The sequence below is a fragment of the Photobacterium lipolyticum genome, assembly GCF_003026475.1.
Taxonomy (GTDB): domain Bacteria; phylum Pseudomonadota; class Gammaproteobacteria; order Enterobacterales; family Vibrionaceae; genus Photobacterium; species Photobacterium lipolyticum.
In genome coordinates this window covers 57,672-173,014 of record NZ_PYMC01000009.1, presented here as the reverse complement: position 1 = coordinate 173,014, position 115,343 = coordinate 57,672, and the positions used below count along the sequence as shown (strand labels likewise).

Genomic DNA, 115,343 nt, shown 5'->3' with positions numbered 1-115,343 from the left:
TTGCGCGCATTGCACGCGTTCGGGCCAACCTTGACTAAACCGCGATACGCATTGGAGCCCTGACCGGCGGAGATCCCCTTGGAGAGAATGGTACTTGAGGTATTTTTGCCTAAATGGATCATTTTGGTGCCGGTATCGGCCTGCTGGTAATGATTGGTTAAGGCAACCGATGAAAATTCACCCTGCGAGCCGTCCCCCAGCAATATCACACTGGGGTATTTCCAGGTTATTGCCGATCCTGTTTCCACCTGGGTCCAGGATATTTTCGAATGCTGACCCCGACATAATCCCCGCTTGGTGACAAAATTATAAATCCCTCCCTTGCCATCTTTATCACCCGGATACCAGTTTTGTACGGTGGAATATTTGATTTCGGCACGGTCGAGCGCGATGAGTTCGACGACGGCGGCATGTAACTGATGTTCATCCCGCATCGGCGCGGTACACCCCTCCAGATAGCTCACATAACTGTCATCTTCAGCGATGATCAAGGTCCGCTCAAACTGCCCGGCCTTGGCGGCATTGATCCGGAAATAGGTCGACAACTCGATCGGACAACGCACGCCTTTGGGGATATAACAGAAAGAGCCGTCACTAAACACCGCCGCATTTAGTGCCGCATAAAAATTATCGGTATAAGGAACCACCGTTCCCAGGTATTTCTTAATCAGATCAGGATGGTTTTGGATAGCGTCGGAAATGGAACCGAAGATCACCCCGACGTCGGCAAGTTGCTCCTTATAGGTCGTCGCCACAGAGACGCTATCGAAAACCGCATCAACCGCCCCTTTTACCCCGGCGAGCATCGCTCTTTCATGCAGCGGAATACCCAGTTTCTCATAGGTTTCCAGTAATTTCGGATCGACATCCGCCAGACTTTGCGGCCCCTCAGAAAATGATTTAGGCGCAGAAAAATAGCTGATAGCATTGGGATCTATCGGGGGATAATCCAACTTAGACCATGTCGGCACCGTCATCTTCAGCCAGTGCCGGTAGGCCTTTAACCGCCACTCCAGCATAAAGTCCGGCTCATTTTTTTTGGCCGAAATATAACGGATAACATCTTCATTTAACCCCGGCGGTAAGCTTTCCTCGTCAATGTCAGTCACAAAACCATGAGGATATTCTTCATTAACAAACTCATCTATCGGTTTAGTACGCCTTGCCATCCCTCCTCCTTACCTGCCCCCTGTCCGATGATATCTCGGTGATCACAAACGTTCGGACTCAAGCCCGGGTGTATATCCAAACCAGTTCAAGATGCAGAGTTCAGCGAGAATTCATTGGCGTTTAATCAAAGCAGCCATTGGATGAATTATGGTTCTATTAAGAGCATGGCTAACAAAGAATAAAAACTAATGATGCTGGCTGAATGGCCAGCTTATAACCTATATGGGACTATTATAGTCCTGATTCAGTGAACTCGAGCGGAGAGTAATACCAATCGGTATAGCGGGCAAAAAAAGCGAGCCGTCAACGGCTCGTTGTCTTCGTCAATGAGTGAGTTAGTCAAATCCACTGCCCCCCAGAGACAGATAGAACGAGCTTTTCCCGCCTTCTGCCTGGCCGTATCCCAAATACAGCGGCCCCAATAGCGAATCGATCCCGATATAGACAGTGGCGGCACTGATAGAACTCTCCCAGCTCACTTCCGAATCACTATTCCAGACTCCCCCCCGCTCTAACGAGCCACCGATGAATACCGGGGAAGAGAAGGCACCAAAGTCATTATCAAGTAACCGATAACGGTAAACCAACCCGCCGAATGCACTGTAGCGGCCATTAAGCTCGTAGCGGTGATAGCCCGAAAGGTTAAACAAGCCCCCCAGATCCTGGATATAAATCGGAATTAATTCATTAGAGTCGGATCCTGCCGCTTTGGCCATTGCAACAACGGTATGGCGCTCGTAAGAAAATGGCTTCATGGCGCGGGCGCTGTAATAATAGGTTTCATCATCGCCGCTGTCGTCGATGAATGTACTGCTCGTGAGGCTGTAGCCCAGCTCCGTCTTAAGCAGCCAGCCTGAGCTCGGGAAATAATAGCTGTCTAAGTTATCATGGGTATACGCCAGATACGGTCCATAAGCGTCATAGTCTTCTTGGGCATCGTCAAGTAGCAGGGAGACATCCCCTGACTGCCCCCGGAACCCAAATTTCAGCGCACTCCAGGGTTTGGCATTCCAGCCGGTTTCAGCAAACGCACTGACCTGCTTATATTCCACATCGACGTTCAAAGAACTGGCACCAATTTCAGATGCTAAACGCGGATCATCAATCGTATTAAATGTACGAATTTCACTATTCCATCCAACCCCAAAAGCGGTGAAATAGTTTTGCCGGTGATCTAATGGAAAATAGAACTCCGTTTTCACTTCTTTCCAGCTACCAATCAGCCATTCAAACTTCCACTCCCCGCCTCGATCCGTCAAATCGGTATAGAGATACTGAGCCCCGAAGGAAAATTCTGAGCGGTTGGCAAAATCGTCTTCAAGAGCAAACTTAAAATTCAGGTAACCCGGTCCCCAGGATTTTTCACTAACATCCAGATGTAAAATATTGGCATCCTCCTGCTGCTCAATCACGTACGTGATGCGGGAAAAAATATCCTGAGCATGCAGACGATTAACGGCTTGTTCCAATTCTTCATTTGAAACCACCCGGCCAACGTCTAGATCGAGCAACGCAATTAAAGCCAGGTCCGATGATAAGGTCCGGTTTTCGATGTCAATAGCATCGATGTAATAAGCCTGACTGGTTGAGAGCTGACTGCGGCGGTTCAGTTTTTCTTTGACGTATGCATCATAGGCAGGCTCCGACAACTGATACCGCAGCAGTTCAGGCAATGCCTTTAACGCTGCATTGCGTCCGGCATGGTAAGCTTGACCCATTTGGTCGAAATCCGGCGCCATCATAAAAGAGACATCGGGCTGTAAGTACACATCCCCGGGCCGCATCAATGCCTTTTGGCTGTCTGCGCTGGAGTTGGTCATGTAGGTGGTCAGCTGAGCCACAATATTCAGGGCGTTGTTTAACTCCTCTTCACTGAGCAAACCATCTCGCAAATCGACAGCAATAATGACTTCCGCCCCGAGGCTATGCGCCACATCGACCGGCATGTTGTTCACCACCCCGCCATCAACCAGCAGTTTGTCATGCCAGCGAACGGGCTTCAGCGCGCCGGGCACCGTCATAGAAGCTTGCATGGCGGTTGCCAGATGACCAGAATCGACCACTACCGGTTTAACCTGTTCGATATCCGTTGCGACACTTCGGTAGGGGATGGCCAGCTGATCAAAGGAAGCTAAAGCGGGCAGGTTCTCAGTCAGCGAACGGAGTAACACCGCCATTCCCTGCCCCTGAAAGGCTCCCGGCCTGACACGAAACTCACCTTTAAGTGACACCCCTATATCGGTATGCACCGGGTAATCATCACCCTGCTGCTTGCGGCGCAGCGTCAGATCATTACGCCCCACCCTGTCTTCATAACCGCTTTGCCAGTCAGCAGAGATCGTTCGCCCCTTCACTTCTTCTGCCGATAAGCCCATGGCGTACATACCGCCGACATAAGCGCCCATACTGGTACCTGTGACGATATCGACGGGGATCCTATTGGACTCAAGTACTTCAAGTACCCCGATATGGGCGGCACCTTTGGCCCCTCCCCCACTGAGCACCAGACCAATTTTTTTTCGCTCCGGTTGCGCTTTCATTTCAGGTTCCGGTTGCGCCCACGCACTCTGGCACAGAACAGCAATAAGCAATAGGCAGGTTCCCATACGATACCGATCAAACAATGACATAAAGCTTCCTTATGCGCCCACAGATACTCCCCGCCCAACCATTGATGATGACGATGGACCGAATGTAAACGTGAAAAATAACTTATATGGAATTGTACTAAAGAAGGGACAGCTCAGCGGAAATTAAAGTTATTTAAGAGAGATAGAGAATATTTAACGAGGAGAGATATAAAAAAGGAGAAAACGGTCTGTTTCTCCTTTTTTACTTTTTAACCGCTATGGTCAAAAGATTTACACTGTAAACAGCACCAATAGTGCTATTTATATACCACGAGCAACATCATCAAGGGCAGATAGGACCTGTTCATTGATGTGACCTTCATGGACCAACTTGCATACCTTACGGCGTACGGCAAGCCCGGAGATCAGGCGCTCAATCGACAGATGACGATCATCTTGTCTGCTGTTGTATAACTCGACGGTTTTACTCAGCGTTTCATACGAGACAACTTCACCGGCGACATGGAGCCAATCAAGCTTCTCTAAGAAGCTGTGGCACTCTTCAGTGATTGTTGTTACTGAGTGCCCGGTCATAGCCGATAAAGCCGTTATACTGCGTTGTAGCGCTTCTGACGAAGTATATTTAGATAAGACTATCGTCAATTCGTCTGCGTTTATCTCAACCAGATGCTTTCTCAGCTTAACCCGACGCCCTAAACGTCCCTTCGGACGGCTTGCTTTACGCTGGATCGGTTCGAACTCGCCATCAATGATCGCGGAAAGCTGATCAAGCTGCTGTTTAGGCATGATCTCGTTACGCAACGGGTTAGGCATCGTCGGCGCCATGTTCCGCTTACCTTCATTGGTGGTTTTTGCCCGGGAGTATCGGATCACTTCATCGGCATCGCATTTGATATCGATTTGATAATCGCAGTAACGCTTGTTGATGTCTTCCGGTGTGATCGTCAGATGGTAGCCCCACAGATTAACGGCAAAGATCTCATCGGTGATCTTATCTTCCGCCAACTTACGCAGCTCGCGGATCAAATCGGATGAAAAACGGCGCCATTCAATATTTCGTCCAAGTTTCTGATTCAACTCGCTCAATAACATCGAATCGTTCACCCGACGCGACATACGGGTACGGAAGAATGTGTACAGCTGGAACACTAACGAATGCTGACGCAGGATCTCAGGCGGAAACAAGAAGAAATAATCACGGGTTAACAGTTCATCGAAGAATGACGGCTCCCAAACCAGAATATACAAGTTTGGCTTGATCCGGATCTCTCCGTCATCCCCTTCCTGTGGGGCTTCTTCGGATGCGGTAATGGTGCGCGCCAGGAATCGGAAGCGATCACTTTTAAAACCTTCAGGCATATTTTCACTTAACCAGCGCCCGGTTAATTCATGCAGCTGAAAATCGGTGAATTCGATTCGATCAATACTCTCACGGATCGAATCACGAGCCGGGCCGCTATCTTTTTTACCACGCAAAGCCAGGATATCCGTGATATACACCGGGGTTTTATTACCCATGGTACGCGACTGGATCTCATAATCCGACAGATGATGGTCGTGATACTGAACGGTGAGGGTAAACAGGGCAAAAAGGGTCATCAGATCATCAACGGTCATGATTGCTTTCGACGATCGTGTTTCGATGATCGCTTTAGAGCCGCTGATTGCAACCATGGCTTTCTGATAACTTTTTTTCGTTCGTGGCGGCGCTAATGCCTGATCAATGATCCCGGCCCAGCTGGTTGGCGAAACAACAATTTGATCCGCTTCGTCCGGCATGCTTGGGGGGGTACCCAAGCCGTATTCATTCAGCAGGCGGCGATTTACATGATTTTGTGCCAAGGCCTTCGAACGTTTCTGCTTCTCTTTTTCCTTGCTCTGCTCTGAAAGCAGGCTGCCCGTACCAAGCTGTGAAACCAGTAATGCTGGATTGATAAAATGATGCAGCATGGTTTTACCCGCCAGGCCTTCTTCAAACCGGACTGGCTGCTGGCTAAATAATCCGACCGTCACAGCAGCTCTCAGGCGCTGTTGGATAGCAGCACGGGTGAGTTGACCTTCTGTCGCTTCGACAAGCTCTGTCGTCGATACGATCCCATCCTTAGTCGATAAACCACGTAGCGAAATCAGATTCAGCAATTCAATAACGCTTCTGGTTACGCCTTTGAAGTGCTGATACTGAGGTAACCAGTCCACGAGTGCTGGTGGGATCGCAAACAAGTGCCCGTCTTTATGGGATCTTGGTGCTGGAATTAGGATTTTCTCGATATTGTTTTTATTGCTAGTTCGAGCCGGTTTCATTTGCCATTAGCCGTAGAAGCATCATTTTTCCGAAAGATTAATCGAAAAAGATCAATAAATAAAGATCTTTTTATTTAAAGATATAAATACTGATCTTTATGATTATTAGTGATCTATATGATGTAGTGATCTAATGATCCGGGCGGAAATATCTTTGTAAGAATATGATTTAAAAAGAGATTAAATGTACCCAAAAGGGAACGATGATCATGGGATGTTCGGAACGCTGATCAACATCAAAGTGAAAGCATGATCATAAGGTGTTTGGAAAGATGATCATTAGCAAGACGAAACAATGATCAATAGCATCCTGTAACGATGATCAAGAAACTTTTACAGCTTACCCACTGAGTTATCCACAGCTGGTAATGCGGTTTTGTGATTTCAGGAATGTACTTGTTGTTTTCGGCCCGGAAAAATGATCATAGAAGGGTAATTTCATTATCTTCAGAGGCTATTTTCTCTGCCTGGTGTATTTTTGAGCATAGTTGAAATGACATCGGCCGTAGCTGAGTGGTTATTTTTCATTTGTCCGTTGTCGGAGCGATGATCATGGCCTGTATTGTGTATTTCAATATGATGAAAAGCTCTACCTTTGTGGGTTCTCGTTGTGATGTGTGGTGTTAATCGGTCAGATAAAGCCAGGTAGAATCTACATTCTCCGTAAATTGGCGGCTAGTTAGCATGCTTCCGAACAGGATCATAAGATCGACAAAGAGACGGCTCCTTCTTGATCATATTTCCGATCTTTCCTGGCGGATGGCAACGGTTATCTTGTATGTATACCTAGCGATTGTTCTCTTGATCATTGTTTCAGACAGCGGAGTAAATGGCGGAACAATGATCAAGTCGTTTTGGATGAATTTTGTTCAGATGATTCTTATCAGGATCTTACTTCACTGGTTTTCGTATGGAAAGCCGATTTCAACCTGATTTCGCCCTAAGTGATCGACTTGAACGATGATGCTGCGGATATAATCGTCATTGTTCAGTGTTTTTTAATTGAAATGACAAGCGCCGTAATTTTTGCTGATTTTTTCACGCTTCCGGAGTAATAGAGTATATTCCAGCAAATCAGACCAATTTACATTGTAAAATGGTGACGCTGTAACAGTTGAAATGTGTTGTAGTTTTGCGTGGCAAATTAAACGCCAAGGTAAAGGGAACTTCACGATAATGCGTATGTTTTACTTCATTGTCCTGTTTTTTACTTGCGATTAACATCACATCGAGATGTTCAGCTTTTTATTGTTACTGCTTGATTTTGCTGTACAATAGAGCCATCAATAATCATGGCGAACAATAATAATGAATAGGGAACAGACGATTCAAAATTTGCTCAATATTGCAGAGCAGACTAAACAGGTACAAGCTGACCGTATCGAAATCGTATTAGAAGAGCGTCGTGATGAACATTTTCCCCCAATGTCAAAAGCATTGATGGAAACTCGTTCAGGCTTAACGCGTCGTAAATTGGATGATGCGATTTCTCGTATGGAAGCGACGGGCCATCAATTTACAAAAAATAATGCCAACCATTATTCTATTACGCTAGATGAAGCACATGAATTGATGAAGGCGGCGAAAAAGCCAGCCTTTTACGAGCGTGAGGGGGCTGGCCGTAAGCCATGGATTGTTAATGTCCAGAACCAAAAAGGCGGCACAGGTAAATCAATGACGGCGGTACATCTGGCGGCATGTTTAGCGCTTGATCTCGATAAGCGTTATCGTATTTGCTTAATTGACCTCGATCCACAAGGCTCTCTGCGTTTATTCCTTAACCCGCTGATCAGTGTAGGCGAGCAAGATACCATTTATTCTGCTGTCGATGTGATGCTGGGTAATGTGCCGGAAGGTGAGGAAATGAATAAAGATTTCCTGATGAATAACGTTGTGATGCCAACCCAGTATCCTAATTTGAAAACCATTGCCGCCTTCCCTGAAGATGCGATGTTTAATGCTGACGCATGGCAAGATTTAGCCGTTAACCAAGATCTGGATATTGTTCGTCTGCTTAAAGAGCGGATGATTGACCCCATCGCCGATGAGTTTGATGTCATCATGATTGATACGGGGCCGCACATTGATCCACTGGTCTGGAACGCGATGTATGCCTCAAATGCGCTGCTCATTCCATGTGCTGCTAAGCGTCTTGATTGGGCATCAACGGTAAACTTCTTCCAGCATTTACCGACCGTATATGAAATGTTTCCGGAAGAATGGCACGGGCTCGAATTTATTCGTCTGATGCCAACCATGTTCGAAGATGATAACAAGAAGCAAGTTTCTGTATTAACAGAAATGAATTACTTGCTGCGTGAGCAGGTTATGATGGCAACCGTTCCACGTAGCCGGGCTTTTGAAACCTGTGCCGATACCTACAGTACTGTCTTTGATCTGACTGCTGCTGAGTTTGAAGGTGGCAAGAAGACCTTGTCTACAGCGCAGGATGCAATTCAACGAGTTGGTCTCGAATTAGAGCGAGTGATGCATAGTCACTGGGCCAACTTAAACGAGGAGTAAAAGGACGGATGACAATTAAAACCAAAGATCTCAATGCTCGTCTGTTTGGTAAAGCGGATAAGCGTCGTGCAACCAACGCGACTGAAGCACAAACGGCAGCACGTGATAAAGCCGCTGTGATTGAGCTTGCGGTTGCCGGCGAAGGCACCGTTGCGTTTGAATTAGTCAAAATTAATGCGGCTGAGGTTAAAGACAAAACCCAGGTTTTTTCTGAAAATGCCCGTGAGCAAGCTTTTTTAAACGAGCATGCGCTCGCTGATATTCTGACGACGTTGAAAGATCGTGGCCAGCAATATCCTGCGGTGGGGCGCTGGCTTGACGATGGCCGAATTGAAGTCCTAGACGGTAGCCGTCGTCGCATGTCTTGTATTCTGGCAAGTAAAGACTTCTTAGTTTATGTCGCGAAGGGCATTAATAGTGAACATGCCAAGTTCCTGTCTGATGTCGCGAATGCCCATAAACCACTGTCTTTATATGAACGTGGTAAAGAGATGCAAGAATTGCTTGCCAGTGGCAAGGTCGCAGATCAAAAGGAATTAGCTAAATATTGCCAGTGCAGTGAAGCACTGGTGAGCGGGGCATTGAAAGCGGCTACTTTGCCAATGGAGTTGCTGATGGCCTACCCGAGTGTTGGTGAATTAGGCCGTCCGACGATTGTGAAACTGCATCGTATTTATTTTGCGTTGCAAAAGCCGGATCAACAACAATTGATTGAGCAGCTGACATCCGTTGACAGTCCTTTATGGCAACAGATCAATGTGCAGGGTATTACGCGTATTACCCGTGAAGTAACGATGAAACTTGAGCAAATGGGCGAAGCTCTTCAGCCTAAAGTGCTGGTTGAAAAGCTTAAAGCACAGGAGCTGGTTAAAGGGAAAGCGATATATACCCGTGACGGTGACAAGTTGCAATTGAAGCTCAAGAAGATGACTGAAAAGCAAGTTGATGAGATCCTTGCTTATCTGAGTGATTACCTGAAATAGTTCAATGAATCGAACTTAGTCATAAAACCACGCTTTTTAGCGTGGTTTTTTTTTATTGGCTGCATCTTGAAGGGATTTGGGTATATGATCGCGGTGTTGTAGTTAAATACCAAATCCATTAAATAATGAGTATCATCATGTCGGAACTTTATCAGTTTGCTTCTCGGTTAGCAGCTCAGGCAAAAGAGGCCAATTGCCGTTATTTAGTGGTGTTAGATGGCGACCTTAATTGGGCGACTAAGGCCAGTCAGATTTTTTTATCTCACTATCACCGGACGTTCTGGGCTGGCGATAATGCCCCTGATCACATTGCCTCACTGCCATTGAAAAAAGCAAAAAAGCTGCTGGGACAGGAAACGGATTGTCTGGTGTATAATGCGCATCTTGGTTTTGATGCGGATGCGTTTGGGGCGTTATCCGGCACGGTGACCGGCGGTGGCCTGTTGTTGTTAATGGTTCCGCACGCTTGGTTTGATCAAGCACAGGCACAGCTCCCATTCATTCAACGGTTAGCCCATTTATTCGCACAGCCTGATGTCTTGCATCTCCGACAGTGCCTTTTTTTTGCTGATGATCAGTTAAATTGTTCGCTGCCACTGCTGCCAATGCCAGGTATTGCAGATGCGGACTATTTTGATGAGACGTTTGGTTGTCTGACCCTGGAGCAAAAAAATGCAGTCGAGGCGATTCGGCGGGTTGTGACCGGACATCGAAAACGACCATTGGTGCTTACGGCTGATCGAGGCCGTGGAAAATCATCGGCTCTAGGTATTGCGGCAGCCAGTTTGATGCGCGAGCGAAACATCAAAATTGCCGTCACGTCCCCGGCTTTTGCCAATGCCAATACCTTGTTTGCTCAAGCTGCCCGATCCCTGAATATTCCTTTTCATCAGCAGAAAAATCTCAAATACCAAAACAGTGAGCTGATGTTTATTGCTCCTGATGCCTTATTATCTATGGACGAGGGTGTTGATAAGCCTGAGATAGATTTTTTGGTTGTCGATGAAGCCGCGGCGATACCGGCTCCCCTGCTGAAACAGATGCTGACTCGATATAATCGGATTACCTTTGCTACGACTATTCACGGCTATGAAGGGACAGGACGCGGATTTGCGATTAAGTTTCGTCAGCAGTTAGAGCGCCATGCACCGCAATGGCGTCAGTACAGTTTGTCCCTGCCGATCCGCTGGTCCCGACACGATCCACTGGAAAAATGGGTGTTTAAGGCGTTGCTGTTAGAAGCCGATCCCGCCGATGTTACTGCTGCGATTGGATCTTGTCAGGTCCGATATCGCGTGTTATCCACGGAGTCGTTGATTGGTGACGAGCGGCGTTTGAATCAGTTATTTGGTTTGTTGGTCAATGCCCATTATCAGACGACGCCGTCTGATATTAGCCAGTTGCTTGACGATCCAGCCATGCACCTTGTGGTTGCTGAGATTGTGGAGCCAATCAGTAGCACGTATCCAGATTTATGCTCTGGGCAACACTCCCAGACAGAAGACGATTTGGCTGCAAGCAACATCGTCGGTTGCTGTTTGCTCTCTCTTGAAGGTGGGTTTGATGAGCAGTTTGCTGAACAAATCATGCTGGGAAAACGTCGTCCTAAGGGGCATTTATTGGCGCAATCTATTGCAGCACATATTGGATTAGTTCAAGGTGCCAGCCAACGATGCGCACGTATACTCAGAATTGCCGTGCATCCTGATTGCCTGCAACGTGGCATCGGCACGGCTCTGTTAGCCCATGTCAGACAGTGGGCTGACGATCAGTCTTTGGACTATTTGGGTACCAGTTTTGGTGTTGTCGGTGACCTGCTTTCTTTCTGGCAGCAAGCGGGGTATTCGCCGGTTCGATTAGGGATCCTCAAGGATGCCGCGAGTGGTGCCCATTCGCTGTTAGCCGTACTGCCCTTATCTGTGGATTCATTGTCTTGGTTCGATACTGCCGTCGCTTTGTTTGCTGCCAATTTTTTAGTTCAGCGTGTTGAACAATTCCGGATGTTAGAAGCAGACATTTTTGTTCCTCTTTATCAATACTCTCTTTCTCATAGTGCCTCATACCGACGCGCAGTTGCTTCCTGCGATAATGATCCGTTCGGGGATGTTGTCTTGTCCCCCATGGTAAGGTTACAGTTAATGAGTTATATCCGTGGAGGTTTGGGGTACGATCTGGCTGTTGCGAGTCTGGAAGTCTGGCTGGCTGAGTTTCTTCGTCAGCCTTCATTCGAATTAAATTCAGTCACAGAAATGGCCGTGGCAAAAGTGCTGCAAAAGCAAAGTTGGGAATTGATTGTTCAACGTTTTGGCTATGCTAGCCGCAGAAGTGCAGAGCAAGCATTACGGGATCTCGTTGCTCAATCATATCAGTGTTAATGGTAGGAAAAAGATATTATGCAGTTTTTGGTAGATACACATACTCATACTATTTCAAGTGGTCATGCTTATAGTACGGTTTTAGAGAATGCACAGGCTGCTTCACAAAAAGGCCTGGCGTTGTTTTGCGTAACCGACCACGCGCCAACAATGCCTGGCGCACCGCATTTCTGGCATTTTGCTAATCAGCGAGTGTTGCCTCGTTTTCTTCATGGTGTGGGTATCTTGCGTGGTGTAGAGGCAAATCTTATCAATATTGATGGTGACATCGATCTTGACCCGCGTATTACCGATCAGCTTGATTGGGTTATTGCCAGCCTTCATGAGCCTGTGTTTCGTCCCGTTGACAAAGAAACTCACACTCAGGCTTTGCTCAATCTAATTGCGTCTGGGCGTATCCATGCGATTGGTCATCTTGGCAATCCCAATTTTGATTTTGATTTTGAAGCTGTCATCACCGCAGCGATGAAACATAATGTATTGATTGAGATAAATAACTCGTCACTTTGTGGTTCCCGTCAAGGAAGCGAGCTTCGTTGTGAAGATATAGCCGCTTTTGTCAAAGAAGTGGGAGGGCGAATTACCACTGGCTCGGATGCGCATTTTGCCGATGATGTTGGTAATTTCACCCATGTTCGTCATTTGCTTAAGCAAGTAAATTTTCCGACAGAACGTGTAGTGACACATCATCCCAAATGTTTTCTAGACTTCCTTCAAGAGCGTGGTCAACACGGCATTGCTGAATTTTCTGTTTTCTAATGTCTTCCTGCTTTCCTTACTTATTTACAGTGTAAATTAGTAACCCCATTGCTTGGTTTACACTGTAAATCCTTCTCATGTTGTAAAACACTTGTTTTAAACGAAATGTTTAACAAGACAAAATAATTTACAGCGAGCGAAATTATCAATACTGGATTTCACCTATTCTAGAATTTTAGTCTAGAGTTAAAAGTCTTAGGTCGTTATCTTTTTTATAGTGTTCATTTTATTCGGATTTTAAGTTGAATTGTCATGTTAGAGACAGTTTGGACTGAACATTATAATTCTCGATTGATCGTATTTATTATTGAGCCTAGATAAGGAAATGATTGTCGCGAGGGGGTGTTATGAGCTTAGTAAAAGTCCAAAGCAAAGCGCTAAAGCGGTTATTTGAACCTGTCCATTCTTTTCGTACCAACCTGAGTTACACTCTGAATAATGGTGGTCTGGCGGCTCGTATTCGTAAGCATGCAATCTACACCGACTCTAACCTCTATGATGTCGGGGCCAGGGTCTCTGTTGTTCGTTTAAGTAAAAAAAGCATGATTCTAGACTCTGCAATTCCGATGGATGTGAGTGCTTCCTATGAATTGAGCCTGCAAGGGATCCCGCTTCTTGATGGTTATCTCACCGAGCAGTGTTCGAGTGCTATTAGCAGAGGTTTGTTTTGCTACGAGTTCCATCAAAATAATTGGTTAACAGACAAAGAACTGACGTTTTTGGTTTCTGACATCATTTAAAAAAAGCCCCGAGCTTCGGGGCATTAAAAAGGACTGAACCTGCTGTCATAATCGGGGGAAGAACAGCAAGTTTATGCAGAGGTCCTAGATTGTTATCTCCCTACCTCATAGCGATTATTGTGCCAATATTTATTGGCAGCCTTTTGAGTTGTTTATCTGTTTAGTTTCAATTAGTTACGCTCCGGATAATCTACAGAGCACTTTTACTTAAAAATTAATGAGTAGTTAGTGACCCAACGTTTAAATTGTTACGGGGCATTACTACCCATTTATTTTTGTGTTGATGTCGGTTATGTTTCCTGTAAGTCTCGCGAGGATGATTTTGTTCAATATTGGGTTGTTTATGCAGTCAATTTTAGAATAGCTATTCATGTTATCAACTCTACACCCATGCCTTAACAACGATATTGAGCATATAGTTAATTAAATCATTCCGTCTCTATCTGAATTGTGAACTCACTTCTACATCTAGTGTCCAACAATAGGTTAAAATGGTTGCATCATTTCACTGAGTATCATTACCTTACATAACCGTCCTTATGGTTCAAATATCGCACTAGAGTGAAAGGAGTTTCTCTATGTCGCAACAGCTTCTACAGCTGTCTCAAGATGGTCACAGCCTTTCTATCCTTGTGCAACCACAGCAAGGTTCTGTGATGGAAATCAAACGTGCCGACATTTATGCAGCTATCGCTGATCATCAGGCAAGTAATTTCTATTTGTTTGAGAATGCGATTGAATCTGCGTTGGAGATCTTAAATTCACCGGTAGCAGACGACACCAAAATTGAGCCGACAAGTCTACTTATTGCTGAAAAAAGAGATGCGACGCTTTTGGTAAAAACGGAAGCTGACTCAATGACGGCCTCAATCACGGTTGTCGGTGCTTATGGCGGCGAGCCTGTGGCAGGCAATACCCTTGTTAACGCACTGAAAGAAAATCACATCATTAAAGGTATTCGGAAAAATCAACTACAGGAACTGTTAGCCGTAGCTCACGAGTTGGATCCTGGTGAGAAGTTTACTTTACCTGTTGCTTTTGGCCGACTTCCGGAGAATGGGCTCGATAGCCAGTTCGAGCCATTAGTTGACGATGCCAGTCATCGTGTGTTGCGGCCACAGGCGACAAATGATGGCCGCGTAGATATGCGAAATTTGGGGGAGATGGTAACAGTAAAAGCGAGCCAGGCCATTATGCGCCGTATTCCCGCAACAAAAGGGGTGGCCGGCTTTAATGTTATTGGTAACGAACTTGCGGCCATACCGGGTAAAGAGTTCACTTTTGATGTGGGTGAAGGTACTGAAATCAGTGATATTAATGAAAACCTGCTGGTAGCGTCAAAAGCCGGCATGCCGATCATCAAAGGTAATGGCATGCAAGTTGATGATGCACTGATACTTAAGGGAGTCAATGTCAGTACCGGGCATGTTAATTTTGATGGTAGTGTGGTGATTAATGGCGATGTCATGACTGGCATGAAGGTGATAGCGACAGGCAGTATTACGATCAGCGGCGTGGTTGAATTAGCTGAGCTCAAGGCAGGTGGTGATATTGTTGTTGCAGACGGCCTTATCGGCAGGCAACAGCAGAAAGATAAGGACCTCGCCTGTTATATTAAGGCGGGAGGAAAAGTTACCGCCAAGTTTGCTCAGTATGTTGAGATTGATGCGGGGCAAGATGTGGCCTTTTCACTCCATGCGCTTCATTGCCAGATTCGGACACAAGGGGAAGTGACGGTTTTCGATCCGTCAAAACGCCATGGCACATTAAGTGGCGGCAGTGTCAATGCCGGTTACAGTGTTAAAGCCGTTAATATCGGCGCTACGGCGGGAGTACAAACCGAAATTACCGCCTTCAATAATTATCATGTGTTGCGTCGTCAGTTGGCTGATACGTATAAGTCTCTTGAGCATGAACGGGAACAAATGGGGAAAATCCGTGATGCGCAGTATAAACTATTGAAGATCCCATCATCACAGCGTCCGGCAGAATTAGTGCAGAAAGTTATTGATACACGAACCCGACATATAGAGAAAATTAAATCGCTAAAAGCGCATTACACTTGTTTGAAGAGTGAATATGACGTGTTACGCAAGACTGTATCCATTACGGCGTTTAACCATCTGTATACTGGTGTGAGTTGTCGACTTGAAAAATTAGTAATGAACGTGAGCCAGGAACATGGGCCGTGTAAAATTGTCTACAAAGAACAGATCCTTGAATTAGCCCCTTTATGATCCCTTCCATAGCATGATTTACACTGTAAATAAGGTGAGGCATGCTCCATTTTCCCTGTTGAATTTACACTGTAAATAGTCTTCTTGCTGGCATTCGTTGGTTTGATTGACGAAAATCGCGGCAGAATTGATTTCTACTCCTCGCTTCATTGAGTATGAACGTCGTGAGGGGTAACTCCAATTCAGCACTTGATGGTTAGGAAACTCAATATGATCTAACCATCAAGATTAGGCTGCATGAGGTAGACGATGAGTAATGAAATGAGAACGAGTGGTCGCGAAGCGCATACGAACTGTCACTTTCGGCTTACTTTTTGTGCCAAAAATAACCACTTCCCATTTTTGAATAGATCTACCCTACATTACGTTCTAATTGGCCTCATCAGGGCCAGCGAACGCTGATGATGAATGAGTTCTGAGGTCGATAAACCCCGGTGGTAAGTGTTAAATACCAGGCGACCACCGCATAAGATGCACGCGTAGGGATCGATATTCGTGAATTCTTTCATCAAGGCCGCAAAACTCAATGTCAGTGCAGGCTCCACGTCCATTTCTAACGCTTTGTAAACCAACGGTAACTGCTCTCCTCGTCGACGATTCGACAAGAATCCATAGTAACGGAGCATTCGAAAATGCTTCTCGGGGATATGATCGTTGATACGCAGGATCATCGATTCCTGCGTCAGCGTGTCTGTCTCATACTGTTTGGTTCGATGGTTCAAAAATACAAACGTAATATCTTTTCCATCGTAATGTTTAAGCCGCGATGCGGCTATCGGTGGTCGTTTTAGATAGCGCCCCAGGTAGTTCACGGTTTGCTTTCCGTGTTTGGTTTTCTTCGCAAAAAACACTCGCCAGTAGCGGTTATAAAGCGGGTCTAAATACCGACTCCATTCCTGATAATCACGAATTTGATTGACCATCGCCTCTGGTAATAGCAACTGACTGTATTGCTGGCGTAATAAGGTCAGGATCTTGGTTCTCCAGCTTTTCGTTAAAATAGATGGGCTTCCACTTGTCACTTTTTATGCATAATCCGCCACGGGTGACCGATAAATCGATGTGGGTATTCCATGTCAGCTGGCGACCAAAGGTATGAAGAGCGCTGAACATTCCAACATCGATGTTTTTTTGTTTTGCCCAATGGAGTAATACGTCGCTGGCACAACGAAAGAGATGCTCAAGTAAATGACGGTTGGATTTGAAGATTGGCCACAGAATGTCGGGCATGGTGAACGTGATATGTTGCCATTCGCAGTCGGGTAATATGGATTGTTGTTTTGCTATCCATTGATTGGTGCTTTTCACTCCGCAAGAATTGCAGGCGCGACTTTTACAGGTGTTGCCCAGTGTTTTCGTGTGCAAATAGCGGCCATTGCTGCAGGTGTAAGTACGACTCCCCATGACCAGCGTGCCACACGCTAACATCTTCGTGACGTTTTCCATGACGACATCCCGGATGTCGATATAGCGTTGAGTGATGTGGTACCAGGCTTTGTTTCTTAGGTAGAGTAGTTTTAGGGGCGAGGAGTGTACATAGTGAAGGATTATAGCGCTCACTATTCTTTATGGGAATGATGAGCTTACAGCGTGACTGCTGACACCGTAGGTGTCCTATCTTGGTTCCCAGTACGTCGTTCAAGACGCTTAAACTGTGTTATTACCAAACGCACCCCAATGCCCATAATTTAAAAACCTAATACATTGACACTAGAAATACATCTAAAAAGTAGTTTTATATCATCCAAAATTTAGGTTTTTTTATCTAAAAAAATAGCTCTAATATATCCAGAATCATTGAGTAGGTTAATGACGAAGAGTTGTGTAGAAGATAAGAATGATTATTTTTGTATCACCTTCGTTCGCAATTGCGCAGTCAACAATGAAGAGGTAATTAACCGTGCAGCCAGCAAACTGCCCTCATAGCCTACAATGATGTATCAAGCCACTATACTTAGCGAATATCTAAAACATACGGTTATTCAGGTGAACAATACTGTCACTGAAAGGGGGATTGGATGAACATAATCAAACGACAGAAGATAAACAGCGCACATCACTGGATTTTATCGGTAGGAATATGTGCAACAACACTAAGTAGCACAGTGTTTGCTGAAGATTTTACAGCAGTACATTGTAATTCAATGAAAAAAGTAACACTGCCAAATGTTACGATATCACATACAGAACGGGTTACAGCCGGAAAATCAGGCGAAGACCCAATGCGTGAATTAACAGGGGCAAGTGGTGCCAATCATGACTTGCCTACACATTGCCTTGTCAAAGGCACCATCGGTGCGAGAACCGGGAGTGATGGCAAACCTTACGGTATTCAGTTTGAACTGCGTATGCCTGATAACTGGCAAAATCGTTTTATGTTTCAAGGTGGGGGCGGAACAGATGGTTTTCTCGCACAGGCTATTGGCAGTATCCCGAGCAGTGGATCATCAGCACCACCGTCACTAGCCCGGGGTTATGCCGTTGTCTCAATGGATGGTGGCCATCAAGGACTGGATCTCAGTTTTGCTGCTGACCAACAGGCACGTCTAGACTTTGCCTATTCCGCTGTAGGCAAGGTGACAGATCAGGCCAAGTACTTGATATCTAAATATTACGATGAACCAAGTCGCCATTCTTATTTTATGGGATGTTCAAACGGTGGAAGAGAAGCTATGATTGCTGCACAGCGCTATCCCACTGAATTTGATGGCGTGGTTGCTGGGAATGCCGGTTTTCATCTAACCCGAGCAGCTGTGGCAGAAGCATGGGATACTCAGGTGTTGCTCAGCATTGCCCCAAAAGATAAACAAGGTAATCCCATTCTTTCTCAGGCGCTGACCAATCATGACCTACATTTGGTTAGTCAGGCTGTTCTGAAACAATGTGATGCTAAAGATGGTATAAAAGACGGCATAATCAACAACTATCCAGAATGTGATTTCAAATTGGATGTATTGCAGTGTAAAAAAGAAGGTGAAACAGACAATTGCTTATCATCCGAAAAAGTTGCTGCCATCGATAAAATATTTAAAGGTGCGCACAATAGTCAGGGCAAAGCGCTTTACAGCAGTTGGCCATATGACGCAGGCATATCTTCCATTGGCTGGCGAGTTTGGAAACTGGGTACATCAACAGATGCAAATAAACCAAACGCGATCAATGCAACGATGGGAGCTAGCGCGCTTGTTAATTATTTTATGACGCCTCCCGCTCCGGATATGAAGGTCACCCAGTTCGATTTCGATGCAGATATTGTGAAAACAAAAGAAACAGGCGCACTGCATGATGCATTATCAACATACATGAATACTTATAGATCTCGTGGCGGTAAAATGTTGATATTCCATGGATTTTCCGATCCGGTATTCTCCGCCAATGACATTATCAACTGGTATCAGCGCCTCCTGCAAAACACAGATCATGGTGATTTTTCACGCCAACAGGAATGGACCCGTCTATTTATGGTTCCAGGTATGACTCACTGTGGAGGTGGCCCTGCATTGGATGATTTTGATCCTTTGCAAGCGATTGAAGACTGGGTTGAACAAAATAAAGCACCAGATTATTTGACTGCATCAGCTAAAGCGTTCCCAGACAAAAAACAGCCGTTGTGTCCATACCCGAAAACTGCCCGATACAACGGTAAAGGAGATCCAAATCAACTCGATTCGTACTCCTGTAAATAAAAAACATCCCTAAAAGGAAATGGGCTGTGCACAACAGTAATGCTTGTGGTATTACCTTATTGAGGGTTTTGACCTCAAAAGCTGCTCTGTTAGTCTGTTTTGGTTTGCTGTCCCTGCTCGATCCTACTCGGCAATAAATCGTAATTGTCGTAATATCAAGCCGGCGATCTCAGGTATTACAGCCTGAGATCGCTTATTTATTGAAATAAGTAGTACTAATATCTGGTTATACCTGTCAAAGATTGATTGATGTTAACCAGAGAGTACGGAATGAGGAAACGCCCATTTCTCACCACATCTTCCCAAGAAAGTGCGTTATAGCGTTGCAATAGCAGATCCAGTGGAGAATGGTCAATTTCCACTTTCTCAAACACTCAGTTTGGCGGATGTATGAGCATCAAAGACCCGCTATGAACTGTGTGCAATCAGCGATCATTGCCGTAGGTGTAAGTACGACGCCCTATGGCAAGCGAGCCACATGCTAACATCTTCATGACGTTTTCCATGATGACATCGAAAACATCGTTATAGCGTTCAGCGATGTGGCACTAAGCTTTGTTTTTTTAGGGAGAGTCGTTTTAGAAGACGAAGTATGTACATGGTGAGGAATTATAGCGCTCACTATTATCTATCAGAATAATGAGCTTGCAACGTAACTGCTGCCGCAGGCAGCCAATCTTGATGGTTAGGAAACTCAATATGATCTAACCATCAAGATAGGCTGCATGAGGTAGACGATGAGTAATGAAATGAGAACGAGTGGTCGCGAAGCGCATACAAACTGTTACTTTCGGCTTACTTTTTGTGCCAAAAATAACCACTTCCCATTTTTGAATAGATCTACCCTACATTACGTTCTAATTGGCCTCATCAGGGCCAGCGAACGCTGATGATGAATGAGTTCTGAGGTCGATAAACCCCGGTGGTAAGTGTTAAATACCAGGCGACCACCGCATAAGATGCACGCGTAGGGATCGATATTCGTGAATTCTTTCATCAAGGCCGCAAAACTCAATGTCAGTGCAGGCTCCACGTCCATTTCTAACGCTTTGTAAACCAACGGTAACTGCTCTCCTCGTCGACGATTCGACAAGAATCCATAGTAACGGAGCATTCGAAAATGCTTCTCGGGGATATGATCGTTGATACGCAGGATCATCGATTCCTGCGTCAGCGTGTCTGTCTCATACTGTTGGTTCGATGGTTCAAAAATACAAACGTAATATCTTTCCATCGTAATGTTTAAGCCGCGATGCGGCTATCGGTGGTCGTTTTAGATAGCGCCCCAGGTAGTTCACGGTTTGCTTTGCGTGTTTGGTTTTCTTCGCAAAAAACACTCGCCAGTAGCGGTTATAAAGCGGGTCTAAATACCAGCTCCATTCCTGATAATCACGAATTTGATTGACCATCGCCTCTGGTAATAGCAACTGACTGTATTGCTGGCGTAATAAGGTCAGGATCTTGGTTTTCCAGCTTTGTGCGACCACCTTTTCGTTAAAATAGATGGGCTTCCACTTGCCACTTTTTATGCATAATCTGCCACGGGTGACCGATAAATGGATGTGGGTATTCCATGTCAGCTGGCGACCAAAGGTATGAAGAGCGCTGAACATTCCAACATCGATGTTTTTTTTGTTTTGCCCAATGGAGTAATACGTCGCTGGCACAACGAAAGAGATGCTCAAGTAAATGACGGTTGGATTTGAAGATTGGCCACAGAATGTCGGGCATGGTGAACGTGATATGTTGCCATTCGCAGTCGGGTAATATGGATTGTTGTTTTGCTATCCATTGGTTGGTGCATTTCACCCCGCAAGAATTGCAGGCGCGACTTTTACAGGTGTTGCCCAGTGTTTTCGTGTGCAAATAGCGGCCATTGCTGCAGGTGTAAGTACGACTCCCCATGACCAGCGTGCCACACGCTAACATCTTCGTGACGTTTTCCATGACGACATCCCGGATGTCGATATAGCGTTGAGTGATGTGGTACCAGGCTTTGTTTCTTAGGTAGAGTAGTTTTAGGGGGCGAGGAGTGTACATAGTGAAGGATTATAGCGCTCACTATTCTTTATGGGAATGATGAGCTTACAGCGTGACTGCTGACACCGTAGGTGTCCTATCTTGAACCACAATTGATTACTTTCGTTGTGGAACTATCACGGGCAATTAAGCTGAACGCTGTGTGGCAGTATCCAAAGTGTTCAGGGTTTGCCTCAAACCGATAGGCTTCTATTGCGCCAGTCCCATTAACATTGTGGCCGTTAACAGGGACTAGCCATTAGTGAGTTATCTTGAAATCGTCTTTATCAATACCGTGCTTTTTCATTTTGTCGTACAGGGTCTTACGCGCGAGCCCGAGTTCTTCCTGAACTTCTTTTAAACGGCCATTATGACGTTTTAACGCATCACAAAGTAACGTAAACTCAAATTGATTGATCCGATCTGTCAAGGTGAGGTTAAGCGGATCATCACTGATTTGACCATTATCATTCAGGCCTGAGGTATCGCCCATTAAGACTAAACGTTCAGCCAGGTTGCGTAACTCCCTCACATTTCCCGGCCAGTCATGTTCCAGCAATTTTTGCTGTTGTTCCAGACTAATCGTTGGCGGCTCGATGCCATAGCGGGTAGAGGCAGAACGGCTAAAGTTCTGAAATAGCAACGGGATGTCATCTTTGCGATCCCGTAAGGGCGGAATGTCAACGCTGACAACATTCAGACGGTAGTAAAGATCTTGGCGAAATTCACCGCGATCGCCCATCAGCCTGAGATCCTGCTTTGTTGCCGCGATAATTCGGATATCAAGATCGATGGCCTGGTTGGTGCCTAACGGTTCAACTTTGCGCTCTTCCAAGACTCGCAATAGTTTTATTTGCAACAGCATTGGCATTGATTCTATTTCGTCCAAAAAAAGCGTACCGCCATCGGCATAAGCAATTTTACCGACTCGCTTTTTCTGAGCGCCGGTAAATGCCCCTGATTCATAACCAAATAACTCGCTTTCAATCATGGTTTCAGGAATAGCACCACAGTTAATGGCGACAAAATGTTTATCCTGGCGAATGCTGTGATCGTGCAAGAAACGTGCGACGAGCTCCTTACCGGTTCCTGTTTCACCATGGATCATCACGTCTGCTGGCGTGTCCTTAATGTGCGTCAGGATCCTTCTTAATTGTTTGATTTTCGGGTTATTACCGAGAATACGAGGGCCAGGTCCACTTTGTGCTTCCAGTTCTCGTCTTAATTCGCGATTTTCCAGCACCAATTCGCGTTTATCGCCAGCTCGTTTAACAACATCGAGTAAGTTTTCTGTTGAGAAAGGCTTTTCCAGAAAATCATAGGCGCCGTTTCGCATTGCATCGACAGCGGTCGAGATATCACCATGGCCGGTCAGGAGAATGATCGACAGTTCGGGATCGATAGCCAGCGCGCGTTTTAAAAAGGTGATCCCATCGATACCGGGCATATTGATATCGGAGATGATAACGCCGGGAAAGTGGTTCTCCAGCATCTCTAACGCCGGCTTGGCACTGGCAAATAGCGTTACGTCGTAGTCTTCAAGTTCTAATGTCTGCCCCAATGCAACGCGGATTGGCTTCTCATCGTCAATAAAAATTACTTGCTTGTTCATTATGCATCCTCGGTACAGCGGGGCAGGGTAATGACAAATTCTGCGCCACCTGTATTATGATCCTCAATGGTCAGGCTACCGGAGAAGGAATCTATGATCCTTCTTGAAATGGTCAGCCCGAGTCCTAGCCCCTCATTTTTAGTCGTGAAGAAAGGCGTGAAAATCCGTTTTTTCTGATCGTCATCCAGGCCCGTACCATTATCCCAGATCCGTATTTCAACCATATCCCCTAAGGGTTCTAACTGAACTCCAATTTGCGGGGAACGTGAATCGCCAAGGGCTTGAATGGCGTTGTGTAGCAGGTTAACCAGTACCTGTTCAAATTGAACCGCATCAGCGCGAACCAGCAGCTCGGAAGGCAGCTCACCAAGGCGTAAGACCACGCCGTGCTTGATTAATTTATTACGCAGCAGGCTGACGGCCGAGCGGATAGAGTCTGCCGCTACCGTGCGATTATTGTTCTCGGTCGTTTTACGGGCAAAGACTTTGAATCGCGAGATAATGTCTGACACCATCTGGTTCAGGTTGACAATTTCATCAATGTTACTGGCGACGGCCTCATAACGATTTTTTTGCAACAGTTTACGGGTATTTTCCGCGTACGTCCGCATTGCTGCAAGGGGCTGATTAATTTCATGATTGATGCTTGCTGACAGCTCTCCGAGCATCGCTAGCTTGGCCGCTTGTACCAGTTCGCTTTGGGTCTGTTTTAGTTCAGCCTGGCTGCGTTCGTATTGTTCAATGGTATCGCGTAACTGCTGGTTGGTTTCCATCAAATTGCGGGTACGTTCAATTACCAGTATTTCAAGCTTATCATTGAGCTGTGCCAGTTCTTTTTTGGTTGTGAAGGTCTGAAACCAGGACATAACAGCCAGACAAAGCAGCATGTAAAAGGCCGTGAAGACAAACAGTGCCTGGACCACATATTGATAAGCGGTGTTGATTGGGCTGAAGCCATAAATTGTCCATCCCGCCTGTTCCATATTGTGGTTGGCGATCAGAAAGGCTTCGCTCTGATTGATACTGGGGATAGTGATATTACTGATTTCCTGCTGATTAAACTCAGTCAGGCGAGGCAAATCACTCAATGGCTCCAGCTTAGTCTGGCCGTATTGGCGGGAAGAGAAGACCTGTTGCTTTTGTTCGTCGTTAAGCACGACCAGCGAGCGGTATAGCCAACTGTCTTCGGAGCTGTAAAAAATCACGCCGAGTTGATCGGCGATGGCATATTCGATTTGATCGTATTGCCAGATATCTTCAACCAAAGACAGATCAACTTTGATCACCAGCACCCCTATGATCTGCTGGAGTTGGTAAATCGGGGCTGAAAAGTAATAACCGCGCTTATCTGAGTGGGCACCTAAAGCAAAGTATTGACCGAGTTTGCCTGCCATCGGATCTTGAAAATAAGGACGATAAGCATAATTCTGACCGATAAAGCTGCCTTCATTTTGCCAGTTACTGGCCGCCAGCGTATCACCGCTGCGGTTGATCAAATAAATTGTATCGGCATTTAAGCTGTTCGCCCATTCTTGTAGCAGCAAACTGGTTTTCTGGTATTGGTCAACGGCAGGGGCATTAACCATGAGTGCCGATAACAGGCGTGGATCATTGGCTAAGACTTCTGGCAACTTGCTGTATCGAGCTAGCTGCGCATCGAGTTTTTCACCTAGTTGCCTGACATCATTCGTAATTCGCTCTGATAAGTGTTGTTTAACCTGCTGGTAGGTGATGTTGGTGATGAGCGCACCTAGGATCAGGCCGAGAAGAATAATAAGGGTGAGAAATTTGTTCTTTTGCACGGGATCCTTCCGATCATTTTTAGAAGTGAAATTAGCAAACTTCGCAATGCGAAAACACGAGCTGGCTTGCAGAGATTCGATATTTTCCATCTCCGGAAAAAAAATTGTTCAAAAAGACATAAGTGGCGGTGCTGAGTAATTGATACACTCAAACAACTGCAAGATACTTGTTTTTCCAATAAGCAAAGCGCACAATTTCGGTCAATGCCATATCGGTTAATGTTAAATAAGCGGAGATAACAATGGAATTGTCTGATATTCGTCGTGAGTACACGCAAGGTGGGTTACGTCGTCATGATTTACCAGATGAGCCGCTGCCTTTATTTGCCAAATGGTTGAAACAAGCGATTGCTGCAAAAATTGCAGATCCTACCGCGATGACCGTCGCGACTGTGGATGAAAATGGACAGCCTTTCCAGCGTATTGTTTTACTGAAACACTTTGATCACGATGGTTTTGTGTTTTATACCAATCTGGGAAGCCGTAAGGCCCTGCAGCTGAGCCATAATGCTAAGATCAGCTTACATTTCCCATGGCATGCCATTGAACGTCAGGTCCATGTGACGGGAGAAGCGGAAAAGTTGTCGACACTAGAAGTGATCAAATATTTTTCATCGCGTCCTAAAGAAAGTCAAATTGCGGCATGGGCAAGTAAACAGAGTAACCGTATTTCAGCACGCCAGGCGCTGGAAGGGAAGTTTATGGAGCTGAAACAAAAATTTGCTAAGGGCGATGTTCCTGTTCCGACGTTCTGGGGGGGATATCGCGTGAAAATCAATTCGATAGAGTTCTGGCAGGGTGGTGAACACCGCCTTCATGACCGTTTCTTATATTCTAAAGATGCATCAGAGTGGACAATTGAACGATTAGCACCTTAAGCGGCTTTGGTTTGAAAAAAAGGTCTGAAATAAAAAAGTGTAGCTATTTTAAATAGCTACACTTTTTTTATGTTCATAATGTATCGGCGTTCTATTTGAAGAGCTTATTTTATAAGGCGGCTTCATTGGAAGTAACAATGCTTACTCCCTCTGGGTGGCGAACGTTCAGCGCTTTTTCTGCATCTCGAATGGAGTTAATTTCATTACTTGCAGTAATTTCGTATTTAAACGGAATATTAAAGTGCGGATGTACAACGTAAGTAATAGTGAACTGTTTCATATCTTCTGCCAAAGTGATTCTGATACATAACCCGTTCGGTTACGACTAACAACCATGCTTTAATCATGGCCAATTACATTCGCAGCGATTGTATAAATAAACAACGATCGTAAATTTGATCTGAAAAATGATTTTTTGAAGAAACCCTTTCAAAAAGTAAAACTCATTATGCAGAAAAGAAACACAGGCGCTCATTGTTATACCCAAATCACGTCTAGATGCTAGCTGAACTCTTATGTATATGGTGTCCTATTCTTTGAGAATGACCGACAGTTGGCTTTTCAGCATGCTTTCAGGGATATGGGATCCAAAGCCGAGATCTAACGCCAGATCGATGAGCTCTCCCTTCGAATTAGCATTAAACTTTTCGCGCAGGCGAAGTACATAGTTCTCAACGGTTTTAACTGAAACATTCAGTACCTTGGCAATATATTGCGGCTTTTTGCCGTACAGCAATAGAAACAGGACTTCAGATTCACGGGTATTTATCGCGACATTTTGATTATGAAGATCTAAACTAAAAGACGCTTGGCCTCTTTTATTCAGCCCGGCAGCCCTGCAAATCCAATGCCCCACTTCTAAGATGGCCGTATCTTTTAGTTCAACGCCAGAAAAGATAGTGCCAACGACTTTACCTTCCTCACTTTTCCAGGGCGTTTTAGTGAATAAATGTGCACGCCAGCTTCCATCCGAATAAGGATGAATATCAAGTACCCGCATGCGTTGTCCAGATGAGATAACTTGGAAGTCTTGTTCCCGAAAAGATTCGGCACATTCTATGGTAGGGCTTGGCATGTCAAAATCAGTTCTGCCAATACAATCTAAATGATGGTCAACACCAATAATCTTTCCATATTCTTCATTTGCATAAACAAATACAGAGTCTTTATCTTTACATCCCCAACAACCAGGGAGTTGATTAAAAATATGTAGAAGGGATGGATCGACTTTGTCTTTCACTGGTCTCGCCTAACGCTATCGCTCAGATGAATCTGATTGTAGATAATTTAGTAGGCAGGGTAAATGTCACACTACGTGTGTGCCGGATTATTAGACATAATAGTGTATATTGGTAAAAAAAAGGCCGGTCTAAAAGACCGGCAAAGACAAGAGTTTGACTCCGAAGAGCACAATCCTGTACGACGTGTAGAAGAGGTATCCAATTAAGTTTGACGCTTTGATATGAGGGTTTACATCAAAGAAACTTCATTGGCATGTATCCAATGCTGGATACTGCAGACAGTTAACAGTGAAGTGCGTTCCCTGTCTACGAGAGAAACTATAACGAAGCATGCCCTAACAAAGAAGGGGGGAAATCACCTATTGACAATTATTCTTTATTGTGAGGCGTGGCCGCGAAGGTATTCTCCCACCATATACTCTACGTGCTGCTTATGTGTTGTTATTATGAGCCTTACCTTATGTTTTTTAATAAACAAAAATAGAATCAGATTGTGCTCTTTTTTATGCTGATTCTATGATTTGTTATTCGAATAAAAAACAATAGTCATGGGCAATAAACTGAGCGGGAACTGATGAATAGTCGTTGACGCTAATGCGGCTTGAGGAGCCAAGACAATTGGAGGAAACCGTGCCTCGTCATCATTATAAATGATGCTGTCTTGCTATGTGGGCAATGGAAATGCTCCCGAAAACATGATCAAGAGCAGAGCGATGATCAAGTGTCTGCTGCTGGAGTAATAAAATGGCTTGAGAGCCTGGCGATCACTGTACACCGTAGCATCTGTGGGTGCGTTATACCTGCCAAAAAGCGGTCTGACTTTAGTAAAACAGCAGGATCTCAATAGATAAAAAGAAAACGAGCTTGCAGCACGGGCACAGATAACTGACGGATAGAACAATATCTCATTGAAAATGGTACGGCTGGGCGTGTGGGGCTTGGCCACACTGCCGGAACAATGATCAAGTAAAGATAAATAACGGGCCATGTCATTTCAACTGGAACGATGATCAAGCGGGATCCTGCTTGATGATCACTGAAAGGATGGAAACATGATCAAGGTATGATCATGCTTGCCGGACCATGTGAACTTGTTCTGAAAGCAATAAGCCTTTTAATGCGGAAGAATGATCAAGTGAGTGATTTTTATAAGTTATTGATAATTATTGTTTAAGATGATTTTGGCCAGCTTTGCTGGTATTGAACGGTAAAGATCCGGTAAATCGGACTTATCTCGCTTAAGCCTTATAGAATAAGGGCTGTAGCATGATCGAAGAAATTGAAATGACAAATGCCGTAAAAAATGATGTCTTGATCACTTTTCCGGGCGCTTCTGCATACCCATTAGCTTTAGAGTAAGCCCGCGCTGGTGTCTTGCTGCTGTTATTGAGACAATAAGCTATCTCCATTTGGATTGTATTGCTTTACATGAACGATAAGTTTAAACCCTCAGAGATTGTCGTGTTACCTGAACTGATGGCCCATCATAACCACGGTTACAATCAGGTCGTAATTGGCCTGTCGGGACAGACCGAATTTGACATTGAAGGCTATGGTAATTTGGTTTATCCGGGTCAGGGCTGTCTGGTGACGGCGGACTCAGAGCACGCGTTTTCCGGAATAGGGAAAAATGAGATCCTGGTAATGAATCTGCCGGTTGAGAGCGTCTCTCTTGATCAAACAATACCCACTTATGCGAATGAACGAGTGGAACGTTTGTTTGAGCAATCAGGCTATTTTCACCTTGATACTCAGGCACAAAATCTGATCAAGGCACTGACCGCTGAAATGATGGCTCACCCGGATGATTTGCTATTGAGCAAAGCCTGTACGGATACTTTGATGTGTATCTTGCAGCGGCATTTTAAGCCGCTGGCATCAGATCGCCTTGTCTCTCGGCTTGATATGGATGTTATCGATCAGTACATAATTCAGCATCTAATTCGTAAAATATCGGTAACACAATTGGCCGGCTTGGTGTTTCTCGGCGAGAGCCAGTTTCACTTATTGTTTAAAGAACAAACAGGGATCACCCCGCATCAGTATGTTTTGAAAAAACGTTTGGAAATGGCGAAACAGCTTATGGACGAGTCTCAACTCAGTCTCGCGCAAGTGGCACAAAGCTGCGGATTCGCCAGCCAGAGCAGCTTTACTCAATCGTTCTCCCGTCTGTATGGTATGCCGCCGGCGCGTTTTAAAAAAGACAGTTTATAATCCCCCCCTCCCTCGCTGCTAAGTTTTTTACTTTTAATTCAATATATTACGCTTGTGTTGGCGGGCTTTTTTAATCGCTGTAAGCGGCTTAGGCCGCGCTTGATTGGTCTTCTTACAACGTCGATCAAACCTATCTTACGTCATTGCTTTTGTACATGAATATTCTAGCTCTCTCTTTTTTTACTTGATTCATTGTTTACGGAATTATGGCTGAATTAAACATCAGTCTGAATATTTTGCTGTGCATTGTGTCTTATTTTGTTAAAAAACGGACTTTTTCTAAAAAATATCGGAGAATATAGCAAGACTATCAGAGCTGCGGAAAATAGAATCCCCTCAATAGTAACATTGTTGTAACATTTGTACTGAATGAAAATTCAGGACCTATTATTGAGGAAATGATTATGTTCAATGCGGCAGATGTACTTCAGCCATCGTTTATTGAGCGACCATTGGATGAAATTTGGCAACTGATTTCACCGCTTTATTCTGCAGATGAGTCACAGTGGCTCGAACAGCTGCTTCCTTTGGCTGAACCTTCAGAGCAAGAACGTAAACAGACCAGAGAAAAAGCAGCAGAGCTGATCAAACGCGTACGTGCAGATCAAAATGCAATCCAAATGATTGATGCGCTGCTGCTGGAATACAGCTTAGATACCAAAGAAGGTATTTTACTGATGTGTCTGGCTGAAGCATTAATGCGTATTCCTGATGCCGCAACCGCTGACGCACTGATCCGCGATAAGCTCAGTGTTGCTGATTGGAAATCTCACCTCAAAAATTCTGACTCCCTGTTCGTCAATGCCTCAACCTGGGGGCTGATGCTGACCGGTAAAGTGGTCAGTATGGATGTCAAAGCCGATGGTACGCCTTCGCATGTGATCAACCGCCTGGTCAATAAAATGTCTGAGCCGGTGATCCGCCAGGCGATGCATCAGGCCATGAAGATCATGGGTCATCAGTTTGTGTTAGGCCGGACCATTGCAGAAGCGATGAAAAATGCAAAGAACAAACGAGATCAAGGTTTTACATATACTTTTGATATGTTGGGAGAGTCGGCGCTGACAGCCCATGATGCCCAGAAGTATTTTAAAGACTACATTATGGCGATCGAAGCGGTTGGGCGTGATGATTACCACAGTCAAAAGCAGAGCAATCGGAAATCTCCGGATCCGACCGTATCGATCAAGCTATCTGCTTTGCACCCGCGTTATGACGTGGCGAATGAAGCGCGTGTACTGGATGAAATGTATCTCTCGGTACTGGCATTGTTAGCGCGCGCCCGTGAACTGAATATCGGCATTACCATTGATGCCGAAGAAGCTGACCGTCTTGAACTGTCGCTGAAACTGTTTGAAAAACTGTACCGATCACCCGTGGTGCGAGGCTGGGGCCGGTTTGGTCTGGTGGTACAGTCTTACTCTAAATGCGCACTGCCGGTATTGGCCTGGATAGCGGCGCTAAGCAAAGAGCTGGGCGATGTGATCCCTGTGCGTCTGGTGAAAGGGGCTTACTGGGATAGCGAGCTGAAATTGTCACAGCAAAAAGGTTTTTCCGCTTATCCGGTCTTTACCCGTAAAGAAGCGACTGACTGCTCTTATCTGGCATGTTCCCGCTTCCTGTTGTCTGAACACCTGCGCGGGGTGATCTATCCTCAGTTTGCCAGCCATAACGCCCAAACCGTATCGGCGATTGTGGCGATGGCGGATCATCAAGACTTTGAATTCCAGCGTCTGCATGGCATGGGTGACGCGCTGTATAACCATGCGATGGAGATGTATCAGGCTAACGTTCGTATTTATGCGCCTGTGGGTAGCCACAAAGATTTATTACCTTATCTGGTACGCCGCCTGTTAGAAAACGGTGCCAACAGCTCGTTTGTTCACCGTCTGGTCGATGCAAACTGCCCGATAGAAACTTTGACCGAGCATCCGGTCGATACGTTACGCTCACGTCCCACATTGCATAACGGTTTGATCCCGTTGCCCCCGCAAATTTTTGCTGACAAACGTAAGAATTCGGCGGGCATTAACATCGATATTGAATCACAGTGGCGTCCGTTTAATGAAGCTATACAGCCCTTTCGTCAGCATCAATGGCAGGCGGGGCCGATTGTCAACGGCGTAACCCTGACCGGTGAGTTCAATACGGTGACGGCGCCGTACGATCGTGGTGAAACTGTCGGTCAGGTTGCGTTTGCCTGCCAGAGCCAAGTGGCGCAGGCGGTTGAGGTGGCGGCGGCCTGTTATCCAAGCTGGTCGCAAACGCCGTCGGCTGAACGTGCGCAGTGCTTGCTGCGTCTGGCCGATCTGCTTGAACAACACACCGGCGAGCTTGTTGCGCTGTGTCACCGCGAAGCGGGTAAAACCATCCAAGACAGTATTGATGAAATTCGTGAAGCGGTCGATTTCTGTCGTTTCTACGCGGTTCAGGCGGCTACAGAGTTTGCAGCACCACAAACGGTGCCTTGTTTTGATGGGTCAACCAAACAGCTGAGCTATCAGGGGCGCGGTGTCTTTGCCTGTATCAGCCCGTGGAATTTTCCGTTAGCGATTTTCTTGGGTCAGGTTTCTGCTGCTCTTGCTGCGGGTAATACCGTGGTGGCGAAACCGGCAGAACAAACATCCTTGATTGCTTTCCGTGCCATTGAATTGATCCTGGAAGCGGGTGTGCCTGCCGGCGCGATCCAATTACTGCCCGGTAGTGGCGCAGAAGTGGGTGCACCGCTGACATCTGACACACGTATTTCGGGGGTTGCGTTTACCGGTTCGACAGAAACCGCGCAACGGATCAACCGCTCGCTGGTCGCACGCGATTGCGAACCTGTTCCGTTTATCGCCGAAACCGGAGGTCAGAATGCAATGATCGTCGACAGTACTGCGCTACCTGAGCAGGTCGTGCGTGATGTTGTCCGATCGGCATTTGCATCGGCGGGCCAGCGTTGTTCCGCATTGCGGGTATTGTTTGTGCAGGCTGACATAGCAGACCGTATTGTTGCACTGATCAAAGGGGCGATGGCCGAACTGTCGGTTGGCCGTCCCGAACTGCATAGGACCGATGTCGGTCCGGTGATCGATATTGACGCGAAAAGAAAGCTGCTGACGCATATTGAGGCATTAAAAAATACGGCCAAGCTGATCGCACAGGCAACGCTGGGCGATGATTGCAAGGCGGGTGATTTTGTTGCTCCGACTGCATTTGAAATCAGCAGTATTGATATGCTGAAAAATGAAAACTTTGGCCCGATCCTTCACATTGTGCGTTTTAAAGCGAATGAAATTGATCAGGTGATTGACCAAATCAATAACACCGGCTTTGGCTTAACGTTAGGCGTACATAGCCGTAACGAACGTACCTATTGTCACATTGAGCAACGTGCACGTGTGGGGAACTGTTATATCAACCGTGATCAGGTTGGTGCTGTTGTCGGGGTTCAGCCGTTTGGCGGTCAGGGCTTGTCTGGTACCGGCCCGAAAGCGGGTGGTCCGCATTATTTGTACCGTTTTACCCAAGACATGTTCAACGCGTAATAGCAGTTAATCTAAGTTGAAAAAGGAATCAGTCATGACAATAGGTATTCAATCAATCGTGGGTAACAGCTTGGCTGCATGGGAAGGCTGGAACGGGCTTGGTTATGAAACGCGCATTCAGATCCTCAACCGGTGGGCAGAGCAACTGGATCAATCTGCTCGGGCGATGGTGTCTTTCCAGTGCCGTAATGCATTAGAGCATGTCGGTGAAACCTTGCTGCTGCCGGGCCCGACAGGTGAGACCAATGAGCTTTACAGTGCTGGTCGCGGAGTCTTTATTGTTACAGCTGATGCTGATGTGTCGATTACCGCTGTTATAGGCCAGATCACCGCCGCATTAGTGACCGGTAATACAGTTTTAGTGAGCTTGCCGTCAGAGTTTGCGCTGTCGGCGGGTGAATTAGTCGCACAACTGGAGAAAGCGGGTTGTGCACGCGGTGTGATCACGGCCATTGATAATATTCAGCTTGCTGATTGTGTCAGCATTACCGCGATTGCAGGTGTGGCTTATGCCGGCCAGTTATCGACATCACAGGCGCTGGCGCGGCAATTGGCTGCGCGTGACGGATTACTGGCCCAATTGATCTGTGAAACAGATTGTGAGTCGTTACCCGTGATTGGCAGCCCGACCTACTCATTGAGGTTTGTGACCGAAAGGACGCGAACGATCAATATTACTGCCGTTGGTGGTAATGCCACTCTGCTGGAGCTGGGGAGTGGCGAACACTAATTTCTAAGTCACTGTTTGGCTCATTGCTATTTCACTCGTTCGATTCGCGATTGAATGAACTCGCCGTGAGCTGAGCTGCGACGTAAATATGCTGGACTGTAAGCTCAGCAGATAAACAAAGCCCTTGCAATGAACAGGGGCTCAAAAAACTGAGGGAACTCAACAATGATAGAAAATAGCTTTGCTATTACAGGAACGTTTATTGTTTATTTGATTGCCATGATGGTAATTGGATATGTTGCCTATAAGCGTACGTCAAACTCGTCAGATTATTTCTTGGGTGGCCGCTCGCTGGGGCCATGGCCTGCTGCGCTTTCTGCGGGCGCATCTGATATGAGTGGCTGGTTGCTGCTTGGTCTGCCGGGTTATGCTTATGCGGCAGGTATAGAATCGTTCTGGCTGGCGGGTGGCCTGCTACTCGGAACTTGGCTGAACTGGCTTATTTGTGCCAAGCGCCTGCGCACTTACAGTATTACGGCGGATAACTCGCTGACCCTGCCAGAGTTTTTATCGCGCCGCTTTGACGATAAATCTAAACTGATCCAAACCATTTCAGCATTCTTTATTTTGCTGTTCTTCCTTTTCTATACCAGTTCAGGTTTAGTTGCCGGCGGTAAACTATTTGAAACCGTATTCGGCCTTGATTACAGCATCGCTGTGATTGTCGGTACTGTTTGCGTTGTATCATATACCTTATTTGGCGGATTCTTAGCGGTATCCTGGACTGACTTGGTTCAGGGCTTGCTGATGTCTGCCGCACTGGTTATCGTCCCCATCGCTGGAATGCAAGGTGGTGTTGGCGATCTGACTGCTGCATTAGAGATGAAAAACCCGGAGCTGATGACCCTGTTTAATGATGTCAAAGGACAGCCGTTATCTGCCATCGCTATCATTTCTCTGGCGGCATGGGGTCTTGGCTATTTTGGTCAGCCGCACATTCTGGCCCGTTTTAAAGCAACACGTTCTAATCGTGATATTGCGACAGCACGTCGCATTGCCGTAGCATGGACTGCCATTTCAATGGCGGGTGCAATTTTGGTTGGCTTAGTTGGTATTTTGTATGTCGATAACCAATTAGCCGGTGAGCTGGCTGATGGCGAGAAAATCTTCATGTTGCTGGTAAACTCAATTTTCCACCCTGTTGTCGCGGGTATTTTACTGGCGGCGATTCTGGCGGCAATCATGAGTACGGCTGACTCACAGCTGCTGGTATCATCTTCTGCACTAGCTGAGGATTTCTACAAGCAAGTCTTCCGCCCTCAGGCGTCTACTGAAGAGATCGTGATGGTGGGCCGTGCAGCGGTGATCATTCTTTCTATTGTTGCTTTGATACTTGCAATGAACCCTGACAGCACAGTGCTTGGTTTGGTTTCTTATGCCTGGGCGGGCTTTGGTGCTGCATTTGGTCCGGTATTATTGCTAAGCCTGTTCTGGAAGCGTATGAACCGCAATGGCGCGTTGGCGGGTATTATTGTGGGCGCACTGACGGTGGTTATCTGGAAACAGATCACCGGCGGTATTTTCGACCTGTATGAAATTGTACCGGGCTTTATTTTTGCGACTTTATCAGTCGTGATAGTTAGCCTTACAACCGGCGAGCCTTCTATCAAGGTACAAAAGCAATTCGATGAATTTGAAAAGAACCTTGTTGAGCTGGATTAAGCTTACTTAAACCAGATGGTTTGAGTTAAAAGGTTTTTGTTATAACAATGCCAGTCCACATGGACTGGCATTTTTTTTAACCAGATTAATGGCTAAGTTGAGCGGGTAACACCAGACTGAAAATTAGGAGGTGAATACCATGATTTACCGAATTCTGGCCGATTGTGTTGTGATCGTGCACCTGCTGTTTATCGTTTTTTCGCTACTGGGCGGACTTCTGGTGATTTGGCGAAGTTATTTGGTTTTTGTACACTTTCCCGCGGCCATCTGGGTTTTGCTGATCAGCTTTAAGGGCTGGATCTGCCCGCTGACCCCGTTGGAAAACCAGTTGAGACATGCAGTGGGTACCGAGGGTTATACGGGAGGATTTATTGAGCACTATATCATCCCTATTATTTATCCGGCCGCGCTAAACTTCAATCTGCAAATCATGTTTGGCTTGGTTGCCGCGGTGATTAATCTCGGTATCTATTCTTTCGTCTATTATAAGCTGAAGACAAGATAAGGCAGGATACGAGGATGAAAAGTGTGTTGGTGGCGTTGCTGCTCTATGTTGCCTTCTGCCTCGCTCTTTTCGCGCTGCAACGTAAGTTTTTGTATTTTCCGCAACCGGCTGGTGGAATGATCGGTGCGGCTGCAATTCACTTCGACACGGATGGCGAGCAGTTGAACGGCTGGGTGGTCAATGGGGGGCAGCCTAAAGCGTTACTGTATTATGGCGGTAATGCCGAACGCATCGAAGAGAACATTCCTTTTTTTGAGGCAGTACTGCCCGATTATACCGTGTATTTAATTTCCTACCGGGGCTATGGCAATAGCACCGGTGAGCCGACCGAAGAGCATCTTTACAGTGATGCGTTGCATATTTTTGAACAGATTAAAGCCAGACACCGGCGAATTTCATTGATGGGAAGGAGTCTCGGTTCCGGCGTTGCCACCTATGTGGCGGCTAACCGAAAGGTGGAAAAACTGATACTGGTAACGCCCTTCGATAGCATTGAAAATGTCGCGAAAACGGTCTATTGGATGTTGCCGGTTTCTTTGCTGATCAAAGATAAATTTCAGTCATTACATCGAGTAAAAAACATTACTGCGAAAACCTACATCTTTATTGCAGAAAATGACCGGGTGATCCCCCGGGCCAGCACTGAACGGTTAATTGCACAGTTCACCGATCAACTGATGGCTGTTACCGTTATCGCCAGAGCCGATCATAACGATATTTCGCTGTATCCTGAATACATTGCAGGGCTAAGGCGCGCGCTGGATCTGTCAACAATACGGAACAATGATCAAGGTAGATTTGGAGATCTTTAATCATGTCCGTCTTCTGTGCATGCAAAACCATACATGACACCCGTTATTGAACGTTGTATTATTTCGCCTGAACTTAAGTCAGGCGGCAAGGTCTGACTCAAGATAATCATACAGATATTCGCCTTTAAACGGAAAAAATCATGAAAAAACGCTGGATTGCGGCAGCCATTACAACTGCGGTTGTCGTCGGTGCTGGCTATTACTTCACAATGAGTGCTGAAGATGAGATGCCATTACCGTTAATTACTGTTGAAATCGGAACCATCGAAAAACAAGCTGTTGCTGTTGGACAAATTGTGCCCGCGCATTCCGTGCAGATTAAATCTCAAATTGAAGGGATCGTTGGCGAGATCTATCATCATGTTGGTGAGAACGTTGAAGCAGGCACACCACTGATCAAGATCCGTCCTAACCCAACGCCGCAACGTTTAACGCAGGCCTTCACCGAGCTGATGTCGAGTCAGGCGCAGTTAGAATCCTCCAAGCAAAAGCTTTCAAATCTTGAACGCCTGGTTCAAAACCAAGTCATTCCTAAAAACTACGGCGACTATATTCAAGCGCAAGCCGATGTACGCCAGAACAATGCCGATTTACTGCAAAAACAACAGAATTTAGACCTGATCCGCAGTGGTGAATCATCAGTAGGGGAGTCAAAACTCACGTCAACGATCGTGGCGCCTATTTCTGGCACGGTATTGAACCTAAGTGTTGATGTGGGTGAACCGATTATATCGACAGAGTCGAGCCAATCGGCTACTCAAATGATGTCATTAGCCGACATGAGTGACATGATATTCAAAGGCAGCGTGAGCGAACACGATGCCGCGCAATTGAGTGTGGGTATGCCCGTAACCATGACGCTCGCACCTTATCCCGAAACAGTAGTAACAGGCACTTTGAGTAAAGTTGCCGTGCAGTCCGAAAAACTGAATTCAGAACAAGACTCATCAGTACGCAGTTTTGATAATGGCTTTCAAGTCGAAGTAAACAATATTCACTTCCCCGAAGGCCTCATTATTCGTTCTGGCTTCTCAGCAACGGCACAAATCACTCTGAAAAAAGCAGAAAAAATTACAACGATCCCAGAACGTGCTTTGCGGTTTAGTGGCAACGATCCTGAAGTATTGATCCCTGATGCGTCTGAGCCAGGATTCCGTGCGGATCCGGTCAAGCTAGGCTTATCTGACGGGATAAATGTGGAGGTTATTTCTGGCTTAGAACAAGGCGAACAAATTGTTGATTTCAGTATGATGGGAGCGATACCTAATGCCTGAGCTGACTCAGCAGAATGTTACCGCTAAAAAGCCTCGTGTGTATAAAAAGCCTGAGTTACGGCATCAGTCGTTTTTAGCCAATAAAGCATTCAGTATTTTGGGTTCGGTGTTAGTCATAGGAATGGTTGCACCGAGTTATGCCATCACCATAGAACAGGCATGGGAGGCATCTAAAGCCTACGATCCAAGCTACCAAAAAGCGCAAATTGATACCCAAGTCAGCGAAACCAGCATTCGTTCAAGCCGTAGCGATTTGCTTCCGGGGCTAAGCGCAAATGCTAACTCAAACTGGAGCGACAGCGGTGATAACACCAATGGCTATTCAGTAAGCCTGAGCCAGACCATTTGGGACAGCTCGAAATGGTCAAGTTTAGCGGCCTCAGAAGCCTCTTTTGTCAGTTCGCAATTGAAAGAACGTCAAGCACACAATGATCTCGCCGAAAAACTGATCACGGCCTACCTTGATTTAGCTAAGGCTCAGGGGGATTTGCGCTTAGTCCAGCAGAAACTGGATGACGGGCAGAAAATGCTCAAAATCACCGAGCAGCGTTATGCCGCCGGCGGTGTCATGGCGACAGAAGTTGAAGATATGCGCGCGAACCACGTTGATGAGCAAGCGCTGATTCTACAAACACGTTCGGAAATTGATACGCTTCAAGCGGCTTTAATTGCCTTGATTAACCAAGTGCCTGATTCAGTTAATGAAATCAGTACAACGTCATTGAAACAACCCACGATGTTGGTTAATAGCGAAAAGCAATGGTTAGCACTGGCACGAAATAACAGCCCTGAATTATTGGCGGCTCAACAAACGTTAAAGGCCACTCAATACCAGTACGATCAAGCCAAAGCGGGATACTACCCAACCATTGAAGGCTCGCTAAGTTATAGTGATAACGATCGCCGTAACAGTGATGATCTGAGTGCCGGACTCAGCTTAACTATTCCTATTGATTTAAATGGTGCAACCCGTGCGAATGTTGATCGTTTCAGTCTGTCAATCAGTCAGGCCAAACAAGATCTTCGTATTGTTGAAATCAAGATAAAACAAACCATTCAGAGTCGTTTTAACCAAGTGCAACTTGACTGGAAACGGGTAGAAATGGCACAGCAACAAATTGCCTCACGAGTAAAAGTACTGGAAAGTAAACAAGCCGTTTATGACGCAGGTTTAGTCGATGCGACAGATATTATCACCGCTCATAACAATTTATTTAGCAGCAAAAACAACCTACAAGCACTACTTTATCAATACTGGCAACACCGTGTGTCATTATTGCAATCAGTGGGTAAATTGGATGACGCGACGATTAAGCAAATTTCGAGAGCACTCGAATCATGATGCCGATGCTACAACAAATTGCGCAAACGCTTTTTGCTCATCGACTGCGGAGCCTACTCGCCATTATTGCTATCGTATGGGGCATTGTGTCGGTGTTAGTGCTGATGGCTTTAGGTGAAGGTTTCTATCAAATAAACGCCAGGTCTTTTTCATTACTAATGAGCGACACCCAATTGGCTGTCCCCGAAATGACAAGCAAACCATGGAAAGGGCTACCTGCCCGTCGCGAACTGACATTTACCGAGCCAGAATTTCGTCAGCTACAAAACCAATCCGCGATAAAAACGGTATCAGTGTTATACCGTAAGTGGGATGCCAGTGTGACTGATATTACAGGGCATACGCTACCCGGTTATATTCGTGGTGTAGACAATTACTATGTTTGCATGCGTAAAGTCAAACTCACACCTGGTTCACGTGATATCAGCCAGAGTGATCTGAATAATCATAACCGCATAGCGATCATTGGTTGGCAATTGGCAAAACAAGGCAATTTAGCCATTGGCGATAAGCTAAAGGTGAATGGGATCCCTTTTCTGGTTGCGGGTATTACTAAGCAAAGTGAAGGTGGCATGTCGATGGGAAATGAAGAAAACCAGGTCATCATTCCCAGTACAACCTTTACCGATCTATGGCGTGATAAACCGTCACAGGTTATGGTTGCTCCTGCCGAAGGAACGTCAGGGGTGATCTTGCGGCAAAGCTTGCAGTCTTTTTTTGCCAATCAAAAACACTTTGACCCGACCGATCGTCGTGCGGTGTGGCTCCCTGATTTTAGTCAAGATGCTAAGTTCTTTACGGCGCTGCTGCGGGGTATTCAATTATTTCTTGGAGCCAGTGGCGCGATGACATTGGCGGTAGGCGCATTGGGTGTTGCCAATATTATGTTTTTATCGGTCACCGAACGCACCCGGGAAATTGGGGTACGTCTGGCGATAGGTGCTACACCTAACAATATCTTGGTGCATTTTTTATTTGAGGGGGGCGTGTTGGTGGCAATTGGCACATTGCTGGGCGTCAGCATCTCTTATTGTTTGGTTGTCATCATGAATCAAATGGGATTGCCAGACTGGCTCGGCAACCCCGCACTTACTTTAGACGCTATGTTGATGGCGCTCTCTGTCACGGTGATTCTTGCGTTGCTGGCTTCATTTTTTCCCGCACGTCGTGCATCAAATCTGACGCCCGTTATTGCGTTAAGCGCGAGGGCATAGCATGTTTCCACTCCGACAAATTCTACAAGAAATGGCCGCTGAAAAATTGCGCCTTGGTCTGACAATATTGGCGATTGTCTGGGCAACGGTATCTATTGCTTCTATGCTCGCCATTGGTGAAGGCTTGCGGCAAGGGCTTATTCGTACCACCAGTAACGGTAATGGTAATCTCATTATGTTAACGGGCGGATACGCCACCCAAGACTACGGAAATTTCTCGAAAGGCAAGCAGCTAAAGCTCAAATCCGAGGATGCCGATGTATTACGGGCTTTACCGGCAGTTGAGCAAGCCGAGCCCAGTGCAACATGGGATGCCTCTGTACGAAATGAAGATAATGGTACCTGGCAACAACCTCTGGCGGTCTATCCTCAATACAAAGATCTAACAGGATTAGCTGTTGCGGCTGGCGGGCGGTGGTTTAATCCTTTAGATATGAAAGAACAACGAAAAGTCATCGTGATTGGTCACAGTGCCGCAGTCAGTTTGTTCAACGATAGCGATGACTTTGATTGGGACAACATGCCTGAATTAGAATCATCCCCGATTGGCAAACAGGTAAATGTGGGTGACGAAAAATTCACCGTCATCGGTGTGTTGAACGCGAACACTTCCAACATTGAAGATGGAATCCCCATTGATTACGCCCTATTTGTCCCCTTTACAACCTGGCAACGTTTCAATGTTAATGCATCGATTGGGGCTATTCATATCAAGCCTGTCGACGGACTTGATCGTGAGACAATCGCCAATACTGCGGAGCAAGTGATCGCGAGAAAATATGGAGGCAGCATGCAAGATGAACAACTGCTCCAGATGCAAGACATGCTGTTAAGGCAAAAAACCATGCGTCAATTCCTCATTGGATTGCAGAGTTTTCTGGGCATTATTGGTTTTGTCACCCTGGCCGTTGCCGGTATTGGTATCGCCAATGTCATGTACGCCACGGTCAAACGTGCGACGCGCGATATCGGCGTCAGAATGGCCGTTGGAGCCAAACCCCGTGACATCAAATTACACTATCTGATCCAGGCGTTCATCACGGTCTTTATTGGTGGCCTTATAGGACTGGGCTTAACATATGGCCTCGTTCAACTGCTGCGACACATTCCTATTCAGGGGAGTGGGTTCTATGACTATTTAGGCAAGCCAACCCCAGAGCTGTCGCTCACCATTGTCAGCCTCGTCATACTGGCACTGAGTATCGTCGGTATTGCCGCGGCATGGTTTCCTGTTCGCCGTGCAGCAAGCATTACGCCATTAGAAGCACTGCAAAGTGAATAGCTGTTCAGAAATTTATCCGAGGAAGATCATGTCCCTTGTTCAACTTGAAGGCATCAGTAAGCACTACAAAAGTGGTGATGACGATGTTTACGCGCTAGATGGTATTAGCCTTACCATTAACAAAGGCGAGTTTTTATCGATTCTTGGACCTTCGGGTTCAGGAAAGTCGACACTTATGAACGTATTAGGTTGTTTAGATAAACCGTCGTCAGGTCATTATCAATTAGATGATAGTGACGTCTCAGCCCTGAGCCGTAATGAACTCGCGGCAATTCGTAACAACAAGATTGGCTTCGTGTTTCAGAGTTTCAACTTATTGGAATATGCTACGGCACTCGAAAATGTTGCTTTACCCTTGGTGTACTCTGGTGTGAGTGCCAAAATCCGCCGGGCCAAAGCGGCAGAATTGTTAAAACGCGTGGGGTTAGGCGAACGGATGAATCATAAACCTAACCAGCTTTCTGGTGGCCAAAAGCAGCGTGTTGCGATTGCTCGCGCTTTAGTGAATGACCCACAAATCATCCTGGCCGACGAGCCGACTGGCGCGTTGGATTCAAAATCGGGAGCCGAGATTGAAGCGTTATTCAATGAATTACATCAGGAAGGATGCACTTTGATTATTGTTACCCACGATAACGCCCTGGCCCGTCGTACAAAACGCATTATTAATATTAAAGATGGGAAAGTTGTCGGCGATGAAATGCTTACCAGCGAGTAAGCTTAAGATCGACGTTGTTGAGGTGTTCACTTAACAATCAGCGGTCTATTTTAAAATAAGTTCAGTACTCTTGATGACTGAATTCGTTATCTTTACCTCCATTTTAAGTGCAGGTAATAATTAGCGTGTTTTATATCACAGTATCTCTATTACTATATTTTAATAGGGGTTTTTATCAAAAGCGCTTTATCTGAAATTTAATGGCTATAGAAGTTCCGTGTTCGGCCGTTATAGAGATGGAGTAATTCTGTTTGCCTGGGGCGTTATGTCAGACATTGTGATGGGGTTAGGCCTGCTTGGGATCCCACTGATTTGGTTAGTGATACGATATTTTATTGTGTCAAAAAAACAGCAGGAAGCAGCAAGACTGCAGGCTTTGAAAGATAGAAAATATAGGCTCGTGCTGGAAAAAGCGAAAATATCTGAGCGCGAAGAGAAGATTTTTAAAGGACAAACCGGCCATATTCCAAGTCAGTTATCTTTAGCAAAGGAGTATGAGCTGACGAACATACGTGAGGCGGTTAACTGGTATCAGAAAGCCGCAGATTTAGGTAATGAAATCGGCCAGCATGCGTTAGCTCGCCTGTGTCGTCAGGATGTTGATGATCCACAGGGTGAAGCGAAATCTCAGTATTGGGATGCCGTGGTCAGATCTAAGCAAAAAGAGCCAGAAGCGCTGTTCAACCTTGGTCACTGTTTACTTCAAGGCCATGGTGTTGATGTTGACTTTGATGCCGGGATCGAAAATATGACCGCAGCGGCGGAAATGGAGTATATCCCGGCGCAGCTTTTTTTGGGGGATTGGTTTGTTGCAGATCCGAACCCTGAAAAAAATCCGCATCACGCGTTTTGCTGGCGTTTAAGGGCAGCAAGAAATAATGATGTCGCAGGTTTTATGAAAACAGCTTATTGCTACCAGACTGGGGTTGCCGTTAAGAAAGATAAGCAGTGTGCCATCTACTGGTTGGAGCGTGCTGCTGAGCAAGGTAATACAGAAGCGCAATATTTAGCCGCTAAAATGCATGTTGGCTCTGATGTAAATGATGCTGCGGTTGCTTATGTCTGGTTTTCTATTGCCTATGCTTCCGGTAATAAAGAAGCAAAAAAGGATCGTGACCGTGTGGCGCAAGCCATCGGTATTGAGTCGATTATGAGTGTCCAGAGCGTGGCAAAGTCTGTCTATAAAATATTGCAGGATAAACCAGTGGCTAAACATCTGGTCATCCATTTGTTGGATAATATGTATGGCCGCAGTGGTTATTATCCCTCCGATGAGCAATTGGACGCACTGCTTGACGAAGAGAGTACCGTGGGTGAGGAACCCGCCAATACCGTACCGACGGATGGTTATTCTGCAGAAATCCCTTTAACTGAGCAATCAGACCAAGAGGGTAGCACTTGTAAGTCAGAGGTTGAGATAAGTAGTGTGGCTGATAACAATGCAACAGCCACGCAGCAATACCAGCAGCAGAGCTGGGTTACATCATGGGATACATTGATCGCTGAAACTGAGGCTAAGTCAGATAAGTCATAAACAGATCCTAAATATACTCAAGTAACTGAGGCATTCGGGTGAGCGTAGTGACATTAGGATGATCAACCCGTACTGACTCCGGTGTGGTAAGAAAATGAAATGTGCAGATCTCGGCGTTGATACCAGCCTGCACACCTTTCACTGTGTCATCAACAAAGGCACATTGTTTGAGTGGTACTCCCATATTCATGGCAGCAAAGTGCAGAATATCGGGTTCCGGTTTCCAGCTGTTGGCTTCGAATGCACTGAATAGTTTGCCTTCAAAATAGGGTAACAGGCCGGTCAGGCGAAGGGTATGCTCAATTTTGCTGACTGGGGCATTAGAAGCGATGCACATTTCATAATCATTAGCGGCCAGCATTTCGAGCAGCTCAGGTACTCCCTGAACCGGATTCAAACCTTGCTTAAATAAACGTTCACACTCCTGGCGGTAAAGGGGTTCGAGAATATCAATTGAAATCAATAAGCCGACTCTTTCGCAGGTATCAGCCAGAATATCAGCCATTTTGCCACCCTGAAAATGACGTAAGCAGTCATCAAGACTGAGAGTGACACCAAAACGGGCAAAAACAGTGACCAATGCCTGATTACACAGCTTTTCACTGTCAACCAAAGTGCCATCGCAATCAAAAATGACACACCGGATATTACACTCTCTGTCCATCGCGGAGGATCCCAAGTTGTATTACGTTCTTATATACGGTTAATACAGCACGCGTGTTTCTACAATATGCGCATTGTGTATTTGTTAGCTTAATCGGCTTAATGGACGAGGCAGTGTGGAGAAATGAGAGACCGAGCCAGTCGCTTGCCTATCCCCAAGTAACCTCAAGATGCTCGGATTCATGCATCTTGAACTGGTTTGGGTATATACTTTTGGGAAAAAGCACAATAAACACGCAGTATTATAGGCTCGCTCTGTAGATCATTGACGTTCAGATCTGACTTGAAAGTGTTACATAATTAAAAAGGGATAATTATGTCATCATCAATTTTTCCGACCTGGCTTGGCGGATATGAAGTAAAAAACCATATTACCAACCCGAATATCCAGGTGGGTGATTACACCTACTATTCCGGTTTTTACCACGAGAAACATTTTGAAGATCAGTGTGTACATTATCTGCTGGGTGATGCCTCGAGCCAGAAGATATGGGAATCAGGAGTCTTTGGCGAAGTCGATAAATTGATCATAGGCAAGTATTGCTCAATCGCCTCCGGCGCTATATTTATGCTGGCGGGTAACCAGGGTCACCGGCACGATTGGATATCCTCCTTTCCTTTTGACTATGAAGTGTTTGGCGAAAAGGTTAAATCCGGCTTTGAACGCGCTGGTGATACTATTGTCGGTAATGATGTCTGGGTTGGCAGTGAATGCGTCATTATGCCGGGCGTCACCATTGGTGATGGTGCCGTAATTGGTGCCCGTGCGGTCGTCACCAAAGACGTCGAACCTTATACCGTTGTGGTTGGAAACCCGGGAAAGGCAGTTAAGAAACGTTTTACTGAGCAGCAAATCGCGATGTTGCTTGATATGAAATGGTGGTCTTGGCCGCTGGAGAAGCTGCAGGATAATATGGATTTAATGTGCAGTTCTGATATTGAAGGATTGTTTGAACGCTACCGGCAATTTTAACAATAAAAAAGACCTCTTGGTATATAACCAAATCAGCATCAAGATGCTGTCGCAGAATTGTCTGGCAACGTTCTCTTACTGATGAAAGAGGCCGTTTGATCCACATCAATGTAATCGATTGCATTGGGGGTATTTTAGCCTTGATTATCAAATTCTATGGAGAGAAAGATGGATCTTTTACGTTGTACTATTTTGTCTGATAATATTCCGGCGCATTTTTATTCAGCAGATGCCGCCATTGGGTTTCTTGATAAAATTCTTGAGGACGAGACTTTTTTTAGGGGCTCAATTGTAGTCCGGAATCGATCTAAGGAGATGGAGTTCAGGTTTAAGAGTCAAGAAAACATGCTGGAAAGCCTGATGAATTTATAGCAGTCTCTGAACAGGCGTTCGCTATACCCACACAGTGAACGTCCTCTATATGTAGATGATTGCCTTGGCGGCCATGATTATTCCTCTTCCTCAGCAAAAAAATAATATCACTTAAAAATGAATCGGTTCCAGTTAAGCTTGGTTTATCAAGTAGCTAGCGAGATAAATCATTGCTGTGGGATTTTGAAGGATTATTTGCCTCAGAGATAAGACCAGTCTTACTATTGATAATGATGATAATATGGCGACAGCGAGAGCATGGATGTGACAAAGTGATTTTGTCACTTTTCTCTGGCCTGACTGCAAATTACATTTAGAAATTATCAAGGACAATAACAGTGAAAAAAACAATGTTAGCCGCTATTTTATCTGCCGCTCCGTTTATGGCTTCTGCTGACGTGATGCTAGGTGCAGATGTTGAAGTTAATATGTGGCAACAAACGCATAATTTTGCAGGTTCTGAGGTTGATGGTGATGACTATAGTTATACTTTTGAAGCTTCTTTAGAGCACTTTATACCCCTTATCCCAAATTTTAAAATAGGTCAGTCTGAAGTTGATAACGATGACTATGCCTACACTAAGCGTGATTACACGCTGTATTATGAGTTTCTTGACAATGACTTAGTGTCATTGGATGCGGGTGTTGGCATTACTGAATTTTCTGATGGTAAAATCATCGGTGTTTCACTTGAGAAGTTTAGTGGATTTATACCGCATTTGTATGCAGGAGCAGAAGTCGGCATTCCTGGAACGCCGCTGTTTGTATTTGCAAAAGGTAATGGTATAGCTTACAGCGACAACCACATGATTGATGCGTCAGTCGGTATTCAGTATGCAATCGGCCTTTATGCTTTTGATCTTGAACTACAAGCAGGATATAGAGTTCATCAGCTTGATTTAGTGGGATTTGATGACTTGACCACTGATTTGGATGCTAAGACGGATGGTCTGTTTGCAGGTGTAAATCTGGATTTTTAAGACCAACTCTTACTTACGACACAGAGACGGTAACAGGTCGCCCATGGCGGCCTGTTTCGTATCTTGAGTAATCACTTGGGTATAGGCACGCCGTGACAGACGGATCCAGAACTATCGAAACGGTGTCGGATCAATACCAATTTTTCCCGGCGTTAGCCCGCCTTCAATGAATAACTCACTTTTAGCAAGGTTGATGTATTTAACCTGGCGATAGCGATTGAATTTCAATGAATAAAAGCATTTAACGACAGGCTTGGTCATCTCTTTATCATTTGATTTCCAGACCAGCCCCACTTGGCCATCAGACAGTTTAACTAGCGATCCGACAGGATAGAAACCGACACAACGAATAAACTGTTTAAGTAAAGAGGGATCAAGGTGATGCGGGACTAATCCCGTCATCAATTTGAAAGCTGCTGCCGGGCTCATGGCTTCCTTATAACATCGGGTCGCGGTTAAGGCGTCGTAAATATCAGCGATACTGCTCATACGTCCCACCAGAGAAATGCTTTTGTCTTTTAACCCGTTCGGATACCCGCTACCATCCAGCTTTTCATGGTGCATCAGGCTGACGTCTATACTGACTCGTGACAGGCCGGGAAAGCGTTCTAAAATCGGTTGTGACAATACCTGATGAAGCTTCATGTGTTCAAACTCTTCCGCCGTGAGCTTGCCAGGTTTATGTAATATTTCGTCTTGAACCTGAGTTTTACCAATATCATGAAGCACTCCGCCGACCGCAAGATCTTTCAGTACCGCCGGCTCAAAACCGAGGAAACGGCCAAAATTGACCAAGAGAAAAGCGACATTCAGCGAGTGTTCCAGTAAGTAGCAGTCTTTATTTCTGAGTGCAGCCACACATTGGAAGGCATCGGGGCTATGCACAATTGAATTAACTATGTCATCAGCAAGATCTTTAATAGGCTCAATATCGACACTTTTGCCCTGATAGACATCTTCCAGTACTTTCTCAAGAAGACTTTTCGATTCGTCTATTAGATGGCGCGCCTGATCCACATTACCGCTGAAGCCTGTGCTTTTTCTTGATTTCGGCGAGGGACGACTTTCCCCCGAAGCCGACGGCGTAGCACCTATCTCAACGAAGCGAGTCGGATCGATCCAAACCCACACAACCCCCTTATTGCGTAGATTTTCGAGAGCCTTCTGATGCTTTACTACTCCCGGATTGCAAACTGAAATCCGTCGCTCTTTATCTTCAACGTCAACAACGAACATTCCAATTTGAATTTTGCTAACCGGTAATTTTTCCAACATCACTTAATTGTTTCCATGCTAACTATGTCACCAGGCTATTACAGGGACAAATATTACAACTCGTGGCTATAATGCCTGATTTTGATTGTTCACACTGCTTTTGATTCAATGAGAGAGGTATTTCACTAAGAGTTGCTGACTTTATAAGCAACGTGTGACGTGGGGCATATATAGCGCCATCTGGCAGTAGGGGATAAACACTCACTCCCGAAAGGCGAGTTTTCCAGCGGAAGGTCAGCAGCCATTCATTTGGCCGAAGTTTGACGTTCAGCTTTTTGCTTATGGGCTTGATGATAATAATTGGTCTGTAGCCGGAATCAGGTTGAATGACACCGCGTGTTCAAGTGAAAATACTCAACTAATTTTGAGCCAGAGGTCGGTTTATGTACGAATTAAAGCGATTTTATTACCTGTAAATTGATCTGATCCCGAGCATCTTCAAAAAACCGTATTTTTTGGAAACAAAAGTTGAGACTTTCAAAAAAAATTGAGTAATATGTTAAAGATAAATAACGCCGAGAAAATGCTGCTCCACACATTTTCCTCTGCTGATGTAAAATGACGTGTAACAGGACAAACATTTTGTCCTTACTTTTGCCCTTAATATTCTGATGAGATAACCATGAGCAATTCTCTAGTTCTTGTAATCAATTCTGGTAGTTCTTCACTTAAATTTGCGTTAATCGATACTGTGAGCGGTGAGTCAACACTGAGTGGTCTTGGTGAGTGTTTCGGCCTTCCTGAAGCTAACGTTAGCTGGAAAATCAACGGCGAAAAACAGGAGTACAAACTTGACGATTCTGGTAATCACCACCAGCAAGCCGTAAACCGTATTGTAGCCCTGCTTGAAGAGCTAGGCATTAAGCAGGATATTGTGGCTGTCGGTCACCGTGTTGTACATGGTGGTGAGAAGTTTACGAAGACAGTTAAAATTGACGAAGCTGTTGTGCAGGAAATTGAGAACCTGAGCGATCTGGCTCCACTGCATAACCCTGCCCATGCGATTGGCATGCGCGTGGCGATGAAAGCGTTCCCGACACTGGCACAATACGCGGTATTCGATACTGCTTTCCACCAGACGATGCCAGCGAAGGCGTACATTGGTGCTATTTCTCAGAAGCTATATAAAGAATACGGTATTCGCCGCTATGGTTTCCATGGCACGAGCCACTATTTCGTCAGCCGTGAAGCTGCCAAGATGATCAATAAGCCTATCGACGAGAGCAGTTTTATCTCTGTTCACCTAGGCAATGGCGCATCAGTTTGTGCGATTAAGAACGGTAAAAGTGTTGATACCAGCATGGGCTTTACGCCATTATCTGGCCTTATGATGGGTACCCGTTGTGGTGACCTTGATCCAAGCATCATCGAGTTTATGCTGAAAAAAGGCTGGTCTCCGGAAGAGGTTTTCAAAGAGCTTAACTCTAAGTCGGGCCTGTTAGGTGTTTCCGGCCTGACAAGCGATTGCCGCGGCATTATCGAGGCGATGGAAAATGGCCACGAAGGCGCAACCCTGGCATTTGATATATTCACTTACCGTGTTTCAAAATACATTGGTTCTTACATGGTAGCTCTGGATAAACTTGATGGCATCATCTTCACAGCCGGTATTGGTGAAAATTCGCAGCCAATCCGGAGCAAGATCCTAGAGAACCTGAAGATCTTCGGTTACCTTGAAGACGAAGAAGCGAACGCCGCCGCACGTTTTGGCAACCGTGGCATCATCACCAAGCCAAACACGCCAGTTGCAATGGTGATTCCAACCAACGAAGAGTGGGTAATTGCCAAAGAATCTATGGCGTTACTGCACGCGTAATTGATCACCAACCCTGTCGGGTTAGTACTGAATTAGAAACGGCCCTGGGCATTAGCTCAGGGCCGTTTTTTGTTTCTGCCGCGAAGTTAGTCTTTTAAATAGCCGTTGGTCACCAGCGAGCAATTTACGGGCAGTTTTAACCGACTGTTTTCTGCAATAGGAGCCACACAAAACGGCACAACCCATAGCGTGAGCTTTGTTTCACCATTATCATGAAAAGAAAAATCGAAGCTAAGCTCGATGGGCTGGTTGAAGTCATCATGTGCCGGATAAATTAAATATAATTCCCCCTCACCATTAAGGTATTTATGGCCGTAGGCGAACATCTGATAAAAATCGGCTTGTGACAGACCGTATTTATCGGAGGTAGTCGATTTCGAACTATCAATCAGCTTCCACTTGGTATCTAGCACAATGCGATCAAGATTCCCTTGTCTGATCAGCAAATCAGGCATTAACCGGAAAAAGTCACGCTGACCATGGCTCACTAACGCTTTGCTACTTGCTTGAGTTTGCAGCTGATATTCCGGTTTGAGCTGTCTGCGTAGTATCTTGGCCACATAGGCTTCGAACACTTTCTCCATCGGGAACAGCAACGATACCGCATTCACGGAACCTTGCATGCTCATCGGTGTGATCCCTTCAAGGATCATCGCCGCCCAGTCCAGCGGAGCCTGATAATAATTCATCCCCCGGTCGAGTCGAACTGCTGCCAGATCTCGCTTCACATTAAGACTTAATGGCACATCCGAAAAAGCGAAATCTAACTCCCGACACAGCCTTTGGTGTGCTATTGAGCCCGTGTACCCCGCCACTTTTTTCAGTGCCGAATGGAGCAATCGATTTTCAGGGCGATTCTGTAAATACTCATCATATTCAACGCAGAATTTATGCGGTTTGGTCAGGTTATGCTTTAATTGCTGAGCCACCAACAATTTGCCTTTTTGAAAATTAAGGTTATCTTGCTTAGCGACATAATCAGAACGCAGCCCCTGTTTCACAAGGTTATTCACACTGTTTAAAAATTGGCCTATAAACACCTCAAACAACGGCAACCGTGTCGTCGCAACATTTGCCGCCTCAGTTTCAAGATGTTTAAAATCCCGCAATGCACTCAGCATGGTGAGCAACTTCCTGCGTGATTGAAATATGCCCTCTTCGCCATTACCCGTTTTGCCTATTTTGGGTAATACCTCAATCTGAACGCCTTGCGGAGTGCTAAGTATCCCGACATAGTTCTTAACCTGAATAACTTTGTTGCCGCGTAACGAGCGATATTGTAGGAAAGGTAAATCAGCCCCGCCTTGATCACTCTGGCTCAGGCAGCACTCTTCGAGATAGTCGAAAGCCGCTTTGGGGATCGCGATACAACGCGGATCGTCCAGCTTACTGGGGCTGAGATAACCATATTCAAACACATGATAGGTTTTCATCGTTAAGCCGCTTCCGTTTCCGGATTAACACGTTGCAGCGTTGAATCAGCAGGGTTGGCGGAAACGTTACCCCCCAAAATACCCAGGTACGCTTGTATTGAGGTAAAGGCTGACGAATTGATTTCATACCTGCTCTGCTGCTGCCCGAAACTATCAGCCTCGTAGCCAGGGCCAAACAAATCGTTAAGATTATTTAAGCGGTGTTCCTGAACAAACTGACAGTCTTCCTTTTTCTGGTTGTCACCTAGTATCAAGCGGATCTTGTGCCAGTCTTCGAAGAAATATTCTTCAAGTAGCGGAATGATCTTATTTTTAAATGCCGACTGTAGTTCCACAAAAGCCGCTTTCTCGCCCCGTTGCTCCATCATTTCTTTTACCGGAATAAAAAAAGCGTGTCCTAGGGTATGTTCACGATTGTACAGAACCTCGATCCGTTGGTTCATTATGGTTAACAGATCGCGCAAATTAATACCATGCACAACCGTATCTTGTAGCCGTGCAGGGTTGGGCATCATCTCTTTGAAATCGAAACGACGGCGCAGTGCGGTATCCATCATGGCCAGGGAGCGATCTGCTGTGTTCATGGTGCCGATAATGTATAGATTATCCGGTACGGAAAAATCAGGAGCGGTGTCTTTTGAATAGGGCAGGCGAACAGACAGAGCCTCTTTATTTGTTTCGCCGGTGCGTTTTGAAGGTTCAATCAGGGTGATCAGTTCACCAAAAATCTTCGAGATATTACCGCGGTTGATTTCATCAATAATGAGCACGTAATTGTTGTTCCGATCACCTGAGGCATCATCACAAATTTGTTTGAAGATCCCGTCTTTGACCTGATAGCGGATCTGACCGTTGTCATCCGTTTCAGCGCGGAGCCCTTGTACAAACTCCTCATAGCCAAAGCTTTGGTGAAAAGTGACAAATCGAATACGTTTCGCGCTAACCAATGCATCGTACTGTGTTTTTAATGCATCACGATCGTTTGTGACAACAAAATCCGGTTCAGCGGCGCGTACTGCTCCCTCAATGGTATGATAGGTTTTGCCTGTACCTGGAGGCCCATAGTAGATTGAGTTTAAAGGATATTCTGATGAATGCTTCATTACTTTATTATCTACAGATGACGCCATTTGGGGATCCTTATTGACATACCATTCTACAATCATACCGTTTTCCCATTTACCTACCTTCGCTTCTGCCGCATTGGAAATATGGCCGGTATAGTCACTTTCAGGACCGAGATAGCAGTAACTCTCACCATTACGCTCAAACAATGCCTGTTTCAGAAGCTTCCTTTTTTTTACTTCTGAGTTTTTAGTCGTGATTTCCCCATCGTTCCAGTGGTTGTATGTGAAATCATTAGGAATACATGAGCTTTCGGCGATACCTGCATCTTCCATAAGGACTTTAAGCTCTAGAGTGGAAAAGCTATCCCCTAAATTATCTTTGAGTGCAGCAATGAGCTTTTCAGCTCTTGATAGGGCTATCCCATAGTCGCTTGGTAGAAACCCCTTTCGCTCTTTAGGAAGAAAACCTAGTGAACGAGCAAGTGGTGTTTTAGAGGTCAGGTTATCTTTGATGTATGACATGACCTGTTCCGAATCAACTCTCGGTATTAAATGATATTTACCGCAGGCCGTCGTATAGGCACTATCTTGATCATTTCCAATTCTACGGCTTATTCCAAAGCCAAAGTGCCCCTTTTTTAAATCAATTTGAAAGAGGTGGTGACCTTTATTTTCGCTATGTTCTTTTAACCCGCAACGTAGACCACTTTGTGATGTCCATACATCAAACTCACCACACACTTCGGTCAACATTGCTAGTAGTGATGAAAATCGCACTTGGGTACGATTATCCCACTCGGTAAAGAAGGGCTGAATTTTGCTATCACTAATTAACTTATCTATAGCCACGGATTACCTTCAAATCTTATTATTTGGGTGAATAATGAGGTAATTATCATTTCAATATGTTGAGCGAAATCAATCAATACAAGGTACTTAAAGTCTCTTGGTTTAGTCTCAGTGATTGTGTTCTCTGGCCGCAAAAATCAATGACAGCGACGCCATCAGGGTGTTCTGAAAGGAATTTTCACATTTCCTCGTTTGCATCAGTTTCGATTAGTGTGCAAGCACTAGTAGTAAGGTTTGTAAGTACCTGATCTCTTCATATCACTTATGATGAGTAACGTAACGGATAAATAACTGTCTTGCCATGTTCGGATAGGAGATAATTTCTGGAAATTGTACCGCAGTGGTTTAATGATTTCACATTGCTGTTTTTGTTGGGGTTTCAGTCGGCGCATCAATGACGATGGATTGATTTGTCTGATACAATTGCCGGACAGGTCAATGTTAGTGATGAATTGAGGTTCAATTGCTATTAATGAATTTAAGTTTGACAATCAAGCCGATACTGAAGTGAATTATGTCTGACACCCGCACCCAACGCCATATGGCAATACTTCGCTATATCCCGCAGCAGCCCAGGTATACCACAACGATTGAACTTAAAAAAAGGCTGCTCACTGACGGTTTCGAGGTCTCAATGCGAATGCTGCAACGGGATATCGAAGCATTATGCTGCCAGTATGCGATTAACTGTGATGATAGCGTAAGACCTCACCGCTGGTTTCGGCTAAGAGGTGTCAGTTATGCCTCACTGGAGATGACACCGAGTACAGCACTGGCTATCAACATGCTTAGGGAACACTCACATCACTTGCTCCCCAGTCAGGTTCATGACAATCTGCAAGGTTTCTTTGCCCAGGCGACTCACAAGTTAGAAACTACACCTGAAAATCCTCTCTACAACTGGCCGTCGCGCATAGCCAGCCTGCCGTCCGGTTTTCAGCTTGGTCAAGCTTCGATCAACGAGCAGGTGATGCAAACCGTCGAACAGGCCTTGATCCACCAGAAAACGCTGGTTATTGATTATCGGCCACGCCCGCCACGATATAGCAAGCAATACCAGATCAATCCGTTAGGGCTGGTGGCGCGGGGGCATGTTTATTATCTGGTTGCCACCTTGCGAGACAGCGGTGAATATCGCCATTTCGTTTTGCATCGGGTTCTCAGTGCAGAACTCACGTCGCAACAATCTAGCTCGCCCGATGATTTTGACTTATCTGCGTATCTCGAAAAAGGCAGCATGAGTTTTCCCAAAAAAGAAGTGATTACCCTTGAGCTAAAAGTGGCTTATATTGAAGGTTATCACTTGCTCGAAACACCGTTGAGTCCCGAGCAGGAAGTTACTTATCCGGACTCACATCATTTCATTATTCGGGCGGAGGTCAATTATACCGAGGAGCTGAAATGGTGGCTGATGTCGATTTCAGATATCAGCCAGGTGCTTGGCCCTATAGATCTGAGAAATGAGTTGGCCGATAGCCTGAAAAAAGCGGCCCAGCAGTATCAGTAATCTCCTCCCCGAAAGGCGTTCGCCACAACGCCTTTATTGGATTTGTCAAAGTTGGCAAACTTATTTGATTTCTTCTGTTTTTATCCAGCTGATTTGACTTTTCGGTGGCTCCTCATTGCGGATCCGTTTATAGGCATCACTGACGTGGTAGGCCCATATGCGGCGTTTAGTTAAACGTCCATTTAAATTGTATGTAACCAAATATTCTTTCATCTCTATTTTCCTGGTTTGATTAACTGTTAAGTGATTATCCTTACCTCGGCGACACACTGTGACTTTAGGTAAAACGACATATTCTGACGCTTAACAGGGGTATATTGATAACTTGGCAATTAGAGAGAAAGAAAACGGATATGCTGTTATGGATCACCGATACCCCGGAGCTGTTCACGGAAACCGAAAATTTGGTCATTCGCTCGCCAGATCAGCTCTCGGCAACCAGCCCACAGGGCCCGACTTTCGTGGTCATTGATATTCGCCTCCCCCAGCAGGCTCTGATCAACTGGGCGGTTCAACGAAAACAAACTACCTTGTGGTGGCTGCCAGCTGTTGATATCCCCGACCCCCATTGCGGTGTGATGGCGGCTGATTGCAGTGCTGCTGAATTTATCCCGCTGCTTAGCCATATTTACCACAGAGAAGGGGTGATCACGCTTGCGCCAGGCGAGCTGGAATCGGCGCTCTGCAACAACCGCTATGCGCGGGTTTTTCTTGCGCCAACTGAAAGTGGCGATCTGATTGATAGCCAGGAATGGTCGCTGGGGTATGCAATACATCGCGGGCTGGATGGTAGCCTTGATGATTTTCAGCTTGTCACAGATCTGGTGCGTAGTCGATTTAAGATCAATACCCTTTATTGTCTTTGTGAGCCGGGAAACGGTGTAAATTTGGTACTGACTTTTAGTAACTAACGATCCTGCTTGGTATTCAGCCTTAGACGTCATGAAATGACGCTTAGGTATGAATAATAGAGACATCCCTACGACAGATGACAATAAAAAATACAATGGAATTTAAAACCAACGCGCTATACAAATCAGATACAGTTCTGGCAGAAGAAGATGCGATCGTCTACGGCGGAAATGTTACTGTCCTCGACCTGAAATGTGCTGCACGACTGTACCCGATATTAATAAAACTGGCCAAGCAAAAGCAGACCGTCACTTATGGGCAATTGTGCCAGCTGGCGCATGATGCATATCCAGACTGGGAGCACATCAGATCTATCATTCCTGTACGTTGTGGACGCCTGCTGGGTGTGATTGGCCAGTTTCAGCAAGAAAACAACCTGCCTTTCCTGCAAGCCCTGGTTCTGAACCAGACCAAAAAAGATTGTGGCAGCGGAATAAAAGAAGTAATGGATACCAAGCTTGCCCGTCAGGAAGTCTTTGAGTTCGACTGGGAAAGCGTGACCGATTCATTTCATCACTATATTACCCTGACCGAAAAGCGGGTAACTCGCCCCAAAAAGGCTGCACCACCCTTAATGAGCAGCGATGAAGCTCATAAGCTGATGTTTGGCTACTACAAAGCCCATAAAACCTCGCTTCCCCGTCAGATTTCTGAACACCGAGATGCACTGGTGACACTGATCCAATACGGTAAAACAGCCGAAGAAGCGTTTGCGATTATTGTTGACCAACATATCTGAATCACCCCATAGCAGTGTGTCGTAGCAATACTGTCGTCATTAATTAATGAGAACCACAAATGAAAGATATCCTTGAAGAGTTAGCTTCGCAGCTCCACCATGTCGATGCCTTCCATGGGCGCACTCGAACACTTTTTGAGGCCGCAGATACCGCTGACTGGGATACGATTGACCAGCAACTGAATGAATCCGATGCGGAGCTGGATAGAGATGACCTATGGGTATTGTATTCTGAATCAGGTTGTTTTGACTAAGTTGCCTAAGGGCTTGGTTAATATCCTGCTTAGAACACAGGATAATTACGGAACGGAAAACGGCTCTGGGCATCTGCTCAGGGCCGTTTTTTTGCATATTGTTTATGTTCACATGTAAGCAAAAACATTACTTACAGCTTTACAACAATATCTTCCATGGCTAAGCGAGACTTAGGGAATGCAGCATTATAGTCTGTATTCTCGTCACGATATCCAATTGCAAGGGCAACGTGGCAAACATGGCCATCGAGTTCTGCTGCAAACTCTTTGCTAATCATTTCACTATCAATCCCCTCCATCGGCGTAGAGTCGATATTTAAACGAGCAACAGTGTGCAGCGTATTACCAAGGGCAATGTATGTTTGTGCTTTAGTCCACGCTTCTGTGTTACCTGTTTCATCAGTATTTAGCTCAGCAAAGACAAAACCGCCGAATGCACTTTCTTTATCTTCAGGTTTCGTACGCTTGTCCTCAATGCCTTTATCAACAACAGCCTCATAATTCGCACGGGTATAGGCAGGGTTATGGGCAAATAGAATAATATGTGATGCACTGAATACATGAGGTTGGTTAAATTGAAACTTATTAATAAACGTATCATGCATACGTTGTTTTGCTTTATCACTCTCGATAACAATAAACTTCCAAGGCTGAGAGTTTATTGAAGAAGCCGATAAACGAATCGCTTCTAATATTACATCAAGATCTTCTTGAGAAACTTTTTTCGAAGGATCAAATCTCTTTGTTGTGTAACGAGAATTTAAATCGCTGATAATTTGATGAGTCATTTTATATCCATAATGATAAATAACTATTATTAATAGTAAGCTTAAGGTGATGGAGATTACTCTTAATAGCTCGCTTCTATCTCATCGGCTTTATGAAAAGCCGGATGGGTTTCTAGCTGCTTGGCGTAAACGGCGATATTTGGGAAATTGTCTATTGCACCGTTGTTATGCAATATCTCAACAATAAAAGACATCATAATGTCAGCACCAGTAAGCTTCTCGGCAACAAAATATCGCTTCCCTTGTAGCGACTGGTTGAAATAGCTCATGACTTTTGCCGTTTCTGCTTCGGCGTAGTCAGCTAGAAAGTTGGTTTCGCAGCCATCTTTGGCAATGAACATCTTCAGCAGCAGGGGAAGAATGGCTGAACTCTCGGCAAAGTGCATCCACTGAGAATACTCGACGTAATCTTGCGTGCCTTTCTCGGGAGATAATTGCCCTGCGGCATGCTTCTCGATAAGGTATTGTGTGATTGCGCCTGACTCAGCGATCACCAAACCATCGTCTTCAATCACTGGCGATTTACCCAAGGGGTGGATAGACTTCAGCTCTGGCGGCGCAAGAAAAGTAACGCTATCACGTTGGTAAGGTACAACTTGATAGTTCACGCCTAACTCTTCCAGCAGCCAGATAATTCGCTTCGAACGGGACTTGTTCAGGTGATGTAATTTAATCATTATTGGGTTCCTTTTGATTGCTTATAGTGGCTGATTGATCTGAATAACAAGCTTACCGAAGTTCTTACCTTCCAATAGGCCGATAAAGGCTCCAGGCGCATTCTCGAGTCCTTTCACTAAATGCTCTTTGTATTGGATTTTACCTTCAGACAGCCATTGCCCCATATCTTGGGCAAACTCATTGTAGCGGTGTGCATAGTCATCAAAGATGATGAAACCCTGCATCTTGATGCGCTTGACGAGGAGAGTGCCCATCAACATAGAAGTGCGGTCTGGGCCTTCAGGTAGAGAAGTCGCGTTGTATTGGGAAATCAAACCACATATCGGTACACGCGCACCGGTGTTGAGTAATGGTTGAACCGCATCAAATACCTTGCCGCCGACATTTTCAAAATAGACATCAATACCATTGTCACACGCTGTGGCTAGTTGCTGCTCAAAGTCTTCCGCCTTATGATCAATACACTCATCAAATCCCAATATTTCTTTGGCGTAACGACACTTTTCTTCGCCTCCCGCAATACCGATAACACGGCAGCCTTTTAGTTTACCAATTTGTCCAACTGTTGCTCCTACTGGGCCTGTTGCTGCTGCCACTACCAATGTATCGCCTTGCTTTGGCTGGCCAATGTCTAACAAACCCATATACGCGGTAAAACCAGGCATCCCCATAATGCCCAATGCATAAGATGGGGCTGTCGGCGCCTTACCAAGCTTGAGTAGACCTTCGCCGTCAGAAAGTCCGTATTCTTGCCAACCTGTATAAGCAAGTACCCACTCTCCAACTTCAAATTCTGGGTTGTTGGATTTTTCTACCTGGCAAACCGTTGCTCCAACCATGACATCATCCACGGCGACAGGCTCAGCGTAGGATTTTGCATCATTCATACGTCCGCGCATGTACGGATCCAGTGATAGGTATACACCGCGAAGCAGTACTTCACCGTTTGCGGGGACTGGTTTTGCCATTGTCTCTAAGCGAAAGTTACCTTGTGTCGGCGCTCCCACAGGTCGAGAAGCTAAAACAATCCGTGAATTGGTACTTTGTGTATCTGCCATATGGGGTTCCCTATTTGAGTCATTGTTAATATGTTTTATCAGACGGTGATGAATTAGGTTGTATTAGACCAGTCGTCTAGTGTTGGTTTGAAAAAATCCCCGTCACCGAAATGACGGGGTGAACGATTCGATATATCTTAGCTTTCGGTATCGCCTGCCAGGATCTGCTTGGTTGTTTTCATTGCCTGCACTAAGCCCATTTGATCTTGACTTAACTTGCTCATCAAGCTTGCGCCAAGCCAAAGGTTGTAAAGTAGCTGAGCTGTTTGTTGGCTATTTTCTACCTTTATAGAACCATCCTGATTGCCATCTTCAATACACTGGCTGATAGATGAAATAATACTGGTTGCGCCTTTTAGTAGTGCCAAACGCATTGGGTCAGACAGATCTGAAACTTCAGCGCTTAGTTTCACGACTAAACATTTTTGTGCACCACAGACGCCTTTTTGAACATCAATCCAACGCTGCCAATAGCTGATAAGGCGGTCGTAAGCACTTCCTGCCTCGCTGTTGAATAGGCCATTTAACCGTTCTAGGTAGTTGGCGAAATAGTCATTGATTAAGGCTTCACCGAATTGCTCTTTCGACTTGAAGTAGTGATAAAAAGAGCCTTTCGGTACCTCTGCGTGTTGTAACAGTTGTGACAAGCCAACATTTGAGAACCCTTTCGCTACGATCAAGTCGTAACCCGTATCAAGAATATGTTGGCGAGTTGCTTTAGTTTGTGTATTCATGGCGCAAGGATAAAACAAAATAGACTAGTCGTCTAGTCTGGTGGGTACAAAAGACTGTGATAAAAGAAACGGCGCTGGTGAAGAGGTTTAGGTGAAGACGTATCCGACGTTATAAAGGCAACATTAACAAATATGAATTAAATGATGAACCACTGAGCAGTGAAACTGCCCATAGTTTTAAAACCATATGTAAAAAATGTAAGGGGCTTTACCCTCGATAAAGATATAACAAAAAATTATTATTTTAATCATATTTAATAATTTTTAACTCAAGTGTGGCCCACCTATACTTGCCGCACATACACAAATAACAATGCAGTGAGGCAATACCAATGGCTACACGTACTCCATACCCTCGTACCTTTTCACATATTGGAATTTCAGTGCCGGACCTAGATGCCGCGGTGAAATTCTATACTGAGGTACTTGGCTGGTACCTCATTATGGAACCAACTGAAATCACCGAAGACGACAGCGCAATTGGTGAAATGTGTACCGATGTCTTTGGCGCTGGCTGGGGGTCATTCCGTATTGCTCACCTTTCAACCGGTGACAAAATTGGTATTGAGTTGTTCCAGTTTGCGAACCAAGAAAACCCAGAAGATAATTTTGAATACTGGAAGACTGGCGTATTCCATTTCAGTGTTCAGGATCCAGATGTTGAAGGGTTAGCTGAGAAAATAATTGCGGCTGGCGGTAAAAAACGTATGAAAGAACCTCGTTTCTATTTTCCAGGAGAGAAACCATACCGCATGATTTATATGGAAGACCCGTTTGGGAATATCCTTGAAATTTATAGCCACAGTTATGAGCTTCACTATTCAAATGGCGCATATAAATAATTTATATATAAGCCGCTCATTGAGCGGCTTATATTTTTGAATTTAAAATACCGGGATGTTCATTTTGTAGTGATGGTCAAGTAAAACTGGACAGTTCGACAGCCCTGATGGTTTATTTGTCTGGGCTGAATTCTACGCGCTTGCAGCCTAATTCCATTCGGAAATCAGACGATTGTACTTCAGTATAACTTGGTGACATTAGAACCAAAAAGCGCAACCTACTGGTCACGCTTGGTATTTCAGGTGCTAAAGGTTCATTAAAGTACTTTATGTGGGCCAAAGCACTCGTAGTGAATACGATCTTCAGTAACCCCCATCACGATTAACTGTTTCGCAACGTGTTGCATAAAACCCACAGGGCCACAAAAGTAAAAATGCATTGTCGGCGCTGTCAGTTGCGCTTGTAGTTTAGTTAAATCAATCAAACCCTCATAATCGAAATCTTTTGCCGGGCGATCAGCTGCGAGTGGTTGGCGATACCAAGTATTTGTGCTGATGTGTTCATGTTGATTTGCTAGCGCATTTACGTGATCTTTAAACGCGTGTTGTTCGCCATTTTCTGCTGCATGTAACCAGTGTACTGAGGTTTTGTGCTCAGTTAAGACATTCAGCATCGATAGAGTAGGTGTTAGTCCTACACCTGCAGAAATGAGAGTCACTGGCGTTGTTGGTTCAAGTTGCAGGAAGAAATCTCCCGCAGGGGCTGTCAGCTGTACTTTATCCCCTACCTCTAAAGAACGGTGGAGATAGTTAGACACGCGACCTTTATTTTCACGTTTAACAGAGATGCGGTAACTATCGTCACTAGGTGCTGATGATAGGCTGTATTGACGGATCTCTTGATTTTCGAATTCTTCAGGGTTTAGGTAAATGCCTATATATTGACCGGGTTTAAAGGTCGCAACCGAGCCGCCGTCAACTGGCTTAAACGTAAAGCTGGTGATAACGCTGCTTTCTTGTTTTTTCTCTACGACCTCGAATTCACGAGTACCACGCCAGCCGCCATTTTTAGATTCATTTTCTTGATAAATGGCTTCTTCACGGGTAATGAATACATCTGCGAGCACACCGTATGCCGCCCCCCAAGCCTCTAAAACTTCTTTCCCTGGTGAGAACAATTCATCAATTGTTGCCAATAGATGGCCACCAACAATTTGGTATTGCTCGGCAGTGATCATAAAACTGGTGTGTTTATGTGCGATTTTTCCGACCGCAGGTAAGAGTGCCGCAAGGTTATCGATATTGTTCGCATAAGCACAAATTGCATTAAACAAGGCTTCACGCTGATCACCATTACGCTGGTTACTCATGTTAAAAATATCTTTGAGCTCAGGGTTATGACTGAACATGCGATCATAAAAATGTGCAGTAAGTGCAGGGCCTGTTTCTGCGAGCAATGGTGCCGTTGCTTTTACTGTGTTAATTATTTGTTGATTGAGCATGACCTCTCCGTTAAGTTGTATTTTTTATGCGTCTTAACGGTTTTGTATGATCTGAGTCAATGAGTCGATAACTATTGTGGGTTTCGAAATGACCTATTTAATATGATACGCATAATGGCTACCGCAGCAGAAAGACAGCAGCCACAACACTGACATCTGATACCACAACAAGAATTCTGCTCGCTAAAGGTGATGCTTTGAACTTGTGCTGAGAAAGTGTTTATATTTGTGTGATTAATATCTCATATCTGGCCTTTATGGCGTCGGTGTTGGTAAAACTTGCTATATTTAAATCAGACTATTTTTAAATAGTTCTTTATATAAATTCTTCTACTATTTTTATTCTCAGGCTTACGCAAAGTGAAGGAGTCTATACTGCTACAGTTTTTATTCTTGAGCTTACCTAGAGTAAAGGAGTCTATATAAGAGAGGCCGCCATTGGCGGCCCTTTTACGTTACACTGTATCGAATTTACTCATCTGTAAGGCTTGGCCTAGCGGTCGTTATCCCCGTCTTTTACCTAATCGAACCATCGTTCACACATCTATCATCTTAATCGTCAAAATATGTTGATCGCTTGAGGGGATCCATATAAAAAGGTACAGCGCTCTTGGGTATTTAAGCCCTGTTAACTTCGAACAATAAAATGTCGCTTAATACTGTGTCCAGTTCTGCTGGTTCAGATCAGTGTGCTGAATGGCGCGTGGGGCTGGACACTTTTCGGCCTCGTCTAGGGGCTTACTGTGTTATCTCTTCATTTCACCAGCCAGCTTGAAAGATCATCCAAAGCGAACCAACCTATACTAGTAATATAATGTTTTGCCAAAAGCCTAAGGCAACGATTATGTCACCGTCTAATGGTAATACCCCGCCTGAAGACCTTTTGGGGCGTAGAGTGCAATCTCCAGACAATATTGCCCGCAGTATTAACAAACGCGCAATAGCAATGAAACGGTTTCTCCCCCATAGCGATCTGAAAAGCGTTGCTGGGGTAGTACTGTTCATTATAGCGGCGATGAGTTTTTGGCAGGCCATCTACACCGTTCCCAGCGATTCCGTGGCTGTTGTGCAGCGCTTTGGTAAATTTCATTTAGAAATACAGCCCGGTTTACATTTCAAACTGCCGCTCGGTATCGATATTGCGACGATTGTTCCTATCAAGCGTCAGTTAAAGCAAGAGTTTGGCTTTAGTACGCAGGGGGCGACTGATCCCTACCAACATTCTGCCGAGCATGATGGTGAGCTGGAAACACAGATGGTCACCGGAGATTTAAATGCGGCGCTGGTTGAATGGGTGGTTCAGTATCGTATTGCCGAGCCGATGAAGTTTTTGTTCGAAGTTCGAGACCCTAGCGCCACCCTTCGCGATGTCTCCGAGTCTGTGATGAGGGAAGTTGTCGGTGATCGTACCGTTGATGAAGTCATAACGATAGGTCGACAAGAAATTGAATCGGAAGCGCTGATTAAAATGCAGACACTTGCGACGAAATATGCGATGGGGATCAACATTGATCAGGTTCAGCTCAAAAATATTAATCCGCCCAAACCGGTTCAGGAATCGTTTAATGAAGTCAATCAGGCCCAGCAAGAAAAAGAAAAACTCATTAACGAGGCACGCCGAGATTACAACAAAGTGATCCCGCTGGCGGAAGGCGAAAAGGATCAGCGGATCCGTGAAGCGGATGGCTACCGACTGAAAAGAATTAATGAAGCAGAAGGTGATGCCGCCCGGTTCAATGCCTTGTTAACCCAGTACAGCAAAGCGCCAGAAGTGACACGCCGGCGAATCTATATTGAAACCATGCAGGCCATTTTGCCTGCGATTCATTCAAAAATCTTTATTGATGAACAAACCCACGGTATCTTACCCTTCCTAGATCTTAAGGCAGGCCAAGGAAAACAAGGCGATCAGCCATGAAAAAAGCCAGCCCAGTGATTGCTCTCGTTATTCTCGTTTTCATTGCGCTAGCTGTGAAAGGGACGCTTTATACCGTGAGTGAGGTCGAGCAGGTCATTATTACCCAGTTTGGGAAACCGGTGGGTGAACCGATAACGGAAGCGGGACTCAATGTTAAAATTCCTTTTGTACAAAACGTCAATGCTATCGATAAACGGGTACTGGAGTGGGATGGCGATCCCTCCGATATGCCGACAAAAGATAAGCTGTATATATCGGTGGACTTGTTTGCGCGTTGGCGGATAACGGATCCCTTACAGTATTTTCTCCGCTTACGTGATGAACGTAGTGCTCAGTCCCGGTTAGATGACATTCTGGGCAGCGAAACCCGCAACGCGGTGGCGAAACATGAATTGATTGAAATCATCCGTACCACTAAGAATCGGCAACCTCTGCGTGATGCACTGCTGACAGGCGCCGTACGCGACTTAACACTGGGAAATTTGGTGCCGATCCATAAAGGACGCCAGGTGGTCGAAGACGAAATATTTACCGCCGCGGCTGACAAAGTCCGTGTATTTGGCATCGAGTTATTGGATATCCGCTTTAAGCGTATTAACTACAATGCAAGTGTCAGGCCAAAAATTTATGACCGAATGATCAGTGAGCGCCGCCAGATTGCCGAGCGCTTTCTTTCCGAAGGCAATGGTGAAGCCGCCAGAATCCGAGGTAATCGAGTCCGTGATTTAAACAAGATCCAATCCGAGGCCTATCGTCAGGTGGAAGAAATCCGGGGCTTGGCTGATGCCAGAGCCGCAGAGATATATGCTCAGGCATACAACCAAAATCCACAAGCGGTGAGTTTGTATGAGTTTACGCGCACATTGCAAGCCTACCGCTCGATCATGGCAGAAAATACCACGTTGGTACTGTCCACCGAGAGTGACCTGTTTAAGTATCTGAAGGGAATATATCCACCGGAAGCAATCAAATTGACGCCGGAAAAACAATGAAAAAAACAGCCTTCCGCCCCCATCAACGAGGGCACCTCACCCAACTGCCAAAAGAGTATGTTGACTGGCTAACCCAACCATTAACGCGATTTCTGCATATTGAAGCCGCAGCAGGAGCGGTACTGCTATTTTTTACCATTGCAGCTTTGGTATTGGCTAATTCACCATGGGCCGATACATTCTTGTCGTTATGGGAGGTGCCCATTGGGATAACGGCGGGAACGGTTGAGTTTGAACGCTCAATCCGGGAATGGATCAATGATGCATTGATGACTTTGTTTTTTTTCTTGGTTGCACTTGAGCTTAAGCGTGAAATCGTTTTGGGAGAATTGAAGAATCCGCGCTTAGCGGTGCTGTCTATTGCGGGAGCAATAGGCGGCATGCTGGTTCCGGCATTACTCTATCTGGCTTTCCAGTTGGGTCAACCAGGCCAGAACGGTTGGGGAACGGTGATGGCAACGGACACCGCATTTGTCATTGCCTGTCTCACCCTGCTTGGTCCTCGTGTCCCGAAAAGTTTGCGGGTATTTATGCTTTCGCTGGCGATTATTGATGACTTAGGTGCCATCGTAGTCGTGGCCGTTGGTTATGGTGAAGTCATCCATTTTCATTATATTGGACTTGCGGTGATCGGATTCGTAGCCATTAAACTTATGGCGGTGCTCGGCATACGCAATATTATGGTGTACTTGTTAGTCGGCGGTCTCATTTGGCTTGCGGTCGATGCCTCCGGGATGCATCCAACGGTGACCGGGGTGATTATGGGTCTGATGACACCCACAGAACGGTGGGTCAGCGAAAAGCGCTTGCTGACGATAATGGGCTCTGTGGTGCCATCGACGCCAGTAAACCACCGCCGTAGATTTAGCATCAATCGCAAAGTCTTAAAAACAGCAGAAGCAGCGGTGCGGGAAGTACTTTCTCCCGTAGAACGGTTGGAAATGTTACTTCATCCCTGGATAGGCTTTGCGGTGATGCCTCTGTTCGCTTTTGCTAATGCCGGCGTCCCGATCGCTTTCTCTGAAATGGCTGACTCGTTGTACATTGCGATTTTTGCCGGTCTCGTAGTAGGAAAGCCGGTCGGTATTATCTTATTCTGCGGGCTGGCGATATATACCGGGCTTGCGATACGGCCACCCGAACTACGTTGGCCGTATATTTTAGCGGGCGGTATGCTTGCCGGAATCGGTTTCACCATGTCGCTGTTTATTGCCAATTTAGCTTTGAGTCCTGCGTTAGTCAACGACGCTAAGCTGGGTATCTTGTCGGCCTCCTTATTCGCAGCACTGACGGGAATCGCATTGTTAAGTTGGCTTTTGAAGCGCGATGCTTTGCACAATCAAGGTGAGACATAGGTCTCGCTCTGCCAGAACAAAGTAACCGCAGTCTTGATTGCGTGGTTGCTGAGGAAATGACGATGATCCCCGATAACTAACATGCATGGCATCAACGATATCTGCAGTCACTGACTTTGAGTGGTAAAGAACATGTCTACTGGTGACTGAAAACGCTGGCCAATGATTATCAAATTGATTTGACTCACTTGCCGCTGGTTACCCGGTTGTTTCTTGAAAATGTCATGCGGCATTATGAAGATAATGCCACTACTTCTGCCATTATCTCGGCGCTTTGTGCTGAAAAAAATGGCTCGGATGATGACATTGAACTCTCTTTTTATTCCAGTCGTGTTCTGATGCAAGACTATACGGGTCTGCCGGCATTGGTTGACTTGGCTGCAATGCGGGATGCGGTACTTCGAATTGATAATCAACGAGAACTTGATCATTTCAATGCAGGAGGAGTGCGATGTTATATCGCAAATCGGTTTGCTTTGATACAAACGTGAGTTTTCACTTGATGGTACCTATCTTATAACGCTTGTATTTTCCCGTTTGCGAAAGTTGCTGTGCGAATCACAACGTCGTTAGTTGCTGAGCCAGACTCGATATGTGAAGTAATATTGTGACGGGCGATTACTGAGAGGAGCCGGCAACGCTCATTTGCACCCAATAGCGAGCAAAACAGGCCCTAATAGCGATGCGGCCTGACGCGGTTGCTTTGGTTCACTTCTGCCCCATTTCTTAGAACATTTGTTTGAATTTTAGCTAATTCTCACACAGTAACATCATGTTAAAGTGGTTGCGTAGCAGCGTTAACCTGTTAACTTAATATTTTCTCCAAGAAGTTAGCATTCAAATAATGTGTGTTCTTAGTATACGAAACTCTTGGTAATACACTTTGAACTGCACGAGAGGTAACTGTGCAAGAAGAATATATGGAGTACTATGCGAATTTTGATGAAGAGCAACGTCTCGTTTGTCAAAACATTACTCGCATTGAATTTGATACAACTATCAACCAGCTAGAATTATTTACTGACTCAGCAAAAACACTTACCGAGTTCGGTGCAGCAACAGGTCGTTATTCAATTTTTTATGCTCAAAAAGGCTTGGAAGTAACCGCAGTCGAGCTAGTTCCTGAATTGGTCACACAACTAAAGCAAAATGCCGTTGTTCAAAATGTTGAGCTGAACGTATATGAGGCAAATGCAACGAATGTTTCTTTTATACCGGACAGTTCTCAAGATATTGTGTTAATTCTTGGGCCCTTGTATCACATACAAAAAGAAAGCGAGCGACAAGATGTAATAAGAGAAGCTCATCGAATCCTTAAACCGAATGGTGTTGTAGCAGTAGCTTACATCAGTCGTTTCTTTGTCGCGGGATTGCTTGCTAAAATGTCTAGTATTTTGATTTCGCCCCAAATACTTAGTGAATTAAACGAAACGGGCTTGGTTACATCGAAAGATGTCGATCCATTCTTTAGAACTGGATATTTTGCAAAACCATCTGAAATTGAACACTTAACTAAATCAGAAGGGTTCAGTATAGAAAAGCATGTGGCTACAGATGGCTTTGGACGTTACATCGGTTCTGCAATCAATTCATTATCAGAACAACAGTACCAAGCTTGGTTGCAGTATCATTGGTTAGTATGTTCTGAACCATCACTTCTAGGTTCAAGTAACCACGGTTTGGTTATCGCACGAAAGTGCAGTTAACAAATAACGAGAAGTGTCGTTTAGTATCATTAAAATTGAGCTGGCTGGTTAAGGTTAAGTAACGATAAGCCATAGGGGCATAACCTTTGTCGATTAGGCTTTCTAAACGCAGTGTAAAGCCAGACTTAGATATTTTCTTTACCGAGATCAGTTGAGAATGTTGCATATCGGTTTGACTTGGTACCGAATAATGTGACCAGTTTTTTGTGAGTCATTAAATAGAATGTAAAAGTGCATCTTTTTTGCATCAATAACTGGCTGGGTGCTTTATGTTTCATAATCATGTGGTATAAGCTGTACAACTTGTATAAATAGCGTTCAACTTGAATGTGAATTTCAGAACTTAATTACTATGAATGTAACAAGCGCTCGCTCTAATAACGAAAAAGAATTTGCTGCTGATGATAATCTGATATCGACCACTGATCCTTCTAGTATTGTGACTTATGCAAATACTGTTTTTTGTGATGTTGCTGACTATCAACAATCTGAGTTACTTGGCAAACCTCATAATATAGTACGTCACCCAGATATGCCTAAGGCGGCATTTAAACAAATGTGGCAAACCATTCAGTCGGGACGAAGCTGGATGGGGTTGGTAAAAAACGCCCGCAAAGAAGGTGGTTTTTACTGGGTTTCTGGCTTTATTACACCTATTACTGATGCGGCTGGTAAAGTTATTGAATATCAGTCGGTACGCAGTAAACCTAAACGAGAATGGATTAAGCGTGCTGAACTTCTTTACGCTCAATTACGCCAAGGTAAAACGCCAACGAAACTAAAATTTCCAAGGTTCAGCTTCAGTTGGGCGCGGAATTTAGCCGTTGGGATCACGATGGCGAGTTCGGTGGCCGTGATTGCAGGGGCGTCACCAGTGCTGTGTGGTTCGGTATCATTGTTAGCAATGCTGGGAATGGCAATTAACGGTTTGTTTCATCGTCGTCGTTTAAAAGAGGTCACAGAAGTCGCATCAGGCGCTTATGATAACCCGCTTATGGAGTTAGTTTATACTGGCCGTTATGATGAATACTCCGTGATTGAGTTAGCTTTGCATAAACGTAAAGCCGAAATTCGAGCGATTGTTGGACGAGCGACTGAAACATCGGCAGATATTCATATTAGTGCTGAACATGAACTCTCTAACTTGGAGCAGATAAAAACAAACTTAGCTCAGCAGGGTATGGAAACCGATTCTGTTGCTACCGCGATGACGGAAATGGCTCAGTCAATTCGAGATGTTGCCAATAATGCGACAGAAGCATCATTGATCGTTAACCAGGTGAACCAATTAGCTGGCCAAGGTTCAACAAATGTTGAAACAACGATCAACTCAGTTGCAGAGCTACACCAGGCATTGGAAGAAGCGAAAGCAATAATTAATGACCTGTCAGCAAGCAGCCAGCAAATTGAAAAGATCCTTGAAGTAATTGGTAGCATTGCAGATCAAACCAACTTACTTGCTCTTAATGCGGCGATTGAAGCAGCCCGAGCTGGTGAAACTGGTCGTGGTTTTGCTGTGGTGGCTGATGAAGTACGATCGCTTGCGTCCAAAACTCAGGCATCAACAGAAGAAATCCACGACATGATCTCTCACCTTCAAAGTACTGCTTGCCAGGCCGTGACGGCAATGGATCAAGGCAGTAAATTATCTGATGTTTGCAGAGACAATGCGATTGGTACTGGTGAAGTGTTGGATCGTGTTAATACAATGCTTGGTGATGTAACTAGCACCAGCCATCAGATTGCGACAGCGGTTAATCAACAAGCGTGTGTAATCGAAGAGATAAACGGTAATGTCGTTGCGATTCAGCAGCTATCAACATCGAATCATGATCGGAGTGATGCTTCTGTGGCTAGGACTAGTGAATTAGTGAGTAGACTTGGTGATCTTCAACGCTTAATGGCCCAGTTCCAAAAAGATTGATCGCTTGAGTTCGTGCGATCATATTGGCCGCCCAACTAAATAGGAATGGGTATAGCCAAAGAGTCAATGGCGCTGCAGCACGCTTAATTGCAAATCACTCAAAAAAATTTGAAAAGCCTCACGGCTTGAAGTGAGGCTTTTTTGTTTTTTAAAGCGTAAATGACGGTGATGCACCAGGTTTTTTTTTGATCATAATGTTAGTTCGCCATCGTAATTGTTGTACGAAAGGAATAGCAGTAAGTAGTATTGCCCTGAATGCTAAGATGTTCTATATCATATGGTTATCTTGTTTTGTTATAAGTGCCAGTGATGTGTTGAGATGTTTTTTTACGTAAAACCCCATCGTTGCTGACCTTTTCGGTGGGCTTTTCGATGGGCTGAAAGCGGATTTGTAAAGCGATAACAAAGTGGTTGTGCAACAAAGTTAAGCCTTGATGAGCAAAATCAAATTTATCGCCAACTATTCAAATTTTTTTTGCCTTTATAAAATAATATGATAAATTATCCGCAGATTTGAGTGAATCAAATTGCTAACACTTAGGCTGTTTCCCTTTTTGTAGGAAGGGGAATTGCAAAGGTCTAGGGAGTGAAATGTCACCGAATAGATCTTACTGGGGGCACCCAGTTTATCCTGCTTGGAACACAGGATAATTACGGAACGGAAAACGGCCCTGAGCAGATGTTCAGGGCCGTTTTTTCGTTTCTATGTATGAAGCTAGGGCGCTCATCGAACACCTACTGTGTGAATAGCCGTGGAAACTTATTTCACCATGCCTTTAATGTATTCGCCTAGCTCTGAGTGGTGCATAATTTTCGATACAGGAATGATTTCTTTCAGTGGCCCCCACGCAAAGACATTGACTGGGGTATGGGTGTGGGTACCCGTTCCCCACACGGTGTTTTGGCCTGTGGCGTGTTCGCGAGCCAGCAAGTTGCCGCGATCGTTGTAAGGGAAGAAGGCATCAAAATCGTTGATTGCTGGCACATCCTCCGCGGCTAAGTACTGATGGTTATCTTGGTGGTATGGGTTTGGCTTCGTCGTCATTATGTTTGCCGCTTGAGCCACTGTGATGGGGAAATCGCTATTTGTGTTGACGATTTCAGCCAGCATTTCAGGTGATTGCTGCGCTTTATCAAGCCGATCAAACTCGCTGAACATCGTGGCGTAACTCATCTTCTGGTTGTATAGACCATCCAGGATGTCAAACTTACCAAAGTTGAAGTTAGGTGCGTAATCGCGTTTTTGAAATGCTTCACCAGAGCGTTTTTCCGGTTTTGGCAAGCCTTGTGAAGAGTAGCTAAAGCCGAATGAGCCTGTTTCGTGGTCTGCTGTAACGATGACGAGCGTATCATCTCGATCTTTGGCCCACTCGTAAACAGACTGTACCGCTTCGTCGAATTTGATCATTTCATGCAGCATTGTGCCTGCATCGTTACTATGACCCGCCCAGTCGATTTGACCGCCTTCAACCATCAGGAAGAAACCGTCTTTATCTTTTGAAAGCAAGTTGAGTGCCTTTTCCGTCATCTCTTTTAGCGTTGGCTGAGTACGGTTTGGATCGGTTCTAGATTTGCTATAGGCGATACCGTCATTCATACCTGAATAGGAAAACAGGCCAAGTAATTTGTCACTTTGCGCTTTATCGAGCATCTCTTTGTTAAACGCTAGGCTATAACCTTCGCTTTTCGCTTCAGTCAGTAGGTTCCGGTCATCTTTACGCTTAGATTTCAGGTAGACATCCCCTTGAGTGAGTTTCTCAAGTTCTTGGTAGGTTGCTTCTTTATCGTTAGTCGATTTTGGAATCCAGTGACGAAGACCACCAGATAGCATGACATCAACGCCAGTCTCTAGCATGTCAGATGCAATCTCGTTCTCTAATGAACGATGCGGTTGGTGAGCGGCAAATGCTGCTGGCGTGGCATGAGTAAGGCGAGTATCAGAAACCAAACCGGTTGCTTTACCAATACGTTTTGCTTTTTCAAGTACCGTTTCAACATGGTCACCGTTTGAGTTGATGCCAATTACCTCAGAAGCTGTGTAAATCCCCGTTGCTAGCATAGTCGCTGAACACGCAGAATCGACAACAATAGCATCTTCTGGATGAGTCAAAGATGAGCCAATTACCCCCTCCTCAGCGAGTTTATACAATGCGGTGGTTTCACCTTTGTAGATAGAGTGCGGCGCGTTATTTGCGTATGTCTCTAACAATCCAACTTGCTGCGGGCCCATGCCGTCGCCAATCATTAGGATAACGTTTTTGATTTCTGCCGATAATGCAGAAAAGGAGATCGTAGAAGTTACCGCTGCTAAAACGAGAGGTTTGAAGATGTGCTTCATCATATATTCCTGAGTTATAAAGTCGGAGTAAGTTAAGCATTGGGGGATGATATTATTGTTACAGTCATAAATAATTCATATTTTGCCGGCGGCATATATTTTTGTAATATAACTGCTCAAGAACATGCACTGCTCTATATAACTGAAATCTCGCCGAATCGAGTATCTTGAGTTGCGTGGGTATAAGTACTTAGGATATCGGGGGGAGGCTGGCTGATATCATTAAAATATTTATCGTTATAATAAATATTTTTTGTTGTACTCATTCCGATCTCTAACTTAATCTCAACTATAGTATTACAGGTAAAAGTAATAGTACTTAGGTGTTCATTATCCACATCAATCAGATACGATAATGGGTTTCCTTGAAAAACAATGTTGTTATCTATTTATTGTAGAAGCGACATGTCTTATATGTGTAACAGTTTATTCTTGATTTATTCAGGTACTAAAAATGGCTAAATGGGAACAGTGGTTAGGTAACGGCTCTCAATCAAAAGAGAAATTTAAAACCAAAAATCATGATGATTTTTTCGATGTTTCTACCTCAGGCAAAAACAAGAAGCGTAGGAAGAGTCATAAACAGCGTTCTGATTACAATGAAATGGACGACTACATCATGATGTGACAGCTTTTCTCACTCCTCCGTCATTTAAACTGTCAACAAATCAATCCAATGAAGGGGGAGAGTGGTTATAAGACCCCTCTTCCTTATTTGTTTTTGATAGCATGACAGCTTTGAGTGCTTGTTTAAGGCCACATAAGTGGCCTTTGCTATAATATCTGCAAAGAACGCCACACGTAGCATTCTTTGCTTAATGGCCAGGTTTTTATCCCGATTGGTATTGTGCAGTTCTGAGGCTATTTAATTGAGTGCATCATGTAATCGAGAACCGGGTCATCTTTACGCTTAATTTCTAATGCCTTAGGCAAAAAATCTGGTTTGTGTAAAATCTCGCGGGCAATAAGTTCATCCAACAGTGGTTTGAATTCAAAGCTAGTCTTGCCGAGGAAAAGTGCGGTTAAATCTTCATTTTGATGACAATTCAATGCATCGCGCAATCCCTTCAGGTAGAGATAGTCTTTAGTGAATCCGCCCCCACGATAAGCACGAGCAGCGACAGTAAAGGCATTGTCATCACTGAGTTTGTAGTCGTGCTTTAGGGTATGGAAAGTTTCACCAAACGTTTCACCTTTCACCATCATATTGACGGCAACCACCCGTAAGGCCAGCGTTTTTAATCGCGACAGAGAGAAGTTTCCTGACAGGTGCTCGCATAATATAGCCAATCCTTCTTGGGTATGGGTATTACCCGGGAAACCTAATTTTAGGATTTGTAGCGGCTGCTTTTCGGCATTGATACTTGTTACCATGTGCACCCCCATCTCATGGTGGATCAAGGCATTAAGGTCTTTTCTACCAAACATAACGTTAGTATTAACCTTGAGCGTCTTGCCACTCACCATGGCCCGGGCAATGAGTTTGTTAGAGCCGATCACCTTGCAGCGAAACCCATACTCATCAGCAGCCTGACGGAATTCAGCCATTACCTCTGACGGAGTAAGGTCATACGGTTCAACGTCCTCGTACTCTGCGGCGTGCATAATAAACTTGGCATTGGCAATATCTTGATCATCCGGCTGGCCATAATAGCGCAGCGAATTATACAAAAACTCTTCATGGCCAATACTGGTTAATAAATCAATACGTACAGCCAATTGATCGATCACTTTTCGATACAGCTTTTGGATGTCGGCGTCGCGTATATCATCGACCGGCAAGCGGTAGAGTTTTTCCCTGAACAAGTAAGGATCAATATCCAACTGTCGGTAAGTAAAACGCGGCTGGTATGTGTACGGTTTGGTTAAAAAGCGCCGCTTTTCCTGACGTAAGTTAGTTGGGTTGATGTAATTGAGTGTATTGAGGCCTTTGGCTAGGCTATACAACTGCCTGTCGACTTTACGCACTTCCGAGGGCAGTTTTGAAGACAGAATATGTCCACAGGTGATTTTTTTTGCACCGGATGTACTACGTAAGGTGAATGCAGCATGCTCGCTGATCACCGTTTTCAGGCCTTCCTTAAGCTTTTCGATCACCAAAGGATAGCTTTCACCTCTGGCTTCATCCATATAGATCTTTTTGATTTCCAAAGGCAGAATCAAAGTCTTGGTGAAATGCTCTTTGATAAATGTTGCCTGATAGCCCATCCCCTGAAATACGTCATTTTCACAGGCGCTCACTTCCAGGTTAGGCAGTGCTATACCGCCAAGGCGGGAAATGAAGTCGTTAATCGCCTTGTGCCAGCGGCGGGTATTGACCTGTTTGGTACCAACATTGAAAGTCGGTGCCAGTTTTTCAATACGCTGATAGTTGTAAGAGTGGAGATCGTACAACAGACAGACCCCAAACTCTTTTTCCAGCGTCTCGACCATGCACTTGATGATGCGATAGTAACGGGCGTGTTTACGCTCACTATGAACCCGTTCTAGGGTACTCAGCGGTGAAGTCCAAACCTCTTTGCCCCATGCCTGTTCATAGACGCAATTATTCGGATCACGGTTTAAGTCGTACTCATAACGAGAGTCTTCGCCCTGAAAAACGATCGGCAGAGAAGAGATAAAATCGCCCGTGTGGGGATCTTCCTCAAAGTAGCGTTCGCTTTCTGTTAATGCACACTTTGCTGCAAGGTCATCGCGCAAGCGATGACCGTGGTGAATAGCGGTAGCAATATACGGCTGATATTCAGTAATGCGAATAGTAAGGCTGCCATCGTCAAGCTGGGCTTCAAACGGAACCAGGTTCTGGATTTTAGCCAGAACCTCCTGCTCAGTAAGCGTCAGCATCTTCGATCACTTTTCGGAATTCGTTCTTACGACTGATCACCAACTCTTTGGCGTTGACGACACTTTCTGCAAAATCGATTACTTGACGCTGCAACTTGGTACGGTTAAGGCGGTTGATACGGGTAATACCTCCAGGGCTTAAGACGTTTACTTCAATCAATTTTCCATTGATCACATCCAGGCCGACAAAGTACAGGCCGTCACGCACCAGTTTAGGTCCGATATGCTTACAAAGGCGTTTTTCCTGCTTAGATAAGATGTGTTTAACTTCCTTGCCACCGGCATGGATGTTAGATCGCACATCACCTTCGGCCGGTACGCGACGCATGGCACCAATTGGCTCACCGTTGAGCATCATAATGCGCACATCGCCTTGTTCTGCGCCTTCAACGTAGTCCTGAAGGATCACATAGTTCTTTTCGTCGCCGATATAAAAATCAAGCAGCGATTTCACGCTAGATTGGGCGCTTTTTTCTACCAGGATAACACCGCTACCACCGTAGCCGTTGAGCGGTTTCATGATCATACGTTCATTCGTATTCTCTGCTAATACCCGCTCTAGATAATCCCGGTTTTTGGATACGTAGGTTGCCGGAATAAATTCGTTGTGCGGATCGTGCAGCGACGCTGTATAGAGCTTATTGTTGGCAACACGTAAGCCATCGATATCATTCATGATAAAGACGTCACCACGAACCGAATCAAGGAAGTTCAGGGCCATAGTATCTAACGGTGGATTTGCACGCATAAAAATGACATCAAATCCGGCCAGTGGCAGCTGCGCTTTTCTGAACTCAACATGGCGGTAGAAACTTGGAATATTGTTTGTGATTGGATCTGACGATTTTTTTATGACCTTACAAAAAGCGATAGCCGAGCTGTCACGCATCGTCAGATTGTTAGGCGTTGTAATTGCTACAGTATGTCCACGGCTGACCGCTTCATGGATCATGCGCAGAGTAGAGTCAGATTCTGGCTCTACTCTGTCCCATGGGTACATTACAAAGCAAAATTTCATAGAGGTATTCCAAGCATTAGTTGAGGTGTGGCCCGATGATTAACTCGGCCTTTAAATAAATCAGACATGGCGTGTCGCCACATCTGTTTATGTGTTGTTTTTACATCCAGAATGGTTTGTCAGGGTCTTTATACCTAGTCAAACTCTACGTCTGATTCGCCGTAGCTTTCGTTGCTATTGCGTTGGGTGTTACATAAAGTATAGGTTATTGACTTATTCTGTGTTTTGTTCAGGTATTTAACCCAGCATCTTGCATAATGGGAAGTAACTTCTTGTTGACCTGTGATCTCTTTGATGAAATTCACTTCTGACTCTTCGACCGGCGTGATCTGCCCTTCGTAGAGGGCTTTCATGGTACGGCCAAAATTTTCCAGTGTGTCGGCTTCATTTATAGTGAAATCTCCACTTCGGTTGAATCCCCGAGGGAAATTTTTATCGTCGTAAAATTTACCTTCGCTTCTCATTTATGCCATTCCTATAAATATTTTGCAGATATTTAATCCAAACTGTATTTTGTGTAAAACAAAAACTTTTCGCGTTAACGATAAAAAAAATTTATCAGCCGATTGAAGAGCCGCGCTGTATGATGTTGTTAGCTATTATCTTCCTAATTTAGAGAAAAAATTTTGGATACAGAACTACTCAAGACCTTTCTGGAAGTGACAAAAACCCGTCATTTTGGCCGTGCAGCCGAGAACTTATATCTGACTCAATCGGCTGTGAGTTTTCGTATCCGGCAGCTCGAATCACAACTCGGAAACCCGCTGCTCACGCGGCAACGAGGTAATGTCCAGTTAACCGGAGCGGGTGAACGCCTGCTGCCTTATGCGGAAGCAATTTTACAAACTTGGGGCAGGGCTAAGCATGATGTCGCGCTGACGGAAAACTACAATATTCAAATTGCTATCGGAGCTTCTTCATTGTTTTGGGAATTTGACGGAATTTCCGACTGGATAAACCGCATTTATGGTGCGGTACCGGGGCTGGCTTTACGTTTGGAGTCGGTACCACGGCATGACTTATCAAAGTCGCTGCTGGAAAAAAATGTCGATCTTTTTATTACCAGTGAGCCGCCAAAAGTTGAGAACTTGAAAGTATTAAAAGTCCGTGATTTCCAATTACAACTGGTGGCCCATCGTCCGAACTGCAACATGGATGATCTTCGTGATATGCCCCTTGTGTACCTGGATTGGGGGACTCGTTTCGCGATTGAGCACGGTCGAGTGACTGAGTTGCAACGCACCCCGATTCTACACACCCATTCTTCCCGCATGGCACTGGAGTATATTATTGCCAATGGCGGTGTGGGTTACCTGCCGGCCCCAGTGGTCAGTCAAAGTGTGGAAGATGGCGAGCTGTATCTGGTGCAAGGCGCACCCATCATGGAGCAGGCTCTGTACCTGGTTTGGCGCGAGGATAATGAAAAGCAAGAGCTGATTAAAGATATCCTGGAAGTGCCACTGAATATGGTTACGAAAAGTGTTTGAGTGGCATTTACGGACGACTGAACAGTTGATATTGAGGCCGATAATGACGGCAATATTGCCATCCAACCCAGAGCACTAAGCCTGTTGCAACGGTGATCTCAAATATCCCCAGCTTTTCCAGCCAAGCCCATTGGGGATAGTCGATGACCAGCCAAGTGGTCAGGTGGTCAATTGAGACTGCGCTGATCACGGAAGGAAATGTGACAGCAGCGAGTGATGGCTGAAATCTCTGTTTGAGCAGATCGAAATAGCACAGGTAGACCAGAATGGTCATGGTAATGCCCACGCCCGCCAATGCGCCGGTCAAAATAGGATCGGGTTGTTCAACATTGAGCAGATAAGCGGTTAAGGACAAATTGACCGGGGCAGCCATGATAGCCAGGGTTGGTCTGGCAGGGCGAGGTAAGCGACCGGCAAAGCAGAGCCGGTACAATACAACGGGCAACATTATAAAATAGGTAGTAATGCAGATTTCAGTCATCGCCAGGGCAAAATCAGTGTGCCCTAATTGGGGGCCGGCTAAGGTGCCACTGATCGCTCCCACCGGATACAGGAACCAACTCGGATACAAGTTGATCAGCCGAAATTTTTGACATTGAAAGCTGAAGAACAGTACCAGCATAGTAAAGTGTAACAACAATGCGGGGTACCAAAGTAGACGCGCGCTTTCAACATGGATGGAAGATATATAATCAGACAGAACCAGCAGAGTCATGGTCATCGGTGCCATCAGACTACCATACAGCGGGTGTCGTAAATCCTGAATAAACAGCCGAGGGTTAAAGGCATATTTCAGAACAACAGGAATGAGCAAACAGACACCAATCAAGGCACAAACCCCGCGAATAGCACTAGCGTTATCAGGTAAAAAAAGTGACCATGCCAATCCAATTCCAGTGAATGCGAGCGCTAATGCCGCTTGTGCTGTGGGTACATATCGAAAAACGTTACCTATTGCAGCCATTAACCTTGCGATCCCTCGTTTCCGGTCGAAATTTAACCAAAAGTTTACACTATAAAGGCAATGCAATGCTCTCGGAGAGTTCAAAAAGAATAAGATTGGGGCGTTGTAAAGCTGAAAATAATATTAATTGGCGTAAGTTAATGAATCTGATAGGCATGTTGATTGGATTGGAATTGCGCTGGTATTTATGTGAACTGACAACAGGAAAATAATTTGCGAAAATCGAAATTTAAGACCATATTTAATATGAAGCCTGTGTTGAGCAATTATTAATGCTTTAGATTCTCGGAGGAACAAAGCCGTATTCGTTATGCTCTAGAGTGCAGGTTTCGGGTTGCCGCTGACTTCGAGTCAACGAGTAACTTGTGACAAGTATAAATGTAAAAGCTTCTAAGTGAGTGCTTAGTTGTTAACAATTTGGTAAGTGTCACCATAAATATTGTTTAAATATTTTTTCTTCGCCAGAACAGAAGAGTTCGATTAATCCTATTGAATGGTATCGAACACGGCAAACTCAACGTAATGAGTGGCGAAGCTCCTATAGACCGTAATAACCTTGTGTGTGCTGAGTAGGTAGACAAAGGTAGGTAAAGATACAAAATCAAGCCGCACTGCAATGGTGCGGCTTTCTTTGTGTTAAATTTTTTATTTATCCTGCAATGATCGCAGCCTTCACGATTCATTTTTATAAGTAAGTATGCATATCGTGCTATTTGTTAATATTGACATTTGTATGTGGCATGATATATGACACAAGACTTTTCCTTGATTTCATTTATTTCTTCAGAAATAGCGCAATATTCTTATTTTATATATTGAAAATGTTATCGTATTGTTTTTAAAGGGGTAATTTGGTTTATCCACAAAAACGGTGGGTAACTCACTGCAAGCAGATTGACCGCGTTGGGCGAAATTTAATCTATCTGGTGTGTCCGTCTGAGCTATTAGCCTAGAGGCATTGGCTGAACAAGTCAGGATGGTTAAGCATCTTGAGGTTACTTGAGTATATATTTTTGTACCTAATGGGGCTGGTATAAATGACGTAATTTAAGTGACTAATTTTAATGCAAAAGAATAAATTTGGTGTGATTTCATTGAATAGGTTGTTTCAGGGACGACAACTCTAATTCTTAAGAATTAATATTTGGGCTGTAGTATGGCCATGCTTTAAGTGCGGATATTAGATCTCTAACGGGTTATTCACGGATATAACGAAGTACGTTAAATAAGCCTGTTGCATTTATTAGTTGAATACCGCTGTTTCTCGTTGAGAAAATGACGAGTAATGTCAATATTTTTACCACGCTTACGCCAGGTCATTATTGTTTGTTTTTATTATTTCGACCACGGTATCATTAATACTTATTGGAATGCAGTTCAACAAGGCGAATAAGCAACTTGTTTGCTCAGAAGTATCCCGTGAAAACTTGGCATCTTCTCCAAGGGTAACTAAGCAAATAGATAAATGATAAGCAATATGTGGATATTTTAATCAATTCGGTTTTAACAAAAGGGCACTGCATGTTAGCGGCCTTTCGAGTGTGATGTTCGTTATTATGATGCGATAACGACACGGTTCTTTCCCAGATGTTTGGCCTGATATAGCGCATTATCAGCTTTAGATAGCAATAGATCGACATTGGACGTGTTGTCCGACAGTGATGACACGCCCATGCTGGCTGAGAAGTTCACGTAGCCGTTACCTGTTGGGAGCCTAAGCTTGGCTATGGCATCACAAAGACGTTCAGCGATGAAAGCCGCTCGTTCAATATCGGTGTTAGGCAAAATTAGCACAAACTCCTCGCCCCCCCAACGGCAGATATAATCACTTTCTCTGATGTTCTTTTTACTGGTAGCGGCGAATAATTTTAATATTTTGTCGCCGATATGATGACCATATTGATCGTTGATAGCTTTAAAGTTGTCTAAATCTATCAGGACGCAGCACAACGGAGCTGAATGAATTTGATGATAAGCAAACTGCTTTTCCAGTAATTCCGATAATGCACGGCGATTTAACAGATTTGTTAACCCATCATAGTTGGCGCGGTGCTCAAGCTGTTGACGGAGTAATTGCTGCTCGGTGATATCCATTGCGGTGACCTGAATGACTCGTTCGCCATTCCATTGCACCGGTCTTGATAATACGCTCAGCCATACTGTTGAACCGTCAGCGCGTACTCCTTTACTTTCGGTTTTAATCGCGTCTTTTTTCCCAGCAAGCAAGGCCTGATTATCTTGCTGTGCTTGATGATGGTAAATCGAAGAAATCAACGGGAGAATTGAGTTTATATTCATCAAAGCTTGATCATCTTCAAACCCAAACATCTGTGCGTACGCATGGTTACAGAATAATGGTTTGAAATTCTTATGGACCAGAATGCCTTGAATTGAGCCGTCAACCAGTTCGCGGTAGCGCTCTTCACTGGCTTGCAGTTTGCGGTGCGTTTCAACATGAGGGCTTAAATCTATAATCGTGATTTGCATGGCTTTCTCGCCTTGCCACTCAATAACGTGATCAACCGTCAATACGATGAATTCGTTTCCATTTTTATCGATATTTTTGTATGAGCTTACACCGGGTTGCTGTTTCCCTGACATGACCGCACGGTAAGCTTGAATCGCACTTTCATGCTCATGCGGAGCAATCAGTTGTAATAAGCTAGTCAGAGAGACAATATCCTGACCAGATTGATATCCAAAGTAACGTGCGTAGTTATCATCAGCATAGAGCGCCTTAAAATCCCGATGGATCACGACACCGTAGTGGGATTTTATAAATAGTTGTTCATTGATTGCGGGGCTAAGGTTCACAAGCACATCATCTTATTCGTGTTGGGTTTATTGCAAAAATCGGTGTGGTAAATTTATACCTATTCGTAATCGCCTCTTTTAGTGTAGTGTCTTTACTCTAATACGAGCTAAAAAAAAGCGTTTCATCTAGCTGATTTATCGATAAATCCAACGGATAGCATCTGCTGAGTAAAATTGTTTGCAGGAAAAGGTGACAAGATAAAAGCGTCATATTCCACCTGCGGATAGCACAATTAGAATATGACGGTAACGTATATGAAATGAAAAATTGATGATCTTTCTCCCAAAAATCGACACGGCTTAAGTCAATGATACTAAATCTATCAATTAGTCCTGATTTAATCCTTCTCTGTAACTCACTTATCCTAGAAATTATCTCTCGATCTTACTTTTGGACGATATTTCTATAAATGTGTCTGAAAGGTTGTGATGGTTTCAGAGATGAGCGATGATAAATTACGAACAAGGTCGTAATTTGATTCCGCTTTATAGAAATGGCTAAGGAAATATCATGAAAGTTATGAAGATCAGCTGGGCGGACTTGTGTGGTTATGGCGATTGGCTGACCCCTGTCGCGGCACTGAAATTCGCAAACGGCGATTACACGCATGTTGAGTCTCAGGGCGAGCTCATGAAGTGCGAGCTGACTTATGACGATGACGGCAAGCCTTTGGTGGGGCTGGGGAAACAGATCCACTAAACGGACAGAAATAACCCAAAGTACTGAAACATCAGATTCCCAAAAGGAGCCTGAGCAGATCACGAACTTGTGACTGACGAGATCCGTTCCATCTCCCCACACTCTATACTCAACAAAACAGATGGGGGAATCAGGATGTACAAAGCACTGTTTTTTGATCTTAGCGGGGTATTGTATGTTGGCCCCCAAGCAATACCCGGCGCCGTAGAAGCAATAAAGCGCGCCCAAGCCAGTGATCTTGAGATCCGTTTTGTCACCAACACTTCCCGTAAGACCTGCAACCAGATCTATGACGATCTCATTGCCCTGGGATTTGACATCGATCTGCGGCAGATCTACACCGCTCCCGCCGCCGTCAAGGCACTGCTAAAGCAACGTCAGTGGCGTCCCTACTGCCTGATCCACAAAAATATCCAATCTGAATTTGCCGATCTTGAGCAAAGCCGACCGAATGCGGTGGTTATTGGCGATGCTGAAGATGGTTTTTGCTATGAGACTCTAGATCATGCGTTTCAGCTCTGCCAAAACGGCGCAACGCTGATCGGCATTGGTCGTAATCGATATTTCAAACTCGGTGGCCAGCTGCATCTGGATGCCGGCCCTTTTATCCACGCCATTGAATACGCCGCCACCACCGAAGCGCTTATTGTCGGTAAGCCGTCCGCTGAATTTTTTAACCAGATTGTGGCTTCGACAACCGCTCCTGCTGACACGATTTTGATGGTGGGAGATGATATCTTTGGTGACGTTGAAGGCGCTCTAAATGCAGGGCTACAAGCTTGCCTGGTTAAAACAGGTAAGTACCAGCCGGGCGATGAAAACCAGCTTGCAAGACGATTTCTATGTGTTGACTCTGTGGTTGAGGCCGTCGATGTAGCCCTGAACGACGCTGATGATGCAAGTCAGAAGGAGTGAGTTGGGGAGGGCATCATTATTTTGCGTTGGCTGAGAGTGGGTTGGGTATACACGTCTTACTTATCAGAATTAAGAAGCCCCGTTGTCTGCTAGGTTGACTTAACAAAGGGAAATAAATAATAGCCCCAATCCCAATAGCTCAATTAGCTAGGATGGAGTATTTCATATGAATGCTTCTGTACTTGTAACTCTCGCCATCGTGCTGACAGCCGTTGTTTCGTGTGGTGATAGTTCGAGTGATGATGACGTAAATGTGGTATCAGCAGCTGCCGATACCGATGTATCGGATACGACGAGTGATATTGTTTTACCAGTCGATGATTCAGACTCTGCAGGTGACTCTCAACCCGCAGATCCCCCGGCAGAGCCTCCGCCGCGAGTGGATCAGGATGGCTTGCCATTACCCAATTTATCCGTCAGTTTTGATTATGAAGCGTATCTCAACGCTCAACCTGAGCACTACACGAGCATAGACTCATCATTCGGTAATGTTACTTCCCAGGACAATACGCCGTTTGACAACCCGGTGGATAATGCCGGTGCGACGTTAGGACGAGTTTTGTTTTACGATGTCAGATTGTCGGCAAACAGTACGATTGCATGTGCATCTTGTCATACTCAGCAGTTTGGTTTTTCCGATCCCGCGACATTCAGTACCGGTTTTAACGGTGGAAAAACGGGTCGGCATTCAATGGGGTTGTCTAATGCAACCTTCTATTCTCCTCAACATTTTTTCTGGGATGAACGAGCCGATACGCTGGAAGATCAAGTGTTGATGCCAATTCAGGATCCCGTCGAAATGGGAATGAATTTACTGGATCTGGAAGTGAAACTGGCCCAAACGAGTTTTTACCCGGCGTTATTTACAGCGGCATTTGGTGATGAAGCCATTATCAGTGCACGTATCTCGAAGGCGTTGGCGCAATTTATTCGGTCTATGGTCTCTTATCAGTCGAAATATGACGTCGCCTTTGCCCAAGGGACAGGCAATGATCCGGATTTTACCGGTGTATTTACCGAGCAGGAGCAGCTGGGGCATCAATTGTTTTCTGGCTTTCCCGGTGATATACGAGATTCACTTGGCTGCATTACCTGCCACCAAACCTCTGCACATACTGCGGATGCGGTCCATAATAACGGACTGGATGCCAATACCAGTGCTGATGAAGGCGCGGGTGGCGGATTCTTTAAGGTGCCGTCCCTGAGAAATATTGCTGTGCGGGCGCCCTATATGCATGACGGGCGGTTCACCAATTTAATGGAAGTGGTGGAATTCTATAACAGCGGTGTACAGGCCCACCCCAATTTAAGTCCGGCACTGCGACGCAATAATAGTCCGAGTGGTTCACCGATTCGATTTAACCTGACCTTGCAGGAAAAAGAGGCGCTGGTAGCGTTTCTGAATACCCTGACCGATGAAGTGTTCCTGGCCAATCCGATGTTTGCTGATCCGTTTTTGAAAGCGGGACCGACCAACCTGCAGGGAGAGGAATAAACAGGTCTTAACGTCAGCATAAGGACAGGGGGAGTAGTTAAAAAGATAGAGCCAGTATTAATGGCTCTATCTTTTATGATTTACAGGCGTAAATACAATTATGCCGCGCTAATTTCGATGTTTTCAGATGTAGCCAAGTGCAGAAAGTGCATGTGTCTTTCGTACTGGGTCAGTGCATCGGCAATGATCTGTTCTTGGGTATAACCCAGTACATCATATTGCTGTCCGCCCTGAAGCAGGAAGACTTCGGCACGGTAATACTTGTCGTGCTCTTCGTTGGCATAAGTCGGCAAAACAAAAGGACGTAATCGAATACCGTAGGCGAAATCTTCCACTTCACCTTTTGCAACGACCATACGCACGCGTTCTTCATCCAATATTTGGATCCGCGCGGCTAATCCCTGCATTTTCATCTCTTCGGCCAGAGAAGTTAATGCCGGTACCGCAATCAGTTCGATGAATCGCATGGCTTCTGTTTTCTTTGGGTGGCTAACCAGTGATGAAATACGTTCTTTCCAGCTTATACTCGCTTGGGTGTATTGCACTGACGTATTGTGGTTCTGAACACTATTTTGCAGCATGTAATCGTTGCACAGTGCTTTAAATAAGCAATAACAGAACAGCAGCATTAACAGCATAATCGGGAAAGCACTGGCAATGGTCATTGTCTGTAACGCCGATAAACCACCTGCTGCAAGCAGTGCTGCAGCAACGACACCTTCAGTTAACGCCCAGAAGATGCGCTGCCATACCGGTGGCTCGGCAGCTCCTCCGGATGTCAGGGTATCGATAACCAGAGAACCGGAATCAGAAGAGCTGACAAAGAAAGTAACTACCAGAGAGACGCCAAGAATCGAAAGCAGGCTTGAAAATGGCATATGCTCAAAGAATTTGAACAGGGCGACAGGAACATTCTCACTGACAGCCTGGCTCAGGTATGTTGCACCATGGTTCATGATGGCATCGATAGCGGTATTACCAAATGCGGTGAACCATAAGAAGCCAAACAGTGAAGGTAGCAGGAGTACACCAATCAAAAATTCGCGAATTGTTCTGCCTCGAGAAATTCGGGCGATGAACATGCCGACAAATGGAGACCATGAAACCCACCAGCCCCAGTAAAGTAATGTCCAGCCGCCAATCCAGTCTTCTTTCGGCTCATAAGCAAACAGATTAAAGGTTTTGTTTACAATATCGCTTAAGTAGCTACCGGTATTCTGAACAAACGATTTCATGATCAGAGCGGTCGGGCCTGCAATAATTACGATGGCAAGCAGGGTAATCGCCAAGGTCATATTGACATTGGATAAGCGTTTAATGCCGCCATCAAGGCCAAGTACCACAGAAATCGTGGCAAATAAGGTGATCACTGCGATGAGGACCATCTGTACGGTGGTGTTCTGAGGCAAATCGAACAGGTAGTTGAAGCCAGCATTGACCTGCATGACGCCAAAACCGAGTGAGGTTGCTACACCAAACAGCGTGCCAACAACGGCAAAGGTATCGACAACATGGCCAATCGGGCCATAAATTTTGTCACCAATCAGCGGATAAAGTGCAGAGCGCGGGAGTAATGGTAACTTATGGCGGTAGGCAAAGTAGGCCATTGACAGAGCAATGACGGCATAAATAGCCCAGGCGTGTAATCCCCAATGGAAGAACGTGATTTTCATGGCTTCCCGGGCAGCTTCGACTGACTGCGGATCACCAACAGGCGGCGACATAAAATGCATGACGGGTTCGGCAACGCCGAAGAACATTAAACCAATGCCCATTCCGGCAGAAAACAGCATGGCAATCCATGAGCGGTAACTGTAATCCGGCTCAGCGTGATCGGGGCCGAGTTTAATATCGCCCAGCCGGCTGCACATGACGAAAATAAGAAAAATAAGAAAAATGGCAACAGAAAGAATATATATCCAACTGGCCTGGGTCACGAACCAATTCTGGATGGTACTGAAATATTGCTGGGCCGAGTCAGGCCATAAGATACCAATAAGCGAAAGTACGGTAATAATGGTAAGTGAACTAAAAAATACAGGTTTATTTAGGTTTGATTGCAAACTCATAAATCCTTCTACAGCTGAGGGTTATTGTGTTGCTATTGATATGAACAAGCCGTTTCTGGGCTGGTTCAAAATGGTGCTAACGTAGTGTTTTTCAACGCTTGCAAGGTGTTTATCTAACAGAGTAAATATGCCAGGTTATGGCAGTACTCTATATTCAGTTGCGCCCTGGAAATCCTTGGGAGCATTTAAGCGGACAATATATTAGCAATAATATGTTTAGTGTTCAAAGTAATGTTTTGGGTTTTATGCGTTTGGATGATTATTTCTTGTGATATATTCTTGATTTTAAATGAGATATCAGCTGTTTATTCGGTTTTATTTTTTAGAGTTCGATGCATTTTATGTGGTCGATTTCGCTAATAATTATGGAGGGTAAAGAGAGGTAGGCTGTAAGGAGAATAAAAAAACACCCGCTCTGAAATAGTTATGAACGGGCGTTACTGTATGAATGATCACGCTATTATCTGGAGTATTATCCCCCCCAGCTTTTACTGCCGCTGGACGATTTGCTCCAGCTCGATTTTGCCGACACGGTTGAGCCAAACCCACCCCGAGAAATAGTACGGCTTACCGTTGGCTTAGGCTTCATTTGCTCTTTAGATACCCGAACCTTGCTTTTCTTGTAGCTACTGCGACCGTAATCGTAACCGTCAGCCGTCGTCCAGCGATCATAGAAAATACTGCCCGGATAATAAGAGCGGAACATAGGCTGGGAATAATAACCTCGGTTATTGTCCAGCATCCGACCAAACATAAAGCCAGCCATCGCCGGCATAAACCAGTTATTGTTGTGCGATTGTACACAGGCATTAGCCCCGAACTCTGCCACACAATCATTCTGCGTTGAGTATTTCGGTGCCGTGCGCTCTGCTTCTTCTAATGCATTCTGGTAGGCGGCTTGACATTCACTGCTGTAATTTGGGTTGTCATTAATACAGTCGTCTAAGCCCTGATAAATAGAAGCTTCACTACTATTGTCACTGCATCCTGAGAGAACAGCACCTGCAAACGCAACGGTGATCGGTGTAACAGAGAACGTACGCCAATTTTTACGCATGCTTGCCAGTACAACCTGCTTACTTCGTTTCATCGCGGTGGCTCCTAGTAAGTCATGCAAGCGGCATTAAGCAGGCCAACCGAAACAGAAGTGGCTGCCATCACGATACCCGCGGGGACTTCCCCTGCTTCAATACGTTCTACTATCTTTGGCATGAATCCAAAGCGAATGATGACGAAAGCGATAAGTTGAGCGATAAGTGCCACGACACCCCAAACCGCAAAGTCGACTAAGTTGACTGAGTTACTGGCAGCGCCAGCAACAGCCAGACAGTAGCCAATGATGGAGCCTGACAGGGCAATGGCTGCGGAGATATTTTTTTCGTCTTTCACCAGTTTCCATTCGTCGTGCGGGGTAAATCGCACATAGACGAATTTAAACAGTAATAAGAAAATCAGTGACAGTGAGAAATACAGTAAAAAGGCACCAAGGCCCGCTAGAGAGTTCGCTAAAACATCCATGTGAGTTCCTAATTATTTGAGAGTTACAAACTAGCCAATCAGCTTAAAGTCTGTCGGTGAAAGGTTGATGCCGGTACTGGTAGCCAGACTGCGTTCGGCACGGTTATGAATGATTTTTTCTTCGCCTGCGACTAATAGGCATTCGAAGATATCGTTGCCGATCTCTCGCTCGTAAATCATGACGAATTGATCGGTTTCGCTAATAGAACCATTTTCCAACCAGGTTTTTTCTGTCATCGCGACTGGGCGGCTGTTATCCCAGACTTTTTCAAAAGTATGGCCTTCCAGCTCCCATGTGGGTTGCACAATCTGATTGTGAAGTAAGTGCTTCCACTCAGATTCGGTATCAATTGGCTTAGTGTCGTAGAAATAATAAAGTTTTACTTCGCTGACATCGGCTTCAGTCTGGCCATGAGTAAGTACCTGAATAAAACCATCGTCATCGGTGTAATAGCGGAGCAGGCGAGTTTGCTCATCAAGCTGAACTTCGCCAACGGCCTTAATGAGCTGAGTACGCGAAGCCCCTTCAATAACAAGGTCGGGTTCGATCAGACGCAGTTTAAGATCATCTAATTCGAATGCCCCACCAAGCCTCAAACCCAGAATTTCAGGCGCCTGTTGAATGGGTTTTTCAGGTGTTGTTTTCTTCTTAAGCCAATCAAACATTGTTATTCCTGATCAGATATCGATGAGAATTAAGGATTAGAACTGCGTATGTCTACCACGTAAACGTCTTAATGCGCTCGTCCGCAATATAAAAAAGCTTAGCACCGGGGGGAACTTCACGGTCAAGTATCGGATTGAGTTCGATCCCTGCGCCGGTATCAATTGCAATCAGCGTCGCTTCATATTGTTGCTTGAAACGAGAGAACAATGCATCGATGCTGGTGGCAGAGCAGTGCTCTGGGTAGGTAACAGAATATTGAGTCATACCCCGATGGGTACTGAGCAGTTCATGGTGGAGCCCACTGGAACCGGGATCGATTGCGGCTTTAGCCAGCATTTCGACGGCGACGGATGGAATACATTCCGCATTCGGGCAATGCTGTTTTAACAGCTGGCTTAGCGCTTCGTCATTGAAATAGGCGAGCAGATGCGCCTCTGGATTTTTGTTGGCGCAATACAAAGCAGCTGACAGCGTTATATCGTCTTCCGGGTTGTCGATAATGATGCAGCTGGCACTGGTGACGCTGGCTCTTGCCATCCCATCGTTATCGGTAAAACTGGTGACCCGGACAAATTCGACTTCTCCCGGCAGGGGGTTTTCAATTTCAGGACGAACACACAGCACGATAGGGCGTTGATCTTTCTCTTCGTGTTGTAACATCTTGATCAGATGCAGGGTGCGCTGTTCATTCCAGCCTAACACCAGGATATGGTTGTTCACTTTAAGACTCCGTTTTCCCAATAGACCGCTTTTCCAGTAGTTAATGAATACGGAAGCGATACGGCCGACGCAAATGGCGAAAAGCCCCAATCCGCCCGGTATAACGAATAAGGCGGCGACCCACTTACCTGCTGTTGTCGTCGGTGACATGTCGCCGTAACCGACAGTCGACGCTGTGACGAACAGATAATAAATGAAATCGGTAAAAGTGCGAGTGAGTACATGCTCACTCGCAATGGTAAGTAATACCCAGCTTATCGCTATATATCCAAGCAGCGATAGCAACAGGTTGCGTCCATTCAGCTGGCGAAATTGAAGCAGAGCCCACCGACGAATTAGCAACCATAACGACATGTATACCTCCAGTTTTTCGAATTCTGCTATTTGCCTAAGATACGGGCTAATTCGTCTTCTGCAGATGATTTTCCACCCGAGGTGATACCCGCTTCGGCAAGTTTCTTATCCAGGCTGCTACCTGATTGCTCTTCAGCCATTTCGGCTGCAGCCTCAAGTTGCGCAGATTTCTCGGCCTGACGCTGTTTTATGCGCTCCAGCGACTCAACGGCGGTGTGCATTTTTGCATTGGCGCCGACGTTGGTAGCAGATACCGCTGATTGCGCCCTCTGTACCGCTTCATTGGCCTTAACAACATCAACCTGTTGCTCCAGCTGGCGTAGTTTGTCTTTCGCTTGCGCAATATTGGTACGCATACTTTGTTCTGATTTTACAAATTGGTCTAAGTATATTTGCTCAGCCTGTTGTTCGGTGCGCAGGTTCGCAACTTTCTGGGCACATTCTAGGGCAAGATCTTGCTGACCATTGTCCATGGCACCACGTGCATGGCTTTCATACTCATTAATGCCGTTGGTGAAGGCATCCACTTTCTGCTGTGACATTTTACGCTTAGCGACAATGCTGACTAATGCTTCATCAGAGCGGCGAAGTTCTTGTTTGGCATCACGGATTTCCTGATCAAGAATACGCAGCGCCTGGCTATCAGCAATGTTTTCGGCAGCTTCATTGGCCCCACCTTTAATGGCGGTAAATAATTTTTTCCAGACGCTCATTATGCAATCTCCGCGAGGTGGTCTTGATATAGTTCGATAAAGGCTTCAACGTTACGGAATAGTGTTGCCACTTCAATGACGACACTTTCAGCTTTGGATTGAGAAGACAACGAACCAAAAGCGACATAGTAGCTGTCTCCCTGAATCTCATTGATACCAATTGTTGAGAGCGGGAACATCTTATGAGTCCGTAATATGTCGTTGTTTAGCGCTGTGATGTCTTTAACTTGTTGCTGAGGGAAAAGCAGTACTTCAACTAGGATCTGCTCACCAGAGACTGCCAGAAACGCCTCAATATTATCTTCGTTGCGGATAACGAGGGTCTGTTCACTTGCTTCTACTTGCCAACCTTCATGTTCGGTCAGAACAGGGAGAAGATCTGATAATTTCCATGTCATTTATATTACCTTCTTTCTCATTAAGTGAGTATTTGATTTACTTCCATATGACAGCAGGAATACGACAAAATTCATTTGCTTCCAGAGGTATATCAGCCAATTTTCACCCAGACGTCAACTGAGCCACTCTGATTTTTCAGACTTACTGGAGTTATACAGTAAATATTATGAGATTGCTTATACATTATTAAAGTGACGAAACGCACGCTTGTCATTGTTTTTGTGACGATTCTATTAATGATGGTTGGTTTCTTCTGGTTATGGCGTTGAGGGGAAGGGGAGACAGCTGCAGGATCAAAAAAGCCAAACTGTGTATGACACAGTCTGGCAATAATGGCACAGAGAAGAGCCAGAGTGCTCTTCTCTTATTACTTTGTGAAACAGTTGCTTAGTTCAACAATTCTTTCGCAGTGTTAACCACGTTTTCAACCGTGAAGCCGAACATCTTGAATAGCTCGTCTGCAGGTGCAGATTCACCGAATGTTGTCATACCGATGATCTTGCCACCGAAGCCAACGTACTTGTACCAGAAGTCAGCGATGCCCGCTTCAACGGCTACACGTGCTGTTACGTCGGCTGGCAGTACTGCTTCACGGTAAGCGGCATCTTGCTTGTCGAATAGGTCTGTAGCTGGCATAGAAACAACGCGAACCTTACGGCCTTCTGCTGTTAGCTGTGCGTATGCTTCTGTTGCTAGCTCAACTTCAGAACCTGTCGCGATAAAGATAAGCTCTGGTTTGCCTTCGCAATCTTTAAGGATGTAGCCACCCTTCGCGATATCAGCAACTTGTGCTTCAGTACGCGCTTGCTGTGCCAGGTTCTGACGCGAGAAGATCAGTGATGTAGGGCCGTCTTTGCGCTCGATAGCGTATTTCCAAGCAACTGCAGATTCAACCTGGTCACATGGGCGCCATGTGCTCATGTTTGGTGTCAGACGTAGAGAAGAAACTTGCTCTACAGGCTGGTGCGTCGGACCATCTTCACCCAGACCGATTGAGTCATGCGTGTAAACCTGGATGTTCTGCACTTTCATCAGTGCAGCCATACGCATTGCGTTACGCGCGTATTCCATGAACATCAGGAATGTTGCGCCGTATGGTACGAAACCACCGTGCAGGGCAATACCGTTCATGATCGCAGTCATACCGAATTCACGTACACCGTAGTGGATGTAGTTACCCGAGAAGTCTTCAGCCGTTAGTGACTTAGAGCCAGACCACATGGTCAGGTTAGACGGAGCAAGGTCAGCCGAGCCGCCCATGAATTCAGGAAGCATTGCACCAAACGCTTCTAATGCGTTTTGAGATGCTTTACGTGATGCGATGTTAGCAGGGTTCGCTTGAAGATCTGCAATGATAGCGTTGGCTTTTTCTTCCCACTGTGCAGGAAGGTCGCCAGCGGTACGGCGTTTGAATTCTGCCGCCAACTCAGGGTATGCTGCTGCGTAAGCGGCAAACTTCTTGTCCCATGCGGCTTCTTTTGCTGCACCGGCTTCTTTCGCGTTCCACTCAGCAGCTACGTCTGCAGGGATTTCGAAAGGACCGTGGTTCCAGCCAAGGAATTCACGTGCTGCTGCGATTTCTTCTACACCTAGTGGTGCACCGTGACAGTCGTGAGAGCCTGCTTTGTTTGGCGAACCAAAACCGATGATAGTTTTGCAGCAGATAAGTGTTGGTTTACCTGTTTCTGCTTTAGCGGCTTCGATGGCGGCATTGATCGCTTCCGGATCGTGACCGTCAACAGCTGGGATCACGTGCCAGCCATATGCTTCGAAACGCTTAGGTGTGTCGTCAGAGAACCAACCTTCAACTTCACCATCGATAGAGATACCGTTGTCATCCCAGAAAGCAACCAGCTTACCTAGACCTAGCGTACCCGCCAGTGAACATGCTTCGTGAGAGATACCTTCCATCATACAACCGTCACCTAGGAACGAGTATGTGAAGTGATCAACGATGTCATGGCCTTCGCGGTTGAACTGTGCAGCAAGTGCTTTTTCAGCCATTGCCATACCTACCGCGTTAGTAATACCCTGGCCTAGAGGACCAGTTGTGGTTTCGATACCCGGTGCATAACCGTATTCCGGGTGACCCGGTGTTTTTGAGTGAAGCTGACGGAAGTTTTTCAGATCATCGATAGACAGTTCGTAACCTGTCAGGTGAAGCAAGGAGTAGATCAGCATTGAACCATGGCCGTTTGATAGGATAAAACGGTCGCGGTCAGCCCACTCTGGGTTTTGCGGGTTGTGGTTCATGTGGCTACGCCACAGTACTTCAGCGATATCAGCCATACCCATAGGCGCGCCAGGGTGGCCAGAATTTGCTTGTTGTACACCGTCCATGCTCAGGGCACGGATTGCATTTGCGAGGACTTTACGTTCCATACTTATGTCACCAAAAATTAAATCAATTCAAAAAAGTAAGAAAGCGGCTAAAGGCCGCTTTCTGAAATTATATTAAGTCTTACAGGCGCTCAGCAATCATTGCTTCAAGCTTGCCTTGGTCAACCGCGAAGTTGCGGATACCGTCAGCCAGTTTCTCAACAGCCATTGGGTCTTGGTTGTGCTCCCATAGGAACTCTGCGTGAGTCATAGCTGCCGGGCGTTCTTTGAGCTCAACGTCAGCAACTAGCTTCTGCACCACTTCGCCTTCAGCGTCGCTTAGGGCTTGAAGTAAATCAGGGCTGATAGTCAGGCGGTCACAACCCGCTAGCTCTAGAATTTCGCCAGTGTTACGGAAGCTTGCGCCCATCACGACAGTGTTGTAGCCGTGCTGCTTGTAGTAGTTGTAGATACCTGTTACTGACACAACGCCTGGATCTTCAGATGCTTCGAAGTCGCGGCCTTCTTTCGCTTTGTACCAGTCCATGATGCGACCAACGAAAGGAGAAATCAGGAATACGCCTGCTTCTGCACATGCACGAGCCTGAGCAAAAGAGAACAGTAGAGTAAGGTTACAGTTGATGCCTTCTTTCTCCAGGATTTCAGCAGCACGAATGCCTTCCCAGGTAGAAGCCAGTTTGATCAGGATGCGATCATTAGTGATGCCGGCATCGTTATACATTTTAATTAGCTGGCGAGCTTTTTTGATGCTGCCTTCAGTGTCGTAAGAAAGACGTGCGTCAACTTCTGTAGAGATACGCCCCGGTACGACTTTCAGGATTTCTTTACCGATGTTAACGGCAAGCATGTCGCATGTGTCTGCAACCTGCTGAGATTTGTCTTCGCTTTGTGCTTTGGCATAAGCAATTGATGCATCGATAAGAGGAGCGTATTCGGCGATCTGGGCTGCTTTCAGGATCAACGACGGGTTGGTCGTTGCATCTTCAGGCTGATATTTGCTGATAGCTTCGATGTCGCCAGTGTCAGCAACAACAGTAGTTAGCGCGCGCAGTTGTTCCAGTTTTGTGCTCATATCTTTCGACCCTTAACGTGATAGGACATTGTTCAATGCTAGCCTAAATTGAAGCTAGAAAAAGTATATTTACGTGCTCTTAACTTAAATTTCGCAAACCACAAACATAGAGTGTGAGCGGATGTGTTGGTTGAGAGCAATTGATGTGATGATGATTGTCTTTTTACTGCAAAATGTCAATTATTAGCTATGCTAAATCGTATTTGGATCTCATTTTTTCCGTATTCAATCCATTTGAGAGGAGGTTATTACTGAACCTGTTGATGGTCGTTTGTTTTGCTGACACATTACAATTGCGCAAATGCTCAGCCATCAGATCATATGCTCACCCCCTTGCTGGCTAGCAACCGTAATGTGCTGCTGGATTTCCTGGACTAGCCGTTTTAAGGCTGAAGTCAATGTCATCATTTCGATATCGGTTGGTCTTTCGTTGGCTTTGACACGTTTTTCGACTACCTGAGCGGCTTCGCTTAGCTGATCAGCACAAATGCTAGAGGATACCCCTTTTAGAGTGTGGCTGATCAAGATAGCGGCATCAAAATCTTGCTTGTGCAGTGCTTGCTCAAACTTCGTGACATCGTTGCCATGTTCTTCGGCAAACATGCTCAGAAATTGCAATACAATATCGTGGTCGTGATCCATCATTTCCAGCAGGTTATTCAGGTTAATCTGTCGAAACTGGTCCGGTTGCAGCTGTATAGCGCTTGTCAGAGGTGATGTCTCAGCCTGCTCTATCTTGCTATCGTCGAAATCCATACTGATTGATGACAAGCTTTCTGGTGGCAGGCTTTCCCAGCCTGATGTTGTTATACAGGTATCCATTTCGGGGAGTGGTTCAGACAGAGCTCTTCGCACAGTCGCCGTGCTGGTAATTTTTCCTTTAAATCGTTGCAGCGCATCGAGTAGTTTTCGCTCGTCCAGAGGTTTGGTGATCACGCAGTCAGCTCCGGCATTTATCATGGTCTTCTGGGTTTCTTCAAACACATCGGCCGTACAGGCAAAAATCGGTATCTGGTGAAGGGGTGATGCCAGCGCCCGGATACGTTGGGTGGCTTCGATTCCATCCATGACCGGCATGTGGTTGTCCATCAGAATGATATCGAAGTATTCATCATCGAGTATTCTTAAAGCCTCCTCGCCATTTTCGACCACTTGAGTTTGAAACCCGTGTTGCTTCAGGAAAGAATCGATGATTAAGACATTGAGGTGATTATCTTCAACGATGAGCACTTTGAGATCAATAAAGGCACTTTGATCAAACTCGATTTCCGATTGCTCTTCTTGTTCATAGTGACCGGAATTGACCGTTAAGGTCACGACAAAGGTTGAACCTTCACCGGGCTGGCTCTTTAGCTGAATATCCCCCCCCATTAGCTCGGTGAGTTGTTTAACAATACTTAAGCCTAAACCTGTACCGCCAAAGCGTCTGCTGGTTGATACCTCAGCCTGCACAAACGGATCAAAGATCATTGGTATGCGGTCTTGCGCGATGCCAATTCCGGTATCCTGAGTAATAATGGTGAGCACTATTTCATTGGGTTGATGGCCAGCCTGTTGCTTCAGGGTGACTCGCACTTCCCCTTTATCGGTAAATTTAATCGCATTGCTGGTGAGGTTGAATAATATCTGGCGAATGCGGGCTTTGTCTGCATAGAACCAGGTTGATGGTTCAAATTGACAATCAATGTAGAAGTCGATGCCTTTTTCTTTAGCAAGAGAGTAGTAGGTGCTTTCAATGGTGCCGATCAAATCGGTAAAACAAAAGTGCGTTCTATCAAGCTTTAGCTGGCCTTGCTCGATTTTAGAGAAATCCAGAATATCATTGAGCAGCGACATCATATGTTTGCCCGAATCAAGCAACGTTCGCAAATGATGTTCTTGCTCTGTTGACAGTTCGGTTTTCAGCAGCAACTGAGAAAGCCCCAGCATGCCATTCATTGGGGTACGAATTTCATGAGATAAGTTTGCCAGAAAGGCCGACTTGGCTCTGTCTGCATCCTCGGCCTTGTGCAGTGCCAGATTAAGACGCTGGGTATCGGAAGATATTTTATCAGCCCCCTGGTTTAAGGCAGCATGAAGTACCTGAAACTCATGGGGACCAGTAAATGTTTCATCACGAGAATAGTTCCCCAGTTTAAACTGGGCGGCAAAGCGCGACAGTTTTGTTAATGGCACCGTGATACGTTTGGTTAAAGTAATCGATAGGATAATCACTATACAGGCGGTGAACAATAGCACCAGCATAAAGTAGCTATGCAGGTAATCGATCACTTTCGTTGCGGTATGCTGTGGGGTTATGGTCACTAACGACCACAGCCGTTGGTGGTTATTATCAAGGGTGTTCAATTTGGAAATAGTGGTAATGAGTTCATCACCATAGCGGTTGGTGTAGCGAGCCACTCCTCCCCGCTCGTTGCCGACCTGGAATGCTCCTTGATCATAGTTCTGTTTAAACTCATCGTAAGCCTGCAGGGCACGTCCCTGGTACTTACCTGATAATAGGGCATCACCTTGTCGATTTATAAGGAAGACATAGTCAGCCTCACTAATCTGATCGCCTAAGTAGTTCAGTCGTTCATTAATTTCACTCAGTCTGTATTCCACTAATAAGAAGCGCTCTTTTTCGGGGCGTGACTGAGATGAATGATTGTTACTGACTTTGGTGATAAACAGCAGGCAGGGAACTGAAGTGACATTTTGTGGCACCGTGATATACGTCTTATCCGGGGTTGAGTCTATCTTGCCCAAAATGTCGGCGAAATCATTTAAGCCAAATTTTTTAAGCTCGTTTGCCAGCTCTACCGGTTGACCTGAATGGGATGATTCAGTGATCTTGAATTGATCGCCCTGTTTTTCAACCAGGTGAATGGCGTTAAAGGCTTGATCAACAGCGCTCAGCTCGGCCAGGTAATGGCTGATAAAACTTTTGTCGTTGGACGATGCGCCAAGGGTGAACGATGGGTCTAATTCAAAAACGGGTGAGTTGGCCAGTGTTTTCAGGCTAATCAGGCGATTGGCAAAAATATCATCAATGTTTTGTGCTGCAATCTCGGTACGGTTGTGAATACCCTGGGAGATTTGCTCAACGGCAACGGTCGACCATTTCTCGCTGCTTATCCAGCTATAGATGAACGCAGGAATAATACCTACCGACAGCATACTGGCCAGTAAAATGGGTTTGATTTTATGTGGGAATAATCGCATCACTATCCCTGACATCCTTGTTCGTCGCGAAAAGCCCGCTATTTTCTTAACAACTTAAAAACAAATATAACAATAATATCAATCCGAGGCTTTGCAATAGTGAAGAAAGTTGATCTAAACGACAAAGTTTTGGTGGAGTGAAATACATTGGTTGATGAAGGTCATGAAAGAGAGGGCAAGCACATGATTCGCTTGCGCCCTCATCATGAGGCGGTGTGGGTATATCTAACAGAACACGCCCCTGACTAACTTAATAGCTGCTCTAGGGTAAGCGGTGCAGCGGTTAACCCGACTTGCTGAGCTGGTGTCAGGCCTGAACGGTCCTGACGGCACAAGTTATGCCATGCGCGGTAAATATCCAGTAGTGGCAATAGCCCTGCCGGGCGCAATTTACGACGTGGCTCATTAACTAGTTGTGAAAACTGGTCGTGGAAGCGGGTTTGGTACTCACTGATTGCTCTATGAGACGCGATTTCCAGCCACTTCTTTTCATTGTCTTTTTCACCGCCTATATGACATATACCTTTGCCGATATCATCATGGCGAGTGAAGGCCCAGCGATCACGCCACCAACTCATTAATACGATATCAATGCGCCCCGCAGCCTGACCATGTCGCCAACCTTTATCTTCGATGACATAAAGCGGATGAATACTGTTATCTTTAATACGGTTAAGGAAAACAGAGATACATGCCGAACGCAATAATGTTTCCTGAGGCATAAAGAGAGACAGTGACTCGTTATATTCAAGCATTTGTGACAAATGCAGGTAGTGTGCGTAAACAGTGTACTGTGGACGGACTAGGCACCCTTTGGTCGGATAGTTAATGCGCGGCAGATGACTGAGTGGATCTTCCATATTAGGACGGGCCAGTACTTCGCGGTAAGTTGCATCAACGCGAGCCAGAATACCTTGGGGGGCAGGCAACGGTACTTCAACCAGCTGTGCGTTGGGTGCAGCCATAAAACGGGTATTGTTCTGGTATGGGTCGTGATCTTTGCTGGGATTATCGACATCGGCCGGGTGATAATTCACATGCTGGCCAACGATATAGCCTGATGATGCTTCACCGGTGGCAATCCATAAAACACCGTTATCACTGTTAGGTTGCAATGGCTTTAAATCTGACGCGAGCGATAAGGTTTGCGCATGTTTAAACAAGCGGGCATCAAACATCGACAACTGACGGCGGCAGCGACTGGCAATGTGCGAGAGCTGATCGTAAAAGGTTTTCGGGTTCATTCCCTGGCGACGGCAAATGTCACGTACCGAATAGCCAGTAAATAACATGGCTAACAGTTTTTGCTGAACCATATGCTTGCCATTAAAACCTGACCAGCGGTCGACAAAAGTGGCCTGGCAGCATTTGCAACGGTATCGCTGGCGATCGCCGCTGTAGCCAAAAGCATGATAAAGATGGCGATGGGTCAGTACCGGTAGGCCGAGATTTCTGCAGTCAGGATTATTACACGCAGGGAGGCCACTGCTTTGTGCGAGTTTAAGGCGAGAAACTTCAGCCACAACATCGTGGTTATTGATAACCGGGGGAAACGCACCACATTCACGGCAGATCATTGTTGGTCTGCTCGGGTTAGAGCGCTGCACTACGTAGTTGTGTTCATCCATTGAACCAAAATTGCGGCAGCTGACTGTTTTACAGTGATTAAGTTGTAAATGCCCGTAAGCTGGTGGCAACAGGGTTGCAGAGGATGCTGGGTGAAGTTTTTTCATCATGGTTGCCTAACCTAATCCTTGTGCATTAGCCAGGAGAAGAGAAGGGGACTGAATAAAAGGTACCCCTCTTATTCAGTACAGCATTAGCCGCCCACAAGTCAGCTGATATTTCACATAAATCGCCTGAGAAAAGCATCAATGTATGACGATGTTTTTCTCAATTCAAATTGTGTAAGACGCCACATATTACAAAATGTTGAGCTGCGATCATGCTCAAGAACAGCCTCCCTGTGGACACTAATATTCCCTTTTTCCACATTACTCATTACGTAACGTTAAAAACGTTGTCGTTAAGAGCTATGCCATTAGAACTGATGACATAATAACTATTATATCAACTAGAATAATGGCATAGGTCTTAACTCTGTCTGAGACAGAGGTAGCGGCCAGAGAATCGGGGAAAACCCTGACCGCTAAATACTTTTAACTCAAACGGGATTAGATGTTGATCGCTGTTTCCAGTGCGACGTTCATCATCTCGTTGAAAGACTTCTGACGGTCTTCCGAACTTAGTTTCTCACCACGAGTGATGTGGTCAGATACAGTCAGGATAGTCAGTGCTTTTGCACCAAGCTCAGCAGCCACACCGTAGATACCAGCCGCTTCCATATCAATACCCAGAATGCCAAGCTTTTCCATTTTTTCGAACAGGTCAGCTTCAGGGCTGTAGAATAGATCTGCAGAGAATACGTTGCCTACACGAACAGGTACTTTTTGCTCACGCGCTTTGCTTACTGCAGTTTCCAGCAGGTGGAAATCAGCAATAGCTGCGAAATCATGGTCGTTAAAACGGATACGGTTAACTTTAGAGTCGGTAGATGCACCCATACCAATGATTACATCCATCAGTTTTACGTCATCACTTACGGTGCCACAGCTACCAACACGGATAACATTTTTAACACCGAAATCTTTGATCAACTCATGAACATAGATAGAGCACGATGGGATGCCCATACCGTGGCCCATTACAGAAACACGCTTACCTTTGAAAGTACCTGTGAAACCAAGCATGCTGCGGACGTCACATACTTGCTTTACATCTTCCAGGAAGTTTTCAGCAATAAACTTTGCGCGTAACGGGTCACCTGGCATTAGGACTGTTTCAGCAAAATCACCAAGTTCAGCATTGATATGTGGGGTAGCCATGGCTCACTCCTAGGAATTTGTTATTAAAAGAGTTTAAGTATTTAAGAGAAAAAACGTTCAACAATAGTTTGGTATGCCATACCGCCAAGGTAAACACCAACGATGCCCATAATGCCTGGTAATACTGGTGGCGCAGGTAGTGGTAGCTTAACCGCACTAAAAAATAAGCCAACAATTAAGCCTGCAAAAATAGCCAGCAGAATTTCGTTCATGTGTTTACCCTCGATTGTCTTGCATATTCAATGTATGACGGCTTGATTCTGGCTTGCTCTTTCTATCTTCTTCATTGAAGTCCAGTTCGTTACAAATCAACTGTTCTTCACTAGTCATTCATGCTTCAGAGAGAAATAGATAAGGTGCCTTTGTATTGTTGCCGTTCGATGTGGAGAAGTTTATGGAATTCGCGGCCTTCATCTAGCGATCATGATCACATTTTAGTTTCTATACATGAAAAAAAAACCCGTTGATTACTATATATGTTGAAAGTGTGATGGAAACCGTTTGCTCGGTAGTCGTTGTATGTTGACTGAAAAGTGAGCTTGCCAATGGAGAGCGAGTGTTATTGATTGAAAATAAAGGGTTTTATATTGAAGGCTATTGATAATGCACGCTATGAAACGGATCTCACAAAAGTGTGATCTTGTAATGGATTTCATTGTTTCAGCACACAGAAATGGGATAAAACGTTTAATTTGCCGTAATTAAGTGGATTTATATTTTAGACAGTAAACTGCCGGAGCTTGTATAGGTTAGGTGGAATAATCAAAGGTTGAGCACGAAAAAAAGTAACAGAATTGGCGGATAAGCAAAATTAGACTAAAGATAAAACAACAACTTGATTTCATTAGATTCTATTTTAATGGTAAACGAGGGAGCGTAGCGATGAAGATGAAAAAGATGTTACTTGCCGCAACACTGGCATTGATTTGTATGCCTGCCAGCGCCGAAGTTTTGGGGCTCTCGGTGGGTGCCAGCGCTGGGGCTTCCAGCATTGAATATGACGGTAACAGTGAATACGGCTTTGAATATGGTATTAATGGTGCTTATCAGATCAATGATATTTTCAGTGTTAGTGCTGGCGTGGTGCAGGGAAGTGCAGAAGTCGACGCCAGTGGAAATACGGTAAAAAACGATATTGATTATACTGCTTTTCCGCTAACCCTTCGTGGTGACTTACCCTTGCTTATCGGTAGCTTGTACGCCAAAGCGGGTACAAACTATTACGACGTTGACAGGGCGTTATCCGGAATAAACGTTAACGATACTGGTTGGGGGATTATCGGTGGGGCAGGTGTTGTTTTGACACTTATCCCGTTGGTGGATTTCACCTTAGGGTATGAATACCGCGATATGGGCGATGTAACCAGTAACGCTGTCATTTTTGGTATCGGTATGGGGCTGTAATTAACGAAAAGCCGCGTTGCGGCTTTATACTCGAAGAACATGCAACTAAAACAATCTGAAAATTCATCAAAGTCGGAATTGAGTCAAAGTAAAGCGCGGCAGGGAGCCCTACCATATGAAGAGTAGAACAATAGGGTGAGTACATTATGACTAACTATGAGCACTACCTTACGGTAGCTGAACAAATCTATCCGGAGGTTCTTCGCAAACTGACTACTCCTTGGCGGATTGAATACCGGGATATATTGCCGGAACAAAATCAGAAAGGTTGTTTGGATGTCAATTTTGTCGCCGAGGATGACACGGTATTTCATCGGGTTAAAATTTCGGCCGATCAAGTTGAGATGTGGCCCGACAAGCAGCCGGTTAATGTTGCATTGATTGAATACATTATCCGTGGTGCTGCGCGGATGGCACCTCTGCGTCAGGCGGCGTACCGCAAAAATTTAGCCTACTGGCTGGAAAATTGCCTGCAGGTGGTACATTCGGTCGTGAGCTGCAAAGCTGAACTTCAGCAAGCAGTTAGTGATAATGCTTATCCGTATCCGAGCAAAGTTAAATTGAATGGTGATTACCTTCCATGTTGGGTGTTGTGTGAAAAAGAACAGCAGCTGGTGGTGTCAGTTATTGATAGCCGAACCGGCCATTTTGGCCTTACCCAGAATGTGGACGCGAGCCAATTGGTTGATTCTGAACGTTGGTTTGAAGCGCAGGTAATCGATTCTGCTGAAGAAGCGATTGATACAGCGATGGAGCATGTTAAAGATTTAGTGAGATCGACCGATAAGCATGACGATAACGAGCCTAAACTGTTGGATGCGGTGAAACATCCTAGTGCATCAACATTGAGCCCGGTGGTAAGTGTAATGCTGATGATGGGGATTGTGGTCGCGTTTTTTGTCATTTTTAAAATCCAGCTAGGATTTTAGGTCTTGCAGTGGCTGATTGTGTTACTCAAAGGCCAGGATTCGCGACAACTGACATTTTCTTCTTGGGTATATTATCGTTGGTCTTGGGCGCAAAATCTTATAATATTTACGCCATTCTTCTCGTTGTCGAGGTAGGTTATGTATAACCTGACACTGTTATCCCAAGCTGAAAAAAACCGCATTGAATTAGATAAGCAAGCAGCTTATACCGTATGGAAAGTCAAAAATGCCAAAGCGGGGTATGAGGCGTTTACTGAACAAAGTAATAATATTGAAGACGATGACGATCGTGATTTTTTTAATCAGGCGGTCAGCAAATATAAAACCAAAATGGGTGTCAAGTAATACCGAGTGTTTGTTATTTATAGCAATGGATGCGAAATGGCCCGTAAGATATTATCTTGGACGCTGGTGGCAACCGTATCTTGCCTTAGATGTTGGCACAACCGGTCCAGGCAAAACCGGTTGCCTGGGATCAGCAAGATCAAATCTGGCTGAGCCAGCAATCAGAACACCTTTCCATTCACTTCTTAGCTGGCCACCAGCAGAGTACGGCGAACGTGCTGGATATTGCAGAGCGCGTCCACCGCGTACTGCTGCCCTTTTTTAAACACACCCCAGGCACGGACTGAGTTAGCCGTGTCATTATCTCCCTATTACTCCCTGTATTTATACCTTTTTCCCATGTCTGGCTTCAGCTCTGATTCAGCTGTAGAATATAAAATCTCTCAGTTCGTTTAATGACGAAGATTTGAATGTTGGCTTAAGTCACCGATTAAAACACTCACTTTTTAATAATAACGAGTAAGGAATTAATTTTTCATACTATGAGTAAATTTACCCCCCCGGCGTTTACTAAATCGTTTTTACACCCGCGCTACTGGCCAACCCTGATTCTGGTTGCGGTAATGTATCTTATTAGTTGGCTACCATATTTTATTCAGTTTCGTATGGGGCAAGGTGTTGGCCGGTTAGCGATTCGGCTAATGAAGAAAAGACGAAACACGATCAGGCGAAATCTGGAATTGTGTTTTCCTGAGATGTCAGAGCAAGATCGTGACGTACTAATTAAAAAGAATATTGATAATACCGGGCTGGCGTTGTTTGAGACGGGAATGGCGTGGTTCTGGCCGAATCTCCGTGTCGAACGTCATGTAGAAATTGAAGGTCTTGAACACATTAAAAAGCTGCAAAATGAAGGTAAAGGGGTACTGTTAATTGCAATTCACTCAATGAACCTTGAGTTGGGTGCGCGCGCCTTCGGGATTAAAACTCCGGGTGTTGGCGTTTATCGACCTAACAATAATCCATGTTTTGACTACTTCCAGTATAAAGGACGTGTACGCTCCAACTCTGCAATGATTGATCGTAAAGACGTTAAAGGTATGCTGCGCGCACTTCGCACCGGTGAACTGGTCTGGTATGCTCCCGATCATGATTATGGTCGTCGTCGCAATTCGACATTTGCACCTTTATTTGCCGTAGAAAAAGCCTGTACAACAACTGGAACCAGTTTACTCGTGGACGCCTCGGGTTGTGCTGTCGTGCCATTTTCGATGGTACGTAATACGGATTCGGGTAAATATGTATTGAAGATCTTTACGCCGTTAGATGCTTTTCCGAACAATGATCCTGAATCAGCCGCTGCTTATATTAACAAAGCGGTTGAACGGTCAATTATGCAGGCTCCTGAACAATATATGTGGTTACATCGCCGCTTTAAAACCCGTCCGGAAGGTGAGCCTTCTTTATATGATTGAGCTACGAATTATTTGTACATAAATAGAAAAAATCCCCCGCTTTAAGCGGGGGCAAAATAATTACCGAAACTACCACACATTAGAGTAGCTACTTTAAATATTGACCATAGAGCGTTATATGTTCAATCATTTTAGAAGGCAGCTTCTTCCTTGTGCATGGGGCAAGTATACACATTCACGCCACCAATGTAATCCTTAACAGGTATGACCATGTTTCCCACCTTAAGATTATGATTGTAAATAATATTTTTCTTAAAAAATAATAAAGTGCCTGATTAAAAAAAGACACATATTGTAAGAGTTTGATACTTAACTGTTTCAATTTTTACAATCAAACCGAGCGGTTTACTTAATATTCGATTGTTATTTTGCTGGGTGAAAATCGAATGATCAGCCATTTGTTTACACTGCCGATAAAACGATGTGGTATTCTGATTGAGCTCAGCTGTTTAAACTGTCTAACAGTATTTTTGAGTCATCATTTCCATTTAGGAAGGACTCATTTAACCAATAAACACTTTGTTCAAAATCATCATTGTTACCACTAAGCAGCAAGCTTAATCCTAATTCATATTGTGCTTCTGGCTCACCGTTATGTGCTGATTTTTGAAACAGTGCCAAAGCACGATTTTTATCTTGAAGGCAGTATTTACCTTGTTGGTACAGCGATGCTAAATGAAGCTGGGCGTAGCTATCATTGAATTTATCAGCAAGTTCTAAAAAATAAATCGCATTATTGTAGTCATTAGATCCAAGATAATATTGATACATTAACTCGGTAATATCAGCACGGCCTATAGAAGATCCTTTTAACATAAATAAAAAATCGTCAGAGACTGGAGTATTTAATAATTTATCTTCAAGCTCATTAAAGCATAAGTCAGTCGTCTCGTTTTTCATAAACAGCTCTATCAATTAGATGGAAAAACAAAATAACAGATTTAATAAATTAATTGCATTAATGCTAAATTTTAGAAAATCACATTAAATCAATATACTGCTTTTGACGGGATGTAATTTATTTGTCATTTCAGTTGCTTAATAAATGGGGGGAAATGGAACGAAAGTCACATCAAAGCAATCTGCATGCTGACTTTTTGAACGAATGGGTGTGGTTAAAAACAATATGTCACCACTATGGATGATAGAGAAACTCAAAACCGCCGAATGCGACCGTGCTTGTTCGGTGGTGTGGAAGGAAGCCTCGAGGCCTCCTTCTACTTGAAAAGCTAACACCGATTAAGTCAAACGCTATTAAGCGTTTAGCGCCTGCTCAAGATCAGCCAGAATATCGTCGATATGCTCGATACCTACAGACAGGCGGATCATTTCAGGGCTAACACCGGCTTCTTGCTGTTCTTGCGGATTCATCTGACGGTGAGTCGTCGAGGCCGGGTGACAAGCCAGTGATTTTGCGTCACCAATGTTAACCAGACGTTTAAAGAGTTGTAGTGCGTCATAGAAGCGAACCCCCGCGTCATACCCCTCTTTCAGGCCAAAAGAAAGGATCGCAGAAGGCTTGCCGCCCATGTATTTCTGTGCCAGCCCATAATGGGCTGAATCTTTCAGGCCGGCATAGTTTACCCAGCTTACCTTGTCGTGCTTTTGCAGGAATTCTGCTACTTTCAGCGCGTTTTCCGTGTGTCTTTCCATACGCAAAGGCAGGGTTTCTAATCCTTGCAGTAATAGGAACGCATTCATCGGTGATAACGCCGCACCGGTATTACGTAATGGCACGGTACGGCAGCGACCAATGAACGCGGCATCACCGAAGGCTTCGGTATAAACCACACCGTGATAAGACGGCTCTGGCTGGTTAAACACCGGAAAACGATCTTTATGTTGTGCCCAGGGGAATTTACCGGAATCGATCACAATTCCACCCAGCGTGGTTCCGTGGCCACCGACGTATTTAGTCAGCGAGTGCACCACAATATCAGCACCGAATTCGATAGGCTTGCATAGCACCGGTGTTGCCACCGTATTATCAACCACTACAGGTACGCCCTGCGCATGCGCCAGATTGGCTATCGTTTCGATATCAACAATATTGCCCGCCGGGTTCCCGATCGTTTCGCAGTAAACCGCCTTGGTGTTTTCATCGATCAGCTCGGCCAGACTTTCAGGCTTATCGTCTTTGGCAAAGCGAACTTCAATGCCCTGCTTTGGCAGCATATGGGCAAACAGCGTGTACGTACCGCCATACAGTTGCGGGGTTGAAACAATGTTGTCACCGGCTTCTGCCAGCGTCAGTATGGCATAGTTAATTGCCGCGCTGCCTGCACTTACAACCAGTCCGGCAATGCCACCTTCCAATGCTGCCATGCGCTGTTCGAGTACATCGTTGGTCGGGTTCATGATACGGGTGTAGATATTGCCAGGAACTTCCAGGTTAAACAGATCGGCACCGTGCTGCGCGCTATCGAACTCGTACGCGACTGTCTGGTAAATCGGTGTGGCGACCGATTTTGTGGTGGGATCGGTTTGATAGCCGTGATGGATTGATAACGTTTCGTCTTTCATCTCTTCTTCCTTGATTAAGTAGACTAACTAGTATTTCTTTGTACCATGAAAAACCAGCTTCGCGCCAATGGCTTTGCCTGCATGAACAAGGTTATTTTGTGCAGAATCGCTAAGCTTACTGGCTAAAGGATAATCGGTTTCAATAAATAGCTTAGTAACAAGGATGTGGAATGAATACTGCGGTTGAATTTCGGATGCATCATCAGATCGCGCACAAATGGTCTGATTGCGATATGCTAGCGACAAAATGACGTTACAGTAGTAATTTATGACAATCGAAGTTACCACCCTGCCTGAAGCTGAGATAACCTGCGCCAACTGCAAGGCTTGCTGTTGCCGGTTAGAAGTTATGCTCATTACCGAGACGGGAGTCCCTGAGCGCTATATTGATATTGATTCGTGGGGCGGAAGGGTCATGGCACGTCTTGATGATGGCTGGTGTGCTGCTTTAGACCGCGATACCTTGATGTGTTCGATTTACGAAAAACGACCGCTGATCTGCCGAGAGTTTGAGATGGGAGAATATGAGTGTATCGCCGAGCGAAACGATAACTTATAAACTCAGAATTAATTAGATTGATGATTTTCATTAATGTTGAAAATCATCAATCTGACTTTTTGTATCGCGTCTTGCACCCCAAAAAGGTGTGAACGCTTAATTTATTGTTAGTTCACCGTCGAGATCAGTCAGGATCATTTTCTGAATATCCAAACCAAGCAGCATCAAAATAAGACACCAATTTAAAAAGGGAATGTTACTTTTTTCTAAATTATCGTTGAAATGGGTGCTGTTCCAATCAAATGATGCTGATAAGTCACTGATTGTTAACCCTGTAAATGCATTGTCACCGACAATTTCTCGCAGTTGATCGGCGGAAGGCGTCACAAATTTATTCGCGGGGCGAAAAGCACTGGCATTGAATGTGCCCAGAATTTTACGGATATCAGCCGGTAACGGCCGACCATGATTCTGAATATTCGGTCTGCCGACTAAAGCCGCTAAGAAGCACCAGCAAGCATACGGGATCGTCGAGATTTCAAACGGCTCTTTCTTATATCTTGCGCTCCAATCGCGGAACTTACGTTCTGGTATTGCCGTTATTTTCACCAATGTCGCTGAGTCATAACCGTATTCACGCAACAAATTTAAAATTTCTGCGACTTCTGAAACGAAAGGCTTCGTCCATACATTGGATGGCGCAAATGTGTTTTCTCTTATCACGGACTAGTCTCTTCTTCAAAAGTGAGTCTACGTAAGTAAGCGTAGTCTCTTAATTGTTTTTTAATCTTTCAGCCACTTTCATTATTTGCACAGCTGTCATGCCAAATAGCGACTTTTTAAGCGAACTGGCCAAATCTGATGATGTCGGCTACTTTGATGAGAGATAATACTGATATACCCAAAGAATGCAAAAAATAGACCCAAAGACTCAACAACACGCTCCCATCCTGCGCAGCGCATGCTTTCGTTTTTATGAAGAGCTCAATGACTTCTTACTCCAAGAGCAGCGCAAGATAATGTTTCAATATGAATTCACTGGAAATCCATCGATTAAAGATACGGTTGAAGCGATTGGGGTGCCCCATACAGAAATTGATTTAATCTTGGTTGGCGGCGAGTCGGTGGGTTTCGATTACCAGATGCAGGGCGGAGAGTATGTCTCTGTTTATCCCGAGTTTGAATCTTTTAATATCACGCCTCTTGTACACCTTCGAGCACCGCCATTAAGGGAAACCAAATTTGTTGTGGATGTTAATTTGGGAAAATTAGCACTGAAGCTCCGGTTACTCGGATTTGATACCCTATATAATAAAGATTTCAGCGATAGCGAAATTGTCAAACGGTCTCTGGATGAAAAACGCATTATTTTGACCCGTGACAAGGGTGTTTTTAAATACAGAGCGGTCACTCATGGCTATTGGGTTCGCAGTGATGATCCCAAAAGGCAGTTAAGAGAAGTGGTTACCCGCTTGCAGTTGGAGAACTGTTTCAGGCCATTTACCCGTTGCTCAAATTGTAATGAGCGATTGCACCCGGTTGATGGTAAAAGATTACAAGGTCGCGTACCTGATGATGTCTTGGTATTTTCTGCTGGTTTTATGGAGTGCCGGGGGTGTAAAAAAATCTATTGGCAAGGGTCCCATTATGACCGCATCTGTAAATGGATTGACAAATTAAAGTCAATTAAATGAGCTTGGTTTAGAGGTTGAATTACCAACTAAGATTGAAATGTGGTATTGAAACCTTACTGAATGCGGCCTGCCGCACTTATTTATTTTAATGAAGGGGTCGTATGATTTTAATTACTGGTGCCAGTAGTGGCTTGGGTGCCGCGCTGGCAAATTTGTATGGTAACGACGGACAAGCGTTGTTACTTACCGGACGCAGTGAGCAACGTCTATCACAGGTGGCGAAAACGATTTCTGGCGACGTTCAGGCAAAAACGGCCGACCTGTGTGATCCGCAGGCTATTTCAACCTTGCTCGATTCGCTGGGACAAGTGCCAGATACCGTGATCCACTGTGCTGGCAGTGGTTATTTTGGCCCCATCGAAGATCAGGCCCCAGAGCTGATTAGTAAACTGATCGCCAACAATGTGACGTCGGCGATTTTTTTACTGCGTGAGTTGGTCAAGCGCTATCGTCATGACAAGGTCAATGTCGTTGTGGTGATGTCAACGGCGGCGCAGGTTGCTAAAGCCGGCGAGTCGACGTACTGCGCAGCCAAATGGGCCGTGCGGGGGTTGATCGAATCTGTTCGTCTGGAGCTGAAAGGTAGCCCGATGAAGCTGATCGCGGTGTATCCCGGTGGAATGGCGACTGATTTCTGGCAAACCAGTGGCAAAGATCTTGATACCTCCGGTTTTATGACCGCAGAGGAAGCGGCTGCAATGCTGAAACAGGCGCTGGTCAGCGCCGAGCACGGTTATGTTTCTGATATTACAATCAATCGCTCTTAGCCGTTAAATTCAAATTGCCAGTGCCCCCCATAATAAAACCTGCAGGGTGATAATGGCGAGAAAGGTTCTGGAGAATGAGGTATCGGGTTAAGGTTTCACCATACGTTTTGAACTTAGATGACAGTCAGTGCATATAATGTAAGAGGCAGAAAGTAATAAAAGCAGGGGCAATGTGATAACGGTATCTTTAGTTAATAGCGGAGTCGTTGCGATTGCCGTGATGATCCATTATGAATTCTTGTATCATCTGACGACTCTTATGCCAAAAATGAAGATTTTGCACCGGTTGAGAATTGTGTTTGGGGTCTTTGGTGCTTTGATCGCTCATACGGTTGAGGTGTGGGTTTTTGCATGGGCGTATTATTTTATGCATCACTCTGAAGGGTGGGGAAATTTAGAAGGAAATTTCGATGGCAGTTTATTAGACTGCCTCTATTTTTCGTTCACGACATTTACGACCTTAGGTTTTGGCGATATAGAGCCGAGCGGGGACTTGAGATATTTAACCGGAGTGGAATCATTAACGGGGTTGGTATTGATCACCTGGACGGCTTCTTTTCTCTATCTTGAAATGCGACGTTACTGGAACTTGAAATAACCAGCCCACTATGAGTCCTCATAAAAATTATTCGTTGGTGTGGGTAATATTCTATTTATTTTCATAGAAATGATAATAACGTCAAATAGCAATTAACCTTTGCATGCTGGTAACAATCAGTTTTGGCTGATGGGAAATGATCTTGTAAGTGCAAAAACTGTCTTAGTTACACTCCAAATATCGCTCATTACCTCATCAGGAATGCTTTTGTTGTGTAATTGAGTAAACTGAGCGCCCTTTTCGAGGCTGGTGTATTGGCCAACCTGATGAGTGCTGCAATTACTGGTGTTATTCTGTCAATGTAATTCTTCAGAATAGCTATTACAGCTATTGTAAGAGCAACTTTGACCATAGTGATAAGGGAGCCGATTTGGCTCCCTTTTTCTAGTTGGTGTTTATCTAAGGTGTTAGCCAGGTAATTACACAAATAGAGGTATATATGAGAGCAGGAAGAAAACCGTCATGCTGATCACGGCTGTTAGCAACACATTTTTCAGTTTCCAGGCAACCAGGGCGGCGACAGTCGCGGCGATTAGGTAAGGGTTGCTGAATGAGAATCCCGGTTCGCCACCGGGCAAGAACACAATCGGAGCCCAGATCGAGGTCAGTACCGCCGGGCTGGAATAGCTCAGTAGTTTCTGAGCCTGAGGGTTCAGCCGAAGCGGCAGTTTTGGTTCCAGAAACAGATAGCGACTGGCAAAAACCAACAGGGTCATAGCGAGAATTGTCAGCCAGATCATCCTTGGTCTCCTTTCGTTTTTTCAACGGCATAGCCGCATACCATGGCAGTGATACTTGCCAGCATTAACCCGCCATCTATGTCATACCACTGGAACAACACAGAGAGCACCATCGCCACGATAACGCTGATCAGAACCGAAAGTCGCTTAATCGTCGGGATCACAATAGCAATGAAAGTGGCTGCAATGGCAAAATCGAGCCCCAATTTATCAATATTGGGTATGTACTGACCCGCAACAATGCCAATCAGAGTCGACAGGTTCCAGCACAGGTAAAACCACAAACCCGTTCCCAGTGCATACCAGCGGTTAAACTGCTTCTGCGATTGATGACCACAAATTGCGAATAATTCATCAGTCAGTAAAAAGCCTAAACCTAAACGCCATCGTAATGGCAGTGGGCTGATTTTATCCCGCATCGTGACGCTGTACAGTAAGTGACGTGAGGTAATAAACAGCGTGGTCAGTAACAAGGTGCCTAGCCCCGCGCCAACCTTAAGCATGCCCATCGCAACCAGCTGGGCAGAGCCTGCGAATACAATGGCTGACAGTGCCTGACCTTCAAGGGGCTTCAGTCCAATATCAATGGCGAACGAACCTGCCAGTAACCCCCACGGGATCACCGCAATACATAAAGGCGTGACGGCCAGTGCACCTTGCCAGAACAAGCTGCGTTTTTCTTGCGCGCTAGATGCGTCAGCGGGGCTGTTAATTGTGTCTGTTTGCATGATCCCTCATTGATGACTTGGCTATAGTTTGTTGTTTTAAATGATGTCCTCTATTTTAGAGTCACAGCTTGTAAGAAGCTTGTATAACCTTGCGGTTCTGATCATGCTACTTGGTTATTTATGCTTTAGCTGGCGGGCAAATTGCCCCGGAGTGATCCCCATGGCTTTTTTGAAATGACGATGAAGGTGACTTTGATCGTGAAACCCAGCTTCTTGTGCGGCATCAGCTACCTTATGACCCCGGCGGATCAGTCTCTTCACCAGATGTAACCGCGCCTGGATCTGGTAGGCATGAGGGGGAAGACCATATGCTTTCTGAAATGCCCGAACCAGATGGAATGGGCTCAGAGCTGCCAGCTGTGCCAGTTCTTGCAATGAGATATCGGCATTGGGAAAGTCGTCAAGAAACGCTTTGACCAGTTTAAGCTGACGCTGACTTTTCGGAGGTTCAGCAGGGGTGACGTGACTGCGGCCATGCTTGCACATAAGCTTAGTCAGTACGCTGTAGACTAAGGTTTCGCGTAGCAATCGATTGGGCGATTTTTCCAGAGTGTCAAATACCAGTCGGAGCTGGCTGACCAGTTCCGGGTCGTAAACCACAGGATCGGGGAAATACGGTGCTCCTGTGATCGGCGATCTGAGTTCGTGACTGATCGCTTCAAACTGTTCTGGTAACGGATACATGGCTTTGTATGACCAGCCACCATCTGTCGCAGAATGGCCATTATGGATCTCATCAGCATTAACCAGAATGATGCTCCCTTCCGGGGCGATATGATTACCGCCAGTGCGGTAAAAACGCTGAGCACCCTGCTCGATAACGCCGACAGTGTAACCTTCATGGCAGTGACGCGAGAAATTCTGATGATGGTATTTGGCATCCAATACCTCTAAACCGCCCAGCTCATCAGCATAGCTGTATTTCGCTTGCTCTTTGGCAGCTTTATTCTTGGCGGGATAGTCATTGCTAGCTTGCTTCTCTGACATGTTCTGTCGCCTGGGCGTTGGTGATCACGGGATATGTTGCGCATTATTGTAGCTCAGGTATAAATTATTTTTTTGTACAAAATTGCGCATTATCTACGTCCTGATGAATGTTGAGAGATTACTATTCACCATTGATATGAAGTTATATGCATTTTGGCGTGCTTTCCGATCACATAGGAAATATTCCTAAGAATATATGAAATGAATGGGGGGTATTTCATATTCTGTTCGCATTCTATTTTTATTCTATTTGTATTGTTTCGATGTAATGTTACCTGCCATTAAACTGTATAGTGTTCTTGTATTATCCCTATCAACATGGATTCAATATTAATCCCCTTAATATCATGGGTTTAAGTTCAACTTAACTCTTTACTTCCGCGTTATTTATGCTGTTCTATTTATTACGTACGAATAAAACACTATTCTTTTTTTTGATTTATCCTATTAAATGTATTTAATGTTCAGTATTATACCAACCAATAAAACACCAGTTTATTAAACTGACAGATATAAAGCATCTTATCTGCCAGACAGATAGTTAAGATCACAGGTTGAAACCATGAGAAAAATAATAACGACGTTTTTGTTTATACTAACCGTTGCACTTGTTGGGTGTGGCGGAGGTGGCGACTCGTCATCGTCCCCAAGTCCATCTCAGCCGATAAAAGCGGCCAAGCAATCTCGTGTACCATTGACTGTGAGTGATGTATATGAGGATTATTCAGCTTCTGCGACAAAGTTGCCAAGTGTTTATAATCGGATGGGAACACTGGCGTTCAGCCTTGTGGAAGGTGAACCTTTGGATGTCGTCTCGGTCGATAAGCAGACGGGGATACTGACGTTTATCAATCCAGGCGATGCACGCATTCAGGTGGTGGATACCAGCTCCGTCTATGAAACATCGACGGCAACGTTTCATGTTCATATTGAACAAGGGGTGAACTATTCACTTTCAGTGGCTCCTAAAAGCATACCTGCGATTGAGCAGACACCCCAGCATATCGTCGCACGCGGTACCAAAGGTGAAGTGACGTATGAGGTTACGGATGGCGCTGAAATTGTTGCTGTGGATCTCTATAGCGGCAGGCTGACGCCTTTAGGCCCCAGCGGCAGAGCGACCATTCAGGTGTCGGATAGTGGCAACCGTCAGTATAAGCCAACCTCGAAAAAGGTTGACGTTGTGGTAACAGCCGTACAACCGGCGGAGTTGGCTTATGCACCTATCACCCGTGAGTATGAAGAGGGGCTGACAGTGGATCCGCAACAGCTCAGTGGTGGCGATCAAGGCACCTTCCGTTATTCACTGGCAGAAGGTTATCAAGATAAGGGTATCGTCAGTGTCGATGAGCGTACTGGCCAGTTGACGGTACATAAAGCAGGCATGGCCAAAATACAGGTCATGAATGCGCTGGATGACAGTTTTACCGTGGATCAGCGTGAAGCCTACTTCGATGTCACCATTGAGGTTGCCAAGCGCACACAACAAATTCAGGTTAGCAACGAGAGTTATGTGTTTTCACCGAATAAAATTATTCAACCAGTGGTGAATTACGTAAAGGGTAATCTGGCTTACGCCGTCGATGAAAGCGATCAGGATGTGATTGATATCGATCCGGCAACAAGACTTCCGCGTATTGTCGGTGTGGGTGATGCATCTTTAACCGTGACAGATGACGGCCATGGCAATTATGAAACCTCTGAAACCACGTTTACCTATAGTGTTACGAAAGCCGCGCATCCGGGGCTGGCTGAGAAGACGATTGAGCTGACTTATTCGGCCGATCCGCTGCAGAACAAAGTAACGCCAGCAATGGCCGGGCAGATGGGGACGCTCTCTTTTTCTCTTGAAGGAAGTAGCGATGTAGTCGCTTTTTCTAGCGGGGTTTTAACCGTCAACAAAGTGGGCAGTGTGGTGCTGACGGCGACCGATTCCGGCGGTGATAACTATTCTGAGGGATCGGCGAAGCTGACGGTGAAGGTTAACCCGGGTATCCATCCTGATTTCATTGTTAAATCGATTAATCAGGTTTATCAATCCGACTTGTGTATAGCGCTGGACGGCGATCTTGTTTCTGGCAACTTTGGCGATCTGAGCGTCTTGCCTCATGCGGGTGCCGATCCGCTAGTGGCAACTTACGATAAGGCGAATAACTGTATCAAGGTGGGCAAAGACGGCAGCACCGT

The 115,343-nt window shown here is 45.2% G+C and carries 92 protein-coding genes and 2 pseudogenes (2 of these 94 cut by a window edge); 50 read left to right on the top strand and 44 right to left on the bottom strand.

The window, feature by feature from the left end; all coding sequences use genetic code 11:
- From sufB to C9I89_RS13995, 3 genes are all read right to left on the bottom strand, one after another.
- A protein-coding gene (gene sufB / locus C9I89_RS14005) for a Fe-S cluster assembly protein SufB (protein ID WP_107283956.1) crosses the window boundary here: on the bottom strand, positions 1–1,169 show its 5' portion. Its footprint begins 286 nt before the window's first position; 1,169 of the gene's 1,455 nt are visible here — the first part of the coding sequence; its start codon is at positions 1,167–1,169; the stop codon falls past the left edge of the window.
- Positions 1,170–1,505: 336 nt separating this feature from the next.
- Positions 1,506–3,800: a patatin-like phospholipase family protein gene (locus C9I89_RS14000; protein WP_107283955.1), complete on the bottom strand. Its 2,295-nt coding sequence runs from the start codon at positions 3,798–3,800 to the stop codon at positions 1,506–1,508.
- A gap of 261 nt (positions 3,801–4,061) precedes the next feature.
- Complete coding sequence (locus C9I89_RS13995; RefSeq protein ID WP_107283954.1) at positions 4,062–6,062, bottom strand: replication initiator protein RctB domain-containing protein; 2,001 nt, start codon at positions 6,060–6,062, stop codon at positions 4,062–4,064.
- Between the two features lie 1,308 nt (positions 6,063–7,370).
- Here C9I89_RS13995 and C9I89_RS13990 point away from each other — a divergent pair.
- The 6 genes from C9I89_RS13990 to C9I89_RS13965 all read left to right on the top strand — a co-directional run bounded on the left by C9I89_RS13990 (position 7,371) and on the right by C9I89_RS13965 (position 15,679).
- Complete coding sequence (locus C9I89_RS13990) at positions 7,371–8,585, top strand: AAA family ATPase (protein ID WP_107283953.1); 1,215 nt, start codon at positions 7,371–7,373, stop codon at positions 8,583–8,585.
- Positions 8,586–8,593: 8 nt separating this feature from the next.
- A complete protein-coding gene (locus tag C9I89_RS13985; RefSeq protein ID WP_107283952.1) occupies positions 8,594–9,568 on the top strand; it encodes a ParB/RepB/Spo0J family partition protein in 975 nt (324 codons plus the stop codon).
- A gap of 137 nt (positions 9,569–9,705) precedes the next feature.
- On the top strand, positions 9,706–11,943 hold the full coding sequence (locus C9I89_RS13980; RefSeq protein ID WP_107283951.1) for a tRNA(Met) cytidine acetyltransferase TmcA: 2,238 nt from the start codon (positions 9,706–9,708) through the stop codon (positions 11,941–11,943).
- An 18-nt stretch (positions 11,944–11,961) separates the two neighbouring features.
- Positions 11,962–12,702: a phosphatase gene (locus C9I89_RS13975; protein WP_107283950.1), complete on the top strand. Its 741-nt coding sequence runs from the start codon at positions 11,962–11,964 to the stop codon at positions 12,700–12,702.
- 347 nt (positions 12,703–13,049) lie between these two features.
- Positions 13,050–13,442, top strand: coding sequence for a hypothetical protein (locus C9I89_RS13970; protein WP_107283949.1), 393 nt, complete (start codon positions 13,050–13,052; stop codon positions 13,440–13,442).
- A gap of 578 nt (positions 13,443–14,020) precedes the next feature.
- Entirely contained in the window at positions 14,021–15,679 is a 1,659-nt protein-coding gene (locus C9I89_RS13965; RefSeq protein ID WP_107283948.1) for a flagellar assembly protein A, read from the top strand.
- Positions 15,680–16,041: 362 nt separating this feature from the next.
- On the opposite strand, the pseudogene C9I89_RS23060 reads toward C9I89_RS13965, so the two are convergent.
- Positions 16,042–17,227: pseudogene (locus C9I89_RS23060) on the bottom strand (IS91 family transposase).
- Positions 17,228–17,697: 470 nt separating this feature from the next.
- Here C9I89_RS23060 and C9I89_RS13950 point away from each other — a divergent pair.
- Complete coding sequence (locus C9I89_RS13950; RefSeq protein ID WP_107283945.1) at positions 17,698–19,365, top strand: tannase/feruloyl esterase family alpha/beta hydrolase; 1,668 nt, start codon at positions 17,698–17,700, stop codon at positions 19,363–19,365.
- 850 nt (positions 19,366–20,215) lie between these two features.
- On the opposite strand, the pseudogene C9I89_RS22970 reads toward C9I89_RS13950, so the two are convergent.
- From C9I89_RS22970 to C9I89_RS13935, 3 genes and pseudogenes are all read right to left on the bottom strand, one after another.
- Positions 20,216–21,405: pseudogene (locus C9I89_RS22970) on the bottom strand (IS91 family transposase).
- Positions 21,406–21,643: 238 nt separating this feature from the next.
- Positions 21,644–22,996: a sigma-54-dependent transcriptional regulator gene (locus C9I89_RS13940; RefSeq protein ID WP_107283944.1), complete on the bottom strand. Its 1,353-nt coding sequence runs from the start codon at positions 22,994–22,996 to the stop codon at positions 21,644–21,646.
- Entirely contained in the window at positions 22,996–24,798 is a 1,803-nt protein-coding gene (locus C9I89_RS13935) for a sensor histidine kinase (protein ID WP_107284007.1), read from the bottom strand. Before C9I89_RS13935 ends, C9I89_RS13940 begins: the two co-directional genes overlap by 1 nt.
- A 242-nt stretch (positions 24,799–25,040) precedes the next feature.
- Between C9I89_RS13935 and pdxH the strand changes: the two genes are divergently transcribed.
- Positions 25,041–25,676 carry a pyridoxamine 5'-phosphate oxidase gene (gene pdxH, locus C9I89_RS13930; protein ID WP_107283943.1) on the top strand — a complete coding sequence of 212 codons (636 nt, stop codon included), beginning with the start codon at positions 25,041–25,043 and terminating at the stop codon, positions 25,674–25,676.
- Between the two features lie 109 nt (positions 25,677–25,785).
- Here the strand turns inward: pdxH and C9I89_RS13925 are convergent, their stop codons facing one another.
- Both C9I89_RS13925 and C9I89_RS13920 read right to left on the bottom strand, forming a co-directional pair.
- A complete protein-coding gene (locus tag C9I89_RS13925) occupies positions 25,786–25,956 on the bottom strand; it encodes an addiction module component (protein WP_107283942.1) in 171 nt (56 codons plus the stop codon).
- Between the two features lie 249 nt (positions 25,957–26,205).
- Positions 26,206–26,916 (bottom strand): helix-turn-helix transcriptional regulator, encoded by a 711-nt coding sequence (locus C9I89_RS13920; protein ID WP_107283941.1) that lies wholly within the window; start codon positions 26,914–26,916, stop codon positions 26,206–26,208.
- A gap of 1,429 nt (positions 26,917–28,345) precedes the next feature.
- Between C9I89_RS13920 and C9I89_RS13915 the strand changes: the two genes are divergently transcribed.
- The 12 genes from C9I89_RS13915 to C9I89_RS13860 all read left to right on the top strand — a co-directional run bounded on the left by C9I89_RS13915 (position 28,346) and on the right by C9I89_RS13860 (position 43,734).
- Positions 28,346–29,131, top strand: coding sequence for an AraC family transcriptional regulator (locus C9I89_RS13915; protein WP_107283940.1), 786 nt, complete (start codon positions 28,346–28,348; stop codon positions 29,129–29,131).
- A 404-nt stretch (positions 29,132–29,535) separates the two neighbouring features.
- A complete protein-coding gene (putA, locus tag C9I89_RS13910; protein WP_107283939.1) occupies positions 29,536–32,661 on the top strand; it encodes a bifunctional proline dehydrogenase/L-glutamate gamma-semialdehyde dehydrogenase PutA in 3,126 nt (1,041 codons plus the stop codon).
- A gap of 34 nt (positions 32,662–32,695) precedes the next feature.
- On the top strand, positions 32,696–33,391 hold the full coding sequence (locus C9I89_RS13905; protein ID WP_107283938.1) for a proline dehydrogenase: 696 nt from the start codon (positions 32,696–32,698) through the stop codon (positions 33,389–33,391).
- Between the two features lie 165 nt (positions 33,392–33,556).
- Positions 33,557–35,053 (top strand): sodium/proline symporter PutP, encoded by a 1,497-nt coding sequence (gene putP / locus C9I89_RS13900; RefSeq protein WP_107283937.1) that lies wholly within the window; start codon positions 33,557–33,559, stop codon positions 35,051–35,053.
- 139 nt (positions 35,054–35,192) lie between these two features.
- Entirely contained in the window at positions 35,193–35,558 is a 366-nt protein-coding gene (locus C9I89_RS13895; RefSeq protein WP_107283936.1) for a DUF2784 domain-containing protein, read from the top strand.
- 14 nt (positions 35,559–35,572) lie between these two features.
- Complete coding sequence (locus tag C9I89_RS13890) at positions 35,573–36,370, top strand: alpha/beta hydrolase (protein WP_107283935.1); 798 nt, start codon at positions 35,573–35,575, stop codon at positions 36,368–36,370.
- A 140-nt stretch (positions 36,371–36,510) separates the two neighbouring features.
- Positions 36,511–37,644 (top strand): efflux RND transporter periplasmic adaptor subunit, encoded by a 1,134-nt coding sequence (locus C9I89_RS13885; protein WP_107283934.1) that lies wholly within the window; start codon positions 36,511–36,513, stop codon positions 37,642–37,644.
- A gap of 121 nt (positions 37,645–37,765) precedes the next feature.
- Positions 37,766–38,986 (top strand): TolC family protein, encoded by a 1,221-nt coding sequence (locus C9I89_RS13880; RefSeq protein ID WP_245905496.1) that lies wholly within the window; start codon positions 37,766–37,768, stop codon positions 38,984–38,986.
- Positions 38,983–40,200, top strand: coding sequence for an ABC transporter permease (locus C9I89_RS13875; protein ID WP_107283932.1), 1,218 nt, complete (start codon positions 38,983–38,985; stop codon positions 40,198–40,200). The genes C9I89_RS13880 and C9I89_RS13875 overlap by 4 nt, the downstream gene beginning before the upstream one ends.
- 1 nt (position 40,201) lies before the next feature.
- Positions 40,202–41,482 (top strand): ABC transporter permease, encoded by a 1,281-nt coding sequence (locus tag C9I89_RS13870; RefSeq protein ID WP_107283931.1) that lies wholly within the window; start codon positions 40,202–40,204, stop codon positions 41,480–41,482.
- 28 nt (positions 41,483–41,510) lie between these two features.
- Positions 41,511–42,200 (top strand): ABC transporter ATP-binding protein, encoded by a 690-nt coding sequence (locus C9I89_RS13865; RefSeq protein WP_107283930.1) that lies wholly within the window; start codon positions 41,511–41,513, stop codon positions 42,198–42,200.
- Positions 42,201–42,465: 265 nt separating this feature from the next.
- Positions 42,466–43,734, top strand: coding sequence for a tetratricopeptide repeat protein (locus C9I89_RS13860; protein ID WP_107283929.1), 1,269 nt, complete (start codon positions 42,466–42,468; stop codon positions 43,732–43,734).
- A 7-nt stretch (positions 43,735–43,741) separates the two neighbouring features.
- Here the strand turns inward: C9I89_RS13860 and yieH are convergent, their stop codons facing one another.
- Positions 43,742–44,398 carry a 6-phosphogluconate phosphatase gene (gene yieH / locus C9I89_RS13855; RefSeq protein ID WP_107283928.1) on the bottom strand — a complete coding sequence of 219 codons (657 nt, stop codon included), beginning with the start codon at positions 44,396–44,398 and terminating at the stop codon, positions 43,742–43,744.
- A gap of 315 nt (positions 44,399–44,713) precedes the next feature.
- Between yieH and C9I89_RS13850 the strand changes: the two genes are divergently transcribed.
- The 3 genes from C9I89_RS13850 to C9I89_RS13840 all read left to right on the top strand — a co-directional run bounded on the left by C9I89_RS13850 (position 44,714) and on the right by C9I89_RS13840 (position 46,722).
- Entirely contained in the window at positions 44,714–45,370 is a 657-nt protein-coding gene (locus C9I89_RS13850) for a CatB-related O-acetyltransferase (RefSeq protein ID WP_107283927.1), read from the top strand.
- A gap of 168 nt (positions 45,371–45,538) precedes the next feature.
- The gene (locus C9I89_RS13845; RefSeq protein WP_107283926.1) at positions 45,539–45,742 is read left to right on the top strand and encodes a hypothetical protein; all 204 of its coding nucleotides are present in this window, start codon (positions 45,539–45,541) and stop codon (positions 45,740–45,742) included.
- A gap of 338 nt (positions 45,743–46,080) precedes the next feature.
- The gene (locus tag C9I89_RS13840; RefSeq protein ID WP_107283925.1) at positions 46,081–46,722 is read left to right on the top strand and encodes a TIGR04219 family outer membrane beta-barrel protein; all 642 of its coding nucleotides are present in this window, start codon (positions 46,081–46,083) and stop codon (positions 46,720–46,722) included.
- 111 nt (positions 46,723–46,833) lie between these two features.
- Here the strand turns inward: C9I89_RS13840 and C9I89_RS13835 are convergent, their stop codons facing one another.
- Positions 46,834–47,997 carry a cyclic di-GMP phosphodiesterase gene (locus C9I89_RS13835; RefSeq protein WP_107283924.1) on the bottom strand — a complete coding sequence of 388 codons (1,164 nt, stop codon included), beginning with the start codon at positions 47,995–47,997 and terminating at the stop codon, positions 46,834–46,836.
- Positions 47,998–48,619: 622 nt separating this feature from the next.
- On the opposite strand from C9I89_RS13835, the gene C9I89_RS13830 reads away from it, so the two are divergent.
- Positions 48,620–49,813 (top strand): acetate/propionate family kinase, encoded by a 1,194-nt coding sequence (locus C9I89_RS13830; RefSeq protein ID WP_107283923.1) that lies wholly within the window; start codon positions 48,620–48,622, stop codon positions 49,811–49,813.
- An 86-nt stretch (positions 49,814–49,899) separates the two neighbouring features.
- Here the strand turns inward: C9I89_RS13830 and C9I89_RS13825 are convergent, their stop codons facing one another.
- Together C9I89_RS13825 and C9I89_RS13820 are read right to left on the bottom strand one after the other, a co-directional pair.
- The gene (locus tag C9I89_RS13825; protein ID WP_107283922.1) at positions 49,900–51,246 is read right to left on the bottom strand and encodes an McrC family protein; all 1,347 of its coding nucleotides are present in this window, start codon (positions 51,244–51,246) and stop codon (positions 49,900–49,902) included.
- Positions 51,247–51,248: 2 nt separating this feature from the next.
- Positions 51,249–53,162 carry an McrB family protein gene (locus C9I89_RS13820; RefSeq protein ID WP_245905490.1) on the bottom strand — a complete coding sequence of 638 codons (1,914 nt, stop codon included), beginning with the start codon at positions 53,160–53,162 and terminating at the stop codon, positions 51,249–51,251.
- A 514-nt stretch (positions 53,163–53,676) separates the two neighbouring features.
- Here C9I89_RS13820 and C9I89_RS13815 point away from each other — a divergent pair.
- On the top strand, positions 53,677–54,669 hold the full coding sequence (locus C9I89_RS13815; RefSeq protein WP_107283921.1) for a helix-turn-helix transcriptional regulator: 993 nt from the start codon (positions 53,677–53,679) through the stop codon (positions 54,667–54,669).
- A gap of 60 nt (positions 54,670–54,729) precedes the next feature.
- Here C9I89_RS13815 and C9I89_RS22545 read toward each other — a convergent pair whose 3' ends face one another.
- Positions 54,730–54,882 carry a hypothetical protein gene (locus tag C9I89_RS22545; RefSeq protein ID WP_170107702.1) on the bottom strand — a complete coding sequence of 51 codons (153 nt, stop codon included), beginning with the start codon at positions 54,880–54,882 and terminating at the stop codon, positions 54,730–54,732.
- Positions 54,883–55,022: 140 nt separating this feature from the next.
- Here C9I89_RS22545 and C9I89_RS13810 point away from each other — a divergent pair, with 140 nt between their 5' ends.
- From C9I89_RS13810 to C9I89_RS13800, 3 genes are all read left to right on the top strand, one after another.
- Entirely contained in the window at positions 55,023–55,580 is a 558-nt protein-coding gene (locus C9I89_RS13810; protein ID WP_107283920.1) for a hypothetical protein, read from the top strand.
- Positions 55,581–55,675: 95 nt separating this feature from the next.
- Positions 55,676–56,320 (top strand): hypothetical protein, encoded by a 645-nt coding sequence (locus tag C9I89_RS13805; RefSeq protein WP_107283919.1) that lies wholly within the window; start codon positions 55,676–55,678, stop codon positions 56,318–56,320.
- A 59-nt stretch (positions 56,321–56,379) separates the two neighbouring features.
- Positions 56,380–56,574: a hypothetical protein gene (locus tag C9I89_RS13800; RefSeq protein ID WP_107283918.1), complete on the top strand. Its 195-nt coding sequence runs from the start codon at positions 56,380–56,382 to the stop codon at positions 56,572–56,574.
- A gap of 131 nt (positions 56,575–56,705) precedes the next feature.
- On the opposite strand, the gene C9I89_RS13795 is transcribed toward C9I89_RS13800, so the two are convergent.
- The 4 genes from C9I89_RS13795 to C9I89_RS13780 all read right to left on the bottom strand — a co-directional run bounded on the left by C9I89_RS13795 (position 56,706) and on the right by C9I89_RS13780 (position 59,832).
- Positions 56,706–57,362: a nitroreductase family protein gene (locus tag C9I89_RS13795; protein ID WP_107283917.1), complete on the bottom strand. Its 657-nt coding sequence runs from the start codon at positions 57,360–57,362 to the stop codon at positions 56,706–56,708.
- A gap of 62 nt (positions 57,363–57,424) precedes the next feature.
- Entirely contained in the window at positions 57,425–58,039 is a 615-nt protein-coding gene (locus tag C9I89_RS13790) for a glutathione S-transferase family protein (RefSeq protein ID WP_107283916.1), read from the bottom strand.
- Positions 58,040–58,060: 21 nt separating this feature from the next.
- Entirely contained in the window at positions 58,061–59,098 is a 1,038-nt protein-coding gene (locus tag C9I89_RS13785) for an NADP-dependent oxidoreductase (protein WP_107283915.1), read from the bottom strand.
- A gap of 137 nt (positions 59,099–59,235) precedes the next feature.
- Positions 59,236–59,832 (bottom strand): TetR/AcrR family transcriptional regulator, encoded by a 597-nt coding sequence (locus C9I89_RS13780; RefSeq protein ID WP_107283914.1) that lies wholly within the window; start codon positions 59,830–59,832, stop codon positions 59,236–59,238.
- Between the two features lie 332 nt (positions 59,833–60,164).
- Here C9I89_RS13780 and C9I89_RS13775 point away from each other — a divergent pair, with 332 nt between their 5' ends.
- Positions 60,165–60,674, top strand: a complete 510-nt coding sequence (locus C9I89_RS13775; RefSeq protein WP_107283913.1) for a lactoylglutathione lyase family protein — start codon at positions 60,165–60,167, stop codon at positions 60,672–60,674.
- A 257-nt stretch (positions 60,675–60,931) separates the two neighbouring features.
- Here C9I89_RS13775 and hmpA read toward each other — a convergent pair whose 3' ends face one another.
- A complete protein-coding gene (gene hmpA, locus C9I89_RS13770; protein ID WP_107283912.1) occupies positions 60,932–62,116 on the bottom strand; it encodes an NO-inducible flavohemoprotein in 1,185 nt (394 codons plus the stop codon).
- An 844-nt stretch (positions 62,117–62,960) separates the two neighbouring features.
- On the opposite strand from hmpA, the gene hflK reads away from it, so the two are divergent.
- From hflK to C9I89_RS13735, 6 genes are all read left to right on the top strand, one after another.
- On the top strand, positions 62,961–64,034 hold the full coding sequence (gene hflK, locus C9I89_RS13765; RefSeq protein WP_107283911.1) for an FtsH protease activity modulator HflK: 1,074 nt from the start codon (positions 62,961–62,963) through the stop codon (positions 64,032–64,034).
- Positions 64,031–65,026 carry a protease modulator HflC gene (gene hflC / locus C9I89_RS13760; RefSeq protein ID WP_107283910.1) on the top strand — a complete coding sequence of 332 codons (996 nt, stop codon included), beginning with the start codon at positions 64,031–64,033 and terminating at the stop codon, positions 65,024–65,026. The genes hflK and hflC overlap by 4 nt, the downstream gene beginning before the upstream one ends.
- On the top strand, positions 65,023–66,381 hold the full coding sequence (gene nhaA / locus C9I89_RS13755) for a Na+/H+ antiporter NhaA (protein ID WP_107283909.1): 1,359 nt from the start codon (positions 65,023–65,025) through the stop codon (positions 66,379–66,381). The genes hflC and nhaA overlap by 4 nt, the downstream gene beginning before the upstream one ends.
- Positions 66,382–66,605: 224 nt before the next feature.
- Positions 66,606–66,872 carry a hypothetical protein gene (locus C9I89_RS13750; RefSeq protein ID WP_107283908.1) on the top strand — a complete coding sequence of 89 codons (267 nt, stop codon included), beginning with the start codon at positions 66,606–66,608 and terminating at the stop codon, positions 66,870–66,872.
- A 414-nt stretch (positions 66,873–67,286) separates the two neighbouring features.
- Entirely contained in the window at positions 67,287–68,087 is an 801-nt protein-coding gene (locus tag C9I89_RS13745) for a class I SAM-dependent methyltransferase (RefSeq protein WP_107283907.1), read from the top strand.
- Between the two features lie 352 nt (positions 68,088–68,439).
- Positions 68,440–70,011 (top strand): methyl-accepting chemotaxis protein, encoded by a 1,572-nt coding sequence (locus C9I89_RS13735; protein WP_107283905.1) that lies wholly within the window; start codon positions 68,440–68,442, stop codon positions 70,009–70,011.
- A gap of 760 nt (positions 70,012–70,771) precedes the next feature.
- Here the strand turns inward: C9I89_RS13735 and C9I89_RS13730 are convergent.
- Positions 70,772–72,349, bottom strand: coding sequence for an alkaline phosphatase (locus C9I89_RS13730; protein ID WP_107283904.1), 1,578 nt, complete (start codon positions 72,347–72,349; stop codon positions 70,772–70,774).
- 454 nt (positions 72,350–72,803) lie between these two features.
- Here C9I89_RS13730 and C9I89_RS22540 point away from each other — a divergent pair, with 454 nt between their 5' ends.
- The gene (locus C9I89_RS22540; RefSeq protein ID WP_170107701.1) at positions 72,804–72,977 is read left to right on the top strand and encodes a hypothetical protein; all 174 of its coding nucleotides are present in this window, start codon (positions 72,804–72,806) and stop codon (positions 72,975–72,977) included.
- Positions 72,978–73,210: 233 nt separating this feature from the next.
- Here the strand turns inward: C9I89_RS22540 and C9I89_RS13725 are convergent, their stop codons facing one another.
- The 3 genes from C9I89_RS13725 to C9I89_RS13715 form a co-directional block, all read right to left on the bottom strand.
- Positions 73,211–75,193 carry a flavohemoglobin expression-modulating QEGLA motif protein gene (locus tag C9I89_RS13725; protein WP_107283903.1) on the bottom strand — a complete coding sequence of 661 codons (1,983 nt, stop codon included), beginning with the start codon at positions 75,191–75,193 and terminating at the stop codon, positions 73,211–73,213.
- Complete coding sequence (gshB, locus tag C9I89_RS13720) at positions 75,177–76,211, bottom strand: glutathione synthase (RefSeq protein ID WP_107283902.1); 1,035 nt, start codon at positions 76,209–76,211, stop codon at positions 75,177–75,179. The genes C9I89_RS13725 and gshB overlap by 17 nt, the downstream gene beginning before the upstream one ends.
- Positions 76,212–76,345: 134 nt before the next feature.
- Positions 76,346–76,675, bottom strand: a complete 330-nt coding sequence (locus tag C9I89_RS13715) for a MaoP family protein (protein WP_107283901.1) — start codon at positions 76,673–76,675, stop codon at positions 76,346–76,348.
- Positions 76,676–76,837: 162 nt separating this feature from the next.
- Between C9I89_RS13715 and hdfR the strand changes: the two genes are divergently transcribed.
- Positions 76,838–77,698, top strand: a complete 861-nt coding sequence (gene hdfR / locus C9I89_RS13710; RefSeq protein ID WP_107283900.1) for an HTH-type transcriptional regulator HdfR — start codon at positions 76,838–76,840, stop codon at positions 77,696–77,698.
- Between the two features lie 7 nt (positions 77,699–77,705).
- Here the strand turns inward: hdfR and C9I89_RS13705 are convergent, their stop codons facing one another.
- Together C9I89_RS13705 and C9I89_RS13700 are read right to left on the bottom strand one after the other, a co-directional pair.
- Positions 77,706–78,662 (bottom strand): TDT family transporter, encoded by a 957-nt coding sequence (locus tag C9I89_RS13705; protein ID WP_107283899.1) that lies wholly within the window; start codon positions 78,660–78,662, stop codon positions 77,706–77,708.
- Between the two features lie 1,554 nt (positions 78,663–80,216).
- Positions 80,217–81,476: a sensor domain-containing diguanylate cyclase gene (locus C9I89_RS13700; RefSeq protein ID WP_170107700.1), complete on the bottom strand. Its 1,260-nt coding sequence runs from the start codon at positions 81,474–81,476 to the stop codon at positions 80,217–80,219.
- A 511-nt stretch (positions 81,477–81,987) separates the two neighbouring features.
- On the opposite strand from C9I89_RS13700, the gene C9I89_RS13695 reads away from it, so the two are divergent.
- The 3 genes from C9I89_RS13695 to C9I89_RS13685 all read left to right on the top strand — a co-directional run bounded on the left by C9I89_RS13695 (position 81,988) and on the right by C9I89_RS13685 (position 84,586).
- A complete protein-coding gene (locus tag C9I89_RS13695) occupies positions 81,988–82,176 on the top strand; it encodes a hypothetical protein (protein ID WP_107283897.1) in 189 nt (62 codons plus the stop codon).
- A 135-nt stretch (positions 82,177–82,311) separates the two neighbouring features.
- Entirely contained in the window at positions 82,312–83,091 is a 780-nt protein-coding gene (locus C9I89_RS13690; protein ID WP_107283896.1) for a TIGR01458 family HAD-type hydrolase, read from the top strand.
- Between the two features lie 166 nt (positions 83,092–83,257).
- The gene (locus tag C9I89_RS13685; protein WP_107283895.1) at positions 83,258–84,586 is read left to right on the top strand and encodes a cytochrome-c peroxidase; all 1,329 of its coding nucleotides are present in this window, start codon (positions 83,258–83,260) and stop codon (positions 84,584–84,586) included.
- Between the two features lie 98 nt (positions 84,587–84,684).
- On the opposite strand, the gene C9I89_RS13680 is transcribed toward C9I89_RS13685, so the two are convergent.
- From C9I89_RS13680 to C9I89_RS13620, 13 genes are all read right to left on the bottom strand, one after another.
- The gene (locus tag C9I89_RS13680) at positions 84,685–86,655 is read right to left on the bottom strand and encodes a BCCT family transporter (protein WP_107283894.1); all 1,971 of its coding nucleotides are present in this window, start codon (positions 86,653–86,655) and stop codon (positions 84,685–84,687) included.
- A gap of 472 nt (positions 86,656–87,127) precedes the next feature.
- A complete protein-coding gene (locus tag C9I89_RS13675; protein WP_107283893.1) occupies positions 87,128–87,745 on the bottom strand; it encodes a DUF1190 family protein in 618 nt (205 codons plus the stop codon).
- Positions 87,746–87,756: 11 nt separating this feature from the next.
- Entirely contained in the window at positions 87,757–88,173 is a 417-nt protein-coding gene (locus C9I89_RS13670; RefSeq protein WP_107283892.1) for a DUF350 domain-containing protein, read from the bottom strand.
- A 30-nt stretch (positions 88,174–88,203) separates the two neighbouring features.
- Positions 88,204–88,839, bottom strand: a complete 636-nt coding sequence (locus tag C9I89_RS13665; RefSeq protein ID WP_107283891.1) for a YjfK family protein — start codon at positions 88,837–88,839, stop codon at positions 88,204–88,206.
- 52 nt (positions 88,840–88,891) lie between these two features.
- A complete protein-coding gene (locus C9I89_RS13660) occupies positions 88,892–89,914 on the bottom strand; it encodes a potassium channel family protein (RefSeq protein WP_107283890.1) in 1,023 nt (340 codons plus the stop codon).
- Positions 89,915–89,940: 26 nt separating this feature from the next.
- The gene (locus C9I89_RS13655) at positions 89,941–90,627 is read right to left on the bottom strand and encodes a PspA/IM30 family protein (RefSeq protein ID WP_107283889.1); all 687 of its coding nucleotides are present in this window, start codon (positions 90,625–90,627) and stop codon (positions 89,941–89,943) included.
- Entirely contained in the window at positions 90,627–91,025 is a 399-nt protein-coding gene (locus C9I89_RS13650) for a DUF2170 family protein (protein ID WP_107283888.1), read from the bottom strand. Before C9I89_RS13650 ends, C9I89_RS13655 begins: the two co-directional genes overlap by 1 nt.
- Before the next feature lie 388 nt (positions 91,026–91,413).
- On the bottom strand, positions 91,414–93,408 hold the full coding sequence (gene tkt / locus C9I89_RS13645) for a transketolase (RefSeq protein WP_107283887.1): 1,995 nt from the start codon (positions 93,406–93,408) through the stop codon (positions 91,414–91,416).
- Between the two features lie 79 nt (positions 93,409–93,487).
- Positions 93,488–94,438, bottom strand: coding sequence for a transaldolase (tal, locus tag C9I89_RS13640; protein WP_107283886.1), 951 nt, complete (start codon positions 94,436–94,438; stop codon positions 93,488–93,490).
- Positions 94,439–94,750: 312 nt separating this feature from the next.
- A complete protein-coding gene (locus tag C9I89_RS13635) occupies positions 94,751–97,642 on the bottom strand; it encodes a hybrid sensor histidine kinase/response regulator (protein WP_107283885.1) in 2,892 nt (963 codons plus the stop codon).
- Between the two features lie 245 nt (positions 97,643–97,887).
- Positions 97,888–99,378 carry a transposase gene (locus C9I89_RS13630; RefSeq protein WP_425440416.1) on the bottom strand — a complete coding sequence of 497 codons (1,491 nt, stop codon included), beginning with the start codon at positions 99,376–99,378 and terminating at the stop codon, positions 97,888–97,890.
- Between the two features lie 438 nt (positions 99,379–99,816).
- Complete coding sequence (deoD, locus tag C9I89_RS13625) at positions 99,817–100,527, bottom strand: purine-nucleoside phosphorylase (RefSeq protein ID WP_107283884.1); 711 nt, start codon at positions 100,525–100,527, stop codon at positions 99,817–99,819.
- 41 nt (positions 100,528–100,568) lie between these two features.
- On the bottom strand, positions 100,569–100,739 hold the full coding sequence (locus C9I89_RS13620) for a XapX domain-containing protein (protein ID WP_107283883.1): 171 nt from the start codon (positions 100,737–100,739) through the stop codon (positions 100,569–100,571).
- A gap of 670 nt (positions 100,740–101,409) precedes the next feature.
- Between C9I89_RS13620 and C9I89_RS13615 the strand changes: the two genes are divergently transcribed.
- From C9I89_RS13615 to lpxL, 5 genes are all read left to right on the top strand, one after another.
- Positions 101,410–101,931, top strand: coding sequence for a porin family protein (locus C9I89_RS13615; protein ID WP_245905489.1), 522 nt, complete (start codon positions 101,410–101,412; stop codon positions 101,929–101,931).
- Positions 101,932–102,077: 146 nt separating this feature from the next.
- The gene (locus C9I89_RS13610) at positions 102,078–102,860 is read left to right on the top strand and encodes a hypothetical protein (RefSeq protein ID WP_107283882.1); all 783 of its coding nucleotides are present in this window, start codon (positions 102,078–102,080) and stop codon (positions 102,858–102,860) included.
- Between the two features lie 138 nt (positions 102,861–102,998).
- Positions 102,999–103,205, top strand: a complete 207-nt coding sequence (locus C9I89_RS13605; protein WP_107283881.1) for a DUF3283 family protein — start codon at positions 102,999–103,001, stop codon at positions 103,203–103,205.
- Positions 103,206–103,294: 89 nt separating this feature from the next.
- Complete coding sequence (locus tag C9I89_RS13600; protein ID WP_107283880.1) at positions 103,295–103,492, top strand: hypothetical protein; 198 nt, start codon at positions 103,295–103,297, stop codon at positions 103,490–103,492.
- A 195-nt stretch (positions 103,493–103,687) separates the two neighbouring features.
- Positions 103,688–104,620, top strand: a complete 933-nt coding sequence (gene lpxL, locus C9I89_RS13595) for an LpxL/LpxP family Kdo(2)-lipid IV(A) lauroyl/palmitoleoyl acyltransferase (RefSeq protein WP_107283879.1) — start codon at positions 103,688–103,690, stop codon at positions 104,618–104,620.
- A gap of 441 nt (positions 104,621–105,061) precedes the next feature.
- Here the strand turns inward: lpxL and C9I89_RS13590 are convergent, their stop codons facing one another.
- Both C9I89_RS13590 and C9I89_RS13585 read right to left on the bottom strand, forming a co-directional pair.
- Entirely contained in the window at positions 105,062–105,520 is a 459-nt protein-coding gene (locus C9I89_RS13590; protein WP_107283878.1) for a tetratricopeptide repeat protein, read from the bottom strand.
- A 354-nt stretch (positions 105,521–105,874) separates the two neighbouring features.
- The gene (locus tag C9I89_RS13585; RefSeq protein WP_107283877.1) at positions 105,875–107,143 is read right to left on the bottom strand and encodes an O-acetylhomoserine aminocarboxypropyltransferase/cysteine synthase family protein; all 1,269 of its coding nucleotides are present in this window, start codon (positions 107,141–107,143) and stop codon (positions 105,875–105,877) included.
- 268 nt (positions 107,144–107,411) lie between these two features.
- Between C9I89_RS13585 and C9I89_RS13575 the strand changes: the two genes are divergently transcribed.
- Entirely contained in the window at positions 107,412–107,702 is a 291-nt protein-coding gene (locus C9I89_RS13575) for a YkgJ family cysteine cluster protein (RefSeq protein WP_107283875.1), read from the top strand.
- A gap of 96 nt (positions 107,703–107,798) precedes the next feature.
- Here the strand turns inward: C9I89_RS13575 and C9I89_RS13570 are convergent, their stop codons facing one another.
- Complete coding sequence (locus C9I89_RS13570; RefSeq protein WP_107283874.1) at positions 107,799–108,365, bottom strand: hypothetical protein; 567 nt, start codon at positions 108,363–108,365, stop codon at positions 107,799–107,801.
- Positions 108,366–108,550: 185 nt separating this feature from the next.
- On the opposite strand from C9I89_RS13570, the gene C9I89_RS13565 reads away from it, so the two are divergent.
- From C9I89_RS13565 to C9I89_RS13555, 3 genes are all read left to right on the top strand, one after another.
- Positions 108,551–109,336 carry a Mut7-C RNAse domain-containing protein gene (locus tag C9I89_RS13565; RefSeq protein ID WP_107283873.1) on the top strand — a complete coding sequence of 262 codons (786 nt, stop codon included), beginning with the start codon at positions 108,551–108,553 and terminating at the stop codon, positions 109,334–109,336.
- Positions 109,337–109,437: 101 nt separating this feature from the next.
- On the top strand, positions 109,438–110,103 hold the full coding sequence (locus tag C9I89_RS13560) for an SDR family NAD(P)-dependent oxidoreductase (RefSeq protein WP_107283872.1): 666 nt from the start codon (positions 109,438–109,440) through the stop codon (positions 110,101–110,103).
- Between the two features lie 172 nt (positions 110,104–110,275).
- Complete coding sequence (locus C9I89_RS13555; protein ID WP_211315251.1) at positions 110,276–110,701, top strand: potassium channel family protein; 426 nt, start codon at positions 110,276–110,278, stop codon at positions 110,699–110,701.
- 419 nt (positions 110,702–111,120) lie between these two features.
- On the opposite strand, the gene C9I89_RS13550 is transcribed toward C9I89_RS13555, so the two are convergent.
- From C9I89_RS13550 to C9I89_RS13540, 3 genes are all read right to left on the bottom strand, one after another.
- Positions 111,121–111,441 (bottom strand): AzlD domain-containing protein, encoded by a 321-nt coding sequence (locus C9I89_RS13550; protein WP_107283871.1) that lies wholly within the window; start codon positions 111,439–111,441, stop codon positions 111,121–111,123.
- Positions 111,438–112,169, bottom strand: coding sequence for an AzlC family ABC transporter permease (locus C9I89_RS13545; protein WP_107283870.1), 732 nt, complete (start codon positions 112,167–112,169; stop codon positions 111,438–111,440). The genes C9I89_RS13550 and C9I89_RS13545 overlap by 4 nt, the downstream gene beginning before the upstream one ends.
- A 114-nt stretch (positions 112,170–112,283) precedes the next feature.
- The gene (locus tag C9I89_RS13540; protein WP_107283869.1) at positions 112,284–113,156 is read right to left on the bottom strand and encodes an AraC family transcriptional regulator; all 873 of its coding nucleotides are present in this window, start codon (positions 113,154–113,156) and stop codon (positions 112,284–112,286) included.
- Between the two features lie 562 nt (positions 113,157–113,718).
- On the opposite strand from C9I89_RS13540, the gene C9I89_RS13535 reads away from it, so the two are divergent.
- A protein-coding gene (locus C9I89_RS13535; protein ID WP_146155068.1) for a cadherin repeat domain-containing protein crosses the window boundary here: on the top strand, positions 113,719–115,343 show its 5' portion. The gene runs 1,465 nt beyond the window's last position; only the first 1,625 of its 3,090 coding nucleotides appear in the window; the start codon lies at positions 113,719–113,721; the stop codon falls past the right edge of the window.

What these genes read in the sequence shown, in the direction of transcription:
- C9I89_RS14000 (WP_107283955.1), bottom strand. Translation starts at nt 3,800, where the DNA reads ATGTCATTGTTTGATCGGTATCGTATGGGAACCTGCCTATTGCTTATT.
- C9I89_RS13995 (WP_107283954.1), bottom strand. Translation starts at nt 6,062, where the DNA reads ATGAAACCGGCTCGAACTAGCAATAAAAACAATATCGAGAAAATCCTA.
- C9I89_RS13990 (WP_107283953.1), top strand. Translation starts at nt 7,371, where the DNA reads ATGAATAGGGAACAGACGATTCAAAATTTGCTCAATATTGCAGAGCAG.
- C9I89_RS13985 (WP_107283952.1), top strand. Translation starts at nt 8,594, where the DNA reads ATGACAATTAAAACCAAAGATCTCAATGCTCGTCTGTTTGGTAAAGCG.
- C9I89_RS13980 (WP_107283951.1), top strand. Translation starts at nt 9,706, where the DNA reads ATGTCGGAACTTTATCAGTTTGCTTCTCGGTTAGCAGCTCAGGCAAAA.
- C9I89_RS13975 (WP_107283950.1), top strand. Translation starts at nt 11,962, where the DNA reads ATGCAGTTTTTGGTAGATACACATACTCATACTATTTCAAGTGGTCAT.
- C9I89_RS13970 (WP_107283949.1), top strand. Translation starts at nt 13,050, where the DNA reads ATGAGCTTAGTAAAAGTCCAAAGCAAAGCGCTAAAGCGGTTATTTGAA.
- C9I89_RS13965 (WP_107283948.1), top strand. Translation starts at nt 14,021, where the DNA reads ATGTCGCAACAGCTTCTACAGCTGTCTCAAGATGGTCACAGCCTTTCT.
- C9I89_RS13950 (WP_107283945.1), top strand. Translation starts at nt 17,698, where the DNA reads ATGAACATAATCAAACGACAGAAGATAAACAGCGCACATCACTGGATT.
- C9I89_RS13940 (WP_107283944.1), bottom strand. Translation starts at nt 22,996, where the DNA reads ATGAACAAGCAAGTAATTTTTATTGACGATGAGAAGCCAATCCGCGTT.
- pdxH (WP_107283943.1), top strand. Translation starts at nt 25,041, where the DNA reads ATGGAATTGTCTGATATTCGTCGTGAGTACACGCAAGGTGGGTTACGT.
- C9I89_RS13925 (WP_107283942.1), bottom strand. Translation starts at nt 25,956, where the DNA reads ATGAAACAGTTCACTATTACTTACGTTGTACATCCGCACTTTAATATT.
- C9I89_RS13915 (WP_107283940.1), top strand. Translation starts at nt 28,346, where the DNA reads ATGAACGATAAGTTTAAACCCTCAGAGATTGTCGTGTTACCTGAACTG.
- putA (WP_107283939.1), top strand. Translation starts at nt 29,536, where the DNA reads ATGTTCAATGCGGCAGATGTACTTCAGCCATCGTTTATTGAGCGACCA.
- C9I89_RS13905 (WP_107283938.1), top strand. Translation starts at nt 32,696, where the DNA reads ATGACAATAGGTATTCAATCAATCGTGGGTAACAGCTTGGCTGCATGG.
- putP (WP_107283937.1), top strand. Translation starts at nt 33,557, where the DNA reads ATGATAGAAAATAGCTTTGCTATTACAGGAACGTTTATTGTTTATTTG.
- C9I89_RS13895 (WP_107283936.1), top strand. Translation starts at nt 35,193, where the DNA reads ATGATTTACCGAATTCTGGCCGATTGTGTTGTGATCGTGCACCTGCTG.
- C9I89_RS13890 (WP_107283935.1), top strand. Translation starts at nt 35,573, where the DNA reads ATGAAAAGTGTGTTGGTGGCGTTGCTGCTCTATGTTGCCTTCTGCCTC.
- C9I89_RS13885 (WP_107283934.1), top strand. Translation starts at nt 36,511, where the DNA reads ATGAAAAAACGCTGGATTGCGGCAGCCATTACAACTGCGGTTGTCGTC.
- C9I89_RS13880 (WP_245905496.1), top strand. Translation starts at nt 37,766, where the DNA reads ATGGTTGCACCGAGTTATGCCATCACCATAGAACAGGCATGGGAGGCA.
- C9I89_RS13875 (WP_107283932.1), top strand. Translation starts at nt 38,983, where the DNA reads ATGATGCCGATGCTACAACAAATTGCGCAAACGCTTTTTGCTCATCGA.
- C9I89_RS13870 (WP_107283931.1), top strand. Translation starts at nt 40,202, where the DNA reads ATGTTTCCACTCCGACAAATTCTACAAGAAATGGCCGCTGAAAAATTG.
- C9I89_RS13865 (WP_107283930.1), top strand. Translation starts at nt 41,511, where the DNA reads ATGTCCCTTGTTCAACTTGAAGGCATCAGTAAGCACTACAAAAGTGGT.
- C9I89_RS13860 (WP_107283929.1), top strand. Translation starts at nt 42,466, where the DNA reads ATGTCAGACATTGTGATGGGGTTAGGCCTGCTTGGGATCCCACTGATT.
- yieH (WP_107283928.1), bottom strand. Translation starts at nt 44,398, where the DNA reads ATGGACAGAGAGTGTAATATCCGGTGTGTCATTTTTGATTGCGATGGC.
- C9I89_RS13850 (WP_107283927.1), top strand. Translation starts at nt 44,714, where the DNA reads ATGTCATCATCAATTTTTCCGACCTGGCTTGGCGGATATGAAGTAAAA.
- C9I89_RS13845 (WP_107283926.1), top strand. Translation starts at nt 45,539, where the DNA reads ATGGATCTTTTACGTTGTACTATTTTGTCTGATAATATTCCGGCGCAT.
- C9I89_RS13835 (WP_107283924.1), bottom strand. Translation starts at nt 47,997, where the DNA reads ATGTTGGAAAAATTACCGGTTAGCAAAATTCAAATTGGAATGTTCGTT.
- C9I89_RS13830 (WP_107283923.1), top strand. Translation starts at nt 48,620, where the DNA reads ATGAGCAATTCTCTAGTTCTTGTAATCAATTCTGGTAGTTCTTCACTT.
- C9I89_RS13825 (WP_107283922.1), bottom strand. Translation starts at nt 51,246, where the DNA reads ATGAAAACCTATCATGTGTTTGAATATGGTTATCTCAGCCCCAGTAAG.
- C9I89_RS13815 (WP_107283921.1), top strand. Translation starts at nt 53,677, where the DNA reads ATGTCTGACACCCGCACCCAACGCCATATGGCAATACTTCGCTATATC.
- C9I89_RS22545 (WP_170107702.1), bottom strand. Translation starts at nt 54,882, where the DNA reads ATGAAAGAATATTTGGTTACATACAATTTAAATGGACGTTTAACTAAA.
- C9I89_RS13810 (WP_107283920.1), top strand. Translation starts at nt 55,023, where the DNA reads ATGCTGTTATGGATCACCGATACCCCGGAGCTGTTCACGGAAACCGAA.
- C9I89_RS13805 (WP_107283919.1), top strand. Translation starts at nt 55,676, where the DNA reads ATGGAATTTAAAACCAACGCGCTATACAAATCAGATACAGTTCTGGCA.
- C9I89_RS13800 (WP_107283918.1), top strand. Translation starts at nt 56,380, where the DNA reads ATGAAAGATATCCTTGAAGAGTTAGCTTCGCAGCTCCACCATGTCGAT.
- C9I89_RS13795 (WP_107283917.1), bottom strand. Translation starts at nt 57,362, where the DNA reads ATGACTCATCAAATTATCAGCGATTTAAATTCTCGTTACACAACAAAG.
- C9I89_RS13790 (WP_107283916.1), bottom strand. Translation starts at nt 58,039, where the DNA reads ATGATTAAATTACATCACCTGAACAAGTCCCGTTCGAAGCGAATTATC.
- C9I89_RS13785 (WP_107283915.1), bottom strand. Translation starts at nt 59,098, where the DNA reads ATGGCAGATACACAAAGTACCAATTCACGGATTGTTTTAGCTTCTCGA.
- C9I89_RS13780 (WP_107283914.1), bottom strand. Translation starts at nt 59,832, where the DNA reads ATGAATACACAAACTAAAGCAACTCGCCAACATATTCTTGATACGGGT.
- C9I89_RS13775 (WP_107283913.1), top strand. Translation starts at nt 60,165, where the DNA reads ATGGCTACACGTACTCCATACCCTCGTACCTTTTCACATATTGGAATT.
- hmpA (WP_107283912.1), bottom strand. Translation starts at nt 62,116, where the DNA reads ATGCTCAATCAACAAATAATTAACACAGTAAAAGCAACGGCACCATTG.
- hflK (WP_107283911.1), top strand. Translation starts at nt 62,961, where the DNA reads ATGTCACCGTCTAATGGTAATACCCCGCCTGAAGACCTTTTGGGGCGT.
- hflC (WP_107283910.1), top strand. Translation starts at nt 64,031, where the DNA reads ATGAAAAAAGCCAGCCCAGTGATTGCTCTCGTTATTCTCGTTTTCATT.
- nhaA (WP_107283909.1), top strand. Translation starts at nt 65,023, where the DNA reads ATGAAAAAAACAGCCTTCCGCCCCCATCAACGAGGGCACCTCACCCAA.
- C9I89_RS13750 (WP_107283908.1), top strand. Translation starts at nt 66,606, where the DNA reads ATGCGGCATTATGAAGATAATGCCACTACTTCTGCCATTATCTCGGCG.
- C9I89_RS13735 (WP_107283905.1), top strand. Translation starts at nt 68,440, where the DNA reads ATGAATGTAACAAGCGCTCGCTCTAATAACGAAAAAGAATTTGCTGCT.
- C9I89_RS13730 (WP_107283904.1), bottom strand. Translation starts at nt 72,349, where the DNA reads ATGAAGCACATCTTCAAACCTCTCGTTTTAGCAGCGGTAACTTCTACG.
- C9I89_RS22540 (WP_170107701.1), top strand. Translation starts at nt 72,804, where the DNA reads ATGGCTAAATGGGAACAGTGGTTAGGTAACGGCTCTCAATCAAAAGAG.
- C9I89_RS13725 (WP_107283903.1), bottom strand. Translation starts at nt 75,193, where the DNA reads ATGCTGACGCTTACTGAGCAGGAGGTTCTGGCTAAAATCCAGAACCTG.
- gshB (WP_107283902.1), bottom strand. Translation starts at nt 76,211, where the DNA reads ATGAAATTTTGCTTTGTAATGTACCCATGGGACAGAGTAGAGCCAGAA.
- C9I89_RS13715 (WP_107283901.1), bottom strand. Translation starts at nt 76,675, where the DNA reads ATGAGAAGCGAAGGTAAATTTTACGACGATAAAAATTTCCCTCGGGGA.
- C9I89_RS13705 (WP_107283899.1), bottom strand. Translation starts at nt 78,662, where the DNA reads ATGGCTGCAATAGGTAACGTTTTTCGATATGTACCCACAGCACAAGCG.
- C9I89_RS13695 (WP_107283897.1), top strand. Translation starts at nt 81,988, where the DNA reads ATGAAAGTTATGAAGATCAGCTGGGCGGACTTGTGTGGTTATGGCGAT.
- C9I89_RS13690 (WP_107283896.1), top strand. Translation starts at nt 82,312, where the DNA reads ATGTACAAAGCACTGTTTTTTGATCTTAGCGGGGTATTGTATGTTGGC.
- C9I89_RS13685 (WP_107283895.1), top strand. Translation starts at nt 83,258, where the DNA reads ATGAATGCTTCTGTACTTGTAACTCTCGCCATCGTGCTGACAGCCGTT.
- C9I89_RS13680 (WP_107283894.1), bottom strand. Translation starts at nt 86,655, where the DNA reads ATGAGTTTGCAATCAAACCTAAATAAACCTGTATTTTTTAGTTCACTT.
- C9I89_RS13675 (WP_107283893.1), bottom strand. Translation starts at nt 87,745, where the DNA reads ATGAAACGAAGTAAGCAGGTTGTACTGGCAAGCATGCGTAAAAATTGG.
- C9I89_RS13670 (WP_107283892.1), bottom strand. Translation starts at nt 88,173, where the DNA reads ATGGATGTTTTAGCGAACTCTCTAGCGGGCCTTGGTGCCTTTTTACTG.
- C9I89_RS13665 (WP_107283891.1), bottom strand. Translation starts at nt 88,839, where the DNA reads ATGTTTGATTGGCTTAAGAAGAAAACAACACCTGAAAAACCCATTCAA.
- C9I89_RS13660 (WP_107283890.1), bottom strand. Translation starts at nt 89,914, where the DNA reads ATGTCGTTATGGTTGCTAATTCGTCGGTGGGCTCTGCTTCAATTTCGC.
- C9I89_RS13655 (WP_107283889.1), bottom strand. Translation starts at nt 90,627, where the DNA reads ATGAGCGTCTGGAAAAAATTATTTACCGCCATTAAAGGTGGGGCCAAT.
- C9I89_RS13650 (WP_107283888.1), bottom strand. Translation starts at nt 91,025, where the DNA reads ATGACATGGAAATTATCAGATCTTCTCCCTGTTCTGACCGAACATGAA.
- tkt (WP_107283887.1), bottom strand. Translation starts at nt 93,408, where the DNA reads ATGGAACGTAAAGTCCTCGCAAATGCAATCCGTGCCCTGAGCATGGAC.
- tal (WP_107283886.1), bottom strand. Translation starts at nt 94,438, where the DNA reads ATGAGCACAAAACTGGAACAACTGCGCGCGCTAACTACTGTTGTTGCT.
- C9I89_RS13635 (WP_107283885.1), bottom strand. Translation starts at nt 97,642, where the DNA reads ATGCGATTATTCCCACATAAAATCAAACCCATTTTACTGGCCAGTATG.
- C9I89_RS13630 (WP_425440416.1), bottom strand. Translation starts at nt 99,378, where the DNA reads ATGATGAAAAAACTTCACCCAGCATCCTCTGCAACCCTGTTGCCACCA.
- deoD (WP_107283884.1), bottom strand. Translation starts at nt 100,527, where the DNA reads ATGGCTACCCCACATATCAATGCTGAACTTGGTGATTTTGCTGAAACA.
- C9I89_RS13620 (WP_107283883.1), bottom strand. Translation starts at nt 100,739, where the DNA reads ATGAACGAAATTCTGCTGGCTATTTTTGCAGGCTTAATTGTTGGCTTA.
- C9I89_RS13615 (WP_245905489.1), top strand. Translation starts at nt 101,410, where the DNA reads ATGAAGATGAAAAAGATGTTACTTGCCGCAACACTGGCATTGATTTGT.
- C9I89_RS13610 (WP_107283882.1), top strand. Translation starts at nt 102,078, where the DNA reads ATGACTAACTATGAGCACTACCTTACGGTAGCTGAACAAATCTATCCG.
- C9I89_RS13605 (WP_107283881.1), top strand. Translation starts at nt 102,999, where the DNA reads ATGTATAACCTGACACTGTTATCCCAAGCTGAAAAAAACCGCATTGAA.
- C9I89_RS13600 (WP_107283880.1), top strand. Translation starts at nt 103,295, where the DNA reads ATGTTGGCACAACCGGTCCAGGCAAAACCGGTTGCCTGGGATCAGCAA.
- lpxL (WP_107283879.1), top strand. Translation starts at nt 103,688, where the DNA reads ATGAGTAAATTTACCCCCCCGGCGTTTACTAAATCGTTTTTACACCCG.
- C9I89_RS13590 (WP_107283878.1), bottom strand. Translation starts at nt 105,520, where the DNA reads ATGAAAAACGAGACGACTGACTTATGCTTTAATGAGCTTGAAGATAAA.
- C9I89_RS13585 (WP_107283877.1), bottom strand. Translation starts at nt 107,143, where the DNA reads ATGAAAGACGAAACGTTATCAATCCATCACGGCTATCAAACCGATCCC.
- C9I89_RS13575 (WP_107283875.1), top strand. Translation starts at nt 107,412, where the DNA reads ATGACAATCGAAGTTACCACCCTGCCTGAAGCTGAGATAACCTGCGCC.
- C9I89_RS13565 (WP_107283873.1), top strand. Translation starts at nt 108,551, where the DNA reads ATGCAAAAAATAGACCCAAAGACTCAACAACACGCTCCCATCCTGCGC.
- C9I89_RS13560 (WP_107283872.1), top strand. Translation starts at nt 109,438, where the DNA reads ATGATTTTAATTACTGGTGCCAGTAGTGGCTTGGGTGCCGCGCTGGCA.
- C9I89_RS13550 (WP_107283871.1), bottom strand. Translation starts at nt 111,441, where the DNA reads ATGATCTGGCTGACAATTCTCGCTATGACCCTGTTGGTTTTTGCCAGT.
- C9I89_RS13545 (WP_107283870.1), bottom strand. Translation starts at nt 112,169, where the DNA reads ATGCAAACAGACACAATTAACAGCCCCGCTGACGCATCTAGCGCGCAA.
- C9I89_RS13540 (WP_107283869.1), bottom strand. Translation starts at nt 113,156, where the DNA reads ATGTCAGAGAAGCAAGCTAGCAATGACTATCCCGCCAAGAATAAAGCT.